Below are 113373 nucleotides of genomic sequence, written 5' to 3' on the forward strand. Positions count from 1 at the left end.
TCGTCTCGAAGGCCTCGACGGCGACGGGCCACGTCGTCGCGATCGCCGCGGGCTCGGGCATCACCCCGATCATGGCGCTCGCCGCCGACGTGCTCGAGCGATCCGCCGACAGTCGCATGACCATCGTCTACGCGAACCGGTCGTCGACCGACGTGATGTTCGTCGACGAGCTCGCCGATCTCAAGGACCGCTACCCGTCGCGCCTCACGCTGCATCACGTGCTGTCTCGCGAGCAGCGCGCGGCGCCGGTGTTCTCGGGCCGCATCGACGACGAGCGGCTGCGGCTGATCCTCTCGCGCCTCATCGATCCGGCATCCGTCGACGAATGGTTCCTGTGCGGGCCGTTCGCCCTCGTCGAGCTGTGCCGACAGGTGCTCGCCGAGGTCGGCGTGCCGCGCGAGCGCGTGCGCTTCGAGCTGTTCACCGCGGGCGAGGGCGACGCCCCCGCACAGGCCGGGGGAGCGCGCCCGGTGCGCGTGCGTCAGGACGAACCGGTCCGCCGCATCGACTTCACGCTCGACGGGCAGTCGGCCTCGGTCGACAGCCCGGTCGCCGCGAACGAGACGATCCTCGCCGCCGCGCTCCGCGTGCGCCCCGATGTGCCGTTCGCGTGCGCGGGAGGCGTGTGCGGAACCTGTCGCGCCCGCGTGATCGAGGGCGCCGTGTCGATGACCGAGAACTACGCCCTCGAGCCCGACGAGATCGAGCGCGGGTACGTGCTCACCTGTCAGTCGCACCCGAGCACCGACGCCGTCCGCGTCGACTACGACGGGTGAGCGCGATGATCGACTACCGCTTCGACGAGGATGTCGCCGAGATCGTGCTGAACGCGCCCGCTCGCCGCAACGCCCTCGGACTCGACGACCTGCACGAGCTCGCCGCCGCGTACGACCGCGCCGAGGCCGACGGCGCCCGCGCCGTGCTGCTGCGCGGAGAGGGGCCGTCGTTCTGCGCCGGCCGCGACATCTCGGGCGTCGATCCCGCGACCGACGACGTCGGCGGCTACCTCGACGACACGCTCACCCCGCTGCTGCGACGCATGGCGATGTTCCCCTCACCGACCTTCGCGGTCGCGCACGGCGCGTGCCTCGGCGTGGGACTCGGCCTGCTGATCGCCACCGACGTCGTCTACGTCGCCGACACCGCCAAGCTCGGCTCGCCCTTCGCGGCCCTCGGCGCGACCCTCGACTCAGGCGGTCACGCCCTGTTCGCCGAGCGCCTCGGCATCCATGCGACCCTCGACCTCATCTACACCGGGCGCCTGATGTCGGGCGACGAGGCGGTGCGCGCGGGGCTGTTCTCCCGGGTCTTCCCCGCCGACGACGTGACGGATGCCACGGCTCTGGCGGCCCGCACGGCGGCGGCGGGTCCGACCGCGGCGTTCCGCGCGAGCAAGCGCATCGTGGCGGCGGTGCGCGACGAGCGTCTCGGGCTGTGGGAGGCGATGGCCCTGGAGAACCGCGCGCAGGCCGCCCTGGCCGCAACGGCGGACTATCGCGAGGGGTTCGCTGCGTTCCAGGCCAAGCGTCGACCGGAGTTCACGGGTCGCTGAGCGCGCGATCCGACCACCGCGTGCGCGATCCGTCCGCGGGCGCGGCGGCATCGCTGATTGAATCGGACCATGCCGCGCATCGACGATGATGACGAACTCTCCGCCCTCCGCCGACGGGCCTACGCCCCCGGGGCGGACATCTCCGCCGATCCCGCGGCGCTGCGCCGACTCATCGAACTCGAGAGCCGCGACGGCGCGGACGACCCCGCTCCGCCCGTCCCGGAGGCCGCCGACGAGCCGAGCGGGCCGAGCGATGCGGAGGGGCCGGCCGTGGCATCCGACCCGCCGCGTCGGAGGTTCCGGATGCCGCGCCTGCGGCGTTCCACGATGATCCTGCTGACCGCGGCGGCCTTGGTCGTCGTGTGCGCGGCGACGGCGCTCGTGCTGGTGCAACGCGTGCAGACCGACCCCCTGCAGGTCGGGGCGACGCAGATCGCGCGTCTCGCCGCCGATCCGGATTTCGACGTTCCGGCGTCGTTGACCCGGGGCGTCACGAGCGCGGTGACGGCATACGAGGAGTTCGAAGGCTTTCGCGTCATCACCTATGCCCCGTTCGAGGCCGACGAGAACGCAGCCCGATGCATGACGGTGTGGCAGCCCGACCTGCTCGAGGTCTCCAACGGTGGATTCTCCTACGACGGACGCCTGTTCCTGGATTCGTGCGGAGCGGGGATCTTCCCGGCCGAGGGGGCGCTGCAGCTCACCGAGGACTCCGCCGAGATCCGGGCGACCGATCTGCCTCCCGGCACCGCCCTGCAGTTCGTCTACGACGCCCCGAACGACGAGATCGTGGTCTTCCGGGACTGACCCCGCACACGACGATGCCCCGGCGCGCGGCCGGGGCATCGATCGGAGGCGTCAGCGCGTCAGGCGGCGTTCGTCACCGCGAACTGCACCGAGCCCTGCTCGGGGTCGACCTGCGCGTCAAGCACGCGGTCGTCGAGCACCGCTGCGGCGTCGCTGTCGAGGAAGACGCGCGCGCCGCCGTTCTCCACGACGGCGTCGCCGGTGGCGGGGGCGTCGACGACGCTCAGCTTGAACTGCGACTCGGGGGAGCCGGCACCCTCGATCCGGATGCCGCTGTGCGGGGAGTCCGGGATCTGGGCGGTGATGGTCTTGACGGCGGTCGTGGCCTCTTCGGTGAGCGTCAGCATGGGCGACTCTCCTTCTCTGATCGACGACAGGAGTCAGCCACGATGCCGAGAATCCGCGCGGCTCTCAACCTCAAGCGGCTTTTGCCAGGGCTTTCCCACCGGCTGCCCAGGCGTCAGGGGAGCAGTCCCGCGCGGCGCGCGCGGGTGACCGCGGCGTGCCGGGTCGAGGCGTCGAGCTTGGCCATCGCCGAGGCGAGGTACGACTTCACGGTGGTCTCGCGCAGCTGCAGGGTGGTCGCGATCTCGCCGTTCGTCGACCCGACCGCCGCGCACGCGAGCACGTCGATCTCGCGGCGCGAGAGGTGCACGTCGGGGTCGGGGGTGGTCACGGGGATGTCGCCGGTGAGGGCGGCGAGCCGGCCCTCGACGTCTTCGAGGCGGCGGCGCACGCTGTCGTCGCCGACCGTGGCGGCGATGCTGCGCAGTTGCGCGTAGCTCTCGCGGATCTCTTCCCGCGCTCCGGCGCTGAGCCCGCTCTCGGGGATGGGCGCCGACTGCAGGCGGCGCTCGACCTCGGCGCGCACGCGCAGTTCGGTGCCGAGCTCTCCGGCGACGTCGAACGCGGGGCGCGCCTCGACCTCGCCGACCGGCGCCTGGGCCCACGAGCCGCAGTACAGCACGCCGCGTGCGGTGCCGCCCACGAGCACGGGCACGGCGAACAGGGTCGCGATGCCCTCGCCGAGGATCGCGCGGTCGTAGTCGTGGGTGATCGAGCGCGAGGTGCGGTAGTCGAGGGTCATGCGGGGGCGCCGCTCGACGAGCGCTCGTCCGCCGAGACCGCGCGAGGCGTGCACGACGAGCCCCTCGATGCTGCGCGTGCGGGCGCCGACGATGCTCGACACGTGCACGGCGCCGTCGTGCTCGAGGCCGCCGAAGGCGACGGGGAAATGCGTGCGTCGGGCGAGTTCGACGACCGCGTGCGACACGAGCGTCGCATCGTCTCGAAGTGCGGAGGGTGCAGCCACGCACTACCTACTTCCGGGGGTGACGGCTTCATCGCCGCGTTTCGTAGCGTCGACTGTATCACCGGGAAAGCTGACGCCGACCCGGACTTTTCCCCGATCGGCGCAGCGTTGCGCCGGACGCATGAGGCAAGGAGGCCACATGACGGATCGTCGGATCGACGACGCGCACACCAGCGGCGTCGACTACATCGCGGTCGAGGAGTCCGCCCCGTTCCGGGAGCTGAAGCGGCGGCAACGCAGCTTCGTCTTCCCGCTCGCGGTGGCCTTCCTCGTCTGGTACTTCGTCTACGTTCTGCTGTCGTCGTTCGCGCCGGAGTTCATGGCGCAACCGGTCAGCGGCGCCATCACCGTCGGGCTGCTCTTCGGGCTCGGCCAGTTCGTGACCACGTTCGCCATCACCATGGGCTACGTCGCGTACGCCAACCGTCGCCTCGACCCGGGTGCCGAGCAGCTGCGCTCCGAGCTCGAGCGTATTGAGGAGGGTCGCTCGTGAACGACGTGCTCGCCTCCATCGATGCGGCCGTGCAGACGGTCGAGAACAACCCGGTGCTGAACATCTCGATCTTCGGCGCGTTCGTCGCCGTGACGCTGTTCATCGTGATCCGGGCCAGCCGCAACAGCAAGACGGCGGCCGACTACTACGCGGCGGGTCGGTCGTTCACGGGACCGCAGAACGGCTTCGCGATCGCGGGCGACTACCTCTCGGCGGCGTCGTTCCTCGGCATCGTCGGGGCGATCGCGATCAACGGCTACGACGGCTTCCTCTACTCGATCGGCTTCCTGGTGGCGTGGCTGGTGGCTCTGCTGCTCGTGGCCGAGCTCATGCGCAACACGGGCAAGTTCACGATGGCCGACGTGCTGTCGTTCCGGCTCAAGGAGCGCCCGGTGCGGATGGCCGCGGCCATCACGACCCTCGCGGTGTGCTTCTTCTATCTGCTCGCGCAGATGGCGGGCGCCGGCGGACTGGTGTCGTTGCTGCTCGGCATCACCGAGCGGGTGGGGCAGTCGATCGTGGTCGCCGTCGTCGGCATTTTGATGATCGTGTACGTGCTCATCGGCGGCATGAAGGGCACCACGTGGGTGCAGATCGTGAAGGCGTTCCTGCTCATCGGCGGCGCGGTCGTCATGACGGTGTGGGTGCTCGCGATCAACGGCTTCAGCCTCAACACCCTGCTCGAGAGCGCGGTCGCCGCCTCTCCGAAGGGCGACGCCGTCTTGGCCCCGGGGCTGCAGTACGGCAAGAACCCGTGGGACTTCATCTCGCTCGCGCTCGCCCTCGTGCTCGGCACCGCGGGCCTTCCGCACGTGCTGATGCGCTTCTACACGGTGCCCACCGCGAAGGAGGCCCGTCGCTCGGTGGTGTGGGCGATCTGGCTGATCGGCCTCTTCTACATCCTCACCCTGGTGCTCGGTTACGGCGCGGGTGCCCTCGTGGGTTCGGAAGCCATCCTCGCGGCGCCCGGCGGAGTCAACGCCGCAGCCCCCCTCCTCGCCTTCGCGCTCGGCGGTCCGCTGCTGCTCGGCTTCATCTCGGCGGTCGCGTTCGCGACGATCCTGGCGGTGGTGGCGGGTCTCACGATCACCGCGGCCGCGTCGTTCGCCCACGACATCTATGCGAACGTCGTGAAGAAGGGCGACGTGCCGCCCGACGGAGAGGTCAAGGTGGCGCGGCGGACGGTGATCGTGATCGGCGTGCTCGCGATCCTGGGCGGCATCGGCGTGCAGGGGCAGAACGTGGCGTTCCTCGTCGCCCTCGCCTTCGCCGTCGCGGCATCGGCGAACCTGCCGACGATCCTCTTCTCGCTGTTCTGGCGCCGTTTCACCACGCGCGGTGCGGTGTGGAGCATGTACGGCGGTCTGGGCTCGGCGCTCCTGCTGATCTTCCTCTCGCCGGTGTTCTGGGGAACCCCCACGAGCGTGTTCGCCAACACGGGAGTGGCGATCTGGCCCTTGAACAACCCGGGCATCGTCTCGATCCCGCTCGGGTTCTTCCTCGGCTGGCTCGGGTCGGTGACCTCCCGTGTCGCGGAGGATCGACGCAAAGCCGCCGAGATGGACGTGCGTTCGCTCACCGGCTTCGGAGCCGAGAAGGCCTCGAACCACTAGCGGTCCGCTGCGGTCGCCCGGCGCCCGGTCCTCGCTTCGGCGGGGCCGGGCGTCGGCGCGTGCAGAGGCGGGGGTCGTCGGCACCCGCCCCTCTCCTCCCACGGCGCGTCCCCCAGGAGAACCGGAGAGGATCCGGGCCGAGGCGCTCACGCGGAGGCGCGGTCCGCCTCGTCGACCGGGAGGGAGCCGCCCAGCAGCGCCTCGGCCTCCAGCGTCAGCAGGAACCGCTTCACCTCGGGATGACCGCCGTACTCGCCGATCGATCCGTCGGAGCGCACGACGCGGTGCACCGGAACGACGATCGAGAACGGGCTCGACGCGCACGCGGTGCCCACGGCGCGAGCGGCGCGATCGACGCCGGCCATCCGCGCGACCTCGCCGTACGAGGCCACCTCGCCATAGGGGATCTCGCACGTCGCCTCGAGCGCTGCGCGGGTGAACCCGCGCACGAGGCGGAAGTCCAGCGGCACGTCGAACTCCCGGCGCGCGCCGTCGAAGTACTCGTCGAGCTGCGCCACGAGCGACGCGCCCACTGCGGAATCCGGCTCGGCCATGACCCCGAGTCGATGGGCGATGCTCTCGCGGGCGAGGTCGAGACCGTCGTGCGCGACGTCGAGGCGCACGAGGGCGTCGTCGACGAACGTGAGCAGGACCGGCCCCACCGGGCTGTCGTAATCGGTGCTGGTGACTCTGTTCATGCGCTCATCCTCACGACCGCGTCGGTCTCGTGCTGCGGCGGATGCCGGGAATGGGGACGATCCGCTCGACTCGCCGCCTGTGGAGGAAGCGCCGATCGTGCGGCGTGTCGTCTATTCCCGCGAAACTCGCCCCCACTGCGCGGGATCCCGCATCGACCGGCTTAGTCTGGCAGGTGTGTGGCGAGCTGAGGACGGGACCGTGATCGGTACCGACGGAGACGAATCGACGTCCGTCGATCCGGGCGAGCTGCGACTGTCGGAACCCGGCATCGTCGTTCGCCACGTCGCCGACCCCGAACGCGACCGCATCAGGGCCGAGGCCGCGGTGCTCGGCGGCCGCTCGACGCTGCTGCGGTTCGACGACGCCCGCGACGCCGGCATCGACATCACCAAGGCGCACCCGGGCTCGCTCCCGCAGTTCATCACGGGGCGCGCCACGATGCTGAGCAACCTGTTCCGCGACGAGGTCGCCCTGCGCACGGCGCGGATGGCCGCGGAACGCATCACCGCGAAGAACGTCGAGCTGCGCACCGCGCGCGGCCTCGAACCCGTGCACCTGGCCGTCGGCCTGTCGGCGTGGAAGATCGGGGGAGTGGAGTGGTCGGCCCCCGTGCTGCTGCGTCCGCTCGCCATCCGCCGCCACCACGGCGACTTCGAGCTCAAGCTGCACGGCGCGTTCGTGATGAACCCCGAGCTCGCGCGTGCGTTCCGCACCCACCTCGGCATCCAGATCGACAGCGCGGCCCTCGCGGGCCTCGCCTACGACCAGGGCGTGTTCAAGCCGCAGCCGGTGATCGATCACATCCGTCGCCTGACGACGCACGTGCCGACCTTCGTCGTGCACCCCCGGCTGATCATCTCGTCGTTCGCCGACGTCGGTTCGGGCATGGCACGCGACACGCACGACCTCGACGACACGCTGTTGAACGCCCTCGCCGGTCACGCCGACGACCGCGCGCGCATCACCGTGCGCCGCGCCGAGCCGGCCGTCGTCGGGCCCGACGAGCGCCCGCCCGCCGCCGACACCCTTCTGCTCGACGCCGACGCCGAGCAGGAGCGCGTCCTCGCGCGCATCTCCGCCGGCCACTCCCTCGCGGTCCACACGCTGCCCGGCACGGGCGGCACGCAGACGGTCATCAACGCGATCGGCCAGCTCGTGCACGACAACAAGCGCGTGCTCGTCGTCAGTGCACGCCGGTCGACGCTCGACGGCATCCGGCACCGCCTCGCCGGCGTCGGTCTCACCGGACTCGCCGTCTCGCCGCACCACGTGCGCCGCGATCTCATCCGCGCGATCGGTCGCAACGAGAAGGCCGAGCAGCCCAAGGTCGCCGAGATCGACGACGCGCTCGTGCGGCTGCGCACCGTGCTGCGCGACTACCGCTCGGCGGTGACCGAGCCGCACCTGGCCCTGGGCGTCTCGGCGCTCGACGTGCTGCGCGAGCTCACCAAGCTGGCATCCGTCTCTCCTCCGCCCTCGACCGCGGCGCGCTTCGACGTGGCCACGCTCGAGCGTCTGTCGGGTCGCCGCGACGCGGCCGCGCGGGCTCTGGCGATGGCCGCACGACTGGGCGAGTTCCGATTCGGCCCCGACGACTCTCCCTGGTACGGCGTCAGCTTCACCCGCACCGAAGACGCGCGGGCCGCGCACGACCTGGCCGGCAAGCTCCACTCCTCCGACGTGCCGCGCCTCATCGAGCGCGGGTACGAGCTCATCGCGCAGACGCGCATGCGCCCGTTCCAGACCGTGTCGGAGCTGGGTTCGTACCTCAAACTGCTGCAGGGCATCCGCGAGTCGCTCGACCGCTTCAGCCCCAGCGTGTTCGAGCGCCCCATCGGCGAGCTGATCGACGCGCACTCGCCGCGCCGCGACGGCTCCGCGATGAGCGGTCCGAACCGTCGTCGTCTCAAGCGCCTGTCGAAGGAGTACGTGCGCCCGGGCGTGCACGTGCCCGACATGTACGAGGCGCTCATGCGCATCCAGCAGCAGCGCACCGAATGGCACCGTCTCGTCGAGGCCGGCGTCGCCCCCGAGGTGCCCCTCGGCCTCGCCGACGTGCACGTGGCGTGGCAGCGCACCGACGCCCTGCTCGGAGAGCTCGATCAGATCCTCGGCCGACAGGGCTCGGAGCGCCTGGCGACCCTTCCCGTGCAGCGCCTCGTGCGCACGCTCGCGGGTCTCGCCGCCGAATCGGAGTTCTTCGACAACCTCGTCGAGCGCGCGCAGCTGCGTTCCGAACTCGCCCGCCTCGGCCTCGAGCAGCTCCTCGTCGAGCTGTCGGTGCGCCACGTCCCCGAAGAGCGGGTCGGCGCCGAGCTCGAGTTCGCGTGGTGGCAGTCGGCTCTCGAGCACCTGCTGCGCAGCGACCGCGCCCTGCTCGGCGCGAACACCAGCGTCGTCGACCGTCTCGAGCGCGACTTCCGCCTCGTCGACGAGGCGCACGCGGCGGCGGCGGGTCCGCTTCTCGCGGCGCAGCTCGCGACCCAGTGGCGCATCGGCATCGTCGATCACGCCGATGAGGCGACGGCTCTCAAGCACGCGCTGAAAGACGGCCTGCACACCGCGCAGGAGATCTCGGATGCCGCGCCCACCCTGCTGCGCACGCTCGCGCCGGTGTGGTTGGCGTCGCCCTACGAGGTGCCCGATGTGCCGTGGGACCTGGCCTTCGACGTCGTGATCATCGCGGATGCCGCGGCCCTGTGCCTCGCCGAGGCCACTCCGGCCCTGCGTCGGGCGCGCCAGGTGGTGCTCTTCGGCGACCCGGTCGTGCAGAAGCCGACCCCGTTCCGCGTGAGCGCGGCGATCGCTCCCACCCTCGACGACGAAGACGGCGTCGAAGGCGACGAGGTGCCGTTCGACGACCGGTCGGTGTTCGAGCGGGTGGCCGAGCTGCTGCCGGTCGAGACCCTCACCCGCAGCTATCGCGCCGGGGGAGAAGACCTCTCGCAGCTCGTCAACGACGCCTTCTACGGCGGCGAGATCGTGTCGCTGCCGTGGGCGGGTTCGTACCTCGGACGCGGCAGCCTGAGCGTCGACTACGTCGAGGGCGGAGTCGGCGCGCCCGACCCGGTCAGCGGTGCGGTCGAGAGCCCCGACGCCGAGGTCGCCCGCGTGGTCACCCTCGTGATCGAGCACGCCGTCAACCGCGCATCCGAGTCGCTCATGGTCGTCACCGCCAGCCGCAAGCACGCCGAGCGCGTGCGCGCCTCGGTCGTCGCGGCGCTGGCCGGACGATCCGATATCGCCGAGTTCGTGTCGCGCGACGCGGCGGAGCCCTTCGCAGTGCTCACGCTCGAAGAGTCCGTGGCCGAGAGCCGCGATCGTGTCGTGTTCTCGCTCGGTTTCGGCCTGACCCGTCACGGGCGCGTGTTGAGCGACTTCGGCGACCTGTCGACGCCCGACGGCGAGCGGCTGCTCACGGTCGGTATGACGCGCGCGCGTCGCTCGATGGTGATCGTGTCGTCGATCCGGCCCTCCGCCTTCGACGACGGACGCCTCGAGCACGGTGCCGCGACCCTCATGGGCATCCTCGGCAACGTCGCCGCGCGCGGACGCGAGAGCCGCCTCGAAGACCTCGCCGACCCCCTCACCCGCGCGCTCGCGCGCGAGCTGCGGCAGCTCGGCGTCGAGGTCGACGTGGACTACCGCGGACTGCTGCCGCTGGTCGCGCGCTACCAAGGCAAGGCCGTCGTCGCCGAGAGCGACCCCGAGACGATCGGCGAATCGCTGCGTGAGACGCTGCGTCTGCGCCCGCAGATCCTGCGTCGCCTCGGGTGGCACTACGTGCGCGTGCACGCCTTCGACCTGTACAGCGACCCCGCGGGCGTCGCGGCGCGCATCGCCGGGCTGCTCGGCGTCGCGCCCGCCGACGGCGCGGGTCCCGACACGAGCACCGAACAGCTCGACCTGCCCGGCTGAGCCGGCGATGACGCAGAATCCGGACGAGGAGCCTTCCGGCTCCGCGGAGGTGAGTCCGGTCCCTTCGACAGGCTCAGGGACCTCGGCGGCTGAGGCTGTCGAAGGCTCCGATGTAGCGGCGAGTCCGGTCCCTTCGACAGGCTCAGGGACCTCGGCTGCGCCGTCCTCGGCGGCTGAGCCCGTCGACGCCTCCGATGCAGCGGTGAGTCCGGTCCCTTCGACAGGCTCAGGGACCTCTGCGGCGCTGGGCGCGGACGACGTCCGGCAGCCCGTGGTCCGTGTGCGCGGCGCCCGCCGCGCACGCTTGATGCCCGCACCCGGCACGTCGGCCGAGCCGGCGCCCGCCGACGACCCCGCTCGCGGTGCGGCGTCGCGCCCCGCGGCATCCGGGCCGAACGACGAGCGCATGCTGCGCGAGGTGCCCCCGCACTACTGAACGACGAAGCCCACGGCATCCGCTCGCCTTCGAGAAGGGCGCGGATGCCGTGGGCTCCGTCGGGCCGTCAGGCCTTGTCGTTCTGGCGCTCCAGCAGATCGCGGATCTGCACGAGCAGCTCCTGCTCCGTGGGCAGCTTCGGCTCGTCGGAGGCGGGCTCGTTCACGCCGGCGCGAGCGGCGGCGATGGCCTTCCACCGGTTCATCGGGTAGACGAACGCGAGGTAGACCACGATCGCCACGGCGAAGAAGCTGATGATCGCCGAGAGCAGGGTGGGAAGGGGGAAGACCACTTCCTGCCCGTAGATGCCCGTGATCGACGGTCCGATCTCGCCGTTCTCGGCGGGCTTGTAGAACACCTCGATCAGCGGCGTGATGACCGCGGCGACGATGGCGTTGACGACCGCCGTGAACGCCGCGCCGATGACCACCGCGACGGCGAGGTCGATGACATTTCCTCGGAGGATGAACTCCTTGAATCCTTTGATCATGCGCAGGCTCCCCTTCTGGCCGCGCCGACCGGGGCTAGGAGGCCGAGGACGGGGCGGACGTCTTCGTTTCCGACTTCGATGATGTCGAAGAACCGCCCGAGCCGCTACCGGCCCCGCTCGGGGTGGAGGAGCGGGAGTCGGTGCGGTAGAACCCGGAGCCGTTGAAGGTCACCCCGATCGAGCCGTACTGCTTGCGCACCTCGCCGCCGCACTCGGGGCACTCGGTGAGAGCGGCATCCGAGAAGGACTGCACGGTGTCGAAGCGGTGTCCGCACTGCTTGCAGGCGTAGGAGTAGGTGGGCATGGGGTTCCTTCGGGTGTTCAGGGGGTGCGTGCGGTGATCGCGACCGTGCGGGTGGGGGTGACCACGCCCGAGACGGGTTGGTCGTGCACGTCGCGGGGCACGTCGTCGATGAGCTCGGAGTCGAAGATGACCGCGTACACCGGCGGGCACTTCTCCATCGAGCCGAGGGTCTTGTCGAAGTAGCCGCGGCCCCAGCCGAGGCGCATGCCGCCCTGGTCGACGGCGGCAGCGGGGATCACCAGCAGGTCGACGTCGTTGACGGCGATGGGCCCGAGCACGTCGCCCACGGGCTCCGGCAGGCCGAACAGCCCCTCGGTGATCTCGGTCTCGGGTGTCGCGACGCTCCAGTCGAGCAGGCCGTCTTCGCGCGTGATCGGAAGAAGCACCCGGATGCCGCGTGCCACCGCCCCGCTCACGAAGGCGTGGGTGCCGGGCTCGGTGGGCGTCGACAGGAAGCACGAGATGCTGCGCGCACCGAGGCGATCGACGAGGGCGTCGAGCTGCTGTTTGACGCCGGCCTCGGCCACCTCGCGCGCGTGGGCCGAGACGGTCTGGCGGCGTTCGCGCAGATCGGCGCGCAGTGCGCGCTTGGCCTGCTCGATGCGATCCGGCATGCCGGTAAGTCTACGTGCGCGCGTGTAACGGCGGTGTCGTCGGCTCCCTATAAGGTATGCCCATGCCTCATAAGCCCTTCAAGGCCGTGATCCCGGCCGCCGGACTCGGTACGCGCTTCCTTCCCGCCACCAAGGCGATGCCGAAGGAGATGCTCCCGGTCGTCGACAAGCCGGCCATCCAGTACGTGGTCGAAGAGGCCACTGCCGCCGGTATCGACGACGTGCTCATCATCATCGGTCGCAACAAGAACAACATCGCCAACCACTTCGACTCGATGCCCGAGCTCGAGGCCAAGCTGCGCGAGAAGGGCGACAGCGACAAGCTCGCCAAGGTCGAGCACTCGTCCGACCTCGCCGACATCCACATGGTGCGTCAGGGCGAGCCCAAGGGTCTCGGCCACGCGGTGCTGCGCGCCCGCAGCCACGTCGGCGAACACCCCTTCGCCGTCCTCCTGGGCGATGACCTCATCGACGAGCGCGACGCGCTGCTCACCAAGATGATGGAGGAGTACGACAAGCGCGGCGGTGCCACGGTCATCGCCCTCATGGAAGTCGACCCCGAGCACATCCACCTCTACGGTGTCGCCGCTGTCGAGGCCACCGACGAAGACGACGTCGTCAAGGTCACGCAGCTCGTCGAGAAGCCCAAGGCCGAAGACGCCCCCTCGAACCTCGCGATCATCGGTCGTTACGTGCTCGGCCCCGACGTGTTCGACATCCTCGAGCGCACCGAGCCCGGCAAGGGCGGCGAGATCCAGCTGACCGACGCGCTCGAAGAACTCGCCACCGGTGGCGGCGACGGCGGCGGCGTCTACGGCGTCGTGTTCCGCGGCCGTCGATACGACACCGGCGACCGTGTCGACTACATCAAGGCGATCGTGCAGCTCGCGGCCGACCGCGACGACCTGGGCCCGGCGCTGCGCCCGTGGTTCAAGGAGTTCGCCAAGGGTCTCTGACCCCGCGGGGTGCAATGGATCTTTCGATTCCGAGGCGGCACGGCCAGGTGTCGATCCGTCTCATCCGCAATCGCGACGCGCGCGTCCTCCAGCAGCAGCTGATCGACAACCGCCCGTGGTTGCGTCCGTGGGAGGCGACGAGTCCCGACGGCCCCGTGTCGTTCGACATGCGCCTCGGCATCCGTCGCCTCCTGCAGCAGTACCGCGACGGCGTCGGCGTCCCCCTCGTGATGGCGTGGGACGACGACGTCGCCGGGCAACTGAACGTGTGGGGCGTCTCGCGCGGCTCCCTGGCCTCGGCGACGATCGGCTACTGGGTGGCCGAGGAGTTCGCCGGCCGCAACATCACCACGGTGAGCGTAGCGATGGCGACCGATCTGTGCTTCACGGAGCTCAACCTGCACCGCGTCGAGATCTGCATCCGCCCCGAGAACCACGCGAGCCTGCGTGTGGTCGAGAAGCTGGGCTTCCGGTACGAGGGTCTGCGTCGTCGGTACATCCACATCGACGGCGACTGGCGCGATCACTACGCGTTCGCCCTGGTGCGCGAAGAGGTGCCGCATGGCGTGCTCGACCGGTGGCAGCGGGGTCAGGTGCCCCCGGATGCCGCTCGCGTTCCGCCCGCCGACCGCATCTGAGCGCGCTCCCCGGGGTGCTTGCGCCCGATGTGCAGAAGTCTGCGCACGACACGCGGGGGGATGCCGAGGTGTGATCTCTCGGTGGCCTACCTTTATGCCATGGGTGGGCAGGTTCTCAGCGGTGGCGTGATCGTCTTCGTCGCCGTCGCGCTCTGGCTGGTGTACCTCCTTCCGTCGTGGCAGAGCCGACACCGGTTCACCTCGGTCGAACGCAACGCCGTCCGCCTCAACCAGGCGCTGCGCGTGCTCGCCGAGACGGCCGAGACGCCGCGCGAAGTGCACCTCGAGCTCACCACCCGCACCGCCCACCAGCAGCAGAAGCTCGCGCGGCAGGTGCAGGCGCAGAAAGCCCAGATCGAGCTCGCGGCCGCCAAGGCACGGCTCGAGGTCGCTCGTCTCGAAACCGCGCGCGATCGTGACGTCGTGAAGGAGCAGCGCGCCGCCGCTCTCGATGTCGCCCGCGCTGAGCGCGCCGCCGCCGTCGAGGTGGCCCGCGCCGAGCGAGCCGCCGCCCTCGAGAAGACCCGCGCCGAGCACGCCGCCGCCCTCGAGCGCGCCCACGCGGAACGCGCCGCGGCGGTCGCCCGTCCCGAGGCCCGCCGAGCGCGTGCCCGCCGTCGCTTCCGCCTGGCCACGACGTCGACCGCGCTGGCCGGTGTCGTCGCGGCTCTGGTCGGTGCGATCCAGGTCGTCGCGGGTGCAGCCCCCGTCCTGCTGGTCGTCGGGATCACCGTCGTGCTGGCCTCGCTCGTCGTGCTCCGACGACTCTCCGTGATCGCGGCCCGCACCCAGGTGCGCCCGGCGGTCGAGGCGACCGCACGCGCTGCGGCCGAAGTGCAGGACGTCGCTCTCGTACCCGAACCGCGCCCGACCTGGACGCCGCGCGAACTGCCGCGCCCCCTGGTCGCGTCGGCCGGCTCACGCGCCGCCGCGGTCGTCGACGAGCAGATCGCCCGCGAGGCGCTGCGCGCAGCCGCCCGCGAAGAGGCGGCCCGCCACATCGCGGCCACCCAGGCGCCGACGCCCATCGAGACCGCTCGTCCGGTCGAGACGCCTGCCGCCGCTCCCGTGCCGTCGAAGTACGCGGCCATGGGGTACGTCGACGACATCGAGATCGACGATCACGTGCGTCGTCTGCTCGAGCGTCGCGCGTCGGGCCAGTAAGCCCCGCCGACGACGCCACCGACCGCGGGGCGTCACCGCCGACGGAATCGCCGACGACGTGGCATCCGCCACTCTCATCCGTCGACGCACGGCGCGCCCGGGGTGCGCCCCGCGTCGGGTGACGGGGAGGTGTCGTGATAGTGTTTACGAGGTTTCCGGGCCTGTGGCGCAGTTGGTAGCGCGCCTCGTTCGCATCGAGGAGGTCAGGGGTTCGAATCCCCTCAGGTCCACCAAATCGGTCTCTTTAGAACAAGTGACCTTATAAGAGCCACTCTCTAGCGGCGCATCCTCTTCCGAGGCTGCGCCGCTTCGAGTTTGTGCGATTGAGCTGACCGTCGCGAAGGGCTCTGCCAGCTCGCCCTCGGCCCACTCCTCCCGCCAAATTCGGATGCGTGTGAAGAAGGCCTGGTTGTACATCCGACGTAGCGAATCGGGCGCTCGCTTGTACGCCTCGGAACAATCCGCCACCAGCGACATGTCCTCATCCAAGTTCTGCTCGAGTGCCTCAAATCCGGAACGAAGGGCACCGAGCCGGTCGCGGATGACCGACATTTCCGCGTTCATTCGATGACGCCGGTCCGACTCCGTCGCTGGGGGTGATGGTGGGGGAGAAGGGCGGGGCGGGCCGGCTGCTGCGGGTGCGGGGAGTGCCGGGCCACGGCTCGGCGCCCTGGGGCGCCCGCAACGCCGGCGTGATCGCGGCGGAGGCGGTGACGCGGCTCGCTCGCTTCCGCGGGCCCACCGTCATCACGCCCCAGTGGCGCGCGTACGCCGAAGCCCTCGATCTCGACGATGACGTGCGAGCCGCGGTTACGGATCCCACGAGGTCCTCAACCGACACTCCGCTGTTCTCCGCTCTAGAGGGCGCCGTTCGTCGCGCCTACCCGAGTGCGCACCTGCTGCCCATGCTGGGCGTCGGAGGCACCGACGGGCGCTTCTACCGGCGCCGGGGAGTTCCGGCCTACGGGTTCGGAGTTCTGAGCGAGCAGTGGGATTACGGCACGTTCCGCAGACTCTTCCACGGCCGCAACGAGCGCATCGACATCGCGTCGATCGATCTCACCGTCCACGCCCTGAACCACATGGTGCGAACCTTCCACGGGGGCGAGACCACCTGATCGGCGCGACGGAGGGTCGCGGGCCCAGCCGGACGAGGTCGTTCGATGTCGAGCAGCTCGGTCCTCGAGACGTCGATGGCCCCGGGTCGAAACTGCGGCTGACTCGTCACGTCCCGCAGTACGTCACGAAAGGTGCCGCGGTGTCGGGCGGGATGGCTGCGAGTTTGCGCGCGAGAGGGGTGTCGCGCGCATCGAAGGGATTGCGCACCAGCTCGACGAGTTCGTGGAACGGCTTCAGATCACCCTCGACGGCGGCGCCCAAGACCTCCTCGACGACGTGATTGCGCGGCACGATTGCGGGATTCGCCGCATCCAGGAGGGTGGGATCCGGTCCGAGCGCCGTCCAGCCTTCGATCCAGTCCTCGGCGAGGGGGCGGACGGGCGGCGAGAACAGGTGAAGAACCCCCGACCGGTCCCCGCGTGCGGCCGGGGTCAGGGCTCGCCAGAAGCGCGGGAAGTCGGTCCGATGCTTCGCAAGGAGCGCGAGAGCCATGTTCGCTGTTTGCTCGACGGTCGCCGCCGGGACGGTCGGGGCTAACCCCAGTTTCGCGCGGAACACGTCGACCCACTGCTCGCGGGAAGATGTGTCGAACCGCGCGACGATTTCCGCGGCGACCGCTCGTCCTTCGCTGACGTGCTCCGCCAGCAAAGGGGCGAATGCCTCGCCCAACCGTTCGAGGTTCCACCGCATGATCGATGGCTCACGACCGAACGCGTAGCGTCCATGACGGTCGATCGAGCTGAACACGGCCTCGGGGTCGTACGCATCCAGGAAGGCGCACGGCCCGTAATCAATCGTCTCGCCGCTGACAAGCACGTTGTCGGTGCTGAGCACTCCGTGGACGAAACCCACGCCCATCCATCCGGCTGTCTGCGCCGCAACGGTTTCGACGATGCGGGCCAACGCCCGGCGGGTCGGGTGGCTGTCTTCGGCGGCATCGGGGTAGTGGCGCTCGACGACAAAGCGGGCAAGGCGCTCGAGAACGGTGCGGTCGTCGAGTGTCGCGGCGTACTCGAATGAGCCGTAGCGGATGTGGCTGCGGGCGGTCCGCACGAGCACGGCACCGGGGAGGGTCACTCCGTCGAGTGACCGAGGCGCGCCGGTGGCGATGACAGCCAGCGCCCGCGTCGTCGGCAGGCCCAGGGCATGCATAGCCTCGCTGAGCAGGAACTCCCGCAGCATCGGACCGACCGTGGCGAACCCGTCCACTCTTGACATCGACGTGGGTCCGATGCCTTTCGCGTGAATATCGAGGAAAGTCCCCGACGCATCCCGCCACTCGCCGAGGAGAGCGGCGCGACCGTCCCCCAGGATGGGCCGGAACACTCCCCACTGATGCCCCGCGTACACCTGCGCGACGGGAGACGAACCGGGCGCGAGGGCGGCACCGGTGAGGACGCTCGCACCTTCGTCGCTGCTCAGCGTTCGCGCGTCGATCGCGAGCTCCCGCGCAAGGCTGTCGTTCAGGGCGAGGAGACGGGGGCGTGGCGCGCGGCGCAGGTCGACCGGGCGGGACAGTTCCGGCAAGTAGCTGGCCCACACGGGCTCGAGCCGCGGAAACGGGGAATGCCCCTGAACCTCGCGTGTCGATCGGCGGGGCACGGCGTCAGTCGGGGGCGCTGTCGCGCGATCAGACCGATTCGGAGCGGTGTGGGTCAAGGTGCGGTCCTCGCGCTTCCTACGACGGAAGGTGCCGTTGCGTCATGCTCAGGCTACGACGGGCCTGGGCAATGGGGGAGGCGCCGGTTCACGCGTCGAAATGCCCCGTCATTCGCGGAAATCTCAAGCAGCATCGGGCCATACGTCAGCGTGGGTGGAGGCAGGCGGGGTCGCCGCCGGCTCGGCACCGATGGTGTGGACGCTTGTATGACGGTGCATGTCACGGCAGGGCCTGACCCGATATCGCCGGGAATATCGTCATCTCACCTGGCGCCATTCGGGCGACAAGACAAGGAGCGTCATGTCCGCACAGACTCATGGCACCATTGCCGATCAGGTAGAGGACTTCAATGTCGGATTCAACGACACGGTCGGCCCCGACCTCGCCGCAATCTTCGCCCGCGAACAGGAAGACCTGCGAACGAAGGGCGTGCCCACGGGTGTCATCGAAGAGGGCGACGTGCTCCCCGCTGCGGAACTGTTTCGTCCCGAGGGCGACACGGTCACCCTGAAGACCCTGCGAGACGGTGCGGCTGCAGTACTCGTCTTTTATCGCGGTGCGTGGTGCCCGTATTGCAATATCGCCCTGAAGCACTACCAGCTCACCCTGGCACCCGCCTTGACGGAGCGTGGAGTGAAGCTGATCGCGGTCAGTCCCCAAACTCCCGACGGGTCGGCTGCCGCAGTGGCGAGCGCGGGTTTGGGGTTCACCGTGGTGTCCGACCCGGCGAACACCCTCGCCGGAGCTCTCGGGATCATCACCGAACCCAGCGAAGAGGCGCAGCTCGCGCACTCATCCCTCGGCTTCGCCGTCAAGGACAGCAACGCCGATCACACGCCCGCCATCCCCTTCCCGACGATCGTCGTGGCGGACGCCCAAGGAGTTGTGCGTTTCGTCGACATCCACGTCGACTACACCACCCGGACCGAGACCGACGTCATCCTGCGTGCCGTCGACGCGCTCTGAACCCTCGGCCGGGGCCCGGGAGCCCCCGCGCTCCCGGGCACGGGGGACCCCGACCCGGGCGCGCAAGACTCACGCTCTCGCCGGGCCCACTGGGCGCTGTGCAGGCGCGAGCTGCAACAGACGGTCACACGACTTCTTCCGTATCGCTGCGCGGATGAGGATGTGTGAATGCCCCCGTCTCTCACCGAATCCTCGGCCGGCCACGCTCAGTGGGTCGAGGATCGTCACGTCGCCGTCACCGCTCCGCAGGGACCGCTCGCGCTCGTTCTCACGCATTGGTCACCCGCCGGTGCGCCGCCCGTCGATGAGGCGGCGGCCCGCGCGGGCCACCCCGCCGATGCGGTTCTCACCCGTCTGCAGCGCGCCGACATCGACTCAGGCGTGACGCAGGAGGGCTACCGCATCTGGCGGCGGGATTCCCCGGCCAACGAAGCTTTCGAGAAGATCGAGACGTACGAGTACGACCCCGACTGGGTGATCAACGGCCGCTTCGAGCTCGTCGACGAGCAGCGCGTCGTGCCGTTCGAGCACCTCCGCGACGAAGGGGCGATGCGTGCCCTCCCTGTGTCAGGCGACCTGATCTTCGAGGTCCAAGGTCGGGAGTTCCGCCTCGCCGCTTTCGACACCGTCTACGGCGGCACCGCCAAGCTGCAACTGGTGTTCGGCGACACGACAAACGGGGCCGAGAGCTACGGCGCCGGCCGCTTCTTGTTCCTCGACCGTCCGGCACCAGACCGGCCCCTGGTGGCGGGCGAAAGCATCGGAATCCAGGTCGACTTCAACCGCGCCATCGTTCCACCGTGCGGCTTCTCTAACCAAATGAATTGCCCCCTCCCGCCCGCGCAGAACCGCCTGCCCTTCCCCGTACGGGCCGGAGAGAAGCGCGTGCGGTTCGCCGGCGACTTCCACCCCTAACCCGGATCCGGATGCCGCCCACACCCCGGCACCCGACATGCCGCTTCACCCGCGCTCACAGCACTCGACGCGGTCTCACCACCCACCAGAAGGAACCGACGTGTCTTCACGCTTCCGCTCCACCCGCCTCGGCGCCGCCATCGCGGTCGCCACCGCCGGACTTCTCGTCCTCGCCGGATGCGCCGCCGGAGGCGGCTCCGCCCCAAGCGGTGCGGCCGACCCTAAGGCCGAGATCATCGTCGGCTCGCAGAACGAACCCACCAACCTCGACCAGATCTTCGGTGGATCATCCGGTGTGACCGAGGTCTTCACCGGCAACGTCTACGAGGGCCTGTTCAAGATCACCGACGACGCCCAGGTCGAACCCCTCCTCGCGTCCGAAACCGAGGTCTCGGACGACGGCTTGACCTACACCTTCACGCTGCGCGACGCCACCTTCCACTCGGGCAAGGCGCTCACCGCCGATGACGTGGTCTACAGCCTCCAGCGTTTCATCGGAGAAGAATCCATCGCCGCGCGCAAGCGGCAGCTGAGCGTCATCGACACGGTGAGCGCCGTTGATGACTCGACGGTGGCGGTGACGCTGAAGCAGCCCTCCATCAGCTTCACCTACAACCTGGGCTACGTGTGGATCGTCAACGCCGAGGCCGGCGACCTCACCACGACCGCCGATGGCACCGGGCCCTACACCTTGGCCGACTACCGCAAGGGCGACTCGATCAGCCTCGACGTCAACCCTGACTACTGGGGTGACGCGCCCGCCAACGGCGGCGTCGTCTACCAGTACTTCGCCGACCCCACCGCCTTGAACAACGCCCTGCTCACCGGCGCCGTCGACCTGGTGACGAGCCAGTCGAACCCCGACAGCCTGGGCGAGTTCGAATCCGCCGGTTTCCAGATCATCGAGGGCACCTCGACCACGAAGGAGCTCCTCGCCTTCAACGACCGGGTCGCCCCGTTCACCGACGCGAAGGTGCGAAAGGCGATCTACTCCGCGATCGACCGTCAGAAGCTGCTGGAAGCCATCTGGGACGGTCGCGGCCAGCTCATCGGCTCGATGGTCCCGCCCTCCGAGCCCTGGTACATCGACCTCGCGAACAACAACCCGTACGACCCCGCCCTCAGCGAACAGCTCCTCACCGAAGCGGGCTACCCCGCCGGGTTCGCCTTCTCGATCAAGACGCCCGACTCGGGCGTGCACTCCACCGTCGCCGAGTTCCTCAAGTCGGAGCTCGCCAAGGTCGGCGTGACGGTGAACATCGACATCATCACCGACGACCAGTGGTACCAGCAGGTCTACACCGACAAGGATTTCGAGGCGACGCTGCAGGGTCACGTCAACGACCGCGACATCAACTTCTACGGCAACCCCGACTTCTATTGGGGCTATGACAACACCGATGTGCAGCAGTGGCTGGCAGCTTCCGAGGCGGCCGGCAGCGTCGAGGAGCAGACTGCGCTGATCCGCCAGGTCAACCAGCAGATCTCCGACGACGCCGCGAGTGTGTGGCTCTACTTGAACCCGCAGCTGCGCGTGGCCGCCCCGGGCGTGACGGGCGTGCCCGAGAACGGGCTCAACTCGCTGTTCTACGTCTACGGCATTCAGAAGGCCTGATCATCGGCCGGTATCTGCTTCGACGGACAGGATTGCTGCTGCTGGCGTTCGCGCTTGCGGTGGTGATCCTGTTCGTCGTGCTGCGCGTGCTCGGCAATCCCGTCTTCGCGCTGATCTCGGTCGGAGCGACGGATGCCGAGATCCAGGCCGCTGCGGCACGCCTGGGCGTCGACCGCCCGATCTGGGTGCAATTCGCCGACTACGTCGGTCAGCTCGCCACTCTCGATCTCGGACAGAGTTTCACGAACCGGTTGTCGGTGGGAGACGAGATTCTGCGTCGGCTGAACGTCACCCTGCCGCTGACCCTGCTGTCGTTCGCGCTGTCGATGATCATCGCCGTGCCCGTCGGATTCGTCGCGGCGTGGAAGTCGCGCACCTGGTACGGCACGACGTTCTCAGCGCTGTCGCAGCTCGGCGGAGCCGTCCCGGTGTTCTGGGTCGGCATCCTGCTCGTCGGTGTGCTCGCGCTGAACTGGCGGCTGTTCCCGGCCGGAGGCTTTCCGCGCCGCGACTGGGAGGACCCCGCGGCCGCGCTCTTCGCCCTGACGCTGCCCGTGGTGACCATCGCGATCGTCGCCGGCAGCGATCTCGCCCGATACGTCCGCAGCGCCACGCTCGATGTGCTCGGTCAGCAGTACCTGCGCGCAGCCCGGGCCACCGGGCAGAGCTTCTCGACGGCGCTGTGGCGTCACGGCGTCCGGAACGGGGTCGTGCCGGTGATCTCGATTCTCGCGATTCAACTGTCGACGACGTTCGTCGGCGCGGTCATCATCGAGCGTGTGTTCGCTCTGCCGGGCCTCGGCGACATGCTTCTGGTCGCGATCCGAGAGCAGGACTTCCCGAGCGTGCAAGGCGTGATCCTGTTCTCGACCGCCCTCGTGCTGCTGCTCGGTTTCGTCGCCGACGTGGCTCAACGCCTCATCGACCCGCGCTTACGCGGAACGCTGTCGGGCAACCGTCGGACGAAGGCCATCGCGTGAGCGCCGCCCCCGCTGCCGACGTCGCCCTGCCGCGTCGGACCCCGCGCCGCCGTCGCTCGCTCAATCTGGTGCTCGGTTCGATCCTGTTCGGTGCGATCGCCGTGGTGGCGATCGTGTCGGTGTTCTGGACCCCCTTCGCGCCGGAGGACACAGGGGGCGGCCGGCTTCTCCCCCCGGGAGGCGAGCACTGGGCGGGCACCGACCGACTCGGCCGTGATCTGTTCTCTCAGCTCATGATCGGGGCGCGACTCGCGATGCTCGTCGGCGTCGGGTCGGTTTCGATTGCGGCGGTCGTCGGTATCTCCGTCGGGCTGGCGGCCGCCGTCGCCGGGCATGCGGTTGACGACGCGATCTCGAGCCTGCTCGACATCGCGATCGCCTTCCCGACACTTCTGCTGGCCATGCTCATCGTCGCCTGGCGGGGAGCATCGGTCGAGTCCGCGATTCTCGCGATCGGTCTCGCCGGTTCCGCCGTCATCGCGCGACTGACGCGTGTGACCGCGGTGCGCGTGCTCGGCCGTGACTTCGTCACCGCCGCTCGCACGTCGGGCGCTGGCACCCTCGGCATCGTCTGGCGACACGTGTTGCCCAACGTGTGGCCCACGCTCATCGTGCCGCTCGCCCTGCAGTTCGGTGGCGCCGTGACCGCCGAAGCCTCGCTGTCGTACCTCGGCCTGGGCTCGCCTCCGCCGAACGCTTCATGGGGACGGATGCTGCAAGAAGCCCAAAGCACGGTGACGGTCGCCCCCACGGCGGCGCTGCTTCCCGGAATACTGCTCGTCACCACCATCATCGGCATCAACCTGCTCGCCGACGGTGTACGCGATGTCGCCGACCCCGCCTCGAGGAGCATCCGATGACCACGCCGCTGCTGGATCTTGACCGCCTCGGCGTCGACCTCGACGACCGCGTCTTGGTCGAGTCCGTCTCGATATCCATCGCTCCGGGGGAGCGCGTCGGTATCATCGGCGAATCCGGATCCGGCAAGTCCCTCACGGCTCTGGCCGCGTTGGGTCTTCTCGCGCACCCGCTCCGGGCGCGCGGAGCCGTGCGCGTACGCTCGTCAGGATTGGTGGCGGATGCCGTGACGGCGTCGCAGCGCACGCTCGACAGCATCCGGGGCACGGTTCTCGGCGCGGTGTTCCAGGAACCACTGGCCTCCCTCGACCCGCTCATGCGCGTCGGCCGTCAGCTCGCCTGGCCCCTGCGCCGACACCGTGGGTTACGTGGCGATGCCCTGAACCGAGGTGTGCTCGACGCCCTCGCCGACGTGCAGTTGGCGAACCCCGAACGCGTCGCTCGGTCGTACATCCACGAGATCTCCGGCGGCCAGCGCCAGCGCGTCGCGGTCGCCCTCGCTCTGGCGGGCTCGCCCGATCTTCTCATTGCCGACGAGCCGACCACGGCGCTCGACGTGACGGTTCAGGCGGGAGTACTTGACCTGCTGCAACGCGAGGTCACCGACCGCGGCATGGCGCTGATGTTCATCAGTCACGACCTTCCTGTCGTCACGCAGATGACCGACCGGGTCCTCGTCATGAGAGCCGGCCGCCAGATCGAGATCGCCGACACCGAGACCCTCGTGTCGGCGCCCGTCCAGCCGTATACGCGCGAACTGGTCGCCGCGTCCCGTGCCCTCGACGACCTGCTGCCGAAGGAGACGCGATGACGGCCCCCATCCTTTCTTTCGATCACGTCGACTTCGCGTACCGGGCCGACCGCCCTGTGCTGACCGACGTGTCGCTCGCAATCGCTGCGGGCGAGAGCGTGGGGCTCGTGGGGGAGTCGGGGGCGGGCAAGAGCACTCTGCTGCAACTGGCGCTCGGCCTGCGCACACCTTCCTCGGGTGCCGTCCGGTTTGAGGGAACCCCGCTGCCCACCCGACGCGGCTCTCTCCGCGGCTTCCGCCAGGCGGTGCAGCCGATCTACCAGGACCCGTTCTCATCGCTCGACCCGCGAATGAAGGTCGGCGACGCCATCGCCGAACCGCTGCGCTCTCTCGGTGCTGAGGGCGATCGGCGCGCGCGGGTGGCGGGTCTCCTTGCCGACGTGGGACTGCCCGCTGATGCGGCGGAGCGTTTCCCTGAGGCGTTCTCGGGGGGACAACGTCAGCGCATCGCCATCGCCCGTGCGCTCGCCCCTTCACCGCGACTGCTGCTGGCTGACGAGCCCGTCAGTGCGCTCGACACGAGCGTGCGGATGCAGGTGATCGACCTGCTGCGCACGCTCTCCGATGAGCGGGGGATTGGCATGCTCCTCGTTTCCCACGACCTCACAATCGTCGCAGCCCTCTGCACGCGCATCGCGGTACTCGACGGCGGTCATATCGTCGAGGTCGGCAAGACCGCTGACGTGCTCTCACAACCCCAGCACCCATACACCGCGCGACTCCTCGCCTCGGTCCCACGCTTGAAAGCATGACCTGGGGATTGCTCCGGTGGGATGAAGCTTGCTGCACGAGGTCGCGCGCGCGTCGTTCTGCCAGACGGCCGAATATGAGTGTGCTGTGCAAGGCGGCGCGCTAGTTCGGTGTCAACTCACTTCGTTATGAAAGCCAGAACCCAGCGTGACGCGGTGTTCACTGATCTCGAATCTCGTGCGTGAGGCCAACGACTACAAGACCCGTGTCCCGGCCGTCAGTGTCCTCTTGTTCCACGACGCGAACATCGCTTGCCACAAGGTGGCCTTGCTCGATGAACTCCTGCAGCCATTCACGCAGGAGGCTTCGGCTGCGGCGCGGCGGAGAGTGGGCGATGGCATCGTCGTGCACGCGGTGGGTCCGCTGCAACCGTCCTGCTAGGGATTTGGTGATGCAGGTCGTGGAGACGCCTTCGTCAACCGCCCGCGTGTGAGACTACGGCCATGGGGACGACGGCTCGAGAATCAGGCGACCCGTCTTCGCGGTCGGAATGGCGCCGGTTCTTGCGCTGCGAAGCGGAGTTGGCGATTGCGGGTCGGGACGCGGCGGTTGCTGAAGCCATGCGACTGTTGGCCGAAGCGCGAGATCTTGTCTGGCAGGCGCGAAGTATTGAAGATACCGACGCGTCGATCAAACGACCCCCCGGGTGGTTCGGGCAGGGAAGTGGTTGGCCTTTCGTGGATTCTTGTACATGAGACGCAAGCATGGTCAGCGGTCGCGAGTAAGACGCCTCGCGGAGAACACCGAGGCGGTTACTTTGAAGGCGCTGGGATCTGCGCATAGAAGCGCTCGAGTGCGCCTCTCGCGTGGCTCTCGCCAGCCCCGCCAGTTCCCTGTAGGTGGTCGTCGAATGCGAGCGTTGCGAGCCGCAGCAACGTTTAGACGTCCTCTGCTGGGGCGCGCAGCTCAATAAGGGTCGCTATGTGAGTTTGCCGCGCCGCCTGCAGCGTCGCAACACTGCGTGAAAGTTGGGGCAGGCTCCGCACACCTTGGGAATGCACGCCGCTAGAGCTTCCAAGAACATCAGGGGGATTGGTGTTTGCTTCCGGCGCGACGTGACGGTGACTCAGCGCGTTACGACCGGAGGGTAGAGGAAGGACTCTCACCGAAAGCTGCGCGATAGATGGCAGCAAACCTGCCAAGGTGAACGAATCCCCACCGGTGGGCCACTTCGGTGACACCTGTCGTTCCGGGTGTAGCAGCGAGTAGATCTTGCCGTGCCGCCTCGAGTCTTCTAAGCCGGAGGTAGGCCATGGGTGTTGTGTCCAGTGAGTGCCGGAATCCGTCCTGCAAACTGCGCACACTGATCGAGACGGCTGAGGCTAGTTCGACCACGGTCCATGGGTGAGCGGGTCGGCTGCGCAGCAGCTCCACCGCCTGCTGCACCGGTCCCGGGCCTGGCGAGGGCGCATCGCGAACGATCTCCGCGGAGTAGTTGTGGGGTTGGGTGAAGAGCAGGTTGTGCAGGAGGACTTGCTCCATTCGCTGCACCGCCAGCGGGTGAGTCAGCGGGCCCACCTCCTGTGCGGAGGCTGCATCGATTAACCGTAGAGTCTGGAGCACGAAACGTCCCGCCGGGGTGCCGAGGTCCAGCTGGGAGCGGAAGTCGACGGGATCTTTTAGATCCTTGCCTAACAGCGCCGCAACTTCGAGATGCACCACGTCTCGGGGGATCATGACGGAGAGCTGCGCGAACCCGTCATCGCAGTCGAGCGCCACCGGTCGTCCCGGTACGAACACGCCGGCTGTCGAAGAAGTCGCATAAATGGGCGCCTCGAGCCCTGCTCGCATGACCGACCGTCCGGCGACTGGGATGTCGATGTGATAGTCCCGCGCTTCCACTGTTTGGATCCGCACAGCCTCCCCGAATCGCATATACCCGCAGGTGACTCGCCCGACCAGTAGAGCGTTCAACCGCATGTCGATATTTGCGCCTCCCCTCGTTTTGGGGAGCTCGACGGGGAGGAAGACCCGAGAGAGAGTGCGACGTGTCTGCTCGACGCCCTGGGTCGAAGCGACTCGCCCCTTCGTGAACAGCTCCATCGTGTCCACTCGCATCCAGTGAGCATAAGCCGACGACGCGCCGTACCCAGACGCCCTCAGGCTTGGTGGCACGACCGCACGCTGAGCGGATATTTCCCCGCGCCTCACGGATAGGAACGGGGATCGACGCTTTCTACCCTGAGGTGTCGACGAGATGCCCCCATCCGGCGATGAGCGGTGGACACCGCTTCGCTCGACCGAGAAGTGAGTGAAGTGACAGCGAGATGCGTCAACATTTGCAAGCCCGAGACTGGCGCTCGCGATGAGGAAGGGCCGGGTCTTCTGGTCGCGAGTCGACGACGGCTTCTACCTCGGAAAGTGCGCAACCAGTCTGGTCGGCTACATCGACCGGCGTCCTGATGGCCTGTACACGTCCTTCGATCACGCGTCGCGCGTTCTCGGCAATTTCTCTTCCCTGGGAGGGGCAATGAACGCATTTGCTATGGACGACCCGACATCGCGCCCTTCTCCGGCCGTCGACAACGAGGAGCTCCCGAGCAGTCGAAGGTGATCAGACGATCTCCGCGATGCACATCGACGGCGAGGGGGCTTCCGCGAGGGGCAGCGTATGTACCGGGTCGCGCGGTCGTGACTGAACCGCCGCTTGTCGGATGAGGTCGATCGGCACACGCGGCGATGAAACATGGGGCGGAAGTATGCTCTCACCGTGACTGCCGCCTCCCTTGAGAACTCCCCGCCACGACGCTCGCGAGTACAGCTCGAATCTTGGGTTCGAGAGTTTGAGCAGCAGGAGCACTGCATCGCGGGGAAGGTGTCAATCGCGCCTCAAGAAGACGACGGTCGAGAGGACAGCGGGCTGGTCATCTTGAGTGTGCGGAACGCTGCTCCGTCCATCTACATGAGGGCGCGCAGCTACGACGACCCCATCTGGGAGCTGACGGTCACCGAACAACCCGACGATCTCGTGATGTCTGTCCACGACATTGCCAGCTTGGCCGCTGAGCTTGTCGTCGCTGGCAACCTCTGCACTTTCCTCCAGTGGAAATCCCTCGACTGGGACCGTCAGAGCGGCAACCACGAGCACTGAGCCTCGCTGCCGTCCGCGCAGCTCAGCCCTGCGCCGTGAATTTGACGCTCGGAGTCTTCTGGCCGTTGACGCTGTAGGCGCCTGAACTTCGCGCATCCCCGAAGTGCGCGGAATCCGACCGAAATCGGACTGAACCAGGCAAACCTTGGCACCGCGCCCGAATGAGCGGACGCCGAAGGCGCTGGAGTCACTGCTCGTCGCTCGGAGTAAATATTCAACACGGTTAACTACTAGGCTTTCCTTCGTGCCCGACGATGCCCTTGCGTACTCGCCACCGCGCCGTAGCCGCGAGATGCTCCGCGTGTGGGTACAGGAGTTCATTGATCAGGGCCACCTCGTAGCGAGCGACGTGCGCGTGGTCCACCAAGAAGACACGGGCGGACGTGACACGGGCCTCGTCGTTGTCGGCCTCGAGCACGCCGGTGGTTCCATCCACCTCGAACCGGTTGGCTACGACGAGCCGCTTTGGCAGGTAACCGTGTCCCTTGACGACGGCGACGCAACGATGCCCCCGTACGCTCTCGCGAGCCTCGCCGCCGAGCTCGTCGTCGCAGGAAACCTGTGCACATTCCTGCAGTGGAAGTCGCTGGAATGGGACCGGAACAGCGGCCGGCACGGCATCGCTTGACATTCCCCCACCCGTCGTTCAGTTCGATTGCCTGAGGAGCCCCGTTGGGACGTCTGATTTACCAGGAGCGTCATGTCCTCGATATTGAGGACCGTCTGCTTTCGCACCTGCGCGTCGTCATCATGAATAAGCTCCGTCGGCAGGAACCGTTCATGCTCATGGCGCCGCACCCCGAGCAGGGCACACTCAGCCTGTGGCTGCACCCGGCGACACCGCTGGTGATGCAGTTCTATGGCAGCCGCCCACCCAAGCTCGACAATTCGCTCGTAGAGCAGATGATGCAGGACGCCAGCGGGCCAAACGGGCTCGTTCTAGGCTCAACTACATGACGATCATCGCGGTCGCTCAGCGCGACAGGCAGAGTTAGCAGCTTTGCTATTTGCGGGCCACGCTGTGTTGACGGCCCCTCGTGCCATCGCGGGCACGGCAATGTAGCAAGAGTCTGCGCGTCGAACCCGAGCCTCCGTCCGATGGTCGCGGCAGAGCGCCCTTCGCCGTACATCGCAGCGGCGGTCGAGATATCTGTCTCGCTCATGCGGCGGACGGTCTCAATCCTCCGGGACGCGAGGTGGGCGCCGACGGGCTGCCGCGTGATGCGGAACCGCCGGGCCATATCAGCGATGTTGCCGACTTCGCGATACCACGCGACCACCTCGTCTATTTCAGAAGGGCGGAGCTGACGGGCAGGTCTGGCTCGCGGCGCGCCTTGTCTCGGTCTTTGGGATTGCGCCGCCTTCAGCGCGAGCTCGGCCGGAGGGTAGCCGTCGCAATGTTTGCAATAGGCGTGCAGCAGGTCCACCGAAAACACAGCGCCGCATCCCTCACGGGGTGCGACGCTGTTCTGCGCGTGCCTCATTCGGAATGCATCTCCCCGCCGACGATGGGAGACAGCTCCAGGGCCGTCTCGCGGAACACCTGCACCATCGGGTTGAGGGTGTCGGAGAGGCTGCACAGCACGACGGTGGCGGGCTCGATGTCGTCGATCGGCACGTAGGCGAGTTCTTCGCGCTGGTAGCGCCGCGAGGCCGATTCGCCGGCGATGTTCACGCCGGCACCGACCGCGACGAGCTCCAGCAGTCCTTCGATGCTGTCGGCGGTCGGTCCGCGCTGCGGGCGGGAGCCGTCGGGGCGCGGGTCGACGAGCCACCAATCGACCACCTCGGGCGCACCGCCACTGGCCGCGACGAAGACCTCGTCCTTCGTATCGAGGATCGAGACCGACTCCCGTTCGGCCAGGTGGTGTCCGTGCGGAACGACCAGCACCCGCTGCTCGCGCCAGAGCGGCTCGGTGCGCACGCGGGGGGCGAGTCGTAGGGGCCACGGGGCGAACACCACGTCGACGAGCCCGGCCTCGAGGTCGCCCGCCACGTCGAAGAACCCCAGTCTCCGCATCTCGACGCGCGCGTTCGGCACCTTCTGCAGGGTCGTGCTGATGGCCGCGGTGGTGAGGGCTCCGGCACCCGCGGCGACGACGCCGACGCGGAGGTGCGGCGCAGCGATGTCGCGCTGCACCGACCTGCCCCACGCGACGATCAGATCGTGGTCGTCGCGCAGGCGCCGAGCGAGGGGGAGCAGATCGCGCCCGTAGCTGGTCAGCTCCACCTTGCGGGGATTGCGCTCGAAGAGCTTGACGCCGAGTTTCTGCTCGAGCTTGCTGATCTGCTGGCTGAGCGAGGGGGGAGTGATGCTCAAGCGCTCAGAGGCCCGTCCAAAGTGCAGTTCCTCCGCCAGGACGCAGAAGTAGCGGATCGCGTGGATGGGCACGTCCATGTCGCGATCCTAGCTTCCGGCCTCCGCCGCGCCGGCGGGTTCGAAGCCGTGTCAGTCCGACTCGGTGGCCGCACGGGCTCGGCGCGAGGCGAGCGTCTTGCGCACGATCGCGATGACGACCGGGAGCACCGAGATCAGCACGATGACGATCATCAGCACGTCGATGTTGTTCACGATGAACGGGATGCCGCCCAGCAGCAGGCCGATGAGCGTCATCGTCACGACCCAGAGCGTCGCCCCCAGGGTGTTCCACAGCAGGAACCTGCGGTAGGGCATGTGCGCCGTCCCGGCCGCCACCGGCACGTACGTCCGTACGATCGGCACGAAGCGCCCGAGCACGAGCGATCCGCCGCCGTACCGCTCGAAGAAGCTCTCGGCGTCGTGCAGACGCTCGGGTCGCAGCACGCGGGCACCCTCGCGGAACAAGCGCCGACCGAAGCGCCGACCGAGCCAGTACCCGACCTGGTCGCCGAGGATCGCGGCGGGGATGCCGACCAGCAGCACCTGCCAGGGCTGGATGCCGAGCGGGCCGGCCAGCACCGCCGCGGTCACGAGCAGGGAGTCGCCGGGCAGGAACGGGAACAGCACGCCCGACTCGATGAAGATGAGCAGGGCGATGCCGCCGAGCACCCACGGTCCGAACGCGTGGAGGATCGACGCCGCGTCGGGCAGGATCCCGGTCGCCATGGCGACGGAGTGGATGTTCACGGCAGGTTCGCTCCCCGATTCGTTCCGGTGCGCGCGGGGTCGCGGGCACCGGGGTCCGGGGGCGACGCTAACGCACGCGCTCTAAGGAGTCGCCAAGAATCCACGGGCCGTGCGCCGAGGCCGACCAGATGCCGGGCGGCACGGCATCCGGAACCGTCCGACGAGGGCGGCTCCGGGGCCTCCCTGCGCGAACGTCGCCGCGGCCGGTGGGGCTCACGACGCGGGGTCGGGGAGTGCGGCTCCCGCGCTGATCTCCTGCAGGGCCCAGGAGTTGCCGTCGGGGTCGGCGAAGAAGGCGTAGCGCACCCCGCCGCCCATGTCCTGCACTGGCGACACGTCGAGGCCGTTGGCCGCGAGCCCGGCACGAACGCTGTCCAGGTCGTCAACGACCAGGTGGAGGTTGGACACCGGTGCCCCCGCGCCCATCCCGACGCCGAAGGAGATCGAGCAGGAGGAGCCGGGCGGGGTGAGCTGGACAACCCGCATCCCGTGTCCGGGGGAGACGTCGTGGTCGAGCACGAAGCCGACGACGTCGCGGTAAAACGTGATGCTCCGGTCGACGTCGGACACGGACAGGGGGACCAGCTCGAGGCGCATGCTCACGCGCTCACGCTAGTGCAGGTCGCAATGCTCAGTTGCTCTCGGCCCACCCGCCGGGCGCGGCGATGTTGAACATCCACGCCACGCCCCACGGGTCGGTCACCGGCGGGGTCGTGTGGCGCTCACCCTAGATCCGAGCTCGGCGAGCGGGAAGAGCGGATGCCGACGGCTCAGGCCCCCTGGTACGTGCGCAGCTGCGCGAGCAGGCGGGGAGCATCGGCGTCGAAGCGCCGCCCGCCGATGAGCACGCCGATCGCGAAGATCACGACGCCCCACACGAGACCGAGCGCGACGGACACCCATCCGGCCCCTGTCACGCCGAAGAAAAGCGCCATCACCGCCGGGATCACGGCGGGCAGAGCGAGCACGGCGGTGAGCCCCCAGCACAGCAGGAACGCCAGGAACATCGCGAACGTCGATCCCGGCACCCGCTTGAAGGGGGAGTCGCCGGGGGCGGGCGTCGGAATGACGAGGACCGCCGAGCTGACGGCGCTGACCCCCAGGCCGACGAGGGTGAGACCGATCGAGCCGCCGACGACCGCGGGCAGCAGCTCCCACCTGCCGACGATCGCGAGCGTCACGGCATCCGCCACGAGAACGAGCGGCACGCTCACGGTCGCACAACCCAGCATGCGCCCGAGGCGGTCGGCGCGTCCACGGATGCCGGTCTGCAGGACCGTCGCGAAGGCGGTGCCGTCGTACGAGATGTCGGTGTAGGCCAGCACCCCGGCGAAGAACCCGACCAGCAGGCCCGAGGCGGCGAAGAACGGTCCGTCGAGGTCGCCCCGCGAATAGACGAGTACGAGCACGGGGGCAAAGGGGATCAGCAGCAACTGCCGCAGGTAACGAAAGTCGCGCGTCCACGAGGTGAGCGACCGCGCCCAGGTGGCACCCACCGGAGTCGAGGGCATGATGCCGAACAGCCCGAGCGATCCGGACCGGCGCGCGGTCGTCGACCGCGTCGGGGGAGCGATGACGGATGCCGACAGGCTCCGCGACCACAGCAGCCACAGCACCGCGAGGGTGGCGACGGCGATGACGAACTTGGCGAGCCCCGTCAGCCAGGCGCCCGCGGCCAGGTCGCCGGGCACGGCCCACGCGGCGCCAAGGGGCGTCCAGGAGATCCCGGTGACGAGGGCCTGCAGGTTCACTCCGCCGCTGCTGGCGGCGTCGACGGCGTTCAGGAGACCGATGACGAGAGGGCTGGCGAAGATGAGCAGCACGAAGCCGATCAGTCCGATGAGCTCGCGCGTGCGTCGCCCCCCGCCGAGGCCGCCGGCCAGTGCGGCGACGGCGCGCGAGGCGACGACGCAGGTCAGCAGCCCCAGCGGCACGCACACGAGCGCCGCGACCACGGCGACGGGTTGGCGTGCCCACACGAAGAACGTGGCGAGCACGCCGAGGGTCGTCGCGATCCCCGGCACACCCGTCAGTCCGCCCGCCGTGATCGCGATCATCATCTGCCGCGTGGTCACCGGGAAGGGCGCGAGCTTCGCCGGATCGAGGGTGGTGTCGATCCCCGCCGCGAAGATCGGGCCGATCACCCATCCGAGCAGAAGCGCGGCTCCCGCGGCCGTGACGGTCGCGCGGGCGATGTCGAAGTCGAGCGTGCCGACGAAGAAGAGTCCGATCGCGACCAGGGCGAGCATCCACAGCGCGCCGATCACGCCGAAGATGAAGCCCACGAGCTGCATGGGGCTCCGCGTCAGGGTATTGCCGAGGACGCGGAACCGGATCTTCAGGACTGTCGCAACCACTGCGGCCCCTCCGCGTGGTGCCGGCCGCCGACGAGCTCGACGAAGCGGTCCTGGAGGGTCTGACCCCCGCGTACCTGGTCGACGGTTCCGGATGCCAGGAGGCGGCCCTGCGCGATGACGGCGACGTGGTCGCACATGCGCTGCACGAGGTCCATGGAATGGCTCGAGACGATGACCGTGCCGCCCGAGGCGGTGTACCCGCGCAGGATGTCCTCGATGTTCGCCGCCGACACCGGGTCGACCGATTCGAACGGCTCGTCGAGCACGAGCAGACGCGGCGCATGCACGAGGGCGCACGCGAGGGCGACCTTCTTGGTCATGCCGGCCGAGTAGTCGACGACGGGCGTGCCCGCCGCCTCCTGCAGATCCATGATGCGCAGCAGGTCGGCGGTGCGCGCGGCGACGTCTTCGCGCGCGAGACCGAACATCATGCCGGTGTAGGTGACGAGCTGCTCACCCGTGAGGCGATCGAACAGCCGAACGCCGTCGGCGAGGTTGCCGATGAGTCTCTTCGCCTCGACCGGTTGCGTCCACACGTCGACACCGTGGATGCGGACGGCCCCCGCGTCGGGGCGCAGCAGGCCCGTCGCCATCGACAGCGTGGTCGTCTTGCCGGCGCCGTTGGGGCCGACCAGTCCATAGAACGAGCCGGTGGGCACCTCGAGGTCGAGCCCGGCGACGGCGGTCTTCTGACCGAACCGCTTCACGAGGCCGGTGATCTGCATCGCGGGCAGCGAGTCGTCGGAGGTCGGGGGAGCGACCGCGTCGGGCAGGGCGGACGGCGGCGGGACGTCGCGAGGAATGTCGGTCACGCCTCGAACCTAGCGGCGCGAGGGCGTCGCCACCCAGCGTTCGTGTCCGACGCGTCCGCTCTCTGCGTTCTCAGTACCGGATCGCATCGATCACCTTCACGCGGACCGCGACCAGCGCGGGCAGCAGGCCGGCGATCGCTCCGACGACGGTCGCGGCGATCAGACCGGTCACGGCGGCGTCGACCGGGAACGGCGGGAAGTCGCTGACCATGCCCTGCCCGATGACATCGCGCAGCCACGGGGACTGCACCACGATGATCGACACGGCCACCCCCGCGGCACCGGCGACGACGGTGGCGACCACGCTCTCCATCATCACGGCGAAGAACACCCGGCCCGCGGTCGCACCGAAACTGCGGCGGATGCCGATCTCGCGCACGCGCTGCTTCACCGTGACGAGGGCGATGTTGACCAGGCCGAGGGCTCCGAGCAGCAGGACGAGCACCGCGATGCCGATGACGACCATCTTCGTCACGAGGAGCGGATCGCCCTCCCACGTGCCCCAGTCCTGGCGGTTGACGCTGACCTCGACCCCGTCGCCCAGGGCGGCGGCGAGATCGCGTTCGATCAGCGGGGTGAGCTGGTCGGCGAGCTCGGGCGGCACCCACATCTCGTACTGCGTCTGCCCACCGCCGCCGTAGGGGTCGAACGCGACGGGCGCGGATCCGCGCTCGCCGGCGGTGGCGTCCTGCATCGCCTGCAGGTGGTCGGCGAGCATGAACATCGAGGGCTCGGTCTCCCAGTTCGCCGACGGGGTGACGCCCACCACCACGGCGGTCACGCCTCCGGCGGGTATTCCGGATGCCGCTCCCGGCACGCCCTGCCCGCCGAGGGCGACGACCGGGTGCGACTCGAGCGGCGGGTCGCCCATGCGGTGCCAGAACACCTCGTTCACGATCAGCCGCGGCGCGAGCTGCGCGGCGTCGTCGGCCGTGAACCACTCGCCCTCCGCCATCTGCACGCGGTGCATCTCGCCGTAGGGCTGATCGACGGCCTGGGTTCCGACCTGGATCGCTCCGTCGGCGAACGGCACGAGCTGCGAGGTGCTGAGCATGCGAGTCGCGTACGTCACCTGGTACCGCTCGACGATGCTGCGCCACGCGGCGTCGGTGGCCGCGGCATCCGGAGCCGCTCCGTCGGTGCGGTACGCCGAGACGTTCAGCGTCGCCGGGCGCCCCGAGGTGCGCTCGTTCTGCTCCTGCGTCGACTGCTGCACGATCGCGCCGAGGGCGACGACGGTGGTGAGGGAGCACACGGCGACGGCGACTCCCACCAGCGAGAGCAGCACGCGCATGCGGTGCACGCGGACTTCCTGCCACGCCTCGAGCATCGCGCCGACGACGGAGGTGAGCGCGCGCATCAGGCGTCTCCTCGCTCGAGGGCGGCATCATCGGTCGGGTCCGCGCCGAACCCCAGCGCGGCGAGGACAGCCGGGTCATCATCGGCGGGGGCCATCTCACGCCGGTCGCGACGGGTCAGCGGTTCGAGCGAGGGATCGTCGACCGCCGTGAGCACTCCGCGGTCGAGCCGGAAGTGACGGCGGGCGCGGCGCGCGATCGTCGGGTCGTGGGTGATGATGACCTGGGCGGCGCCGGTGCGGGTCGCCACCTCGTCGATCAGCTCCATGACGCTCTGACCGGTGTCGAGGTCGAGCGCGCCGGTGGGTTCGTCGGCGAGGATCAGCCGAGGTCCGCGCACGAGCGAGCGGGCGATGGCCACGCGTTGCTGTTCGCCGCCGGAGAGGCGGTCGGGCAGGCTCGACAGCCGGTGCTCGAGCCCGACGAGCTCGAGCATCTCGGCGGCGATCTTCTTGCGCCGCCAGAAGGTGCGCCCCGACGAGTACAGCAACGGCATGGTGACGTTCTCGAGGGCCGTGCGCCCGGGCAGCAGGTTGAACTGCTGGAACACGAAGCCGATCCCTGCCCCGCGCAGCCGGTCGCGAGCGGCCGAGCTGTAACTGCGCACGGGGCGGTCGTCGAAGGTGATCTCGCCGCTGGTGGGCAGATCGAGCAGCCCCAGCATGTTGAGCAGGGTCGACTTGCCCGAGCCCGAGCGGCCGACGATCGACACGTGGTCACCCGGCTCGATGGTGAGGTCGATGCCGTTGAGGATGGTCAGCGCGGGCTGATCCTGCGGGATCACCGTGCGGGTGACCTCGCGCAGCTCGAGCAGGCTCACGACGCGGGCGCCTGTTGGCAGAACATCGAGCCGTCGGGGTACACGGTGCACCCGTCGTCAGGAACGGCCATCGCGCCCGGCGCGAACTCGAGGAGCTCCTCACCCTCGGTGAGACCGTCGGTGACCTGCACCTGCGTGCCGTCGGTGAGCCCGAGTGCGACCGCGCGCTCTTCGGTGGCGCCGTCGGCGGTCGTGACCCACACGGTCCCGCTCTGCGCGGCTCCCCGCACCGCGGTGGTGGGCACGAGGAGCACGTTCTCGGCGCGACCGCCCGCGATCGTCATCTCGGCCGCGAGTCCGGCGAACACCGTCACGTCGCCCGGCACGCTGCAGATGGCGGTCGTGCCGGAGCCGCCGCCGCTACCCGCTGCGCCGGTGCTCGAGGCCTCGCCCGCCCCGCCGAAGGGGTCTTCGCCGGTGCTTCCGGCGAGGGGAGTCGTGATGCGCAGCCCGGTGCAGGTGAACGCGGCGGGGCCACCGGTGATGGTCACCGTCGCCTCGGTCGGACGGTTGAGCAGGCGATACTGCTGCGCGGGCTCGAGCGAGCCCGAGACCGAGAAGGTCGGCGGCGCGACGGTGCCGGCGCTCGCGCCGATCGCGACCTCCTGCCCGGCGATGACCGACAGGGAGCTCAGCGTGCCGGCGGCGGGCGCGGTGACGTCGGCGTAGCGGAAGATCGCGGGCTTGGCCTTGCCCTCGGCGTCGACGCTGTCGGCGGGGTCGCGCTCGATGGGCACCTTGACGTCGAAGACGACGTCGCCCGCGGCGACGGCGGCGCCCTGCGCGACGAAGATGCGGTTGACCGTGCCGGTGGCGGTCACCTTCATCGGCACGGCGGAGTCGGCGGCGACGGTGGCTTTGATCACCACGTCGTTGGTGATCGTGCCGAGGGTGGCGACCGCGCGCGGTTCGACGATGCTGCCCGTCGGCATCGCCGGCGAGTCGTCGACCGGCCGGTCGGGGAAGAACGCCAGTTTGATCAGTGCCGCCGCGACGATGGCGACAAGAAGCATGCGCAGAATCGGAAAGACCCACGTGCGTGTGATCCCCATGAAACCCCCCGGAATGGAATCGTCGTCGAACGTTCCTCACCCTAGGGGGCGGCCGATATCGCCGATGTATCGCGCACGAGGGCGCCGGCCGCCGGATCAGTGCGGATCGGCGGCGTTCAACTGGCGCACCGTCTCGGCATAACGGCCCTCGGCCTCGGCGTGTCGGAGGAAGCCGACCCGGCTCACCTGCACCTCGGTCGCGTCGGGCCGGTCGCGCAGGATCTCGAACACTTCGTCCGCGAATTCATCCACATCCATGGCGAACGAGCTCTCGCGCTGGCCCGGCAGCAGGTCGGTGGCGACCGACGGCGGCTCGAGTTCGATCACGGACACGCTCGTGCCCTGGAGCTGCAGACGGAGCGACTCGCTGAACAGATGCACGGCCGCCTTCGTCGCGTTGTAGGTGGGGGTGGCACGCAGGGGCACGAACGCCAGACCCGACGACACGGTCATGATCGTGGCATCCGTCTGCTTCTGCAGGTGGGGGAGCAGGTGCGCGATCAGACGCAGGGGGCCGAGCACGTTGGTCACGACGGTCTCCTCGGCCGTCGCGAGCACGGCGGGGCCCTGCGTCCAGTCCTCGACCCGCATGACGCCCGCCATCGTGACGAGCACGTTCAGGTTCGGGTGGCGCTCGAGCACGTCGTCGACGGACCCGCGGATCGAGGCCTCGTCGGCCGTGTCGATGCGGACGGTGTCGATGCCGGGGTGCATCGCGGCGATCTCGGCGAGCAGTTCCGCTCGGCGACCGCCGACGATGACGGTGTTGCCCGCGGCGTGCAGGCGCTCGGCGAGGGCGAGACCGATCCCGCTCGTGGCGCCGGGGATGAAGACGGTGTTTCCGGTGATGTGCATGCCCCCAGTGTTCGGCGTCTGCTCCGGGGCATCCAGGCCTCGCGGATCGGGGGAGCGGCGATCCCTGGATGCCGCGGCGCGCACCGACCAGGATGGAGGAATGGATCGCACGGCGATGGGGGAGTTCCTGCGGGCACGGCGCGAGGCCCTGCGCCCGGAGGACCTCGGCCTGCGACCCGGCGCGCGACGGCGCACGGCGGGCCTGCGCCGCGAGGAGGTCGCTCAGGCGGCCGCGATGTCGACCGACTACTACACGCGCCTCGAGCAGGCCCGCGGACCGCAGCCGAGCCCGCAGATGTTGTCGGCGCTCGCACGGGCCCTGCGCCTGAGCGTCGACGAACGCGACTACCTCTACCGCCTGGCCGGTCACGCAGTGCCCGACCGCCTCGGCCGCGCCGACCATGTCGCCCCCTCGCTGCATCGGGTGTTCGCGCGCCTGTCGGACACCCCCGCCCTGGTTATCTCGCACCTGGGCGAGACACTGCTGCAGAACGAGCTGGCGGCCGCCCTCCTGGGCGATCACGTCGGGGCGCGCGGATGGGAGCGATTCGAGGCGTGGCGGTGGTTCGTGCGGCCCGAGACCGAGCGCGCCAAGTACCCCGCCGGCGATCGCGACCGTCAGAGCCGTGCGATCGTCGCCGGCCTACGCGCCGCCGTGGGCGTGCTCGGACCCGCGTCGACCGCGGGCGAGCTCGTCGCCGAGCTCGAGGGGCGCAGCGCGGAGTTCGCCGAGCTCTGGCAGCGGCAGGAGGTCGCGCAACGCTTCGCCGACCACAAGGTGCTGATCCACCCCGAGCTCGGCGAGATCGAGGTCGACTGCCAGGTGCTCTTCACCGAGGACCGCGCGCAGGCCCTGCTCGTGCTCACGCCCGAACCGCGCAGCGAGGCCGAGGAGAAGATCCGCGTGCTGGGCGTGCTCGGCACCCAGCGCTTCACCACGACCTGAACGACGGATGCCACGACCCCGGGCCGCGCGAGCGGTGGGGTCGTGGCATCCGGGATCTGCTCGGATCACTCCGCGGGAGGAGACACCACCCGCGGGGACGTCGGGTCGAGGGGCGCCCCCGTGCCGACGCGGGCGTGGCGACGCGAGTAAAGGAAGTAGATCGCGAAGCCGATGGCCAGCCAGATGAGGAAGCGCAACCACGTCTCGACCGACAGGTTGAGCATGAGATAGGTGCAGATCAGCGCCGAGAGGATCGGCAGCACCGGGCTCCACGGCACGCGGAACCCACGCTTGAGGTCGGGACGCTTGCGCCGCAGCACGATCACGCCGATCGACACGAGCACGAACGCCGACAGGGTGCCGATGTTCACCATCTCTTCGAGGACGCCGATCGGGGTCACCCCCGCGACGATCGCCACGATGACGGTGACGATGATCGAGATCACCCACGGGGTGCGGAAGCGCGGGTGCACCTTGGCGAGCGAGCCCGGGAGCAGACGGTCGCGCGACATCGCGAAGATGATGCGCGTCGCGCCGATCAGGAGGGTGAGAACGACGGTGGTCAGACCCGCGACCGCGCCGGCGGCGATGACCGTGGCCATCCACGTCTGACCGTGGAACGCGAAGGCGTTGGCGAGGGCCGCGGCGGGGTTGAGCTCGGAGTAGGGCACCATGCCGGTCACGACGATGGCGACCGCGCAGTACAGGATCGTGCAGATGATGAGCGAGGCGATGATGCCGATCGGCAGGTCGCGCTGCGGGCGCTTGGTCTCTTCGGCGGTGGTGGCCACCACGTCGAAGCCGATGTAGGCAAAGAACACCAGTGCGGCACCTGCGAGGATGCCGCCGACGCCGAACGTCGCGGGCTCCAGTCCCGACAGGAACTGCAGCAGCGGCTGGGTGAGACCGGACGCCGACTCGGTCGGCACGGAGTCGGGGATGAAGGGGCTGTAGTTCGCGGGGTTGATGAAGAGGATGCCGGCGATGATGACGAACAGCACGATGAACAGCTTCACGGCGACGAGCACGAGGTTCACGCGCAGCGACTCCTTGATGCCGACGGTCATCAGGCCGCCGAGCACGAGCACCAGCAGGATCGCGGGCACGTCGACCACGCCGCCGTACGAGATGGCCTCGGGCAGGGTGATGCCGAGCTGCTGCAGGAAGGTGCCGAGATACGCGCTCCACCCCTGGGCGACCACGCTCGCGCCGAGGAACATCTCGAGGATGAGGTCCCAGCCGATGATCCACGCGAACAGCTCGCCGAGCGACGCGTAGGAGAAGGTGTACGCCGAGCCCGACACGGGCACGGTCGAGGCGAACTCGGCGTAGCACATCGCCGCGAGCCCGCACGCGATCGCGGCGATGATGAAGCTGATGACCACGGCGGGGCCCGCGACGTCGTGGGCGGCGCGACCGGTGAGGGTGAAGATGCCGGCGCCGATCACGACGCCCACACCGAACACCGTCAGGTCGAGCGCGCTGAGGGACTTCTTGAGCCGGAATTCGGGCTCATCGGTGTCGGCGATGGACTGCTCCACCGACTTGGTACGGAAAAGGCTCACGGAACGCTTCCTCTGTCTCTGGTGATGTCCCAGGAGCGAACACCACCCGTGGAGGATAGTCCCTCGCACGCGCCCCCATCCATCGCTTGCGAACCCGGCCGACGGCACTCGAATGGCAGATGGAATTGTCGTGCGGGTAATTCATCGATTACAGGTGTAAGGTTTTTCGTATTATGGCTATGAAGCACATCACGCACCTCGTCGACGATCTCGACGGTTCCGTCCTCGAAGACGGGCAGGGAAAGCAGATCACCTTCTCCGTCGAGGGTCGCGCTTATGAAATCGACCTCTCCGACCGCAACGCCGACAAGTTCTATTCGGCGATCGCCCCCTTCGTCGACGCCGCCCGATCGGTTTCACGTGGCAACACGACCGCCCGTCGCACGCGCACCGCGCGTCGTTCGAGTGACGTCGACCTCGGCGCCGTGCGCGAATGGGCACGCGCCAACGGGCACACCGTGAGCGACCGCGGTCGCGTTCCGGGCACTGTGCTCGACGCGTACGCGGAAGCGAATTCCTGATCGCGTTCCCCCTGCGTTGACCTGCGTTCCGCGCAGGCACGAGCCTTGAGCACCACCACGGCAGCGTTCGCCGTGGTGGTGCTCGACCGTGTGGCGACGGGGGTTCCCCGGCGAGAGCACTTCGACACTTTCCGCGGATGCGGTGAAAGCTGATGAAGGTGCGGGTGAATTTGCAATCCGTCGCGGGGAATGGCTTAGACGTGGGCCTTATCGTCGCGTCATGGCGAAAAAGCACATCATGCAGATGATCGACGATCTCGACGGGCGCATCATCGAAGACGGAACGACCCTCACGTTCTCGCTCGAAGGCCGGGCATATGAAATCGATCTTTCACATGCAAATGCCGCGAGACTCCGCGACGCATTTCACCCGTTCATCTCGGCCGCACGTGTCGCCGGATCCACGGCGGCGACAGTGCGACGCACTCCGCGCGGTCGTGCGATCCCCACTCGCGACCTCACCGACGTCCGCACGTGGGCGCACGAGAACGGCTATGCCATCAACGAGCGCGGTCGCATCTCCTCCGCCGTCCTCGAGGCCTACGACGCCGCGCACTGACCGCGTCGCCTCGCCTCGCCCGCGTCTCGCCCACGTCGAAGAGACCGGATGCCCCGCTGAGCGGCATCCGGTCTCTTCTGCGTCGGGGCTGTGCTGTGGGGGTCAGACCAGGGCGGCGCGCCCGGCGCCGGCGGCGAGGCGCTCGGCGGCGAGACCCTCGGCCGCGGCCAGCGGGGTGACACCGCGCACGGCGGCCTCGTCGAAGACGCGGCGGATGGTGTCGCCGATGCCCGCGACCCGACCCATGATCTGCTCGAGCGTGCCCTGCTCCTTCGCGACGCCGTCGAGGTAGATCACGCCACCGGCGTTGACCACGAAGTCGGGGGCGTACAAGATGCCGCGGGCGGCCAGCCGGTCGGCCCCGGCGCGGTCGGCGAGGGGGTTGTTGGCGGGCCCGCAGACGCTCCGTGCATCGAGGGCGTCGATCACGTCGTCGGTCAGCACGCCCCCGATGCCCGCGGGCACGAACACGTCGGCGGGCACGAGGTGCGCCTCGCTGGGCTCGACCCACGCGGCGCCGAGCTCCGCGGCGGTGGTGCGCTTGGCGGGGTTGACGTCGGTGACGGTGAGCACGGCGCCCTCGGCGGCGAGGCGCTCGGCGAGACGGCCGCCGACCTGGCCGAGACCGGCGATCGTGATGCGGCGACCGGAGACGTCGCCGGTGCCCACGGCCCGCTCGAGCGTCGCCACGAGGGAGGCGTAGACGCCGAGGCTGGTGGGACCGGCCGGTTCGCCGGAGCCGCCGACGGAGTCGGGCAGACCGACGACGTGCGCGGTGCGCTCGCTGACGACGAGCATGTCTTCGGTGGTCGAGCCCACGTCTTCGGCGGTGCGGTACAGCCCGCCGAGGCTCTCGACCGCGTCGCCGAGGTCGAGGAAAGCGGCGCGGCGGCGGTCGGCGTCGAGCACGGTGCCCGGGGGCAGACCGATCACCGACTTGCCTCCGCCGGCGTCGAGCCCGGCGGCGGCGTTCTTGAGCGTCATCGCGGCCGAGAGGCGCAGCGCGTCGCCGAGGGCATCGGTCCACGAGGGGTAGGTCCACAGGCGGGCCCCGCCGAGGGCGGAACCGAGAACCGAGGAGTGCAGAGCGACGGCGATGAAGAGGCCGCTGCGCCGCCCCGTGACCACCTCCACGCGCTCGTGGGTGAAATCGGGCAGAGGCAGGGCGTGGGTCATCGCGTTCCTTGTCGTCGGCCGCCTTGTGGGCGGCACTTCCCGGATGCCGCGGCGTTGCGGCATCCGGAATCCATTCTGACGCGTCGCCGGGCGTCGCGCGAGCGGCGGCGCGGCGTTTGGGTCGCGATCCGCGCGAGCGCACGTTCGCGCCCGGCCGTCGGCGGGGCTCGCTCTAGGCTGTCAGGCATGACCGACGCCCTTCCCGCCCGTAGTCGCCTGGTCGCCGCCGCCCTCGAGGAGGCGGGCATCGTCGGCCGCATCGTCGTGCTGCCGGATGCCGCGTCGACGGCCGCGCTCGCCGCGACCGCCCTCGGCGTCGAGGTCGGCGCGATCGCCAACAGCCTCGTGTTCTGGAGCGACGACGAGCCTCTGCTCGTCATGACCAGCGGTGCGCACCGGGTCGACACGGCGGCTCTCGCCGAGCGGCTCGGGCGCGGCGGCATCCGTCGGGCAACCCCCGAGCAGGTGCTCGCCGCGACCGGCCAGCCCATCGGGGGAGTGGCCCCGACCGGACACCCGGCGCCCCTGACCACGGTGGTCGACGAGGACCTCGCGGCGTTCCCCGAGATCTGGGCCGCGGGCGGCACGCCGCACACGGTGTTCCCGCTGACGTTCGACGAGCTGGCGCGGCTGACCGGTGGCACGGTGACGCGGGTCGCCTGAGCGGGCGCGATCGTGAGGTGGCTGAGCTTGTCGAAGCCACCGGGGTCTCGACGTGAGGTGGCTGAGCTTGTCGAAGCCACCGGGGGTCCGCGGGTCGCGGTCCCCTCGACAGGCTCAGGGACCTCGGTTCTGCGGGTTGCGGTCCCTTCGACAGGCTCAGGGACCTGGGGTTGCGGGTTGCGGTCCCTTCGACAGGCTCAGGGACCTCGGTTCTGCGGGTCGCGGTCCCTCGACGGGCTCAGGGACCTGGGTTCTGCGGGTTGCGGTCCCTTCGGCAGGCTCAGGGACCTGGGGTTGCGGGTTGCGGTCCCTTCGACAGGCTCAGGGACCTCGGTTCTGCGGGTTGCGGTCCCTTCGGCAGGCTCAGGAACCTGGGGGTCGCGGGTGGCGGTCCCTTCGACGGGCTCAGGGACCTCGGTTTCCGGTCCCTTCGACGGGCTCAGGGACCGGAAGGGCCGGGCGGCGGCTGTTCGGGGCGGCGCCGCCCGGCGGGCTCACACCCCGGGGGCGGGTGTGAGGGCTGTGAGGCAGACCACCGCGGCGGCAGCCGACCACGCCTGCGGACGGCAGGCGGCGGGGTAGGGCGTCGGCACCGACGAGTGGGTGCGCGGGTCGCCCGCGTGCAGCTCGGGCACGCGGTACGCGAAGCCCTCGGCGGCATCGAGCAGGCCGTCGACGACCGCGCGCGCCTGGTCGTGCAGGCCCGCGCGCAGCATGCCGTGCGCGGCGATCGCAGTGTCGTGCACCCAGACGCTGCCCCCGTGGTACGACAGCGGCCAGTATCCGGCGGCACCGGTCGACATGGTCCGGATGCCGTATCCGCTCGACATGCTCTCGCCGAGCAGCAGCTGGGCGACGTGCGCCTCTTCGTCGGGGGAGAGGATGCCGGTGCCGAGCAGGTGCCCGATGTTGCTCGTCATCGTGTCGACCGGGCGCTTGTCCCGATCGAGGGCGACGGCGGGGTAGCGGCCCTCGGACGTCTCGACCCAGTACGTCGCGGCGAAACGATCCTTCAGGTCGGTGGCCCACGCACGCCAGAACGCGACGTCGTCGGCATCCGCCCCCTCACCGAACTGCTCGAGCAGATCGGCTCCGGCGAGGGCGGCCTCGTACGCGTACGCCTGCACTTCGCACAGGGCGATCGGACCCTCGGCGAGGCTGCCGTCGCGCCACTGGATGGAGTCGCCCGAGTCCTTCCACCCCTGGTTCGACAGGCCCGTGCCCATGCGGTCGATGTAGTCGAGGAAGCCGTCGCCGTCGCTGTCGCCGCTGTCGCGGATCCAGCCGAGGGCGCCGCGGAGCGTCGGGAGCAGCTCGCGCACCTCGGCCTCGGGCATGCCGGCGCGCCAGGCGTCGGCGAGCAGGCAGATCCACAGCGGGGTCGAGTCGACGCTGCCGTAGTACTTCGGCGGCAGCACGATGCCCTCGCCGGGGATCTCGAGCGCCGAGGCCCGCAGCTCGTGCAGGATCTTGCCCGGCTCCTGCGCGGTCTGCGCGTCGTCGTCGGCGCCCTGCAGACGGGCGAGGACACGCAGAGTGGATGCCGCGATCTCGCTGTCGAGCGGGAGCGCGAGCCGCGCGGCCCAGATCGAGTCGCGGCCGAAGAGCGTGAAGAACCACGGCGCTCCGGCGGCGAAGAACTCGTCGTCGGGGTGATCGGGGAGCACGAGCCGCAGGGCGTCGAGGTCGTCGAGCGCCGTGCGCAGCCATCGCGACAGGCGCGGGTCGGGGGCACCGGCGGCGACCGCCGCGGCATCCCATCGCGCGGGAGCGGCGGCCGAGCCCACGACGAGGGTGTCGTCGCGCAGCGTCAGCGTCCAGCCGATCTCGGCGAAGCCGAAGGGGGCGATCTCGACGCTCCACTCGGCCTCGACGTCGTGATCGGTCGACGCCACGCGAGCGCCAGGGGCGACGAGTTCGAGGCCCTGGGCGCCGGCATCCACCCGGATCTTCTCGCCCTCGATCACGGTCTCAGCGTCACGAGCGGAAGCGTGACCCGACTTCACCTCGTGCAGCTGGGCGAACTCGGGCGTGAGCGTCAGGCGCAGCGTGGTGCGGATCGGCTGGTCGACGCGCGAGTGCACGGTCCACGACTCGCTGACCACGCCGTCGGCGACGCGGCGGTCGCGCAGCAGTCGCACCTTCGGGTCGGGGGTGGTGTCGTCGAGCCCGCGCAGCAGTCCGCCGAAGACCACGCGCGAGGCGCCGTCGGGGGCGGTCGAGATCCACTCGATCGGCGAGCCGTCGCAGCTCGCGGTGAGCGCGCGCACGTGCCGCACGTCGCCGTGGTACACGCCGTGCACCGCCGCCGTGCCCATGTCTCCCGTGCCGTCGGACCACACCTGGGTGGGGGCCCGCAGCACGATGAGCGCATCACTGAGCAACGGTTGCAGGGGAGGGGTGTCGACCGTCGTCCCGGCAGGCGAGGTGGTGGGGGCGGTGGTCATTCTTTGACGGCTCCTTCGCTGGCGTTCATGATGCGGCGCTGGAAGATGAAGAACACCACGGCGACCGGGATCGTCATGATGGCCGCGGCCGCGAGTTTGAGGGGGAATTGGCTGCCCTGGCTGAGCTGACCGCTCGCCAGCGCCGCCACGCCCTTGGTCAGGGTGGTGAGTTCGGGCGACTGGGTGGAGATGACGAAGTGGCTCAGCTCGTTCCACGATCCCTGGAACGACAGGATCACGATCGTGATGAGCGCGGGCCGGGCCATCGGCAGCACGACCGACCAGAAGATGCGGAACGTGCCGGCTCCGTCGATCCGCGCCTGCTCCTCGACCGAGGGCGGGATCGACTCGAAGAAGTTCTTCATGATGAACACGCCGGCGGCATCGACCAGCAGCGGCAGGATCATGCCCGCATACGAGTCGTAGATGCCGAGCTGGTTGATCACGAGGAACTTCGGGATCAGCAGCACCACCGTGGGCACGGCCATCACGGCGATCAGGGCCGCGAACACGACCCCGCGCCCGCGGAACTGCAGGCGGGCGAGGGCGTACCCGGCGAGGGAGTTGAAGAACACCCGGCCGGCGGTGACGAACAGGGTCACCACGACCGAGTTGCCGAACCACACGGGGAAGTCGGAGTTCAGGAACAACCGCTCGTAGGCCGCCCACGTGAACGGCTGGGGCGCGAGCGAGATCGGGTCGGCCGCCGCCGCGGCATCCGTCTTGAACGACGTCGCCACCTGTACGAGGAACGGATAGAGGTAGATGACCGCGAGCACGATCAGCAGGACGTAGAGACCGATCTGCCAGCGCAGGGCCTTGCCCGACATGCGGTGCTTCACCGGCCGGGACGGCCCGTCGATGCGTTGTTCGGCGAGGACGGTGGTCTGGGGAGAGGCCGTGACGGTCATCGCTTCGCTCCCTTCTCTGCGGGCACCTCGTATTGACGCAGGCGTCGGCGCGAGACCGGGCGGTCGCGCAGCACGAAGCGCTGCAGGATCGTGAGCGCCACGATGATGACGAAGAGCACGAAGGCGATCGCCGCGCCCTGCCCCCACTGCTGCGACAGGAACGCCGAGGAGTAGCTGAGGTAGGCGGGTGTCAGCGTGGTCTTTCCGGGGCCGCCCTGCGTGCCGGTGTAGATCTGGTCGAACACCTGCCACGTGCCGATGAGGCCGAGGGTCAGCACCGTGAACAGCACGGGCTTGAGCTGCGGCAGGGTGACGCGCCAGAAGCGCTGCCAGCCGGTCGCGCCGTCCATCATCGCGGCCTCCTGCACGTCGGCGCCGATGTTCTGCAGGCCGGCGATGAACAGCAGCATGAAGGTGCCCGAGGTGGTGAACACGGCCATGAGGATGAAGGCCGACATCGCGACCGAGGGACCGGCGAGCCAGTCCCACCACGAGACGCCGAGCATCGTGTTGCCGGTGAGGAAAGCCGGGCCGCTGGTGATGCCCACGGCTCCGAGCAGGTTGTGCACGACGCCGGACGGGTCGCTGAACCAGTTCGGTCCGTTGATGCCGAACCACGACAGCGCCTCGTTGACGGCGCCGGATGCTGAGAAGAGGAAGAGCCACAGCACGGTGATGGCCACCGAGCTCGTGACCGAGGGGAAGTAGAAGGCGGTGCGGAACAGGCCGCGTCCGCGCAGAACGGCACGGTTGACCAGCACCGCGAGGAAGAGCGACAGGGCCGTCTGCAGCGGCACGACCAGCAGCACGTACCAGGCGTTGTTGCGCAGCGCCGTGCCGAAGTCGCGTTCGGCGAGACCGCCGCCGGTGGTGACGGCGGCGTAGTTGTCGAGACCGACGAAGCCGACGTTGGACGAGAAGGGGCTGCCGCGCCCGGTCCAGTCGGAGAAGCTCACCCACAGCGCCATGAGCACGGGGACGAGCAGGAACACGCCCAGGATGATCAGCACGGGGGCGGTGAAGAGCCAGCCGGCGGCGGCCTCGCCGCGCCGGATCCCCGGGGAGGAGGATCCGGCGCGACGCGGCGCTGAGGTGAGAGCACTCATGGTTGCGTGGTGATGGCCTCGAGGTTGGACTGCGCCGTCTGCAGCAGCGCCTGCGGGTCACCCGTCTTCAGCGACTCCAACTGCGCGTTGAAGTCGGTGATGACGTCGGCGGCACCGGCCATGTTCGGCGGGAACTGCGCGTACTCGGCTCCGGAGAGGAACGCCGTGAGGTCGGGGTTCGCGGTGCTCCACGCGTCGGCGGCCGACTGGATCGAGGGCATCGGGCCGAACGCCTTCGAGAACGCCAGCTGCTGGTCGGTGCTCGTCAGGTACTCCACGAGCGAGCGGGCCTGCTCCTGGTTGCCGCTGTCGGCGGCCATGCCCCAGCAGTTGGTGAACTGCAACGTGCCCTTGCCGCCGGGGCCTGCGGGCAGTTCGGCGACCTTGTACTTCACATCGGGGTAGTCGGCCGACATGGCGCCGGTGATCCAGTTGCCCTCGATGACCATCGCGGCCTTCTGGGTGCCGAACGCCTCGCCGCCCCAGCCCGCGCCCACATCCGACGCGAACGCGAACGTGCCGTCGTTCAGGTGCGTCTTGACGTAGTTCAGCGCCTCGACGTTGGCGGAGCTGTCGGCCGTGGCCGTGCCGTCGGAGACGAGTCCGCCTCCGGCCTCGGCCATGAACGCGCCCACGCGCTGGTACTCCGCGCCGAACGCGAGGCCGACGCGGCCGTCGGTGGTGAGCTTCTGGGCGACGGATGCCAACTGGTCCCAGGTCGTGGGGACATCGGCATCCGTCAGCCCTGCCGCCGACCACAGGTCGGTGTTGATGATGAGGGCCAGGGTCGAGAAGTCCTTGGGCGCGCAGTAGAACTTGCCGTCGACGGTGAAGTTGTCGACGAGCGAGGGGTAGAAGTCGTCCTTGTTCGCCAGGTCGTCGCCGTAGGCGGCGATCGAGCCGTTCGCCGCGTATCCGGCGAGGGCCTCGGGGGCGAGGTAGAACAGGTCGGGCGGCGAGCCCGCCGCGAAGCCCTGCGAGAGCTGCTGGGGGAGGTCGTTGGCGGTCTGGACCTCGGCCTGCACGCCCGACTGCTCGCTCCAGGCGGCGACGGCGTCGGTGACGGCCTTGGTCTCGGCGTCGCCCGAGGAGCCGATGAGGATGCTGAGCGTGCCCGAGCCCGAGGCCTGGGATTCGCCGGGGGTGTCGTTGAATCCGGAGCCGCACGCGGTGAGCGTGAGGGCTCCGGTGGCGAGAAGTGCGCCGGCGGCGAGCCAGTTCCGGGCGGTGTGCCGTGTCATGTGTCTCTCTCCTTCGATGAGGCATGCGACCCCTCCGGGTGCTCGGAGGGCCGTCGGTTTGATCGTTCAAATGACGGTCCGACAACGGTAAAGAACGGCGGCGTTTCCTGTCAAGCGGTTGCCCGCCCGCTTAGGCTGTCGGTCTGGCCGCCCGGCCTGCACCCGCCGTCGTCGCGGATCGCGGAGGCGCCGGAGGATCGGAAAACCGGATGCCGTGGGGCACCGGCCACGGCACGGGGGAGACGAGACATGGCGAAGGCGCCCACCGTCGACGACGTCGCACGCGTCGCCGGGGTCTCGCGGCAGACCGTGTCGAACGTCGTGAACACCCCCGACATCGTGCGCGAGGCCACCCGTCTACGCGTCGAAGCCGCGATCGCCGAGCTCGGCTACCGCCCCCACGCCGCCGCGCGCCGCCTGCGCACGCGTCGGAGTTCCACCATCGGCATCCACCTCGATCCGTACGCCGGGGGGATCTCGGGCGTCGTGCTCGACCGCTTCGTGCACGCCCTCACCGAACGCGCGGGCGAGCGCGACATGCGCGTGCTGCTGTACGCCGCGCGCACGCCCGAAGAGGAGATCGCCCGCCTCGGCGACCTGATCGAGGGGGGAGAGGTGGATGCCGTCGTCATCACCGGCACCTTCCACGGCGACCCGCGCACGGGGTGGCTGCTCGACCGCGCCCTGCCGTTCGTGTCGTTCGGACGGCCGTGGGGCGAGGACGACGTCGAAGCCCCCGCGCACCTCTGGGTCGACGTCGACGGCGCGGCGGGCACGCGCGCGGCGACTGCGCACCTGCTGGCGCAGGACAGCCAGCGCATCGCCTTCCTCGGGTGGCCCGCCGGGTCGGGCACCGGCGACGAACGCGAACGCGGGTGGCGCGAGAGCGCGGCCTCGGGACCGCGATGGGTCGTCGAAGAGAACGTCTCGGCGGCTCGCGACGTGGTCGCCGCCGGCCTCGCCGCCGACCCGGGCGTGACGGGCATCGTGTGCGCGAGCGACTCCCTCGCGATCGGCGCGCACCTCGCCGTGACCCTCGCCGGCCGGAGCGACATCACGGTCATCGGTTTCGACAACACCCCCGCGGTGGAGGCGCTCGGCCTGTCGAGCGTCGAGCAGTTGCCCGAGAAAGTGGCATCCGGAGCCCTCGACCTGCTCATGGGCGAGAACGGCACGGTCGTCGCCCCCCGCGCGCCGACGGCGGGCGCGGCGCACGTGCTGGTGGAGCCGCGCCTCGTCGTGCGCTGAGGCGCTGGGGTGGGCGGTGGCGGCTGAGGGGCGGTTTGGGGCGGGATCTGTCGTTTGGGGCGAGAATTTCCTGCCCCGAACGACGAAACTCGCCCCGACCGCGCGTCAGGCCGGTCGGCCGATGCGGCGGGCGAGCTCGGCGGCGGTTCCGGATGCCGCTGACGCCAGCGCCGCGGCATCGCGCGGGGGTCCGTCGGCCGGCCACGTGATCGCCACGGCCGCGGCGGGCCACCCGGCATGGTCGAGCACCGCGGCGGCGACGGAGGCGAATCCGGGGGTGACCTCGCCGTTCTCGCTCGCGTGGCCGTCCGCCCTCACGAGGCGGAGCACCTCGCGCAGCTCACGGGGGGTTGCGGGGCCCGCGCCGTGGCGCTGGGTGAGGGCCGTGGCATCCGGAAACAACGCCCGCACCTGTTCGCGGGGGAGCGCCGCGAGCATGGCCCGTCCCGTGGCCGTGAGGTGGGCGGGCAGGCGCACGCCGACGTCGGTCACGAGCGCGGGGCGGCGCGGGGCGCGCTCTTCGACGATGTACAGCACATCTCGTCCGGCCAGCACGGCGAGGTGGGCCGATTCGCCGACTCGGTCGGAGAGCCCCGCCAGCAGCGGACGGCCGAGGCGGGCGAGGGGCTGTTGCCGGGCGTATCCGCCGCCGAGCTCGAACGCCGCGGTGCCGAGGCCCCAGCGGCGATCCCCGGGCAGGTGCACGACGTAGCCGTGCTGCTCGAGGGTCGCGAGCAGGTGATAGACGCTCGAACGCGGGATGCCGAGGGTCGTCGCCATCGACTGTGCGGCCATCGGGCCGGGCTGGCGCGCGAGCAGCGAAAGGATCCGCAGCGTCTGATCGGCGGCGGGGACCTGCGGGCGGGGAATGTCTGGCATGACAGACACAGGATGCCAGAACCCCGTCGTCGCGCGACAGTGCGCGCGATGGAATCGGCGTATGAACTCGAGCGTCACCGTCGGATCCCAGCCCCTCACCCCTCAGGACGTCGTCGCCGTGGCGCGACACGACGCGCGGGTGACGGTGGACGACGATGCCCTGCAGCGCGTGGCCGACACCCGCGCCCTCATCGAGGCGCTCGCCGACGACCCGCAGCCGCACTACGGCATCTCGACCGGCTTCGGAGCGCTGGCGACGACCTTCATCGCCGAGGACCGACGCGCTCAGCTGCAGGCGAGCCTCATCCGCTCGCACGCCGCCGGCACCGGCTCCGAGGTGGAGCGCGAGGTGGTTCGCGCCCTCATGCTGCTGCGCCTGCAGACCCTCGCGACCGGTCCCACGGGGGTGCGCCCCGTCGTGGTCGAGACCTACGCCGCCCTGCTCAACGCCGGGATCACCCCGGTCGTGCGCGAGTACGGCTCCCTCGGCTGCTCGGGCGACCTCGCGCCCCTGTCGCACGTGGCCCTCGCGGTGATGGGCGAGGGCGAGGTGCGTGACGCCGCCGGCGATCGGCGATCCGCCGCCGACGCCCTCGCTGCCGTGGGGATCGCCCCGGTCGCCCTGCGCGAGAAGGAAGGCCTCGCGCTCATCAACGGCACCGACGGCATGCTCGGCATGCTGCTGCTGGCCCTGCACGACCTCGAGATGCTGCTCACCACGGCCGACGTCTCGGCGGCGATCTCGATCGAATCGCAGTTGGGGACGGATGCCGTGTTCGCGGCCGACCTCATGGCGCTTCGCCCGCAGCTGGGGCAGGCGGCATCCGCGGCGAACCTCCGCGCGTTCCTCGCCGGCTCGCCGATCGTCGCGAGCCACCGCGGCCCCGAGTGCACCCGCGTGCAGGATGCCTACTCCCTGCGCTGCGCCCCCCAAGTGCACGGCGCCGCGCGCGACACGATGACCCACGCGGTGCAGGTCGCCGAGCGCGAGCTGGCATCCGCCGTCGACAACCCCGTCGTCACCGTCGACGGGCGCGTCGAGTCGAACGGCAACTTCCACGGCGCCCCCGTCGCGTACGTGCTCGACTTCCTCGCGATCGCGGTCGCCGACGTGGCCTCGATGTCGGAGCGCCGCACCGACCGCGCGCTCGACGTCGCCCGCAGCAACGGGCTGCCGCCGTTCCTCGCCGACGAGGTGGGGGTCGACTCGGGCCTGATGATCGCGCAGTACGCCGCCGCCGGGATCGTGTCGGAGCTCAAACGCCTCGCCGCCCCCGCCTCGGTCGACTCGATCCCCTCGAGCGCCATGCAGGAGGACCACGTCTCGATGGGCTGGGCGGGTGCCCGCAAACTCCGTCGCTCGATCGACGGGCTCGCCCGCGTGCTGGCGATCGAAGTGCTCACCGGATGCCGCGCCCTCGACCTGCGCGCTCCGCTCGAGCCCGCGGCGGCCACCGGCGCCGTGCGCGACCTCGTCCGCACGCGTGTCGAAGGCCCCGGCCCCGACCGCTTCGTCTCGCCCGAGATCGAGGCGGTCACCGAGCTCGTCGCCTCGGGCGCGGTAGCCCGGGCCGCCCTCGCCTGACGTACCGCATCCGCTTTCCGCCTCGATCGAAGGAGATCACGCAATGACCGACACCATGAACCCCGCGCAGGCTTCCCCCGTTCCAGATGCCGCCGCGTCGGCATCCGCCCCGCACGGCCCGATCCGCGCGGCGCGTGGCTCGGAGCGCACCGCGAAGAGCTGGGGCGCCGAGGCCGCGAAGCGCATGCTCATGAACAACCTCGACCCTGAGGTCGCCGAGCGCCCCGACGACCTCGTCGTCTACGGCGGCACGGGCAGGGCCGCGCGGTCGTGGGCGGCGTACGACGCGATCGTGCGGACCCTCGACGAGCTGGAGCCCGACGAGACGCTGCTCGTGCAGTCGGGCAAGCCGGTCGGCGTGTTCCGCACGCACGAGTGGGCGCCGCGCGTGCTTATCGCCAACTCGAACCTCGTGGGCGACTGGGCGACCTGGCCCGAGTTCCGCAAGCTCGAAGAGCTCGGGCTCACCATGTACGGCCAGATGACGGCCGGGTCGTGGATCTACATCGGCACGCAGGGCATTCTGCAGGGCACGTACGAGACGTTCGCGGCCGTCGCGCGCTCGCTCGGTCGGGCTTCGACAGGCTCAGCCACCGGGCCGGCGGCTCCCGCGGGCGACCTGAGAGGAACCCTCACCCTGACCGCCGGGTGCGGCGGCATGGGCGGGGCGCAGCCGCTCGCCGTCACGATGAACGGCGGGGCGGTGCTCATCGTCGACGTCGACCGCACGCGCCTCGACCGTCGTGTCGCCCACGGGTACCTCGACGAGGTCGCTCCCGACCTCGACACGGCCATCGAACGGGTGAGCGCCGCACGCGAGGCGGGCGAGGCGCTGTCGGTCGGCGTCGAGGGAAACGCGGCCGAGGTGTTCCCGGAGCTTTTGGCCCGCGGCATCCGGATCGACATCGTCACCGACCAGACGAGCGCGCACGACCCGTTGTCGTACCTGCCGATCGGTGTGTCGGTCGACCAGTGGCAGGCCGAAGCCGCCCGTGACCCCGAGGATTTCACCCGCCGCGCGCGCGAAAGCATGGCGACCCACGTGAAGGCGATGGTGGGGTTCCAGGATGCCGGGGCGGCGGTGTTCGACTACGGCAACTCGATCCGTCGCGAGGCCGAACTCGGCGGGTACGACCGCGCGTTCGCGTTCCCCGGCTTCGTGCCCGCGTACATCCGCCCGCTCTTCGCCGAGGGAAAGGGACCGTTCCGCTGGGTCGCGCTCTCGGGAGACCCGGAAGACATCGCCAAGACCGACCGCGCCGTGGCCGAGCTCTTCCCCGAAGACGCCGCTCTTCACCGCTGGCTCGACAAGGCGGGAAAGCAGGTGCACTTCGAGGGGCTGCCCGCGCGCATCTGCTGGCTCGGCTACCAGGAGCGCCACCTCGCGGGCCTGAAGTTCAACGAGATGGTGGCCTCGGGCGAGCTGTCGGGGCCCATCGTGATCGGCCGCGACCACCTTGACGCGGGATCGGTCGCCTCTCCCTACCGCGAGACCGAGGCCATGGCCGACGGGTCCGACGCCATCGCCGACTGGCCCCTGCTCAACGCGCTATTGAACACCGCGAGCGGGGCGTCGTGGGTGTCGATCCACCACGGCGGTGGGGTGGGGATCGGCCGCAGCATCCACGCCGGACAGGTGTGCGTCGCCGACGGCACCGAGCTCGCCGCCGAGAAACTCGCCCGCGTGCTCGTCAACGACCCCGGCACGGGGGTCATGCGTCACGTGGATGCCGGCTACGACCGCGCCCGCGAGGTGGCGGCCGAGCGCGGCCTGACGGTGCCGATGTGGTGAGCGGTTCCGAGCGGGTCGGCCGCGCGTTCGTGCTGACGAACATCGGGGAGCTGACGACGAACGTCGCGGCCCCGGGTGATGCCTGTGGAACCCTGCGCGGTGCCGCCGTGCTCGTTCGGGACGGACGGGTCGAGTGGGTGGGGTCGGCGGATGCCACTCCGACCGACGTTCCGGTGGTGGATGCCGAGGGTCGCGCCGTCATCCCCGGCTTCGTCGACAGCCACACCCATCTGGCCTTCGGCGGCGACCGAGCGGAGGAGTTCGCGGCCCGGATGGCCGGTGAGTCGTATGCCGCGGGGGGTATCCGCACCACTGTCGCCGCGACCCGAGCGGCATCCGACGACGAGCTGCGCGCGCGGCTCGCAGCCCTGGTCAGGGAGTGCCGAGCGCAGGGGACGACCACCCTCGAGATCAAGACCGGCTACGGGCTCGACGTCGAGACCGAGACGCGTCTCGCGCGCCTCGCGAGCGAGGTCACCGCCGAGGTCACCTTCCTCGGCGCGCACGTCGTGCCGGCGGAATACGCCGGGCGGGGCGACGACTACGTCGAGCTCGTGGTCGGCGACATGCTCGACGCGGTGGCTCCGCACGCGCGGTGGATCGACGTGTTCTGCGAGGAGGGCGCGTTCACGCCGACTCAGAGCCGCCGGGTGCTCGAGGCGGGCCGTGCCGCGGGTCTCGGCATCCGGGTGCACGGGAACCAGCTCGGCTTCGGCGGGGGAGCGGCCCTCGCCGTCGAGCTCGGCGCCGCGGCGGTGGACCACTGCACGTACCTCACCGACGACGACGTCACCGCGCTCGCCGGCTCGGACACCGTGGCGACCCTGCTGCCGGGGGTGGAGTTCTCGACGCGGCAGCCGTACCTCGACGCACGACGGCTGATCGACGCGGGCGTGACCGTCGCTCTCGCGAGCGACTGCAACCCCGGATCGAGCTTCACCAGTTCGATGCCGCTCATGATCGCCCTGGCCGTGCGCGAGATGGGAATGACGGTGGCCGAGGCCGTGTGGGCGGCGACTGCCGGAGGTGCCCGCGCGCTGCGCCGCACCGACGTGGGAGTGATCCGGCCCGGAGCGCGCGCCGACCTCGTGCTGCTCGAGGCGCCGACCCGCGTGCACCTCGCCTACCGGCCGGGCACGCCCCTCGTGCGGACGGTGTGGAAGGACGGGGCCGAGGTCTGAGGCGTCGCGCGGGCGGACGGCGGGGCCGCTCGGCGGGCCGGGCTGGACCGTCGTGCGGATGCCGCGGGCGACACGCCGGGTGCCGGGTCGCGCGGGGCGGCGTGTCGGGGCTGAGGTCCGCGGGACGGCGGGTCGGCGGGGTCCCGCCGGAGTATGCCGTCGTGCGGATGCCGCGGGCGACACGCCGGGTGCCGGGTCGCGCGGGACGGCGTGTCGGGGCTGAGGTCCGCAGGACGGCGGGTCGGCGAGGAGGTGAGGCAACCCGGCGGGGCCAGACGGCCCGGGCCGGCCTCAGGGCGTCAGCAGCTCGAACTCGTCGGGAGGGGTCGCGTCGACGTCGTCCCACGTGCCGTCGTGCCAGGTGAAGATCGCCACGGCGCACGTGACCATGCGCTCGTCGCGGTCGGCGAGACGCGAGACGAGGGCGCTCATGCCGGGGTCGTGCGCGACGACCATCAGCTCGTCGACCCCTGCGGCGCGCGCGGACGCGAGAATCTGCGCGGGGTCGGCCAGGTACAGCTCGGCGAGCTCGGTGACCTCGGCGTCGAACGCTTTCGCGAAGAACTGCGCCGTCTCCCTTGCGCGCACGGCCGTGCTCGACAGCACGGTCTCCGGTCGGACGCCCTTGCGCACGACCATCCGCGCCATCGCCGGTGCGTCGCGGCGACCGCGATCGTTGAGCGGACGCTCGTGATCGTCGAGGCCTTCGTCGGCCCAGTCCGATTTCGCGTGCCGCGCGAGGATGAGTTGGATCATCGTCTTTCCGCCATTCCTGCCAGGATCTCCAGAACGCACAGCGCGGCCAGGCGCACGGTGCGGGCGTCGGCGGTGTCTGCCGTGGCATCCACCTCGACGATGTCGGCGCTGATCACGCCGGAGTCGCGGGAGAGGCCGCGCACGAGAGCGCGCAGCTCCCACGCGGCGAGGCCTCCGGGAACGCTCGCCGGGCACCCCGGTGCGACCGAGCGGTCGCACACGTCGACGTCGACATCGAGGTGGATGCCGCCGGCGTCGGCCGACGCGGAGCCCGCTCCGGCGATGCGCAGAGCGTCGGCGATCACCGTGTCGATGCCGCGACGGCGGAGCTCGTCGAGGGTGATGACGGTGATGCCCGCCTCGTTCGCGCGCTGTGCGTAGGCCGCGGAGTTCGTGAAGTCGGCGATGCCGATCTGCACGATGCGCGAGGGATCGAGCCCGTCGGCGATGAGCCGGCGTACGGGGGATCCGTTCGATTCGCCGTCGCGCAGGTCGAAGTGGGCGTCGAGGGTGATGAGCCCGCGGGCGCGGCGTCCTTGAGCGACCGCGTAGGTCGCGGAGTTGTCGCCGCCGAGGGCGATCACCATGCGTGCGGCGCTGAGGTCGGCGACGGCGTCGCGCACGCGCTGTTCGCCCTCCTGGCCGTCGGGTTCGGTGACGTCGCCGGCATCGACGATGCTCAGGACGTCGTCGAGCGAGACCGGTGGCCGACCCATCAGCGTGGGCGAGAAGCGGCGGAGTGCCGCGCGAACCGCCGCGGGCGTTTCGCCGGCGCCCGTGGGCGACAGTGACGTGCGCCAGGCGGGGACGCCGAGCAGAGCGGCATCCGCAACCGTGTCGGGCGAGGGGACGGGCCAGTCTCCGGCGCGGGGCCAGAGCGGATCGACGGACAGGGCGGTCATACGGCGACGTAGACCCATGCCTCGGCGCCGCTCGACAGAGTGACCCGCGTGCGCCGCGAGACGGTCGCCATGTACTCGTCGGCCGCGTCGAGTTCGTCTGCCGTGAGCTGCAGCACGCTGCCGAACACGCGATCGCGCGGGTCGTCGGTGCGCCGCAGCGCACGATGGCGATCAGCCAGAGCCGAGGCGGTGTCGACACCGCCGGGATCATGGACGCCGGTGGCGTCGATCCATTCGAGACGGAAACCTGTCAGTGCGTCGTCGTCGCCGTCGACACGGCGTCCGAACGTGTCGAGTTGCACGTCGGACGACTGCAGCGTGCCGTACGTGAAGAGCGACTCGGCGTCCGTTCCGTCACTCACGCGCCCCAGGCTACTCACCCTGCTGCGCCGCAGGGCGGTGCGACGCGACGGATTTCGGCGCGCCACCGTGAGCCCGCTCACGAACCCCAGATCACGTGGGCGACGGTGAAGATCACGAGCCCCGCGAGGGCGCCGACGATTGTTCCGTTGAGGCGGATGTACTGCAGGTCGCGTCCGACCATCAGCTCGATCTTCTCGGTGGTCTCTTCGGCGTCCCACCGCTCGACGGTGTCGGTGATGATCGAGGCGATGTCGTGCCGGTAGCGGCCCACCACGAACACGGCCGCGTCGGTGACCCAGCCGTCGACGCGCTTCTGCAGGACCTCGTCGCGCTGCAGACGCTCGCCGACCTCGGCGAGGGCGGCCGTGGCGCGGCGCCGGAGGGCGCTGTCGGGGTCGCCGAGCGAGCGGAGCAGCCCGGCCTTCGCGGTATTCCACGCATCGGCGGCCAATTGACGCACGCGCGGGCTGTCGAACACCGCGGCCTTCGCCTCTTCGAGGCGCACCATCGTGGACGGGTCGTGCTGCAGGTTGTCGGCGAGACGCCCGAGGTAGCCGTCGATCGCTCCACGCGCCTGGTGGCGGGGGTCGGCGCGCACGGCGTCGACGAACTGGACCGCCTCGCGATAGACGGTGTCGTCGACGAGGCGCGCCGCCATGCTCGGTACCCACGCCGGCAGGCGTCGGGACACGAGGCCCTGGAAGGTGTCGCGGTTGTTGCCCAGCCACACGGCGATGTTGTCGAGGGCGAGGTCGACCGCCCCGTGGTGCGCTCCCGACGACACGACCCGTTCGAGCCACCCTCCGATCGAGGGGCCCCAGTCGGGCGAGAGGAGGTGCTCGCGGGCGAGGTCTTCGATGAGGCCCTGCACATCGTCGTCGCTCAGCGCGGTGAGCACGCTCGAGGCGAGCGTCGCCCCCTCTGCGGCGACGCGTTCGGCGTGGGCGGGCTCGGCCAGCCATGCACCGGCGCGAGCCGAGAGCGGTGTGGACTCGAGCTTGGTGCGGACGACGTCGCCCTCGAGGAAGTTCGTCTCGACGAACTCGCCCAGTTGCCGACCGATCTCGTCTTTGCGGCGCGGGATGATCGCCGTGTGAGGGATCGGCAGACCCAAGGGGTGCCGGAACAACGCGGTGACGGCGAACCAGTCGGCGAGGGCACCGACCATGCCGCCTTCGGCGGCGGCGCGCACGTACTGCAGCCACTCCACCTCGCGCTGCAGCGAGAACGACACGGCGAAGACGATGGCCATCGCCACCAGCGCACCGAGGGCGACCCCCTTCATGACGCGCAGAGCGCGACGGCGCTCCTGATCGGCCGGGCTCAGAGCGCGCGTGGGCGTGCGCGCCATCAGGAGGTCACCGGACCGAGCCACGCGGTGGCGGTCGTCGCGTGCGCCGACTCGGCGTCGGACGGGTGGAACATGCCGGCCAGCACGTCGCGGTACAGGCGGCTCAGCTCATGACGCGAGAAGTACGCCGCGCCGCCGCCGACGAGGACGGCGTCGTCGACCACCTCTTTCGCCATCGCCACGGCGCGGTACTTCACGCCGGAGAGCAGCGAGAACCACCGCGGCCCGTGATCGGCGAGCGAGTCGACGTCGTTCGCGAGCGCGGCGAGCTGGGGAGGCATGGCGTCGTAGGCAAGCGCCATGTCGGCGATGCGCCAGCGGATGTCGGGGTCGTTGGCGTAGATGGTGCCGGTCTTCTTCGAGGTGCGCGCGGTGGCGGCCTCGACCGCGAGGTCGAGCGCGCGCCGCGCGATGCCCGTGTACACCGACGCGAGCAGGATCTCGAAGACGGCGAAGATGCCGAACACGAGCGGATCGGGCGTGGGACCCGGGTCGATCCGGCGCACGACGCGGTCGGCGGGGGCGTGCGCCCCGCGGAGCTCGGTGGTGCGGCTCTGCGTGCCGCGCATGCCGAGGGTGTCCCAATCGTCGCGCGTGACGACCTCGTCGGTGCGGTCGAGGAAGGCGAACACCGTCTTCGGGCCGTCGGGCGACTCGGTGTCGAGGCCGTGCACACCGAGGTGGTTCCACACCGGCGACAGCGAGGTGAAGATCTTCGTCCCCGTGAACGTGTAGCCGCCCTCGCCGTCGGGACGCGCCACGGTGTCGCTCCCGGCCAGGACCAGGTCGTTGCCGGCCTCGCTGATGCCGAAGGCGAACACCTCGCCCGCGACGGCCCCCTCTTCGACGAAGGCCAGATCGTCGATGCCCCGATCGCGCAGCACTTTGGCGACGCCCGTCCAGACGAGGTGCATGTTGATCGCGAGGGCCGTCGCCGGGGCAGCCCCCGCGAGCCGCTGCTGCAGCACCGAGGCCTCGGCGAGGCTCAGATCCGCGCCGCCGTGCTCGGTCGACACCAGGATGCTCAGGTAGCCGGCCGCGCGCAGCTCGTCGAGGTCGTCGTGCGGGAAGGTGTTCTCGTGGTCGTGCACCACGGCTCGCTCGCGGATGCGGGCCAGCAGGTCATCGGGCAGGAACCGAGCCGGATCGAACGAGGTCATGGCATCCATTGTGCTCGGGACCACCGACATCGGGGTGGGGGTAGCGTCCGCTAGCCGAACCGCTTCGGGTGATGTCGGCCCGATCGCCCCGACGGCCCCCAGAATGGATGCCATGATCTCGACCGAGATGGCCCTGGCCCTCCGCGAAGCCGGACTCGCGTGGCATCCGCGCTCGGGGGACCGCTTCCAGCTCGACGAGCCGGAGTTCGACGCCGACGTCTTCACCGTGAGCGAGATGACCGTCGAGCCGCGCGATTATCCGACGGGTCGCATCCTCGCGTTCAACGGCACCACCGAGTGGGCGCTCGACTCGGTCGCGACCGAGGACGCCCTGTGGCTGCCGTCGGAATCGCAGCTGCGCGAGCTGCTGCGCTCCACCTTCCGCTCGCTCCGCCGCCTCTCCGACACCTACGAGGTCGAGATCGCGGTCGGTGGATCCACGATCGTGTTCGATCACCCCGAACCCGCCGACGCCTACGCGCTCGCCGTGCTCGAGCTGCTGCGTCGTACGCACTGAGCCGCCGCCGACGGACATGTTCCGGATGCCGGACACCCCGGCATCCGCTCAGGTGATGGTGGGAACCGGCTCGGTGTCGGGGATGGGGCTGGCGTCGCGGTGGCGCAGGTCGGGGAACCCGCGCACGAAGATCACCGACACGATGAACCCGGCCACGGCGAAGCCCGCCGCCGCCACGTACGCGCCGGTCGGGCCGACGCCGTCGACGAGGAAGCCGGCCACGGCCGACCCGGCCGCCGCGCCGATCAGCTGCCCGGTGCCGATCCATCCGTAGGCCTCGGCGGTTTCGCTGAAGCGCACGCTCGCGGAGGTCATGGCGAACATCACGGCCAGCGCGGGGGCGATGCCGGCGCCGGCGACGAGGAGGGTCGCACCGATCCACCACGCGTTCAGCGAGAAGACGGTGAGCGAGAGCCCGACCGCCACGATCGCGAAGCGACGGGCCATCGCCCAGCGGCCGATCGGGATGTGCCCGAACGAGAGGCCGCCGGCGAGGCTGCCGACGGCGAAGACGGCGAGGATGAGCCCCGCCTCGAGACCGCCGTGGTCGAACGTGGCCACGACACCGGCCTCGACGGCCGAGCACGCGCCGATGAGGAGGAAGCCGGTGGCCGTGGCGAGGATCACGGGCGGCTTGGCGAGAACGCGACCGAGACCCCGGCGGCTGCGCGGGATGCGCACGCGCCCGACCTCGGGGCTGAGGATGAACCACGCGCCGCCGCCGATGAGGATGACCACGACGAGCAGCAGCCCGGGCACCGTGCCGATCTGCGTCGCGACGAGGGTGATGAGCACGGGCGCGAGCACCCAGATGATCTCTTGCAGCGAGGCGTCGAGCGAGTACAGGGGTGTCAGCTGCTTGGAGGGGACCATCTTCGGGTAGATGGTGCGCACGGCCGACTGCACCGGCGGTGTGGACAGGCCCGCGATCAGGCCGAGCGTCATGTAGAGGGGGAGCGGCATCTCGATCAGCGCGAGGGTCGCGATCGCCGCCGCGCACACGAGGAGCGTGACCGAGAGCACCCGGCGCATGCCCCAGCGGCCCATCCACCGGCTGGTGACGGGACCGGCGACGGCCTGCCCGAGGCTCGTGGCGGCCAGCACGAGACCGGCGGCGCCGTACGACCCCGTGACGTGCTCGATGTGCAGCAGGACGGCCAGGCTCGTCATGCCGTTGGGGAAGCGCGCGGTCAGCTGCGCGGCGATGATGCGCCCCACGCCAGGGGTTCTGAGGAGTTCGCGGTAGCCGGCCACCGCACAACGCTACCGCCGACCTCCGACACCCGCCGAGCGGTGCCGATCGACGGATGCCGCGACACGCCGCGACACGCCGGAGTCGAGATTCCACCGCCTGTGCGATGTCGGAACCCCCGTCTAGCGTCCGATCTGTGGACAGACGACGGACGACGACGCGAGAACCGCGGAATCGCGCCTGTTAACAGAGCGAGAAGAGGGGGTCGATCTGTGGATGAAATCGTGGACAACCTGTGTTGTACATGGGGAGAGACGGTGGAAAATCACATCGATGTAACTACTACCCCTTGTGGTGCCTTCCGATGTCCGTCCCCATATGTAGTATTGAGGTCCCGGCGAGCCCTGCCCGTCCGGACGAAGATTTTCCAGGGGAGAGAGAGAACGACATGGCGATCACGGTCTACACCAAGCCGTCCTGCGTCCAGTGCACCGCGACGTACCGCGCACTCGATTCGAAGGGCATCGAGTACAACGTGCTCGACCTGTCCGAAGACCCGTCGGCCCTCGAGCAGGTCAAGTCGCTCGGGTACCTTCAGGCCCCCGTCGTCATCACCGACGAGGACCACTGGTCGGGCTTCCGTCCCGACAAGATCGACGAGCTCGCTTCGCGACTCGCCTGATCCCGCGACACGCTCTGAGACCTTCGTCATGAGCGCTGTCATGTCGGCGACCGAGGCTCCGCTGCTGGTCTACTTCTCGAGCGTGTCGGGCAACACCGCACGTTTCATCGAGAAGCTCGGCAAGCGGGCCGTGCGCATCCCGCTCCGGCCGACCGATCCGCCCCTTCACGTCGACGAACCCTTCGTGCTTGTCACCCCCACTTACGGTGGGGGTGCCGGCCGGGGCGTCGAGAAGGGCGCGGTCCCCAAGCAGGTCATCCGGTTCCTCAACGAGGAGCGGAACCGACGCAACATCCGCGGGGTCATCTCCGCGGGGAACACGAACTTCGGCGACGCCTTCTGCCTCGCCGGAGACATCATCGCGCGCAAATGCGCGGTGCCGCACCTATACCGGCTGGAAGTTTTCGGCACCCCCGACGATGTCGAGCGGGTCACCGAGGGATTGGAACGATGGTGGAAGTTGAGCTGACCGACGTGGACGTGAAGACCGAGGCGCGATTCGAGGGAATGGATTACCACGCCCTCAACGCGATGCTGAACCTGTACGACGCCGACGGCAACATCCAGTTCGACGCCGACAAGCGGGCGGCGCGGGAGTACTTCCTGCAGCACGTCAACCAGAACACCGTGTTCTTCCACTCGCTCAAGGAGCGCCTCGACTACCTCGTCGAGAAGGAGTACTACGAGCCCACCGTGCTCGCGAAGTACTCGATGGACTTCATCCAGGAGCTCAACGACCGCGCCTACGGTGCGAAGTTCCGTTTCGAGACCTTCCTCGGTGCGTTCAAGTACTACACGAGCTACACGCTCAAGACCTTCGACGGAAAGCGCTACCTCGAGCGCTTCGAGGACCGCGTCGTCATGACCGCCCTCGCCCTCGCCGACGGCGACCAGCGTCTCGCCGTGCAGCTGGTTGACGAGATCATCTCGGGTCGCTTCCAGCCCGCGACCCCCACGTTCCTCAACGCCGGCAAGGCGCAGCGCGGCGAGCTCGTGTCGTGCTTCCTCCTGCGCATCGAAGACAACATGGAGTCGATCGCCCGCGGCATCAACTCCGCCCTGCAGCTGTCGAAGCGCGGCGGCGGCGTGGCCCTGCTGCTGTCGAACATCCGCGAGGCGGGTGCGCCGATCAAGCAGATCGAGAACCAGTCGTCGGGCATCATCCCCGTCATGAAGCTGCTCGAAGACAGCTTCAGCTACGCCAACCAGCTCGGCGCGCGTCAGGGCGCCGGTGCGGTGTACCTCAACGCGCACCACCCCGACATCCTGCGCTTCCTCGACACCAAGCGCGAGAACGCCGACGAGAAGATCCGCATCAAGACGCTGTCGCTGGGTGTCGTCATCCCCGACATCACGTTCGAGCTCGCCAAGAACGGCGAGGACATGTACCTCTTCTCGCCGTACGACGTCGAGAAGGTCTACAAGAAGCCCTTCGGCGACATCTCGGTCACCGAGAAGTACCGCGAGATGGTCGACGACCCGCGCATCAAGAAGACGAAGATCAACGCGCGCGAGTTCTTCCAGACCCTCGCCGAGATCCAGTTCGAGTCGGGCTACCCGTACATCATGTTCGAAGACACGGTGAACAAGGCCAACCCGATCGCCGGTCGCATCAACATGTCGAACCTGTGCTCGGAGATCCTGCAGGTCAACACCCCGACGACGTACAACGAAGACCTCTCGTACGACACCATCGGCAAGGACATCTCCTGCAACCTCGGCTCGATGAACATCGCGCTGGCGATGGACGGCGGCGACCTCGGCCTCACGGTCGAGACCGCGATCCGCGCCCTCACCGCGGTGAGCGTGCAGAGCCACATCGCCTCGGTGCGTTCGATCGAAGACGGTAACGACCGCTCGCACGCCATCGGCCTCGGTCAGATGAACCTGCACGGCTACCTCGCTCGTGAGCACGTGTACTACGGCTCCGAAGAGGGCATCGACTTCACGAACATCTACTTCTACACGGTGCTCTTCCACGCGCTGCGGGCATCGAACCGCCTCGCGATCGAGCGCGGCGCGGCCTTCGACGGCTTCGAGAACTCGACGTACGCGTCGGGTGAGTTCTTCGACAAGTACACCGACCAGGTGTGGGAGCCCGAGACGGCCAAGGCCAAGGAGCTGTTCGCCGGCATCCAGATCCCCACGCAGGACGACTGGCGCGAGCTGAAGGCGTCGGTGCAGGCCCACGGCATCTACAACCAGAACCTGCAGGCGGTGCCCCCGACCGGTTCGATCTCGTACATCAACAACTCCACGAGCTCGATCCACCCGATCGCCTCGAAGATCGAGATCCGCAAGGAAGGCAAGCTCGGTCGCGTCTACTACCCGGCTCCGTTCATGACGAATGAGAACCTGGACTACTACCAGGACGCGTACGAGATCGGCTACGAGAAGGTCATCGACACGTACGCCGCGGCCACGCAGCACGTCGACCAGGGCCTGTCGCTGACGCTGTTCTTCAAGGACACCGTCACCACCCGCGACATCAACAAGGCGCAGATCTACGCCTGGCGCAAGGGCATCAAGACCATCTACTACATCCGTCTGCGTCAGCTGGCGCTCGAGGGCACCGACATGACCGAGTGCGTCTCGTGCATGCTCTGAGCCGCTGACCCCTCATCGATCAAGGACACAGGAACGACATGGCTGAGAAGCTGCAGTTGCTGAACCACGTGCAGGCCATCAACTGGAACCGCATCCAGGACGACAAAGACCTCGAGGTCTGGAACCGTCTGGTGAACAACTTCTGGCTGCCCGAGAAGGTGCCGCTGTCGAACGACATCCAGTCGTGGAACACGCTCACCCCCGAGGAGCAGACGCTCACGATGCGCGTGTTCACGGGGCTCACGCTCCTCGACACCATCCAGGGCACGGTCGGTGCGGTCTCGCTCATCCCCGACGCGATCACCCCGCACGAAGAGGCCGTCTACACGAACATCGCGTTCATGGAGTCGGTGCACGCCAAGAGCTACTCGTCGATCTTCTCGACGCTGTGCTCCACGAAGGAGATCGACGAGGCGTTCCGCTGGTCGAGCGAGAACGAGTTCCTTCAGAAGAAGGCGCGCATCGTCATGGACTACTACCGTGGCGACGACCCGCTCAAGCGCAAGGTCGCCTCGACCCTGCTCGAGTCGTTCCTGTTCTACTCGGGCTTCTACCTGCCGATGCACTGGTCGAGCCGCGCCAAGCTCACCAACACGGCAGACCTGATCCGCCTCATCATCCGCGACGAAGCCGTGCACGGGTACTACATCGGCTACAAGTTCCAGCGCGGTCTCGAGACGGTCGACCAGGCCCGTCGCGACGACATCAAGGACTACACGTTCTCGTTGATGTACGAGCTCTACGACAACGAGGTGGGCTACACGCAGAGCCTGTACGACTCGGTCGGACTGAGCGAAGACGTGAAGAAGTTCCTTCACTACAACGCGAACAAGGCGCTGATGAACCTCGGCTACGAGGCGATGTTCCCTGCGTCGGTCACGAACGTGAACCCCGCGATCCTGTCGGCCCTGTCGCCGAACGCCGACGAGAACCACGACTTCTTCAGTGGTTCGGGCTCGTCGTACGTCATCGGCAAGGCCGAGGCGACCGAAGACGACGACTGGGACTTCTGACCCCTTCTCGAGAACGGCCCCGCGCGAGTGATCGCGCGGGGCCGTTTTCTTTCTTTCTCGAGCCGCAGGCTACGAGTAGTAGGACTGGGCCTAATGGGTATAGGCTGTTCGCATGTCCCGCCCCACCCTCACCGCCTCCACGGTCATCCGTACCGCGGCCGACCTCGCCGACTCGTCCGGTCTGACGGCGGTGACCCTCTCCGCGGTCGCCCGTGAACTCGACGTGCGCACGCCCAGCCTCTACGGGCACGTGCGCGACCTCGCCGCACTCCGCGACGGGATCACGATCCTCGCCCTCGGCGAGCTGAGCGATCGAGCGGGGGAGGCCGTTGCCGGTCGTGCCGGACGCGATGCGCTGACCGCCCTCTGCGAGGTGCATCGCGACTACGCGCGTCGGTACCCGGGCCGGTGGGAGAGTCTCCAGCGTCGCGCGGGCGAGGCGGTGGTCCGCAGCGACGAGGCGGCGCGCTCGAGCCGCGCCCTCGCCGCCGTGCTGCGGGGCTACGGCATCGCCGAGGCGGACCGCGTCCACGCGACCCGTTTGATCTCGTCGTTCCTCAACGGCTTCCTGCATCTCGAACACGTCGGCGCTTTCGCCCACAGCGCCCCCTCGGCCGACGAATCGTGGATGCCGCTCATCGACCGACTCGACGTTCTGCTCACCACCTGGTCAGAGGAGGCCGCACAGTGATCGACACACCCTTCACCCTCGACGTGATCCGCGGGGGAGTCGACCTCGAGCCCCTCGCGCACGGCGCGCGTCTGCACCGACTGCCGCTGCCCTTTCGGGAGCGCGAGGCCGATGCCCAGTTCTCGATGGTGGAACGCCAGCCCTCCGGCATCCACCTGCGTTTCCGCACAGCGGCGACGGCGGTCACGCTGCGCCTGCACGCCACGCGGGTCTCGTATCGAGGGCTGCACCGTGATCGCGGCATGGTCGACGTGATCGTCGATGACCGCCTCGTGCTGCGCCGTGCGCTCGTGAACGGTGATGCGCTCGAGCTCGACATGGCCACCGGGGCGGCGACCCCGCGCCCCGGAGACGACGACCTCGTGGTGCTGACCGACCTGCCGGCGGGTGAGAAGACCGTCGAGATGTGGGTGCCCCACAACGAGCAGATCGATCTCGTGTCGCTGGACGCCGACGCGCCTCTGGCGGCCGTCGCCGATGAGCGCCCGAGGTGGGTGCACCACGGCAGTTCCATCAGCCACGGGTCGAACGCCACCGCCCCGACCGAGATCTGGCCGGTCGTCGCCGCGCGTGCGGCGGACGTGCAGCTGCACAACCTCGGTTTCGGGGGGAGCGCGATGCTCGACCCGTTCATGGCGCGGGTCATCCGCGACACTCCGGCCGACGTGATCAGCCTGAAGCTCGGCGTCAACGTCGTCAACGCCGACGCGATGCGGGCGCGAGCGTTCCTGCCCGGCGTGCACGGCTTCCTCGACACGATTCGCGAGGGGCATCCCGACACGCCCCTGCTCGTCGTGTCGCCGATCTTCTGCGGCGTCCACGAGAAGACCCCCGGACCGGGAGCCTTCGACGTCGAGGCGCTCCGTTCCGGCGAGGTGCGCTTCGTCGCGACCGGCGACCCGGCCGAGGTCGCGCGCGGCGCGCTGACGCTCGAAGTCATCCGCGAGGTGCTCGCGCGCGTCGTCGCCGACCGCTCCGACGATCCGGCGCTGCACTACCTCGACGGGCTCTCGCTCTACGGCCCCGAAGACGCCGCGGCGCATCCCCTGCCCGACGGGCTGCACCCCGACGGTGACACCCATCGCCTCATCGGCGAGCGGTTCGCCCGGGCGGCGTTCTCGAGCGGTGCCCCTCTGCGGACCTGAGCCCCGCCACCCCTCCGCTCACTCCGCCGCCCGTGGGCACCCGGTCGGGCCGGGCAGCAGCACGCTCACCTGTCGCCGGATGATGTCGCGTACCTCGTCGTCGGATGCCGCGAGGTGCAGTGTCGCGGTCAGGGTGACGTGCACGATTGCCGTGACGACGCGGGCCGCCGTGGCCGCGGTATCCGGAGCTGCCCCTGTCTTCTGCCGCACGACGCCCGCGACGGCGGACTCCCACCGCCAGGCCTGCGCGAGCCCCTCGGCCCGGTGCTCCTCCGCGGGGTCGCCGAAGACGAGCTCGTGCAGGTAGATGCGGCCGTTCGAGGGGTGCTCGCGCACGCATCCGATGACCGGTGACAACAGCGTCATCACCACCTCGGCGGGTGACGCGGCGGGCGCGGCGAGAGAGGCGGTCCGGATGCCGCGGTCCACGGCATCCGCGAACTTCTCGTTCTGCACCATCATCACCAGCTCCGCCTTGGTCGCGGCGTAGCGGAACAGCGTGCCGATCGCGACGTCGGCTTCGTCGGCGATCTGCTGCGTCGTGACGCCGTCGGCGCCTTTCCGCGCGAACAGCGCCGTGGCGGCATCCGTGATGCGTCGACGCTTGTCGGCCATCGCGCGTGCGCGGCGACCCGTCGACGGGGGCGAGGTCATCGCACCTCCTTGACAAGTTTGCTGAGTGTGCTCATTATTGAGTGTACTCGCTCGGATTGTCCGCCGCGAGACCGACCGACAGGAGCCCGGCTCATGACCGAGCACGACGCGAACGCCGCTCGGAGCGTGGCCGACGCGGCGACGCGCACGGTGCGCGTCGACGGAGCCGACCTCGCCATCCGCGTGGTGGGGCCCGAGTCGCGGATCCCCCTCGTGGCGCTCATCCACCTGGGGGCGAACCTCGACGCGTGGGACCCGGAGGTCGTCGACGCCCTCGCCGCCGAGCGTCGCGTGATCCTGCTCGGGTACCGCGGGGTCGGCGACTCGACCGGCCGGGTGCGCGACTCCTTCGACGACATGGCGGCCGACGCGATCGCCGCCATCCACGCGCTGGGGCTGACGCGGATCGACCTGCTGGGCCTGTCGATGGGTGGGATGGTCGCCCAGGCGATCATCCAGCGCGAGCCCGACCTCGTGCGCCGTGCGGTTCTCGCGGGTACCGGCCCGGCCGGGGGTCCGGCGCTGACCCGGATGACGGGAGTCATGGTGCGCGGCATTCTGCGCAGCGTCGTGCTCCGTCGCCCGACGACGTCGGTGCTGTTCTTCACCGGTACGCCGGCCGGACGGAGAGCGGCATCCGCGTACCAGGAACGACTGGCGCGATCGCGTGTGGACCGCGAACGCGCGGTCTCGCCCGGCGCCATCCGTGCGCAGTTGCGGGCCGTGGCTCGCTGGGGTGCGCAGGCTGCCCCGACCGTGCCCGCCGCCGTCGACCGCGTGCTCGCCTTCCACGGCGACGCCGATGCCCTGGTCCCCGTGGCCAACGTGGCCTCGCTGCGGACGCTCTTCCCCGACCTCGAGGCGGTCGTCGTCGCGGACGCCGGCCACGGCGTCGTATCGCAGGACCCCACCAGCACCACCGAACGCATCCGCGCCTTCCTCCGCGGCTGACACCCACCCATCCCACCCAGGAGAAGATCCATGCGCGCTTTCCTCATCGACGGCTACACCACGCCCCTCCACGAAGCCGACGCGGCCGAGCCGACGTTGCGCGACGACGACGTGCTCATCGCGGTCGAGGCCGCCGGGCTGAACATGCTCGACGAGAAGGTGCGTCAGGGCGAGTTCAAGGCCTTCCTGCCGTACTCCTTCCCCGTGATCCTCGGGCATGACGTCGCGGGTACCGTGATCCGCGTCGGCTCGCGTGTGCGGTCCTTCCGGGCGGGGGACCGGGTCTTCGCCCGCCCGCGCGACAATCGGATCGGCACCCTCGCCGAGCGGATCGCCGTCGATCAGGCCGACGTGGCACTCGCGCCGACCTCGGTGAGCGTGGCCGAAGCAGGTTCTCTTCCCCTGGTGGCGCTCACCGCCTGGCAGGCGCTCGTCGAGATCGGTCAGGTCGGGCCCGGGCAAAAGGTGCTCATCCACGCCGGGGCGGGGGGCGTGGGGACGATCGCGATCCAGCTCGCGAAGCACCTGGGCGCCTCCGTCGCCACCACCGCCTCGGGGCGCAACGCCGACTTCCTGCGCGAGCTGGGAGCCGACGTCGTCATCGACTACCGCACGCAGGACTTCGCCGAGCAGCTGACGGGCTACGACTTCGTGCTCGACAGCCTGGGAGGCGAGAACCTCGAGAAGTCGATGCGCGTGCTGAGCCGGGGCGGAACGGCGGTCGGCATCGCCGGGCCCCCGACCCCCGCGTTCGCCTCCCGCCGCGGACTGAACCCGGTGCTGCGTCTGGTGATCGGCGCACTCAGCCGCAAGGTGCGCAGCCAGGCGAAGAAGCTCGGCGTGCGGTACGAGTTCCTCTTCATGCGGGCCGACGGCGCGCAGTTGGCGCAGATCGCCGGCCTGGTCGATGCGGGCGTCATCCGTCCAATCGTCGGCGCCACGTACGCGTTCGACGAGGCCCCCGCCGCCCTCGCCTCGCTCGAACGCGGCGGCACGCGCGGCAAGACCGTCGTGCTCGGCGCCTGACGCACGAAACCTCCTCCTCGAGATCGAAGGACGACGCAACATGACCACCCCCTCCGACGACCGCGTCCTCACCGCGTACGCGCTCGCCCCCACGAAGACCATCGCCGTCGCCGGCGTCACCTACGCCTACCGCGAGCTCGGTCCGAAGGAGGAGATCCCCGTGGTCTTCTTCGTTCACCTGGCCGCCACCCTCGACAACTGGGATCCGCGCCTGATCGACGCCGTCGCCCGCGAGCGCCACGTCATCACCTTCGACCAGCGCGGGGTCGGTGCCTCCACCGGCGTGGTCCCCGCCACCATCGAAGAGGCCGCCGACGACGCGCACGCCTTCATCCGCGCTCTCGGATACTCCCGGGTGGACGTCTTCTCGTTCTCGATGGGCGGCATGATCGCGCAAGACCTCGTGGTGCGGCATCCGGGGCTCGTCCGCAAGCTCGTGCTCACCGGCACGGGCCCGCGCGGGGGGAAGGACATCGACAAGGTCGCGCGCACCACCTACCTCGACATGGCCCGCGCGCTGATTGCGAGAGCCGACCCCAAGGAGTTCCTCTTCTTCAACCGCGACGCCGTCGGCAAGAAGGCCGGCAAGGAGTTCGTGGCCCGACTCCGAGAACGCACGACGGACCGCGACAAGGCGGCTTCGCTCTCGGCATTCCGGAGGCAGTTGAAGGCCATCGCCCGCTACGGCCGGTCGGCGCCGTCCGACCTCTCCGCGTTCGACGGCCCGGTGCTCATCGCCAACGGCGACAACGACCGCATGGTGCCGAGCGTGCTCTCGCACGACCTGCATCGACGGATGCCGGGATCCGAGCTGATCATCTATCCCAACTCCGGCCACGGCGGCATCTTCCAATACTGGCGAGAGTTCGTCCCCGTCGCCGTCGCCTTCCTCACCCGCACCGAAAGCTGAGTCGAACATGCCCTCTCTGAACGACGCCGTCCTCCTCATCACCGGAGCGAACGGGGGGATCGGTCGCGAGCTGGTCGCTGCCGCCCTCGCTCGCGGCGCAGCCACGGTCTACGCCGCGGCGCGCACGCCCCGGACGTGGGACGACCCGCGCGTGGTCCCGCTCCACCTCGACGTCACCGACCCCGCATCCGTCCGCGCGGCGGTGGAGGCGGCATCCGACGTCACCGTCGTGATCAACAACGCCGGGGCCAATCCGCCCACGGCGAGCCTGCTCGACATCGACGAGACCGACATCGCCGCGAACGTGGAGGTCAACTTCTTCGGCCCCGTGCGCGTTGCCCGCGCCTTCGCTCCGGTGATCTCGGGCCGCCCGGGAGCGGCGCTCGTCGACATCCACTCGATCGCCTCGTGGTACGCGTTCGGCGGGGTCTACTCGGCCTCGAAAGCGGCGATGTGGTCGGCCACCAACTCCCTTCGCCTCGAACTCGCCCCCCGGGGAGTCCACGTCATGGGCGTGCACATGGGCTACGTCGACACCCCGATGGCCGCCCACGCGAGCGGCCCGAAGCTCACCCCCGCCGACCTCGCCGGCCAGGTGCTCGACGGACTCGAGGCGGGGCGTTACGAGGTGCTGGCCGACGACCTGACCCGGCAGGTGCGGGCGAGTCTGGCGCAGCCCGTCGAGGCGCTCTATCCGGAGCTGACGGCGCCGGCGGAGTGACCGCGGGCGTCAGCCCTCGATGACGACGGACGCCTGAGCCCGGACGGAGGCGAGGATGTCGGCCACGCTGATGTCGGGCGAGGCGGCGGATGCCATGGTGACGAACATCGCCGCCGCGATCAGGCGTGCCCGCACGGCGGCGTCGTCGTGGTCGCGTCCCGTCCGCGAAGCGATGAGGTCGGTCACCGTCTGCTCCGTCTCGGCGACGAAGCGGAGCGCTTCCGCGTGATGCGGTTCCTGCGCGTCGCCGAAGAGCATCTCGCGCAGGTAGGTGCGGCCGTTCTCGACCTGTGCGCGGTTGCACTCGACGATCGGGGCGAGGAGCGCCATCACGCCGTCGAGGGCTCCGGGTCGCGCCTCGGCCGCCGCGCGCCCCTCCACCAGGGCCTGCTCGTAGTGCGCGTTCTGCACGAGCAGGAGCAGCTCGCCCTTCGTGCGGGCGTAGAGGAACAGCGTGCCCGTGCCGATGTCGGCGGCGTCGGCGATCTCCTGGGTGGTGACGTCGTCGACGCCGCGCGCGGCGAAAAGGTCGCCCGCCGCGGCCACGATGCGCTCCAGCTTGGCCTGCTTGTTGCGCTCGCGGCGTCCGACGCTTGGGGAAGCGGATGCCATGGAGTCCTCCGGGGTGGTTCGCTGAGTAGCCTCGTGTCTGAGCGTAGTCACACCCCAGCGGGTGGGGCGCCGCTCAGCCCGGCCACTCCCGCGCCTCGAGCGCGTCGAGCAGCACCTCGACCGCCGATCCCTCCATGGCGCGCACCCAGCGTTGCGTCTCGGAGCCGCGCGACGACACCGTGCGGCCGCGCTCGCCGCGCTCGAGGCGCACCTCGACCTGGCCCGAGGCGACGCTGACGCCGCGCAGCACGCCGGCGGCCACCATCGCGGCGAGCGGGTCGTGCAGGGCGCACCGCCGGTCGGCGAACACGCGACCGGCGTAGAAGTCGAGGTAGGCCGGCAGCATGCGGGCCAGCGCGTGGGGGAGCGCCCCGGGGATCGCCTCGAGTCGCACGAGGTCGGCCGCATCCAGCGTCTGCGTCATCGTCACATCGAGCGGGACGAGCGTGGTGTCCCAGTCCTGCGCGAACACGACGGCGGCCGACTCGGGGTCGTTGTGAATGTTCGCCTCGGCCCACGCCGTGACGTTGCCCGAGTGTCCGAACGCGCCGCCCATCACCACGAGGTGGTCGAAGCGGGCGACGCCCGGCGACTCGGCGTAGGCGGCCAGGTTGGTGAGCGGTCCGAGGGCGAGCACGGTGAGATCCGGATGCCGTGCCGCGAGGTGGTCGATGAGCTCGACCGCGGGGCGGGCGTCGTGCAGCTGAGCGGCGGTCGCGAGCGCGATTCCGCCCACGCCGTCGTCTCCGTGCACATGTGGAGCGCCGCCCGCATAGGAGCGGCCGCGGAAGTCGTGCGCGCCGACCGCGACGGGGATGCCGTCGACCCCGGCGAGCTCGAACAGCGAGAGGGTGTTGGCGGCCGCGCGGGCGGCATCCGTGTTCCCCGAAACCGTCGTCACTCCGACGATCTCGACCGAGGGCTCGGCCAGCAGATAGGCGAGGGCGAGGGCATCGTCGATGCCGGTGTCGCAGTCGACGAGGATCGGCCGGCGGCTCATGCGGTCACTCCGTACATGTCGAGGGCGTCGAGCGCCGGTTGCGAGGCGTCGTCGGCGACGGCCGCGGCACCGACGGCGCACGCGCGGGCGAGCGCGTCGGCCTCGGCGTCGCCGCGCAGGAGCCCGACGACGAGCGCCGCGCAGAAGGCATCGCCCGCGCCGACGGTGTTGCGCACGGTCGTCGTGACCCCGGGGGCGGATGCCACGAGCTCGCCGTGCCGATACAGGCGTGCTCCCGCGGCGCCGAGCGTGACGCACAGCAGCGGAGCATCGTGCACCTCGGGCAGCTGCGCGTATTCCGTCTCGTTCACGATGACGAGGTCGCACTTCTCGAGCAGGTCGCGGGGGAGGGCTCGCGCCGGGGCGGCGTTGAGCGCGAGGAAGCCCGCGGCGCGCGCGGCGGCCGAGACCACGGCATCCGCCACCTCCAATTGCGCGAGCACCGCGGAGTCGGGCTCGATGCCCAGGGACTCGGCGTCGATCGCCGCGTTCGCGCCCGCGCACACGACGATCGAGTTCTCGCCCGTCGCGTCGACGACGATGAGGGCGGTGCCGGTTGCCGCCGCGGTGGTCTGCACGCCCGAGGCGTCGACGCCGACCTCCGCCAGCTGATCCCGGATGCCGCGGCCGTCGGGGTCGTCGCCGACTCCGCCGATCAGCCGCACGTCGGCGCCGAGGCGGGCCGCGGCGACCGCCTGATTCGCGCCCTTGCCGCCGGGTCCGCGCTGGAGCACGCCGTCGGCGACGGTCTCGCCCGCGCCGGGAGCGCGCTGCACCCGCGCGGTGAGGTCGACGTTGATGGCGCCGACCACGGTCAGCGCTACGGCCCGGTCGGGAGAGGGGGAAGTCGTCACGAGGGTCAAGCCTGTCACGCGTCGTCGCGAAGCACGCTGAAGGACGACAGCGTCGTGCGCATCTCGCCGGAGTCCGAGCCGACGCGCTCGTTGATGTGCCGGATCGGCAGGATGTCGTCGTCGGCCACCTCGGCGGCCTGTGGCTAGCCCGTCATCTGCACGCGCCGACCACCAGGGCGCGGCGGCCGGTCAATGCAGCATCAACTTCGCCGAGATGAGCAGCGCCGACACGATCGCCGCGCCCACCGCCGTCAGCACGACCCCGAGGGCCGAGTAGCCGCGGAGGCGTGCTCCGGCGGTCGCGACCACGACGAGGTACGCCATGGCGACGCCGACGCCCCACAGCAGCGCGGTGGGCAGCGACACACCGAACGCGACGAGCACGACGACGACCAGCAGGGGGAGGAAGGTCACCGACACCATCGGCGCGCTCACGCGCAGGTGGTGCAGGAAGATGCGCCCGGGGCGGTCCGTCGAGGTGTCGCCCAGCGAGGAGGCGAACACGTGCGTGGCGAAATACACGACGTTCGTGAGCGCGACCACCGCGATCACCAGCGCGAGGTCGGTGGTGCCCAGGCCGATGAGGGTGGATGCCGAGACCAGGGCGCCGTAGCATCCGGCACTGATCCGCTCGGCGGCGTCGTGCCCGAGGGTGCGGGATGGGCGGTCGTTCATGACGGTCATCCTCTCGCGGTGCGGCGACGCAACGCCGCCGACACGATCGCGACGACGGTGCCGACCGCGACGCCGATGATCGTCTCGATCACGCGGTCGCGCAGCAGCATCTCGGGCGTCGCGGGTGAGGCCAGCGAGATCATCAGCAGGGCGAGCGGGGTGACGAAGACCATTGCGATGCCGTAGTTGCGGCCCACGAACAGCTCCGACAGCGCCTGGAACGCCACGGCCACGAGGATCGTGAGCCACGGCGGAAGGTGCAGCGCGAGCAGTCCCGCCGCGATCAGCACGCCCAGCAGGGTCCCGAGCAGTCGCTGGGCTCCGCGGATGAGCCGCGCCGTCACGTGCGCGCCGCCGACGGCTGCGACCGCACCGACCATGGCCCAGTACCAATGAGTGCCCACGAGCAGGGCCCCCGCGAGACCTGCGAGCAGGGCGGCGACGCCGACAGTGGCGGTCATCTCCCACGCCACCGGGCCGATCGACGGTCGGGGGCGGGTGGGGCGCGCCCACGATCCTCGGCGGGCGAGCACGAAGGCAACGGTGACGATGAGGCTCCACGCGACGCTCGCGCCGCCGACGAGCAACACCAGCAGCAGCGACGACCAGCCGGCCGGAAGGCTCGCCGTCGCACCGCCGGCGAACACCGCGAAGAGCGCTCCGGGCGGATGCCACTGCGAGCGGTAGGCGAAGAGGGTGACGGCCGCAGCGATCGCCGCCACGACCACGACGCCCACGACGGCGGGGCTCGACAACGCCGACACGACCGTGCCGATCATCATCGACGAGACGAGGATCGCACCCGCCGTCGCCTGCATGATCACGCGCGGACGCGGCTGGTCGGTGCGACCGTAGAGTGCCGCGAACGCGCCGAAGCTGGCGTAGACGCTGAGGTCGAGGCGGCCGATCAGCAGCAGTACGAGGAGCGGCACGCCGACGCTGAGAACGGCGCGCACCGCGACCCGGTGGTCTCCCTGACGGGGTCCGACCCGGATCACCCCGGTCCACACGCGCCCCCGGGATTCCGCCACCCCACCAGCCTACGCTTCGCGTGTTCGCTCTCCCGTCCGGCACGGGGAGAGGGTTCCGGATGCCGCGGCGTCAAGGAGGTGGCATCCGTCGCTCGATCTGCTGGGCTGGGGGCATGGACGCCGAACGCGAGAAGGGGCCGATCGAGCCCGGCCCCGAGCCCGACACCACGACCGCGGCCGAGGCCGACCGATCCGACGACTCCCTCGACGGGGACGATCAGCCGATCGAGTGACCTCTCGACGTCGAGGGGAGCGCACGGGCGCCGTCAGCGGCATCCGTAGGCTGAAAGCCCCCGACTCGCGAGGAGAGACGTGTTCCGCACGCCCCTGACCCTGTTCCGCACGCTCGCGATCGCCGAGGCGATCTCGTGGACGCTGCTCATCGGCGGCCTGATCCTGCGCGCGGTCGCCGATCTGCCGCTCGCCGTGACCATCGGCGGCTCCCTCCACGGCTTCGTTTTCTTGGCCTACGGCGCCACCGCCGTGCTCGTCGCGCTCAACCAGCGCTGGGGTGTCGGCCCCGCCGTCGTGGCCGTGGCGAGCGCCGTCATCCCCTACGCGACGGTTCCGACCGAGATCTGGCTGCACCGTACCGGGCGCCTGCGCGGAGACTGGCGTCTCGACGCCACCGACGACCCGCGCGATCAGCGGCCCCTCGACCGACTGCTGCGCTTCTTCCTGCGGCGTCCGTGGGCGCTGGCCCTCGCGCTGGTCGCCGCCGTGGCGCTCGTGTTCGTCGTGCTGCTGATCGTGGGCCCGCCGGGCGGCAAGGGCTGAGTCCGTCTCGAGCTCAGCGCACGTGGATGCGCACCGCCGACGGCGCGATGCGGCACGTCGCGGTGAAGGTCTGGACGGTGCCCGACACCGTCGCCCCGGCGACCCCCGTGTCGAGCAGCTCGACCGTGCCGCCGCTCGCGTGCAGGGTGGGCGTCGCGTCGCTGAAGCGGTGCATCGCACCCCCGTTGCGGCTCGAATACCAAACGTCGATGTCGATCCGCTGGATCGGCCCGGTGGTCGAGGTGGCGCGCCAGTCGATGGCCGCCAAGCCTCCGCCGCGGCTCTCCATCGTCAACGTCACGCTGCCGCACTCCTCGCCGCCGACCGCTTCGGTGCGCAGGGGCTGATCCTCGGGGGTGATATCGGCGCCGCAGAGATCGATCGAATGGATGCGGGCGTACTCGCGTCCTGTGCCGCTGATGCTCGAGCAGTCCGCGAGCAGCGCGGTCGCCATGCTCGCGGCGAATGGGTCGTCGGGTGCGGCAGCGGGCGGCGCCGGCGCCGGCGCCGCGGCGAGCAGGGCCGCCGTCGTGATGACGGCGAGTCCGAGGGCGCCGAGCGGCGCGGAGATCATGCGCACGCCCATGCTCGCCCCCTTCGTCGCGGTCGAGGGAAATCTACGCCCGACCGGGCCGCGGGGCCACGGCTTGCGTCAGCGCTTCGTCGACACCGTCACCGTGAACTTGCGGTCGCGCGCGACCTGACGGGTCGGTCCGACCAGGCGCTCGAGGGCGGGCCGGTACTGCAGGGCGGAGTTCCACACGGTCCACAGCTCCCCGCCGGGGGCGAGCACGCGGGCGGCGTCGGCGAACATGCGCGGAGCGAGCTGGTCGGTGACCGCGGCGCCGGAGTGGAAGGGCGGATTCAGCGCGATGAGAGTCGCCGTGGCATCCGGCTGCGATCGCATCATGTCGTCGCGCACGACCTGCACGCGGTCGGCGACGCCGTTGGCTTCGGCGGTGGCGCGGGCCGACGCGACGGCGAGGGCCGACTGGTCGCACGCGATGACCTCGAGCGACGGATGCCGCACGGCCAGGGCGGCGGCGACGACCCCCGTGCCGCAGGCGAGGTCGATCGCACGCCCATCGTGGGGAGCGGGGAGGTGCGCCAGGAGCAGGCGCGTGCCGATGTCGATCGAGGCGCCGGCGAAGGCGCCGCCGAAAGCTCTGATCCGAATGCCGTCGACCTCCGCGGCATCCGGTTCGGGCTCGACGCCGTCGTGCGGGCCGCGCGCGATCAGCACGCGGGACTTCTGCCGCGCGTGGCTGACGTCGAGGCGGTCGAACCTCTTGCGCAGCACGTCGTTCATGGTCACGGTCATGTGCTTGAGGCGCCCGCCGGCGTACAGGACGACGTCGGGGTGCGCGTGCAGGGCGATCAGGCCCGCGATGTCGGCGAGGGCGCGCAGCGATCGGGGCAGGCGCAGCAGCACGACGCGGGCGCCGGAGAGCAGCGACGCGTCGAGGGCGTGCGAGGTGAACGCGTCGTGGAGATCCGCCTCGGCCGCGTTGGCGCGGAGCGCCTCTTCGCCGAGGACCTCGTCTTGATGCACGCGGATGCCGCGAGCCCCGGCATCCGCCGCGCCCAGGGTGAGAGCGCCGAAGGCGTCGCCGATCACGACGAGTTCTCTCTCGCCGACGCGGGCGCGGTCGTCAGCGGATTCGTCGAGGATCAGTCGATCCGCCGCGTCGACCGCGACGAGGTCGGGGCCTTCGAGATCGGGTCTGCGGCGGAGAGCGTCGAACGAGAAGGGCACCGTGCCACGCTACCCGGGCCGGGGTTCGAACGTGCCCGTCATCGGGCGGTGACTGGTTACCGGGTGCCGAAGTGGAACGGCAGGGCCAGCGAGGCCGAGACGAGGATGATGCCGAGCGCGAAGAACAGCGCGGGTGCGGCGAGCGAGAACGACAGTCCGGTGAGCAGCATGCCGCCGACGAACAGGATGAGCGAGACGATGAACATGGGGTTCCCTTCGGTCGCTCCAGGCTATCGTGCCGCGTCGGCGCTCCGGTCCGCGGGCGGGGGCGGCGTGGCGGCGGCGGGGTGTTCCCGAGGGTCTGTTCCGGATGCCACGGGCCCGGCGCCGGGCCGGACGGGACCGCCGAGCACCGACAGCGTCCACAGCGTGCTGCCGGCCACGGCCGCGGGCATGACGGCGACGGCCCCGAGCGGCACGAGGAAGCACAGCTGGGTCGCCACGCCGAAACCGAGGGCCCGGGCGCGGTGGTCCTTGATGATGGCGCGCCGGGCGCGTCGGTCGAGACCGCGCGCGGAGAGCGAGCGCGAGGTGAGCTCGTCGGCGAGCAGCCATCCGGTCAACGCGACACCGGTGGCGAAGCCCAAGACGCCGCCGACGAAGGGGATGAGCCCGATCACCCACGCGAGCAGCGCCGCGAGGACGCCGCGCAGGATGAGGCGCACGCTGTCGCCCACGGCGCGCCAGAAGCCGTAGTCGGCGTCGGGAACGGTGCCGGTGACGCTGCGCTCGGTGGCGCGCCAGATGCGGTCGTAGAACGGCTCGCCCACCGCGAGGGTGACGGCGGTGAACGACACCACGACGATCAGCAGCGCGGCACCGAACGAGGCGACCCCGATGGCGGTGCGCACGGTCGTCGCCCAGAACGGGGCCCACGTGTCGGCGAACGGGGTCCAGTCGTCGACGAGCCCGGGGAGCACGAGACCCCACCCGACGAGCGCTCCCGCGAAGACGAGGCCCACGAGCGTGCCGGGGATGAGGCCGAGCGCCATCGCCCCGGGCGTGCGGCGCCACTGACCGAGTCCGCGGAGCAGGAGCCCTGCCCCGGTGAGGAATTCGCGCATGCGGGAAGTCTGTCACCGACTTCCGACATCGTCCGCAACCGGGTCGCACCGGTGTCGGAGCCCCCTGGCAGGATGCCGGTATGCGCATCCGCACCACGTCGACCCAGCGCACCTACCGCTACGTGCGCCTGGCGATCATCGGGGCCACGGTGTTCCTCGCAGTCGGGGTGGGCGTGCAGATCGCGGGCGGGGGAGTGCTGCCCTCCGTCAGCGCCGCGTATTACACGCCTGCGGGGCCGGTCTTCATCGGAGCGCTCAGCGCCATCGCCCTCGCGCTGCTCGCGCTGTCGGGGCGCAGCCTCGAGCAGGGGCTCCTCGACATCGCGGCCGTGCTGGCGCTGGCGGTGGCCTACGTGCCGACGACGGTGGCCGCGGGCGTCTGCCCGAGCGTTGCGCGCTGCGTGCCGCCCGAGGTGCGGGCGACGGTGGCGAACAACGCGGTCTCGGTGGTGGTCATCGTGGCGGTCGGGGTTGTGGCAGCGATTGTCCTCGCACGGGTGCAGGGGACGGCGACCCCCGGGGTGTTCCTCACCGCCGGGACCGTGCTCGCGCTGACGGCGGCCTTCGCGATCTGGGGGACGGCGGCTCCCGAATCGTTCCTCGCCGCCGCACACGAGGTCGCCGCCGTGGCGTTCTTCCTCGCGATCGCGGGTGTCGCCGCGCTCGCCGCGTGGCGCCCGCAACCACGCGGTGCGCCCCGTCGGGGCGTACGGACCGCCTACGGCATCGTGGCGGCGGCGATCCTCCTGACGCTCGCGCTGCTCGTCGCCGGGGTCGTGCTCGGGGTGGACGGGGGAGGCTTCCCCGTCGTGTTCGTGGGCGAGGCGGTGGCGCTCGCGCTGTTCGCGGTGTTCTGGCTGGTCCAGACCGTCGAGCTGTGGAACGAGCCGGATCCGAGCCTGCGGGAATAGCCGAGGCGGGCTCGCGTTGAAGTTGATACGACGGCGCTCAAGATGCAAACTTGAGCGAACCGCACTCACGTATCACAGGAGACGGAATTGCCCGAAGACTTCACCCCCGGCGCCGGGGAAGACGGCGCCCAGTCGTTCGACGAGTTCCTCGCGCGCTATCTCGCGGGCGAGCAGGCACGTGCCGAACGGTCCATCGATCTGAGCCGCTTCCTCAGCGCCCGCACGCAGGAGGCCCTGCAAGAGGCCGGCCGCTACGCGCTCGGTCGCGGCCAGCGCGAACTCGACGCCCTGCACGTGCTGCACGTGCTCGTCGGGCGCTCGCCCGCCAAGGACGCCGTCGCGCGTCTAGGCGCCGACCCCGGCGCCATCGCCCGGGCCGCGGAGAGCCGCCTGCCCGCCGCGGGCTCGCCCGCGAACGTCGACGGCGCCGTGGTCGCAGGCTCCGTGCAGCGTGCGCTGTTCCACGCCTTCCAGGTCGCGCGCGCCGCGGGCTCGACCTACGTCGACCCCGACCACCTGTTCTTCGCCCTCGTGCTCGCGCAGGACGCCCCCGCCGGGCAGATCCTTGCGCAGGCGGGCGTCACCGCCGAGGCCCTGACCCAGGGTGTGCGCGAGACCGTCATGGGCGGCGAGTCCGATGAGATGGCTGGGGAGTCGGCATCCTTCACCCCGAACCTCGACCGTTTCGGCACCGACCTCACCGCTCGTGCCGCGGCGGGCGAACTCGACCCCGTCATCGGCCGCGCCGACGAGATCGAGCAGACCATCGAGATCCTCAGCCGCCGCACCAAGAACAACCCTGTCTTGATCGGCGAGGCCGGCGTCGGCAAGACCGCCGTCGTCGAGGGCCTCGCCCGCGCGATCGTCGCGAACGAGGTTCCCGAGCAGCTCCGCGACACCCGCGTGGTCTCGATCGACCTGGCCGCGATGCTCGCCGGGGCGCGCTACCGCGGCGACTTCGAAGAGCGCCTCACCCAGACGATGGATGAGATCGCGGCATCCGACAAGCTCGTCGTCTTCATCGACGAGGTGCACACCCTCGTCGGTGCCGGTGGCAGTGGTGACGGCTCGATGGACGCCGGCAACATCCTCAAGCCGCGCCTCGCCCGTGGCGACGTGCACCTGATCGGTGCGACGACGCTGCGCGAATACCGCACGATCGAGAAGGACCCCGCCCTCGAGCGGCGCCTGCAGCCCGTGCGCGTGGGGGAGCCCTCGCTGCCGGATGCCGTGGAGATCCTGCGCGGCCTGCGCTCGGCGTACGAGCAGCACCACTCCGTCACCTACACCGACGACGCCCTGCGCGCCGCGGTGGAGCTCAGCGACCGCTATCTGAGCGACCGCGTGCTGCCCGACAAGGCCATCGACCTGATCGACCAGGCCGGAGCGCGCCTGCGCCTGCGCCTCGGTGTGAGCGTCGACACGTCGTCGCTGCTCGAGCGTCTCGCAACGCTGGAGGCCGACAAGAACGCCGCCGTCTCGGCCGAGCACTACGAAGAGGCCTCGCGCCTGCGCGACGAGATCGCGGCGGTGCAGGCCCGGCTCGACGACGCCACCAGCGCGCCGCGTGGCGCCGCCGTCGTCGACGAGCCCGAGATCGCCGCGGTGATCAGCCGGGCCACCGGCATCCCCGTCGCACGCCTCACCGCCACCGAGCGGGGGCGCCTGGCCGAGCTCGAGACCGAGCTGCACGCCCGCGTGATCGGTCAGGACGACGCGGTCGCCGCCGTCGCGAAGGCCGTGCGTCGCAACCGCACGGGCATGGGCGACGAGAACCGTCCGGTCGGTTCGTTCCTGTTTCTCGGACCCACCGGCGTCGGCAAGACCGAGCTGGCCAAAGCCCTGGCCGGGTCGCTCTTCGACGACGACGGCGCCGTGATCCGCTTCGACATGAGCGAGTTCGGCGAGCGCCACACGGTGTCGCGTCTGATCGGTGCCCCTCCGGGATACGTCGGCTACGACGAGGCCGGCCAGCTCACCGAGCGCGTGCGCCGCAACCCCTACGCCGTCGTGCTGTTCGACGAGATCGAGAAGGCGCACCCCGACGTGTTCACCCTGCTGCTGCAGGTGCTCGACGACGGTCGCCTGACCGACGGACAGGGCCGCACGGTCGACTTCCGCAACACCGTCATCGTGATGACCTCGAACCTGGGCGCCGAGGTGCTCGCGTCGCGCTCCGGGGCGATCGGGTTCACCACCACGGGCCGGGAGTTCGCCGACGACGACCTGCGCGACCGCGTGATGGGCAAGCTCCGCGAGGCGATGCGGCCCGAGTTCCTCAACCGCATCGACGACATCGTGCTGTTCCGCAAGCTCGAGAAGACGCAGCTGCGCCAGATCGTGCGCCTGCTGCTGAACGCGACCTCGCGCCGGCTCGCCTCGCGCGAGGTGACCCTCGAGGTGACGGATGCCGCGATCGACCGCCTCGCCGAGGTCGGCTACGAGCCCGAATACGGGGCGCGGCCGCTGCGCCGGGTCATCCAGCGAGAGGTCGACGACCGCATCGCCGATCTGTTCGTCGCCGGCGAGCTCGTCGACGGGGGAACGGTGACGGTGGATGCCACGGCATCCGGCTTCACGATCATGCCCGTCATCACGGCGCTCGCCGCCTGACGAGTCTCTTCTTGACGCCCCCGGTGCTTCGGCGCCGGGGGCGTCGTCGTGTGTGCCGGCGGCGCCGGGCGCGGGCGCCGAGGGGTGCCGTCGTGCGGATGCCGTGGGCGGCGCGCCGTGTTCGCGTGGGGTCTGTGCGGCGTGTCGGGGGTCTGGTCCGCGGGACGGGGTTCGACCGGCGGGGCCGCCGAGCGGTGCCGTTGTGCGGATGCCGTGGGCGGCGCGCCGTGATTCGGCGGGGTCTGTGCGGCGTGTCGGGGGTCCGGTCCGCGGGACGGGGTTCGACCGGCGCGGGCGTCGGGCGGTGCCGTCGTGCGGATGCCGTGGGCGGCGCGCCGTGATTCGGCGGGGTCTGTGCGGCGTGTCGGGGGTCCGGTCCGCGGGACGGTGGTCGACCGGCGGGGCCGCCGAGGGGCGCCGTCGTGCGGATGCCGTGGGCGGCGCGCCGTGTTCGCGTGGGGTCTGCGCGGCGTGTCGGGGGTCCGGTCCGCGGGACGGTGGTCGACCGGCGGGGCCGCCGAGGGGTGCCGTCGTGCGGATGCCGTGGGCGGCGCGCCGTGATTCGGCGGGGTCTGTGCGGCGTGTCGGGGCCCGGTCCGCGGGACGGTGGGACGCGCACGGCGACCTGCGCCACCCCTGACGCGATGTCGGAGGTTCGAGGCAGAGTAGGAGCATGAGTCGTATCGGCACGATCTTCAGCCCGTACCCGCACCCGCCCGAAGAGCTGCGCGACGCCGCGCGTGCGGCCGAAGACGCCGGGGTCGAAGAACTGTGGCTGTGGGAAGACTGCTTCCGCTCGTCGGCATGGGCGGCCGCTGCCGCGGCGCTCGCTGTCACCGACCATCTGCGCATCGGCGTGGGTATCGCGCCGCTCCCGCTCCGCAACGTCGCCGCCTCGGCGATGGAGGTCGCCACGATCGAGCGCATGTTCCCCGGACGACTCCTTCCCGGTTTCGGCCACGGGGTGCAGGACTGGATGCGCCAGGTGGGAGCGAAGGCGGCCTCGCCGCTGACGCTCATGCAGGAACAGCTCCCGGCGCTGCGCGCTCTGCTGGCCGGAGAAACGGTCAGCACCGAGGGGCGGTACGTGAAGCTCCGCGACGTCACGCTCGATTGGCCGCCCGCCCAGGCCCCGCTCGTCTATGCGGCAGCCGAAGGCCCGAAGACGCTCGCGCTGGCGGGGGCGGTGGCCGACGGCGTCGTGCTCGACAGTCGGCACACCGTCGACGAGATCGCAGCGGCGGTACGCACCGTGAACGACGCGCGGGCGGGGGCGGGTCGCCAGGGCCGCGCCGACATCGTCGCCTACGTTCTCGCCGCGTTCGGCCCCGATGCGCGCGAGCGTGCCACCGCCGTGCTCGCCGACCGCGAAGACGCCGCCGATCGTGTGCTCGCGGGCTCCGTGTCCGAGGTCGCCGACGGCGTCGCCCGATTCCAGGCTGCGGGCGTCGACGACGTCGTGCTCCTGCCGACCGACGACGTCGATCTCGCCGCGTTCTTCTCCGCGGTCGGCCAGGTCGCGGTCGCGATCCCCGACGCGGGAGGCGTCTCGTGACCCGCGGTGTCGTCTCGATCGGCGTCGCGGGGTCGCTCGGGCCCGATGCGATCGCGGCGATCGCCCCCGCCGTCGAAACAGCCGGCTTCCACACCCTGTGGGTCAACGACACCCCCGACGGCGACGCCCTCGCGGCGCTCGCCGCCGCGGCCCGTGTCACGGACTCGCTGCGACTGGCCACGGGCGTCGTGCCCGTCGACCGCCGTCCGGCCGCGGAAATCGCGGCGGAGGTGTCGTCGCTGGGCTTCCCGCTCGACCGGCTGACGATCGGCATCGGCTCGGGCATGGCCCGCCAAGGAGCCCTCGCCCGCGTGCGCGAGGCCGTCGAGCAGCTGCACGGTGCGGGCATCGAACGCGTGCTGGTCGGAGCCCTCGGGCCCAAGATGCGCCGTACCGCGGCGGAACTCGCCGAGGGCGTGCTGCTGAACTGGGTCCCGCCCGTCGAGGCGGCACAGCAGGCGAGCGACCTCCACTCCCTCGCTCCCGCGACGCATGTGGCGGTGTACGTGCGCACGGCCATCGCTGCCGCCGCGCGCACACGCCTCGATGACGAGACCGCCCGGTACGCCTCGTTCCCCAACTACGCCGCGAACTTCGAGCGGATGGGGGTGGATGCCATCGACACAACGATCCGCGACGCCTCCGGGCTCGACGACGCCCTCGACGCCTACACCGGGGCGGCCGATGAGGTCGTGCTGCGCGCGATCGTTCCCGACGACACCGTCGAGGCCTACCTCGAGTTCGTGCGGCGGACGGCTCCGACGCCGGGCTGAGGCTCAGCCCTCAGGAGTGGCCGTCGAAGCGGCCCAAGACCGCGGCGATGAGCCGGCGGCCGCGCTCCGGCGGCATCCGGCCATCTCCCTCGGAGCCGCGGGCCACGGCAATGCCGTCGAGAACGGCGAGCACGACGGCCGCGTCGTCCTGCTCGATGTCGGCTCGCGGGTAGGCGTCGGTCAACAGGGTGAAGACCGCGTCCTCGATGCGTGCCCATTCGCGTTCGTGGATGCTCCCGACCTCGGGATCGGTGGCCGCCCTCGACGCGAACGCGGTCCAGACGACCGCGTCGTCTCGACCGTTCGGCCCGAGGGCGGCGAGCTCGTGGCAGAAGATCTCGAGGCGAGTCTGGGGCGAGACCACGCCGGTCAGTGCCGCGCCCAGACGCACACGGAAGCGGTCGTTCACGGCATCCATCGCGCCGACGATGAGCTTGGCGCGGGTCGGGAAGTGATGCTGCACCGCTCCGACCGAGACCCCCGCCTCCGCGGCGACGTTGCGCACGCTCAACGCGTCCGTACCGCGTGCAGCGAGCACGCGGAGCACGGCGTCGGCGATGCCCTCGCGGGCGCCGTTGCCGGAGGGGGGTGGGACGGAGGTCACGGTCATAGGCTACGGTGAGCTCGTGACCAATACGAACGTATTGCCGGTTCCCTCGGGAACGCGGCGCATCGAGACTCTCGACGTCGTGCGCGGCCTCGCCATCGTCGGCACGCTCGGCACCAACATCTGGGTCTTCTCCCACCCCTGGGGCCTCCTCGGCATGCTCACCTCGCCGGTGCTTCCCGGTGAGTCCGCCGCCGCGGCATCCGTTCAATCGACGTTGATGGCGCTCACCCAGGGCAAGTTCCTCGCCCTGTTGTGCCTGACGTTCGGGGTCGGTCTCGCGATCCAGCGCGCCTCGGCTGAGCGTGCCCGCCGCCCGTGGCCGGGACGCTACCTCGTGCGGGCGGCTCTGCTGCTGCTCGATGGCGTCGTGAATTACATCCTCATCGCCGAGTTCGACGTGCTCATGGGCTACGCCGTGACCGCCGCGGTCGTGTCGTTCCTGTTGCTGACCCGTCCGCGTGCGCAGCGACGCATGATCGTCGTGTTCGCAGCGCTGCACGTCGCCCTCATCTCCGCGATCGTGCTCGCCCTCGCGGCGGTTCCGGGCGTCGAGGCCACCGGCTCACCGCTCTCCGGCTCGAGCCCCTACGCGACGGAATCCTTCCTCGGGCTCGCGATGTTCCGCGTCGAGAACGCGGCGATCTTCCGGGCGGAGCCCGTCCTGATCACGTTCCTTTCGCTCGCGCTCTTCCTCGCAGGGGCGGCTCTGTTGCGAACGGGCGTCTTCACGACGGAGGGAGCGGCGATTCGTCGGCGACTCATGATCGCGGGAGCGGTCGCGGCGCCGGTCGACCTCGCGCTGGCTCTTTCCGGTACTTCGGGCGGCTTGCTGCTCGAACGGTATGTCGTCGCACCGGTGGTGGCCTTCGGCATCCTGGGACTCGTCTGCGAAATCTGCCTGCGCCGCGGAATCGACGGCTGGGTCGCGCGCCGCCTCACCGAGATCGGGCGGGTCGCGCTGAGCGCCTACCTGCTCCAGAACCTGCTCGGCGGGGCGCTGTTCTACGGGTGGGGTCTCGGGTGGGGCGAGACGCTGCAGGCATGGCGCCTCCCCGTCACGGTTACCGCGTTCGCCCTCATCACGGCACTCGTCGCGACGAGCGCCCACCTGTGGCTCCGGCGGTTCTCCACAGGACCCGTCGAGTGGCTGTGGCGCGCCGCTGCGGGTGGGCGGCCGGCGCCGAAGGGGTGATCGCCGAGACGGGTGACCTGCCCCGGCGTTCCCGATGGCTGCAAGACTGGGCGGATGCCGCACCGCCGAGGCCTCACCGTCCGATCCGTCGCCCGCGGAGCTCTCGCCGCCCTCCTGGTCGGGGCGGGGGTGAGCCACGTGACCTGGGGTCGCCGGGGCTATCGGATCGTCGTCCCGGGCTGGGCTACGCGACTGCTGCGCACCGACAAAGACGCCATCGTCGTGGCATCCGGAGCCGTCGAGGTGATCCTCGGAGTCGCTCTCGTCGCCCTGCCCCGTGAAAGGTCGCGCATCGGCGCGGCGATCGCGGCGTTCTTCGTCGCGGTGTTCCCGGGCAACGTGCACCAGTGGCGCACCGGACGCGCAGCGCCCGGCCTGCAGACCGATCGCGCGCGGTTCCTCCGCCTGTTCCTGCAGGTGCCGCTCGTGGCGTGGGCCTGGTGGGCGACGCGCGAGCGCTGACCCGCGAGCACCGACGCCAACGCCCCCGCCCGCGCGCGTTCCGCCCGCCGCGCGTCTACGCCGCTGCGCCGAGCTCCATGATGCCGCTCTCGAAGGCGGCTCGCGCGAGCACCTTGTAGCCGTGCTCGGGGAAGAACACGGTCAGCCGGTCGGCCTCGATCCCCATGACCGTGCCGACACCGAACTCGCCGTGCTGCACGGTCGAATCGATCCGGATGCCGTCGGCATCCGCCTCCGCGGGCTCGGCGTCGATCGGGGTCACCGTGGTTGCGGTGCCGCAGCGATCGCATGACCCGCACTCATCCGGCGTCTCGACCCCGAAGTACTCCAGCAGTGCGCGGCGGCGGCAGTGCGAGGTCTCGGCATAGCCGCGCATGATCTCGATGCGCGAAGCGCGGATGCGCTCCTCCGCCTCATCGCGCTCTCGCACGGCCGCGACCGCGTCTCCCGCCGAGGCCTTCTTGGCCGCCGACGCCCCGTCGGGGCCGGAGCCGGCGAGGCCGCACGCGACGAGCTGGTTCAGCACGCGCCCGATCGCACGGGCCGAGCGACCGGACTCCTCGGCGATGGCCTTCGCCCGCAAGGGCGTCTTCGCGCGGCCCAGGGCATCCCACACCCCGGCCACGTCGGCGCGCTTGCTGTGCCCACCGGCGAAGAAGGAGCGCAGTGAGAAGTCCTCGGCGCGGTAGTGCAGGATCGCGCGGGCGGGCTGCCCGTCGCGCGCCGCCCGGCCGATCTCTTGGGCATACGAGTCGAGCGACTCGGTGACGTCGGCGTGCACGACCAGACGCACGTCGGACTTGTCGACGCCCATGCCGAACGCCGAGGTCGCCACGACGACGTCGAGCTCGCCCGCGCTCCAGGCCGCGTGCACCTCGTCACGCCGCTTCTGTGCCATCGCCCCGTGGTACGGCGCCGCGCGTACACCGAGGGCGACGAGCTCGTCGGCGTACGCGTCGGTTGCCTTGCGCGTCGCCACGTACAGCAGCGCCGGGCCGCCGGCATCCTGGACATCGGCGAGCACCGCGCGGCGCTTGTCGAGGTCGTGCTCGTGGCGGCGCACCGCCATGTGGATCTCGGGGCGGTCCATTCCGCGGACCTCGAGGTGCGGTTCGCGCATGCCGAGGCTGGCCACGATGTCGTCGCGGACGGGGGCGGATGCCGTGGTCGTCAGGGCCAGGATGGGCGGATGTCCCAGCGCCTCCACCGCGTCGCCGATGCGGGCGTAGTCGGGCCGGAAGTCGTGGCCCCACGCCGACACGCAATGCGCCTCGTCGACGACGACCAGGCGTACGTCGGCCTTCGCGAGCCGGTCGAACACCTCGGTGTTGGCCAGCTGCTCGGGAGCGAAGAACGCGTAGACCGCATCCGGGCCCTCGATCGCGGCCCACGCGCGCTTCCTGCCCGCTGCGCTGGTGCGCGAATTCAGGGCGACCGCCGCCGGAGCGTCGGGCGCCGCGTCGATCGAGTCGATCTGATCGCGCTGCAGCGCGAGCAGCGGTGAGATCACGACCGTGACCCCGCCCAGCTCGCAGCCGGCGATCTGGTACACCGCCGACTTGCCCGCGCCGGTGGGGAAGACCACGAGGGTGTCGCGCCCGCCGATGACGGCGTCGATCGCCTCCGCTTGACCCGGAAGCAGGTCGTCCCACCCGAAGACCTCGCGGGCGGTGCGGGCGGACTGTTCGAGAGTGGCGGGAGCGTTCACGAGGCCTCATTCCTGGGGGAAGTCCTCAGCACACCTCAGACCTCCGACATCGCCCCGGGGGTTGCGAGCCGCACCGACGTGTGATCAGCTCCGCGCCCCGAGAGTCGGTCGAGCCCTAGGCATTCGAGGGGCGACGACGCAACCGCGTCATCGATGTCGGAGGGTGCTGACAAGATTCGGCCATGCTCTTCGCAGAGATCGAGACGGCCCTCGCGGCGGTGACGAACACGCGTTCGCGCCTCGCCAAGATCGACGCTCTCGCCGCGGTGCTCCGCGGCCTCGAGCCCGACGAGATCGAACCCGCGATCGGGCTGCTCACGGCATCCCCTCGACAGGGGCGACTCGGCGTCGGCTGGCGCACCCTCTCGACGCGCGGTGGGGAGCACTCCGAGACCCCGTCGCTGACGGTCGCCGACATCGATGAGACGTTCTCGCGCCTCACCGGGATCGGCGGGTCGGGATCCGCGGCGGCACGCACGAGCCTTCTCGACGAACTCGCCCAGCGCGCGACGGCGGGGGAGTGGAACCTCCTCATCCGCATCATGACGGGCGAGCTGCGCACCGGCGCTCTCGAAGGCGTGCTGCTGGATGCCGTCGCCCGGGCCGCCGAGCGCGACGGCGCAGCCGTACGACGGGCCGCGATGCTCTCGGGTGATCTCGGAGCCACGGCCCGGGTCGCGCTGACCGGGAGCGAAGACGAGCTGGCCGCGGTGGGGCTCATCGTGCTGCGTGGCGTGCAGCCGATGCTCGCCTCGACGGCGACCTCGGTCCGCGAGGCGCTCGAGGTCGCGGGGCGCGCCTCGGTCGAGTACAAGCTCGACGGCGCCCGCGTTCAGGTGCACCGCCACGGCGACGAGGTGCGCGTGTTCACCCGCACCCTCGCCGACGTCACGCACCGGGTGCCCGAGATCGTCGAGGTCGCCCTCTCACTGCCCGTCAGCGACGTGATCCTCGACGGCGAGACCCTCTCGCTCGACGAAGACGGTGGGCCGCGTCCCTTCCAAGACACCATGGCGCGCTTCGGCGCCGAGACCGCGCGGGCGATCGCGTTGCGTCCGTGGTTCTTCGACATCCTCCACGTCGACGGCCGCGACCTCGTCGACGAGCCACTGTCCGCACGCCTCGATGAGCTCGAGCGGATCGCCGCCGAATGGCGCATCCCGGCGATCCTCACCGACGATGCCGAGCAGGCCGAGACGTTCGCCCGCGATGCACTCTCCGCGGGGCACGAAGGCGTCATGGTGAAGGGGCTGGATGCCGCCTACACGGCAGGCCGCCGCGGCAAGAGCTGGCTGAAGGTCAAGCCCGTGCACACGTTCGACCTCGTCGTGATGGGGGTCGAACGCGGCTCCGGCCGCCGCGCCGGCTGGTTCTCGAACCTCCATCTCGGGGCACGCGATCCCGACGGCGTCTTCGGCGATCCGGGTGGATTCGTCATGGTCGGCAAGACCTTCAAGGGACTGACCGACGAGCTGTTGACCTGGCAGACCGCACACTTCGCCGAGCGTGAGACGGGCGAGGTTCCCGGCGGCATCCGTGTCGTCCCCGACACCGTCGTGGAGATCGCGATCGACGGCGTGCAGCGATCCGTGCGCTACCCCGGCGGCGTGGCGCTGCGCTTCGCTCGGGTGAAGACCTACCGTTCGGACAAGACCGCGGCCGAGGCCGACACGATCGACACGCTTCGCGCGCTGCTGCCCGGCGGCGGCGCCGCGACGGAGGGATGACGCGATGAGTCTGGCGCCTTGGCTCGACGGCGAGCTCGGCTACCGCAGTTTCGGAACGCCCGGCGCACCACGCGCCGTGTTCGTCCTGCGGACCGGCGATGTCTCCACGACCGATCCCGATGCGAGCGTCACCTCGGGATTCGACGTGAGAGTCGTCGCGGTCGGGCTCGACGCCCCCGAACTCGAAGACCCGCCGGTCTTCGGCGGCCAAACGCCCGCCGGACTCACCGTCGAAGCGCTGCGCGAACTCGTCGCCCGTGAAGCACCGGGCGTCACCGTGGGCCTCGTCGGAGAGCGATCGGCCGGGGCCATCGCGATCTACCTCGCCGCGGCCTTGGGGGAGGTCGTCGACCGCCTCGCGATCGTCGGTGTGCCGAGTCCCAACGATCCGTTGAGCCGCGACCTGCGCACGCCCCTGCTCGACGACCTCGCCGCCGAGGTGCTGGTCGTCGTCGGGGGCGACGGCCCGGCCGATGTCGCCGACGCGAACTGGTACGTCGAGCGCATGCGGTCGGCCGAGGCCGAGGTCGTTCCGGATGCCGAGATCACCTCGGTCAACAACCACGTCACTCTGACGACGGTGTGGGAGCGCGTGCTGTCGCACGTGGCCCCCGGCTCCGAGCGCCGCTGACGCACGCCGCGCGTCTCGCGGCTCGGGCGGATGCGTTGCGTCCTTCGCGCTTCGCGCGGGCGTCTATACCTGCGCTGCGCCGCCGCGACCCTTCCTCTTGAGCGTCCACAACAGCGGACGTTTCCGCGCGGCATCCGGGTGTCTTGGACACTGGCCTCGCCGGGGAGCGCCCCGCGCGTGGAGCCCGCTCCCGCAGTCCCGTAGCCCGTTGGGTGTCCGAAACACGCCGCGTGTCCGCGAGAGGCGCGGCGTGTCTTGGACACTCGACAGAACGTGCCGGGAGCGCGAGGCCGCCGCGGCCCTACCTCTCGAGCGTCCAAAGCACCCGGACGTTTCCGCGCGGCATCCGGGTGTCTTGGGCACTCAACTCATCGGAGAGCGGCCCCGCGCCCGGAGCCCCGTAACCCGTTGAGTGTCCGAAACACGCCGCGTGTCCGCGCGAGGCGCGGAATGTCTTGGACACTCAACAGGGGCGGACCTGCGCGCTCTGCCCGAACGCGCGCAGCGCACGGCCGCTCCCGCGCCGCCCCCGCACCGACCGCGAGCGCCAATCGGCAGGAGGTCAGCCGCGCGTCAGCGCCTTGACCTGTACGACGTTCGACTCCTCGTCGACCTCGACGTGGTCGGTCTGCGCCTTGAGGAAGTCGGAGAAGCTGCGGAACCCGAGTGCCTTCTCGCTGAACGAGGGGTCGAGCCGCTTCATCAGGTCTTTCACCGCGGAGGCGTGCAGCCACTCTCCGTCGGCGCGCTCGGCCTCGAGCTGCATCGCGCGATCGAGAAGGTCGACGGCCGGGTCTTTCGAGCGCTTGCGGGCACGCGGGCGCGAGGGGGTGCTGTCCTTCTTCGTCTCGGACAACTTCGGAATGCCCGGCAGCGAGTCGTACGCGTCGAAGCGGTCGCAGGCCGCGGCCAGCGACTTCGCGGTCGACCCCGCGACTCCCACGCCCACGACGTACCGGCCGAGGCGCTTGCACCGCTGGGCGAGCGGGACGTAGTCGCTGTCGCCCGCGACGATGACGACGTGCGTGAGGTCGGGCAGACGGAACATGTCTTCGACGGCATCCACGGCGAGGCGGATGTCGGCGCCGTTCTTGGCGTATGCCGCCGCGGGGAAGAGCTGCACGAGATCGACCGCGCGGGCGACCAGCTGCGAGCGGTACTCCGCGTTGACCGGCGACGACCAGTCGGCGTAGGCGCGCGTGAGAACCAGGGTGCCGAACGAGGCCGCGTAGTCGATGACGGCACCCACGTCGATGGTCGCCTTGGTGAGGCGTTCCGCGATCTCGGGGTCGAGGGGGTTCTCGGCGATCTTCTGCCGATCGCGCGAGTAGGCGTTTCGTCCGTGGACGCGGTCGTACCACGACATCACGATGTTGTCGAAGTCGAGGTAGACGGCGACGCGGGCGGTCTGCGTATCGGGCATGGGTCCAGTCTGGTCGGTCGCGAACGGTTGCGGAACGCCTCGAGGGCTCAGCGCTCGGTGGGGTAGACGACGCCGATCTGCCGGCGCACCTCGTCGAGGACGCCCATGATCGCGACGGTCTCGTCGATGGGCAGGATGTCGTTGGATCCGGCTCCGGCGGCGACGAAGCGCTCGGCGGCCAGCGCCTGGTATTGCATGCCGCGGCCCTCGACCTCGCTCGTGTACTCCTCGACGACCTCGTTCGAGGGCAGCACGACGCGGAACGAGGTCGGGGTGTACCAGACGCGGTCGATCTCGATGCGGGCTTCGGTGCCGACGATCTGCGCGATGTTCGCGCCGGCGCCGCGCGACGACGACACGGTGGTCGAGACGGTTCCTCCGGGGTGCACGAGCGCGGTGGCGACCTCGGCGTCGCTGCCCGCGTCAGACAGGCGGGCGACGGCGGTGATGCGCTCGGGCAGGCCCAGCACGTCGACGGCGAACGACAGCGGGTAGATGCCCAGATCGAGCAGCGCGCCGCCGCCGAGGGCGAGGTCGTTGAGGCGGTGAGCGGGGTCGGTCGAGATCTTCTGCGCGTGATCGGCCGACACCACGCGCAGCTCGCCGAGGGTGCCGGCGGCGATGATCTCGCGGATGCGCACCATGTGGGGCAGGTACCGCGTCCACATCGCCTCCATCGCCAGCAGACCCTTCGCTGCGGCCGCGTCGCGGATGGCCGCGGCCTCGGCCTGGTTGAGGGTGAAGGGCTTCTCGACGAGCACGTGCTTTCCGTGCTCGAGGGCGAGCAGGGCGTTGTCGACGTGACCGGGGTGCGGGGTCGCGATGTAGACGATGTCGACGTCGGGGTCGGCGACGAGCTCTTCGTACGAGCCGTGCGCGTGCGGGATGTCGTACTTCTCGGCGAAGGCCCGCGCGCTGTCGAGGCGGCGTGAGCCGACGGCGGCGACGTCGAGGCCCGCGGTACGCAGGTCGGAGGTGAAGGCGTGCGCGATGCCGCCCGTTGCGAGGATGCCCCAGTGCAGTCCGGTCATGGGTTCCACCGTATCGGCGCCCGCCGACATCGCGGTCGATCGAGCCGCGATGCGCGCGCGGGTCGCCCCTAGGCTCGGGTCATGACGCCCGTCGAGCGCTTCCGCGAGTTGCTGTCGATCCCCACCGTCTCGCGCGTCGATCCCGCCGAGGTCGACGACGACGCCTTCGAACGCTTACACGCCGCACTCGCTCGCCTGTATCCGCTGGTGCACGAACGCCTCGAGCGCGAGGTCGTGGCCGGCCGCTCGTTGCTGTACCGCTGGCGGGGCGACAGCCCCGAGGCTCCACTCCTGCTGCTCGCGCACCAGGACGTCGTACCGGTCGACGGCCAGCCCTGGCGGCATCCGCCCTTCGCCGCCGAGGTGGTGGGGGAGGGTCCGGATGCCGAGATCCACGCCCGCGGTGCGATCGACGACAAGGGGGCCCTGGTGGCGATCCTCGAGGCGGTCGAGCAGGCGCTCGCCGACGGGGTGACTCCGCGCACCGACGTGTGGCTCGCGTTCGGCCACGACGAGGAGACCCACGGCACCGGTGCCCGGGCCATGGCCGCGGTGCTGGCCGAACGCGGGGTCGCCCCCGCTCTCGTGCTCGACGAGGGGGGCGCCGTCGTCGAGGGCGCCGTGCCCGGGGTCGCCGCTCCGACCGCGATGATCGGCGTCGCCGAGCGCGGGGTCGCGACCTTCGACCTCGTCACCCGAGAGGCCGGAGGACACGCCTCGACCCCGCCGCGCCTGCCCGCCACCGCTCGCCTCGCCCGCGCGATCGACCGCCTGCGTCGACGGCCGTTCCCGCGGCGTCTGACCGCGCCGGTGCGGGCGATGCTCGGCACCGCGGCGGCCCACACCGGCGAACCGCTGGCGACGCTCTTCCGCCGCACCGCGGTGTCGGCCCCGCTGGTGACGGCCGCCCTCGCGCACCTCGGACCCGAGACGAACGCCCTCGTGCGCACGACGGCCGTGGTGACGCGGCTCGAGGGCTCGGCGGGCGAGAACGTGCTGGCCACCACCGCCCGCGCGAGCGTGAACGTGCGCCTGCTGACGGGGGAGACGCTCGCCGACGTCTCGGTGCACCTGCGCCGCGCGGTGGCCGATCCGCTCGTCGACATCGAACTGCGCCAGGGCAACGATCCCTCACCGGTGTCGCCGTGGCGCGGAGAGGCGTGGCGCCGCCTCTCGCGCACGGTGTCGGCGACCCTCGGCGACGACGTGGTGCCCTTGCCGTACCTGCAGTTGGGTGCCAGCGACAGTCGGTTCTACACGGGTCTCACCGACGCGGTGTACCGCTTCGCGCCCTTCCACCTCACGCGGGCCGAACGCGACGCTCTGCACGCGCCCGACGAACGCATCCGCGTCGAGGTGTGGCTCCGCGGCATCCGGTTCTATCGAGCCCTCCTCGAGTCGTGACGGGGGTGCCCGCGGCGGAGGTGCGCCTCCGCCGGGGCGCGGTGCGCTGAGCAGCAGGGCGAACGGGCGCGAAGAGCGACGAACGTGCCCGCCCCACCCGCGATCGAGCGAACAGAGCACGGTCCGCTATTGTCGTGTGACCGGTCACGCAACAGCGCGCGACCCGCAACGAGGCGGACATGAGCGACACCGAGACCCCGGATGCCACGGGCAAGGCCCCCAGCATCCGCGACGTCGCGCGGCTCGCAGGCGTGTCGTACCAGACCGTCTCGCGGGTGATCAACAACAGCCCGCAGCTGCGGCCCGAGACGGCCGCGAAGGTGCGCTCGGCGATCGCCGAACTGAAGTTCGTGCCGAACCAGGCGGCCCGTGCGCTGGCGACGAACCGGTCGCGACTCATCGGCGTGCTGGGTCCGCGCATGACCACGCACGGCACCTCGGCGATGGTGCAGGCGATCGAGTCGGTCGCTCGGGCAGCGGGCTACCGACTCACCCTCACCAACCTGGCCACGAGCGCCGCCGACGACGTGCGCGCCTCGATCGACCACCTCATGCAGCAGTCGGTCGAGGGGCTGATCGCCGTCGCGCCGCAGACGCGCGTGGTGCCGATCCTCGATGAGCTGAAGCTCCCGGTCCCGGTGCAGATCGTGGCCTCGACGGGAACGTCGAGTTCGCACAACGACCAGACCGCGGGCGCCCGCGCCGCCGTGCGCCATCTCATCGAGCTCGGGCACTCGCGCATCCTGCACATCGCCGGCCCCCGGGACTGGGTCGAGGCCGATCATCGAATGCGCGGGTACCTCGCCGAGATGGACGCGAACGACCTGACCCCGCGGCCGCCGGTGCTGGGCGACTGGACGGCGCAGTTCGGCTTCGAGGCGGGTCTCGAGCTGTTGCGCACCGAAGACGCCACGGCGGTGTTCGCGGGCAACGACCATATGGCGCTCGGGTTGATGCATGCCGTGCGCGCCATAGGTCGCTCGGTGCCGGAGGACATTTCGGTCGTCGGGTTCGACGACGTGCCCGAATCCGCCCACCTGTGGCCGCCGCTGACGACGGTGCGCCAGGACTTCGCGGGTATCGGCGCCCGCGCGATCACCGATCTGCTGAGCAGGTTGGGGGAGTCATCGGATGCCGTCGGGCCCTCGGAACCCGATCATCTGCGCCTCATCGTGCGTTCGTCGACCGCTCCGCCCTCGCGCTGAGTTCGTCACGTTTCGGCAACGGACGCCTCCGCGACGCGCCGGGACTTGACATCCCTGGCTCACCGCGATGTAGCATCACACACACAATGTGAACGGTCACATGACCGGGTCACACGGCCGACGGGACTCGCTGCGGAGCGGATCCGTCGAGACGAAGACGTTTCGAACGACACGGGTGAGCCGTGTCGCCGACCGGCCTCGTTTCGCCCCGCCGCCCGTGCGCCCCGACGTGCGCCGACAGCACTGCGCGGTGGACTCCAGGGGGAGACGCCGCGACAACCACCCAATGGAGGGAACCAGAGTGAAGAAGCACAGCATGCTCAAGGCGATCGCGGGCGCGGGCGTCCTCGCGCTCGGCATCGGTCTCGCCGGTTGCGCCGGTGACCGTACCGGCGCCAGCAGCGGAGACTCGCAGGAGGCCGGCGGCACCATCGGTGTGGCCATGCCGACCCAGCAGTCGGAGCGGTGGATCGCCGACGGCAACAACGTCAAGTCGCAGCTCGAAGAGCTCGGCTACCAGGTCGACCTGCAGTACGCGAACGACGACATCCCCACCCAGGTCTCGCAGATCGAGAACATGATCACCACGGGCGCCAAGGCCCTGATCGTCGCCTCGATCGACGGCACGACTCTCACCGACGTCCTGCAGCAGGCCAAGGACGCGAACATCCCCGTCATCGCGTACGACCGCCTGATCAACGGCACCGAGAACGTCGACTACTACACGACGTTCGACAACTACAAGGTCGGCGTCCAGCAGGCCACCTCGCTCCTGACCGGCCTGGGCGTCCTCGACGCCTCGGGCAAGGAGACCGGCGCCGCCGGCCCCTTCAACGTCGAGCTGTTCGCCGGTAGCCCCGACGACAACAACGCCACGTTCTTCTGGAACGGCGCGATGGACACCCTGAAGCCCTACATGGACAAGGGCGTGCTCGTCGTCCCCTCGGGCCAAACCGAGTTCGGCCAGGCTGCCATCCTCCGTTGGCTGCCCGAGACGGCGCAGAAGCGCATGGAGAACATCCTCACCGTCATCGGCGGCACCAAGCTCAACGGTGTGCTCTCGCCCTACGACGGTCTGTCGATCGGCATCATCTCGGCCCTCACCTCGGGCGGCTACTCGGCCAGCGACCTCCCCGTCATCACGGGTCAGGACGCCGAGGCCGGCTCGATCAAGTCGATCATCGCTGGTGAGCAGTACTCGACGATCTTCAAGGACACGCGCGAGCTCGCGAAGCAGGCCGTGACCATGGTCGACGACATCCGCAAGGGTGAGACCCCCGAGACGAACGACACCGAGACGTACGACAACGGCGTCAAGGTCGTTCCCTCGTACCTCCTGCAGTCGACGATCGTCACGAAGGACAACTACAAGGAGCTCCTGGTCGACAGCGGTTACTACACCGAGGACGACCTCAAGTAATCCCTCGGAGGGGCTCCGGCTCCTCCACCCCGCCTCCGCCGCGGCCCGACAGGGTCGCGGCGGAGGCTCCCGCGGGTCTGCGGCATCCGCCCCCGCCCCCCACCATCCCGACCGGCCACGAGCCGGTTCTGCAAGGAGGACCTCGTGAGCACCATCCTCGAGATGCGCTCGATCACCAAGGAGTTCCCCGGCGTCATCGCGTTGGCCGACGTGTCCCTGACCGTCGAGCGCGGTACCGTCCACGCCATCTGCGGCGAGAACGGCGCCGGCAAGTCGACCCTCATGAAGGTGCTCAGCGGTGTGTACCCCGCGGGCGACTACCGAGGCGAGATCGTCTTCGACGGGCAGACCGTCGAGTTCAAAGACATCCGCGACAGCGAAGCGGCCGGCATCGTCATCATCCACCAGGAGCTGGCGCTGAGCCCCTACCTCTCGATCGCCGAGAACATCTTCCTCGGCAACGAGATCACGAACCGCGGCCTCATCGACTGGGACGCCACCAACCGCGAGGCGGCGAAGCTGCTGGCGCGCGTGGGTCTGGGCGACAGCCCCGACGTGCCCGTCAACGAGATCGGCGTCGGCAAGCAGCAGCTCGTCGAGATCGCCAAGGCCCTGTCGAAGGACGTCAAGCTCCTCATCCTCGACGAGCCCACCGCGGCGCTGAACGACGACGACTCCGAGCACCTGCTCGATCTGATCCGCCACCTGCGCGGCCAGAACATCACGTGCATCATCATCAGCCACAAGCTCAACGAGATCCGCGCGATCGCCGACGAGGTGACCATCATCCGCGACGGTCGCACGATCGAGACGCTCGATGTGGCCACCGGCGGCACCAGCGAAGACCGCATCATCCGCGGGATGGTCGGTCGCGAGCTCGAGAACCGCTACCCCGACCGCGACGTCGAGATCGGCGACGAGGTCCTGCGCATCGAGGACTGGAACGTCAGCCACCCCACCGACGGCAACCGCACGGTGATCCACCAGGCGAACCTCACGGTCCGCGCGGGCGAGGTCGTCGGCATCGCGGGTCTGATGGGCGCCGGTCGCACCGAACTCGCGATGAGCGTGTTCGGCAAGAGCTTCGGCTCGAAGATCTCGGGCAACGTCTACATCCGCGGTCAGAAGGCCGACACCTCGACGGTCCCCGCGGCCATCCGCAGCGGTCTCGCCTACGTGACCGAGGACCGCAAGGGTGCAGGTCTCAACCTGATCGACACGATCAAGCGCAACATCTCGCTCGCGGGAATGCGCAAGCTCGTCAAGGGCGGGTTCGTCGACGGCGACGAGGAGTACCTGGTCGCCAACCGCTACCGCAAGTCGATGAACATCAAGGCGCCCAGCGTCGACGTGGTCGTGGGCAAGCTCTCGGGCGGCAACCAGCAGAAGGTCGTGCTGTCGCAGTGGCTCTTCTCCGACCCCGAGGTGCTCATCCTCGACGAGCCGACCCGCGGCATCGACGTGGGCGCCAAGTACGAGATCTACACGATCATCAACTCTCTCGCGGCGCAGGGGAAGGGGGTGCTCGTCATCTCTTCGGAGCTGCCCGAGCTCCTCGGCATCTGCGACCGCATCTACACCCTCAGCGAAGGCCACATCACCGGCCAGCTGCCCATCGAAGAGGCCACTCCGGAGGCCCTCATGGTGCTCATGACGAAGGAGAAGGAAGCCGACCATGTCAGCGCTTGACAACACCGCGACCCAGGCGGGCCCGGGCGGCACGCCCCGCGGTCCCGTGGGAGGCGGAGCCGGGGGAGCCGGCAGCCTCGTGACGTTCTTCACTTCGCGCCTGCGCGAGATCGGCATCTTCATCGCCCTCATCGTCATCGTGCTGCTGTTCCAGGCACTGACCGGCGGGCGCCTGCTCACCGCGGGCAACGTGTCGAACATCATCGTCCAGAACAGCTACATCCTGATCCTCGCGATCGGCATGGTGATGATCATCATCGCCGGCCACATCGACCTGTCGGTCGGTTCGGTCGCCGCCTTCGTCGGCGCGGTCTCGGGTGTGCTCATCGTGCAGTGGGGCCTGCCCTGGTGGCTCGGCATCCTGCTGTCGCTGGTGCTGGGTGCCGTGGTGGGCATGTGGCAGGGCTTCTGGGTGGCCTACATCGGCATCCCGGCCTTCATCGTGACCCTGGCGGGCATGCTGCTGTTCCGCGGTCTCACGCAGATGACCCTGGGCAACACGCAGATCACGCCGTTCCCGACCGAGTACCGCGCCCTGGGTGGCGGGTACCTCTTCCCCGACCTGTTCCCGGCGTCGTCCTCGCCCGCCGAGTGGATCACGGTCGCCCTGGGCGCGCTGACCCTGGTGCTGTTCGTCTTCTCGCAGATGCGCCAGCGTGCGAAGCGTGCGGCCCTCGAGCTGCAGAACGACCCAATGGCGGCGTTCCTGGTCAAGGTCATCGGCGGCAGCGCGCTGATCGCCTACCTCACCTACCTGCTGGGTGTGGCTCCCGGTTCGCGCGGCACGCCCATCGTGCTCGTCGTGCTGGCGCTGCTGATCATCGGATACTCGACGGTCATGAGCCGCAGCGTCTTCGGTCGTCACATCTACGCGATCGGTGGCAACCGCACCGCCGCGAAGCTGTCGGGCATCAACACCCGCCGCGTCGACTTCATGCTGTTCGTGAACATGGGTGTGCTCGCGGCCCTCGCCGGCATCGTGTTCACGGGTCGCCTGAACTCGGCCGGTCCCGGCGCCGGTAACCTCTTCGAGCTCGACGCGATCGCCGCCTCGTTCATCGGTGGAGCGGCCGTGCAGGGTGGTGTCGGCCGCGTGGTCGGCGCGATCGCCGGTGGTCTGGTCATGGGTGTGCTCAACAACGGCATGTCGCTCATGGGCATCTCGACCGACGTGCAGCAGTTCATCAAGGGCCTCGTGCTCCTTCTGGCCGTGGCCTTCGACGTGTGGAACAAGAACCGCACGCGCGGTTGATCCACGCTTCTTCATCGAACGCCCCGTCGCCTCGTGCGGCGGGGCGTTCGTGCGTGTGCGACGCGTTGGTGGGAGAGGATGGACGGATGCCACCTCGTCCGACCCTCCGCGCCGCGGCCGTTCTCGCGCTGGTCGCCGTCGCGCTGACGGGATGCACGTCGTCGCGCGCGCAGACCCAGGGTTCGAACGACGGAGCCGGCGTGATCGGCGTCTCGCTGCCCACCGAGGCCGATGCACAGTGGAGCCGGGGCGGCGATGCGCTGAAGGCCGAGCTGGTCGCGCGCGGGTACGCCGTCGATCTGCAGTTCGCCGCGGGCGACGCGCGCACCCAGGGCTCCCAGGTGCAGAACATGCTGACGAAGGGGGCGGATGCCGTGGTGGTGGCCCCCGTCGCGGTGGGCGACTTGGCGGCTCCTCTCGAGGTCGCGAACGGCGACGGCGTCCCCGTCGTGGAGTTCGCGCGGTCGCTCGCGGGCGTCGATGCGGCGGCAGCGTTCGCGCCGGATCCGACCGAGCTCGGCCGCGCTCAGGCCGAGGCGCTGCTCGCCGACCTGCCGTCATCGGCGTCCGAGCAAGAGGCTCCGGATGCCGCGACGGAGCCGTCGCCGTCGCCGTCCGGTGCGCCGTCGCCCGCGGCATCCGCCCCCGCCACCCCGACCGTCGCGCGCGTCGCGCTGATCACCGGGTCGTCGGACGATCCGTGGGACGAGCAGCGCTTCGCGGCGGCGCTCGACGCGCTGCAGCCGGCGATCGCCGCGGGTACGGTGCAGCTGGTGTCGGGTGCGAGCCTCGAGGCCGCGGCCGTCGACGAGGACACCGCCGCGGGGCAGGCCGCCGCCGCCGAGAAGCGTCTTCGCGCCCTGCGCGTGGATGCCGATGCGCCCACCGCCGTGCTCGCCCTCGGCGATGCGGTCACCCGCGGTGTCGTGACGGCCCTGACCACGGATCCGCCCGCCGAGGAGTCGCCGAGTCCGAGCCCCCGCCCGACCGCGAGCCCGACACCCGAGGCACCGGCGCCGCTGGTGGTGGGCACCGGAGCCGACGCCGCGACCGTCCGGGCCCTGCGCGACGATGTGCTCGACGCGACGATCTTCGCCGACCCCCGTGCCCTCGTCGACGCCACCGCCGACGCGGTGCAGGCGCTGCTCGACGGCGAAACGCCGGCCGAGGGCGAGGGGGTCGCGCCGAGCGTCGTGCGCCCCGACGACGTCGAAGAGCTCCTCTCCTCGGGCTGGGTCTCGACCGACGAGCTCTGAGGGCGCATCATTCGGGTTTTCCCGAATGCGGCTCGGGGGCTGCCCGGGCGGTGCGAGCGCGGGGCTGCGCCCTAGCGTGGAACCCATGACCACGGCATCCGTCCTTCCGCCTCCGCCCTCGACCCCGCCGGTCGCGCCCGCATCGCCGTCCGCAGCCGACGTGCGCCCCGTGCGCATCGGCTCGCCCGCCCGCGTCGCCGGCGCCGCCGCCCACCTGGCCGCTCTCGGCATCGTCGGCCCGGGCGTCTTCGCGGGGCTCATCGGACTGCTCAGCTCCGGATTCGGCCTGCTCGCGGCGCTGCTCATCGGCGTCGTGGTGCTCGTCGCGTTCGTCTACGCGCTGTTCGCCCTGGCGTGGTTCGAGCGGGCGCGCCTCGAGGGCCTGTACGCCTTCGGCCTCGCTCCGTTGCGCCCGCGTCGCAGCCCCAAGCCCGGCTTCGGCGGCGTGCTGCACACCATCTGGCTGCAGGCGATCGACCCCTTGCAGTGGCGCGCCGTCGCTTCGTTCGCGATCTCGACCGTGCTGGGGCTCGCGACCATCACGATGCTCGGAGGCCTCGCCTGGGGCCTGGCGCTCTCGGTCAGCCCGCTGTTCGGCTGGCCCAACCGGCGCTTCCTCGGCATCGTGCCGCTCGAGGGGATCGCGGCTCCGGTCGTCGGCATCCTCGCCGTGATCGTCGGCGCCGCCGCGGTGATCGGCCTGGCCCTGCTGCAGGGCGTCATTGCCCGGGCGATCTTCGTGCCCTCGCGCGAGGCGCAGCTCGTCGAACAGGCGCGCACCTCCGACTCGCGTCGGGCCGGGGCCGTCCGCGCCGCCGAAGTGGAGCGCACCCGCATCGAACGAGACCTGCACGACGGCGTCCAGCCGCGGCTCGTCTCGATCGGCATGACGCTGGGCCTGGCCCAGACCAAGATCGACGACGACCCCGAGGCGGCGAAAGCCCTGGTCGCCGAGGCCCACGCCTCGACGAAGTCGGCCATCACCGAACTGCGGCAGCTGGCCCGCGGCATCCACGCCTCGGTGCTCGAGGATCGGGGGCTGGATGCCGCGCTGTCGGCCCTCGCCTCGCGCTCGCACATCCCCGTGACCCTCGACGTACGCCTCCCGCGCCGCTGCGGTCGCGCCGCGGAGGCGGCGGTGTACTTCGCGATCGCCGAGACCCTCACCAACGCCGCCAAGCACTCGCGGGCCACGGCCTGCCGCGTGCACGTGCGGGTGCGCGACGACGGGTCGCTGTGGGCCCGCGTCGAAGACGACGGCTTGGGCGGTGCGCGCATCGTCCCCGGCGGTGGCCTCGACGGCATCGTCAACCGCGTCACAGCCGCCGGCGGCACGGCGCGCATCGACAGCCCGCAGGGCGGCCCGACGACGGTGGAGGTGAACGTCCCGTGCGCGTCTTGATCTGCGAAGATTCCGTGCTGCTGCGGGAGGGGCTGGTGCGCCTCCTCGCCGATGACGGCCACGAGGTCGTGGCGGCGCTCCCGGATGCCGAGGGTCTGGAGCAGGCCGTGTCGGACACGGCACCGGAGCTGTGCATCCTCGACGTGCGGCTGCCGCCGACCTGGACCGACGAGGGCATCCGCGCGGCGATCGCGCTGCGGTCGCGGCATCCGGGTCTCGCCGTGCTGGTGCTGTCGCAGTACGTCGAGGAGCGCTACGCGAGCGACCTGATCGCCGACGGCCAGGGCGCCCTCGGGTACCTGCTGAAAGACCGCGTCGCCGACGTCAAGGACTTCCTCGCCGCGGTCGCCTCGATCGCGGGCGGAGCCACGGTGCTCGACCCCGAGGTGGTGGCGCAGCTGCTCACCCGGCGCCGCCGCGACGAGCGCCTGCAGAGCCTCACCGAACGCGAGCGCAGTGTGCTCGCCCTCATCGCCGAAGGCCGCTCGAACCAGGCGATCGCCGCCGCGCTATTCGTCTCGGAGGCCAGCGTCGAGAAGTACATCACCGCCATCTTCACCAAGCTCGGCCTCGAGCAGGACGAAACAGGCAACCGCCGCGTGATCGCCGCGCTCGTCCACCTCGGCCACGACACCACCGGAGCTGCGTCATGACCCTCGAAACCCCCCTCGCCCCGACCCCCGATCCCGCGCCCCAGCCGCCTCGCCGGGGAGCCGCCTTCGCGGTGTCGGTCGTCACCATCGCCGTCGGCGCATGCATCGCGCTCGGTACCCTCGCCGGCACCGGCGCCTCGGCCGTGGTCTCGCTGCGCGACACGGGCGAGAACAGCGCCGTGCTCGACAGGGGCGTGGAGGGTCTGACCGACGTCGACATCGACGTGGCCGCGGGCGCCCTCACCATCGCGTACGGCGACGTCAGCGAGGCCCGCCTCGACGCCGACCGCGAGGGGCCGCGCGGCTGGAGCTTCGACCGCCGCGGAGACACCCTGCGCGTGTCGTCGCCGGAGGGACCCTTCGCGGGGGTCGGCACCGGCTCCCGCGCGACGCTCACCCTTCCGCGCGAGCTCGAGGGCAGCGGCATCCGCGCCTCCATCGACGTCACAGGCGGGTCGCTCGACCTCGACGGCGACTTCGGGGCGCTGTCGGTGCAGCTCGCCGGCGGGGCGGCGACGCTGCGCGGATCGGCTGCCGAGCTCGACGTGTCGGTCTCGGGTGGGGCTGCGACGGCTCGGGTCGACGATGTGTCGACCGCGTCGTTCGAGGTGGCCGGGGGCGACCTCACCGCCGAGCTCGGGGGCCTCACCCCCGACCGCACGAAGGTCGACGTCACGGCCGGCTCGGCCGACATCACCCTGCCCGACGACGACTACCGCGTGAACGTGGACGACGGCCTCGGCCGGATCGACAACGCGCTGCGCACCGACGCCTCCGCCACGGCGCGCGTCGACGTGCAGGCGACGATGGGTCAGGTGCGCCTGCACTCCTGAGAGCCACTCGCGTGAGGGGTCATCTTCGGTCGCTTCGAGCTCCGCTCGGCGACGGAAGATGACCCCTCACGCGCTCTTGAGCGCCTTCGCGATGCGCTGCGGCGACACCGGCTCGGCCGTGCCGAGGCGCTGGGCGAACAGGCTCACGCGCAGTTCTTCGAGCAGCCAGCGGGTCTGCACGAGGTTCGCGGGGGCGTCGGCCGGCAGCGGAACGGTCCCGCCGGCTTCGACGAAGCCCGCGGCGGAGCGCTCGTACTCGGTCATGCGCTGGCGGTCGCGGCCGGGGTTGTCGGACAGCGTCTTGACGCGGTCGAGGGCTCCGGCCAGATACCGCGGCAGGTGCTGCAGCCGCGCGAGGCCCGTGCGCGAGAGGAATCCCGGGAAGATCAGTCCCTTCAGCTGCCCGCGCACGTCGTTCAGCGCGCCGAGCAGCGTGATGGATGAGGCGTCCTTCATCGCGCGGTCGACCTCGCGCTGCGCGAGCAGGATCTTCGCCGCGAGCGACACCGTCTGGAAGGTGCGGTCGACGGATGCCGCGGAGAAGGCGTCGCGCACGCGTTCGAAGTCGGCCTTCGTGCGCACGACGCCGCTCGGCGCCTCGCGCAGCAGCACGTCGTCGGCGAGGGCCACGCGGGCATCCTCGATGAGCGCCTTGGCGTTCTGGTACGGCGAGGCCGCGAGGGCGAGCTTCTCGTTCGCCGTGAGGTGGTCGAGCACGTACGTCGCGGGCGAGGGGACGGCCAGCAGCAGGAGACGACGGATGCCGGCACGCGTGTGCCGCGCCGCGTCTTCGGGTGTCGCCTCCACGCGCAAGGCGACACTGTCTCCCTCATCGACCAGGGCGGGGTAGCCGCGCACGACACCGCCGGCGACCGGGGTGTCGACGACCTCGGTGAGCTCATCGAGATCCCAGGTCGTCAGCTTCGAGCGCGAGGCGAAGGCGGGGGAGGCCTCGGCGACCTTCGCGGCTCTCTGCGCCGGGCGCGCGATCGTCGACTCCACGCTGGAGCGGGCCTTGTCGGCGAGACGGCGCTGCAGGGTCGCCAGGTCGCGGTCGCTGCCGATCGCTCGGCCGCGTGCGTCGACGGCGCGGAACGACGGCATGAGGTGGCCGGGAACCCGCTCGAGCTCGAAGTCGGCGGCGCTCACCCGCTGATTCGCGACGCGCTGCACGAGGGCGGCGAGGGCGTCGACGAGCGTCGTCTTCGGCAGACCGTTTGCGTGCTCGGGGCCCTTCTCGGCGAGCTCGGCCGAGAACTTCTCCGCCCAGTCGGCGGCGGGCACGACGTTGCGGCGGATGGTCTTCGGCAGCGCGCGCAGCAGAGCGGTGACGAGCTCGTCGCGCATGCCCGGAACCTGCCAGTCGAAGCCGTCGGGGCGCAGCTGCGCGAGCAGCGGCAGCGGCACGACCACCGTCACGCCGTCGTCGGGGGCTCCCGGTTCGAAGCGGTACGCGAGGTTGAGGGTCTGATCGCCCTGCCGCCAGCGCGCGGGGAAGGCCCGGTCGTCTCCCTGGGCGCGGTTGCCGGTGAGGTCGGACTCGCGCAGGTCGAGCAGGTGCGGGGTGCGGTTCGAGGCGTCCTTCCACCACGTCTCGAACGAGCGCACGTCGGTGACGTCGGCCGGGATGCGCGAGTTGTAGAACGCGAAGACGGCCTCGTCGCCGATCAGGATGTCGCGGCGACGCTCGCGCTCCTCGATCTTCTCGAGCAGGCGGCGCTGCTCCTGGTTGCGGCGGAGGAACGCGGTGAGGCGCTTGTCGAGCACCGAGGGGTCCCACTCGCCCTCCACCAGCGCGTGGCGCACGAACATCTCGCGTGCGAGCGGCCGATCGAAGCGCGCGAGCTGCACCCGGCGACGCCCGACGAGCTCGACGCCGAAGAGGGTGACCTTCTCGTAGGCGGCGGCGGAGCCGGCATCCTTCGACCAGTGCGGCTCGCTGAGGGAGCGCTTGACCAGGTCGGGGGCGAGCTCCTCCGCCCACGCCGGGTCGACGGCGGCGACCGTACGGGCGAACAGGCGCGAGGTCTCGACGAGCTCGGCGGCCATGACCGCCGAGGGCCGCTTCTTCTTCAGGCCCGAGCCGGGGAAGATGGCGAACCGCGCCCCGCGCGCGCCGATGTACTCGCCCTTGGTGGGGCGGGCATCACCCGGCGCCTTGCGGTCTTTGGCCTGCGCCATCGTGCGGGGGTCCAGGATGCCGAGGTGCGAGAGCAACCCGGAGAGGATCGCGCGGTGGATGGCGTCGCCGGCGGCGTGCCCCTCGGGGGCGGTGTTCTGGTCGGCGGCTTTCGAACCACGTCCCGATTTGGTCGCCCCATGTCCCGATTTGTGCGGCTTGGAGGGGTCGGAGCCAGCCGAAGGGGGGACATGGTTCCGCGCGCGACGGCCTCCGTCGCCCGAGCCCCGCGAGCCACCCTCACCGGAGCGCTCGCCGCCGAGCGACCGCAGCTGCCGGTGGACGTCCATCCACTCGCGCACGCGCACGTAGTTGAGGTGCTCGCTGCGGCACAGGCGCCGGAACGCGCTCGAGCCGAGCTCGGCCTGCTTCTCCTGCAGGTAGTCCCAGAGGTTCAGAAGGGAGAGGAAGTCGCTGGTGGGGTCGGTGAAGCGCGCATGGAAGCGGTCGGCTTCCTCCCGTCGCTCCTCGGGCCGTTCGCGCACGTCCTGGATCGACATGCCCGACACGATCGCGAGCACCTCGCTCGACACGTCGTTGCGACGCGCCTCGATGAGCATGCGGGCGAAGCGCGGGTCGATCGGCAGGCGCGCGATCTCGCGTCCGATCTCGGTGAGGCGGGGGCCGTCCTCGCGGGGACCACGCGCGCCGCGCTGCCGAGACGGGTCGGCGTCGTCGCGCACGTCGCGCTCGCGCGAGGCGTCGGCACCGCGCGAACCGGGAGCGGGCAGCTTCACCGCGCCGAGCTCGACGAGAAGGTCGAACGCCGCCTTCACCCCTCGCGAATCGGGCGGGGTGAGGAACGGGAAGGCCTGGATGTCGCCGAAGCCGAGCGACAACATCTGGAGGATGACGGATGCCAGCGACGTCCGCAGGATCTCGGGTTCGGTGTACTCCGGGCGACGCGTGAAGTCGTCTTCGGAGTAGAGCCGGATCGCGATGCCGGGCGAGGTGCGCCCCGCACGCCCGGAACGCTGCTGCGCCGAGGCCTGCGACACGGCCTCGATCGGCAGGCGCTGGATCTTCGACCGGTTGCTGTAGCGCGAGATGCGGGCGGTTCCGGTGTCGACGACGTACCGGATGCCGGGGACGGTGAGACTCGTCTCGGCGACGTTCGTGGCGAGGATGACGCGGCGGCGCACGCCCGCGACGCTCGAGCGCTCGAACACGCGGTGCTGTTCGGCCGCGGAGAGGCGTCCGTAGAGGGGCAGCACCTCGGTGGGCGAGGTGTCCTTCTGGTACGCCCCGCGGATGGCATCCGCCGCATCGCGGATCTCGGCCTCGCCGGGGAAGAAGACGAGCACGTCGCCCGGGGCCTCGCGATCGAGTTCGCGCAGGGCGGCGACGACGGCTCCGACCTCGTCGGCGTCGTCGTCGGAGCGCCCCGCCTTGGCGGCCGGCCGGGCCGGGCTGCGGGGCTTCTTCGGCTGCGGCGCCGGGGTCCCGGCATCCGGGGTCTCGTCGTCGGCGTCGTCGGCAACCACGTCCGCGCCGTCGACCGGCCGGTACCGGATCTCGACCGGATACGTGCGGCCCGACACCTCGATGACCGGCGCCGGGGTCGGCTCGCCGCCCGGCTCGGTGGGAGCCGCCGCGAAGTGCCGCGCGAAGCTCTCGGGGTCGATCGTCGCCGAGGTGACGATGACCTTGAGGTCGGGGCGCTTCGGCAGGATCCGGCGCAGGTAGCCGAGCAGGAAGTCGATGTTGAGCGAGCGCTCGTGCGCCTCGTCGACGATGATCGTGTCGTAGCGGCGCAGCAGCCGGTCGCGGTGGATCTCGTTGAGCAGGATGCCGTCGGTCACCAGCGCCACGCGCGTATCGGCCGACACCTTGTCGGTGAAGCGCACCTTGTAGCCGACGGTCGAGCCGAGCGGAACCTGCATCTCTTCGGCGATGCGCTCGGCGATCGTGCGCGCGGCGATGCGGCGCGGCTGGGTGTGCGCGATCGAGGTGCGGCCCAGCTCGAGGCAGATCTTGGGCAGCTGCGTGGTCTTGCCCGAGCCCGTCGCCCCGGCGACGATCACGACCTGGTGGTCGCGGATGGCGCGCGCGATCTCGTCCCGCGCGGCGCTGACGGGCAGCTCGGGCGGGTAGACGATGACGGGTTCGACAGACACAGCCTTCCAGCCTATCGGCCTCGTCGCCTTCATCGCCCGCCGGGCACCGAATCCCGCGTGAGAGGTCGCTTCCTGTCGCCTGACTCACCTGCTGGACGACCGAAAGCGACCCCTCACGCAAGACTCACGGCATCGACGCCTTCTGCGCCAGGATCCGGCGCACCGCCGCGTCGACCTTGGCGGCGAACGCGGGGTCGGCCTGGGCGCGCGCGAGCACGGCCCGGTGCATCTCGGCGTACACCGAGGGGTCGGCCGAGACCAGCAGCAGGTCGATGCCGGCATCCACCGCGAGGGTCGCGCGATCCGCGGGCGACCACGGCTGCACCTGCCGCGCGGCCGAGAGGTCGTCGACGGTGACCACGCCGTCGAAGCCGACGCGATCGCGCAGCACACCGACCACGGCGGGCGAGAAGGCCGCCGGCGCCGAGGGGTCGATCTGCGCGTAGATCGCGGTCGACAGCATCACGACCCCGGGGCCCTGCGGCAGCACGCTCGAGTACACGCCGACGTCCGCTCCGTCGGCGGTGACGGTGTCGTCGGTCACGCCGCTGCGGGTGTCGGTGTTCTCCGTCACGCGACCGAGTCCCGGGAAGTGCTTGAACGTCGGCAGCACGCCGCCCGCGCGCATGCCCGCGGCGAAAGCGCCGACCTTGGCCGCGACCGTGGTGCCGTCGTAGCCGTACTCGCGGGCCAGCGCGCCGATCGGGGGGTTGGATGCCGCGGCATCCGGGCTCGTGACGACGTCGGCCACGGGCGCGAGGTTCATGTTCACCCCGGCCGACGCGAGCTGCGCGCCCCACGTGGTCGCCGCCGCCTGCAGAGAGGCGTCGTCCTGCTGGCCCTGCCGGACGGCCGAGGGGATGTCGTCGAACCCGGGGCCCGACAGCACCTGCACGGTCCCGCCCTCTTGATCGGTGGCGACCCACAGCGGCGGCTGGCCCGCTGCGACGACCGAGGTGAAGCCCTGCACGAGGGCAGCGGTGGCCTCGGTACCCGCACCGGATCGCCCGTGCAGGAAGATCCCGCCGATGTGGTCGTTCTGCACGGCCGCGAGAGTCGTCGGGTTGGCGCCCTCGACCGAGGTGCCCACCATGAACATCTGCCCCACCTTGTCGCTGAGGCTCATGCCCGCGAGCGGGTCGGGCGTGCGCGTGGGGGTGGGGGTCGGCGTGGGGGTGGGGGTGGCGGATGCCGAGGGGGTCGGGGCGGCGGAAGGGGCTGCGGCGGGCGCGCAGCCGGCGAGGGCGAGCGCCGCGACCACGACGAGCATCGAGAAGCGGGGGGCGGTCTTCACCCCTCGATGGTGGCCCATCGACCTGAGCGTCCGGTCCCCGCGCGGGCGGCTTGCGCTCGCGCGGGGCGGGGCGTAGGGACGGGGATCAGCCGTTGCCGGCGGAGCACGTGGCCTGGTCGGCCTTGGTGCCGCTGACGTTGCTGGGCAGCTCCACAACGCCGGGCGTGCCACTGGCGTCGGGGGAGGCGCTCGCATCCGGAGTCGGGGTGCCTTCGACGGGGGCCGAGGCATCGGGAGCCGGCGTCGGAGCCGACGGGTCGGCGACGACGCCGCCGTTGCCGTTCGACTCGCCGGTGAGGGCGAGGGCCGCGTTGCTGTTCAGCGCGTCGAACAGTACCTGCGCGGAGGCCTCGTCGGGGACCACGTGGTTGGAGTTGTACGGATCCGGAAGCACCGGGTACTGCACGAACGTGAACTCGCTGAACGGCACGTCTTTCAGCGTGTACGCGAGCTGGGCGATGCGGATCGGGTCGGCGAGGCTCTCGCTCGGCTCGATGTTATTCACCGCGGTGTTCGCGAGGCCGATGAGGGTGCCCGGGTTCGACAGCACCTCGTCGCTGCGCAGCTTGTTCACCAGGCGCGACATGTACTGCTGCTGGTTGCCGATGCGGGCGAGGTCGCTGCCGTCACCGACGCCGTAGCGGGTGCGCAGGAAGGCGAGGGCGTCGAAGCCCTTGACCACGCGGGGTCCGGCGTCCCATGTGATGCCGGCATCCGGATCATCGATCCCGTCGCCGCCGATGCACACCTCGACGCCGCCGATCGCGTCGGTGATGTTGACCACGTTGCCGAAGCTCACCTTCGCCGCGAACGGGATGCTCTGACCCGTCAGGCCGGAGACGGTGTCGGCGACGCAGGGCAGGCCGCCGTCTTCGTAGGAGGTGTTCATCGAGGCCCTGTCGGTGCCGCCGAACACCGAGCCGTCTTTGTTCGTGCACTCGGGGATCGCGACCTGCAGGTCGCGGGGGAACGACACGACCGTGACGCGCCGCGGGTCGGCCGAGACGTGCAGCAGCATGTTGACGTCGTTGCGGGCGCCGTCGTTCTCGGGGTCGGAGCAGCGAGGGCCGAAGGCGGCCGCCACGACGTCGTCGCACTCGTCGGTGCCCACCACCAGCACGGCGAACGGCTCGCTGTATTCGCTCAGGGCGGGGGGTTCGACCGGGGCGTCCTTCAGCGGAACCGAGGCCTCCTGCAGGCGGCTCGTCAACGACCAGGCGTAGAAGCCGCCGACCGCGACGGCGGCGACGACGACGACCGCCGCGACGATGGCGACGGCTTTCACGCCGCGACGCCAGGGCGACGCGGGCTCTCGGCGCGCGTGCTGCGGGGGAGGCTTCATCCGGTCAGTCAACCACGGCGGGGCCCGCGGAGGGGAGTGACCCGCACGGGGCGACCGGTCGCTGCCGGCCGCCCCGTGCGGGTGAGGGTTACTGTCCGCCCTCGGTGAGGGTGACGTCGATCGGCGTGTAGTCGCCGTCGACGGTGACGCCCTCGTCCTTCAGCGCGGTGAGCGCGGCCTGTACGTAGTCGTTCGAGTACGCGGATGCCGGCGGCTCGGTCGTGATGAGGTTGAGGCCGTCCTGGTTCTTGGCGGCCAGGGCGCCCTTGACCGTCTTGTCCCACGCGGCGGAGTCGACGACGCCGAAGTCGCCGCCGGTCCAGATGAGCTTGTTGACCTC

At 70.4% G+C, this 113373-nt stretch carries 106 protein-coding genes and 1 tRNA gene (2 of these 107 running past the window's edge); 59 read left to right on the forward strand and 48 right to left on the reverse strand.

What is annotated here, in order from left to right:
- The 3 genes from paaE to ABXS86_RS16070 form a co-directional block, all read left to right on the forward strand.
- Window positions 1-776 carry the 3' portion of a 1,2-phenylacetyl-CoA epoxidase subunit PaaE gene (gene paaE, locus ABXS86_RS16060; protein ID WP_353665118.1) on the forward strand. Its footprint begins 361 nt before the window's first position, so 776 of the gene's 1137 nt are visible here — the last part of the coding sequence; the start codon falls outside the window, past its left edge; its stop codon occupies window positions 774-776.
- A 5-nt stretch (window positions 777-781) separates the two neighbouring features.
- A complete protein-coding gene (locus ABXS86_RS16065; protein ID WP_353666257.1) occupies window positions 782-1552 on the forward strand; it encodes an enoyl-CoA hydratase/isomerase family protein in 771 nt (256 codons plus the stop codon).
- 69 nt (window positions 1553-1621) lie between these two features.
- A complete protein-coding gene (locus ABXS86_RS16070) occupies window positions 1622-2359 on the forward strand; it encodes a hypothetical protein (RefSeq protein ID WP_353665119.1) in 738 nt (245 codons plus the stop codon).
- A 59-nt stretch (window positions 2360-2418) separates the two neighbouring features.
- On the opposite strand, the gene ABXS86_RS16075 is transcribed toward ABXS86_RS16070, so the two are convergent.
- Both ABXS86_RS16075 and ABXS86_RS16080 read right to left on the reverse strand, forming a co-directional pair.
- A complete protein-coding gene (locus ABXS86_RS16075; RefSeq protein WP_353665120.1) occupies window positions 2419-2706 on the reverse strand; it encodes a Fe-S cluster assembly protein HesB in 288 nt (95 codons plus the stop codon).
- Window positions 2707-2819: 113 nt separating this feature from the next.
- Window positions 2820-3671, reverse strand: coding sequence for a helix-turn-helix transcriptional regulator (locus tag ABXS86_RS16080; protein ID WP_353665121.1), 852 nt, complete (start codon window positions 3669-3671; stop codon window positions 2820-2822).
- A gap of 139 nt (window positions 3672-3810) precedes the next feature.
- Between ABXS86_RS16080 and ABXS86_RS16085 the strand changes: the two genes are divergently transcribed.
- Window positions 3811-4164 (forward strand): DUF485 domain-containing protein, encoded by a 354-nt coding sequence (locus tag ABXS86_RS16085; RefSeq protein WP_307212796.1) that lies wholly within the window; start codon window positions 3811-3813, stop codon window positions 4162-4164.
- Window positions 4161-5777 carry a cation acetate symporter gene (locus tag ABXS86_RS16090; RefSeq protein WP_307212793.1) on the forward strand — a complete coding sequence of 539 codons (1617 nt, stop codon included), beginning with the start codon at window positions 4161-4163 and terminating at the stop codon, window positions 5775-5777. The genes ABXS86_RS16085 and ABXS86_RS16090 overlap by 4 nt, the downstream gene beginning before the upstream one ends.
- 146 nt (window positions 5778-5923) lie before the next feature.
- Here ABXS86_RS16090 and ABXS86_RS16095 read toward each other — a convergent pair whose 3' ends face one another.
- Window positions 5924-6475, reverse strand: coding sequence for a methylated-DNA--[protein]-cysteine S-methyltransferase (locus ABXS86_RS16095; protein ID WP_307212790.1), 552 nt, complete (start codon window positions 6473-6475; stop codon window positions 5924-5926).
- A 199-nt stretch (window positions 6476-6674) separates the two neighbouring features.
- Between ABXS86_RS16095 and ABXS86_RS16100 the strand changes: the two genes are divergently transcribed.
- Window positions 6675-10394, forward strand: a complete 3720-nt coding sequence (locus ABXS86_RS16100; RefSeq protein WP_353665122.1) for an AAA family ATPase — start codon at window positions 6675-6677, stop codon at window positions 10392-10394.
- Between the two features lie 202 nt (window positions 10395-10596).
- Entirely contained in the window at window positions 10597-10830 is a 234-nt protein-coding gene (locus ABXS86_RS16105; RefSeq protein ID WP_353665123.1) for a hypothetical protein, read from the forward strand.
- A gap of 67 nt (window positions 10831-10897) precedes the next feature.
- Here ABXS86_RS16105 and mscL read toward each other — a convergent pair whose 3' ends face one another.
- From mscL to ABXS86_RS16120, 3 genes are read right to left on the reverse strand one after another with little or no spacing between them, the layout of a single operon-like run.
- Window positions 10898-11320, reverse strand: a complete 423-nt coding sequence (gene mscL, locus ABXS86_RS16110; RefSeq protein ID WP_307212781.1) for a large conductance mechanosensitive channel protein MscL — start codon at window positions 11318-11320, stop codon at window positions 10898-10900.
- A 34-nt stretch (window positions 11321-11354) separates the two neighbouring features.
- Complete coding sequence (locus ABXS86_RS16115) at window positions 11355-11624, reverse strand: FmdB family zinc ribbon protein (RefSeq protein ID WP_353665124.1); 270 nt, start codon at window positions 11622-11624, stop codon at window positions 11355-11357.
- 17 nt (window positions 11625-11641) lie between these two features.
- Window positions 11642-12238: a 5-formyltetrahydrofolate cyclo-ligase gene (locus ABXS86_RS16120; protein WP_307212776.1), complete on the reverse strand. Its 597-nt coding sequence runs from the start codon at window positions 12236-12238 to the stop codon at window positions 11642-11644.
- 62 nt (window positions 12239-12300) lie between these two features.
- Between ABXS86_RS16120 and galU the strand changes: the two genes are divergently transcribed.
- From galU to ABXS86_RS16145, 5 genes are all read left to right on the forward strand, one after another.
- Window positions 12301-13194: a UTP--glucose-1-phosphate uridylyltransferase GalU gene (gene galU / locus ABXS86_RS16125; RefSeq protein WP_307212774.1), complete on the forward strand. Its 894-nt coding sequence runs from the start codon at window positions 12301-12303 to the stop codon at window positions 13192-13194.
- Window positions 13195-13208: 14 nt separating this feature from the next.
- Window positions 13209-13832 carry a GNAT family N-acetyltransferase gene (locus ABXS86_RS16130; RefSeq protein ID WP_307212771.1) on the forward strand — a complete coding sequence of 208 codons (624 nt, stop codon included), beginning with the start codon at window positions 13209-13211 and terminating at the stop codon, window positions 13830-13832.
- 99 nt (window positions 13833-13931) lie between these two features.
- Window positions 13932-14996: a large exoprotein gene (locus ABXS86_RS16135; protein ID WP_307212768.1), complete on the forward strand. Its 1065-nt coding sequence runs from the start codon at window positions 13932-13934 to the stop codon at window positions 14994-14996.
- Window positions 14997-15153: 157 nt separating this feature from the next.
- Window positions 15154-15229, forward strand: a tRNA-Ala gene (locus ABXS86_RS16140).
- A gap of 366 nt (window positions 15230-15595) precedes the next feature.
- Window positions 15596-16114, forward strand: coding sequence for a M20/M25/M40 family metallo-hydrolase (locus ABXS86_RS16145; RefSeq protein ID WP_353665125.1), 519 nt, complete (start codon window positions 15596-15598; stop codon window positions 16112-16114).
- A 106-nt stretch (window positions 16115-16220) separates the two neighbouring features.
- Here the strand turns inward: ABXS86_RS16145 and ABXS86_RS16150 are convergent, their stop codons facing one another.
- Window positions 16221-17657: a protein adenylyltransferase SelO family protein gene (locus ABXS86_RS16150; protein ID WP_353665126.1), complete on the reverse strand. Its 1437-nt coding sequence runs from the start codon at window positions 17655-17657 to the stop codon at window positions 16221-16223.
- A 418-nt stretch (window positions 17658-18075) separates the two neighbouring features.
- Between ABXS86_RS16150 and ABXS86_RS16155 the strand changes: the two genes are divergently transcribed.
- The 7 genes from ABXS86_RS16155 to ABXS86_RS16185 all read left to right on the forward strand — a co-directional run bounded on the left by ABXS86_RS16155 (window position 18076) and on the right by ABXS86_RS16185 (window position 24672).
- Window positions 18076-18741, forward strand: coding sequence for a peroxiredoxin-like family protein (locus tag ABXS86_RS16155; RefSeq protein ID WP_353665127.1), 666 nt, complete (start codon window positions 18076-18078; stop codon window positions 18739-18741).
- Window positions 18742-18909: 168 nt separating this feature from the next.
- Window positions 18910-19656 carry a DUF1684 domain-containing protein gene (locus ABXS86_RS16160; RefSeq protein WP_353665128.1) on the forward strand — a complete coding sequence of 249 codons (747 nt, stop codon included), beginning with the start codon at window positions 18910-18912 and terminating at the stop codon, window positions 19654-19656.
- Window positions 19657-19756: 100 nt separating this feature from the next.
- Window positions 19757-21271 (forward strand): ABC transporter substrate-binding protein, encoded by a 1515-nt coding sequence (locus ABXS86_RS16165; protein WP_353665129.1) that lies wholly within the window; start codon window positions 19757-19759, stop codon window positions 21269-21271.
- A 59-nt stretch (window positions 21272-21330) separates the two neighbouring features.
- Window positions 21331-22251: an ABC transporter permease gene (locus ABXS86_RS16170; RefSeq protein ID WP_307212753.1), complete on the forward strand. Its 921-nt coding sequence runs from the start codon at window positions 21331-21333 to the stop codon at window positions 22249-22251.
- Window positions 22248-23111, forward strand: a complete 864-nt coding sequence (locus tag ABXS86_RS16175; protein ID WP_353665130.1) for an ABC transporter permease — start codon at window positions 22248-22250, stop codon at window positions 23109-23111. Before ABXS86_RS16170 ends, ABXS86_RS16175 begins: the two co-directional genes overlap by 4 nt.
- A complete protein-coding gene (locus ABXS86_RS16180) occupies window positions 23108-23920 on the forward strand; it encodes an ABC transporter ATP-binding protein (protein WP_353665131.1) in 813 nt (270 codons plus the stop codon). The genes ABXS86_RS16175 and ABXS86_RS16180 overlap by 4 nt, the downstream gene beginning before the upstream one ends.
- Entirely contained in the window at window positions 23917-24672 is a 756-nt protein-coding gene (locus ABXS86_RS16185; RefSeq protein ID WP_353665132.1) for an ABC transporter ATP-binding protein, read from the forward strand. The genes ABXS86_RS16180 and ABXS86_RS16185 overlap by 4 nt, the downstream gene beginning before the upstream one ends.
- 1072 nt (window positions 24673-25744) lie before the next feature.
- Here ABXS86_RS16185 and ABXS86_RS16190 read toward each other — a convergent pair.
- Window positions 25745-26728 (reverse strand): AraC family transcriptional regulator, encoded by a 984-nt coding sequence (locus ABXS86_RS16190; protein ID WP_353665133.1) that lies wholly within the window; start codon window positions 26726-26728, stop codon window positions 25745-25747.
- A gap of 652 nt (window positions 26729-27380) precedes the next feature.
- Between ABXS86_RS16190 and ABXS86_RS16195 the strand changes: the two genes are divergently transcribed.
- The 3 genes from ABXS86_RS16195 (at window position 27381) to ABXS86_RS16205 (ending at window position 28718) form a co-directional block, all read left to right on the forward strand.
- The gene (locus ABXS86_RS16195) at window positions 27381-27761 is read left to right on the forward strand and encodes a hypothetical protein (protein ID WP_307212734.1); all 381 of its coding nucleotides are present in this window, start codon (window positions 27381-27383) and stop codon (window positions 27759-27761) included.
- A gap of 244 nt (window positions 27762-28005) precedes the next feature.
- The gene (locus tag ABXS86_RS16200; protein WP_307212731.1) at window positions 28006-28389 is read left to right on the forward strand and encodes a hypothetical protein; all 384 of its coding nucleotides are present in this window, start codon (window positions 28006-28008) and stop codon (window positions 28387-28389) included.
- Between the two features lie 44 nt (window positions 28390-28433).
- On the forward strand, window positions 28434-28718 hold the full coding sequence (locus ABXS86_RS16205; protein WP_307212728.1) for an ATP-dependent DNA ligase: 285 nt from the start codon (window positions 28434-28436) through the stop codon (window positions 28716-28718).
- A gap of 523 nt (window positions 28719-29241) precedes the next feature.
- Here the strand turns inward: ABXS86_RS16205 and ABXS86_RS16210 are convergent.
- The 9 genes from ABXS86_RS16210 to ABXS86_RS16250 all read right to left on the reverse strand — a co-directional run bounded on the left by ABXS86_RS16210 (window position 29242) and on the right by ABXS86_RS16250 (window position 38121).
- Entirely contained in the window at window positions 29242-30159 is a 918-nt protein-coding gene (locus tag ABXS86_RS16210) for a LysR family transcriptional regulator (protein WP_307212726.1), read from the reverse strand.
- 51 nt (window positions 30160-30210) lie between these two features.
- Window positions 30211-30846: a DedA family protein gene (locus ABXS86_RS16215; protein ID WP_353666258.1), complete on the reverse strand. Its 636-nt coding sequence runs from the start codon at window positions 30844-30846 to the stop codon at window positions 30211-30213.
- 234 nt (window positions 30847-31080) lie between these two features.
- Complete coding sequence (locus tag ABXS86_RS16220) at window positions 31081-31464, reverse strand: VOC family protein (protein ID WP_409988252.1); 384 nt, start codon at window positions 31462-31464, stop codon at window positions 31081-31083.
- 173 nt (window positions 31465-31637) lie between these two features.
- Window positions 31638-33161, reverse strand: a complete 1524-nt coding sequence (locus tag ABXS86_RS16225) for a hypothetical protein (RefSeq protein ID WP_353665135.1) — start codon at window positions 33159-33161, stop codon at window positions 31638-31640.
- A 44-nt stretch (window positions 33162-33205) separates the two neighbouring features.
- Window positions 33206-33949: an ABC transporter ATP-binding protein gene (locus ABXS86_RS16230; protein ID WP_307214096.1), complete on the reverse strand. Its 744-nt coding sequence runs from the start codon at window positions 33947-33949 to the stop codon at window positions 33206-33208.
- A gap of 157 nt (window positions 33950-34106) precedes the next feature.
- Window positions 34107-35396, reverse strand: a complete 1290-nt coding sequence (locus ABXS86_RS16235; RefSeq protein ID WP_353665136.1) for an ABC transporter permease — start codon at window positions 35394-35396, stop codon at window positions 34107-34109.
- Entirely contained in the window at window positions 35396-36214 is an 819-nt protein-coding gene (locus tag ABXS86_RS16240; RefSeq protein WP_307212715.1) for an ABC transporter ATP-binding protein, read from the reverse strand. Before ABXS86_RS16240 ends, ABXS86_RS16235 begins: the two co-directional genes overlap by 1 nt.
- On the reverse strand, window positions 36211-37227 hold the full coding sequence (locus ABXS86_RS16245) for an efflux RND transporter periplasmic adaptor subunit (protein ID WP_353665137.1): 1017 nt from the start codon (window positions 37225-37227) through the stop codon (window positions 36211-36213). Before ABXS86_RS16245 ends, ABXS86_RS16240 begins: the two co-directional genes overlap by 4 nt.
- A 135-nt stretch (window positions 37228-37362) precedes the next feature.
- Window positions 37363-38121, reverse strand: a complete 759-nt coding sequence (locus ABXS86_RS16250) for an SDR family oxidoreductase (protein WP_353665138.1) — start codon at window positions 38119-38121, stop codon at window positions 37363-37365.
- Between the two features lie 100 nt (window positions 38122-38221).
- On the opposite strand from ABXS86_RS16250, the gene ABXS86_RS16255 reads away from it, so the two are divergent.
- Complete coding sequence (locus ABXS86_RS16255; protein ID WP_353665139.1) at window positions 38222-39067, forward strand: helix-turn-helix transcriptional regulator; 846 nt, start codon at window positions 38222-38224, stop codon at window positions 39065-39067.
- A gap of 65 nt (window positions 39068-39132) precedes the next feature.
- Here ABXS86_RS16255 and ABXS86_RS16260 read toward each other — a convergent pair whose 3' ends face one another.
- Window positions 39133-40632 carry an amino acid permease gene (locus ABXS86_RS16260; RefSeq protein WP_353665140.1) on the reverse strand — a complete coding sequence of 500 codons (1500 nt, stop codon included), beginning with the start codon at window positions 40630-40632 and terminating at the stop codon, window positions 39133-39135.
- 179 nt (window positions 40633-40811) lie between these two features.
- Between ABXS86_RS16260 and ABXS86_RS16265 the strand changes: the two genes are divergently transcribed.
- Together ABXS86_RS16265 and ABXS86_RS16270 are read left to right on the forward strand one after the other, a co-directional pair.
- Complete coding sequence (locus tag ABXS86_RS16265) at window positions 40812-41153, forward strand: histone-like nucleoid-structuring protein Lsr2 (RefSeq protein ID WP_307212703.1); 342 nt, start codon at window positions 40812-40814, stop codon at window positions 41151-41153.
- 220 nt (window positions 41154-41373) lie between these two features.
- Window positions 41374-41712, forward strand: coding sequence for a histone-like nucleoid-structuring protein Lsr2 (locus ABXS86_RS16270; RefSeq protein ID WP_353665141.1), 339 nt, complete (start codon window positions 41374-41376; stop codon window positions 41710-41712).
- A gap of 102 nt (window positions 41713-41814) precedes the next feature.
- Here ABXS86_RS16270 and ABXS86_RS16275 read toward each other — a convergent pair whose 3' ends face one another.
- Window positions 41815-42888 carry a Glu/Leu/Phe/Val dehydrogenase family protein gene (locus ABXS86_RS16275; protein ID WP_353665142.1) on the reverse strand — a complete coding sequence of 358 codons (1074 nt, stop codon included), beginning with the start codon at window positions 42886-42888 and terminating at the stop codon, window positions 41815-41817.
- Between the two features lie 186 nt (window positions 42889-43074).
- Here ABXS86_RS16275 and ABXS86_RS16280 point away from each other — a divergent pair, with 186 nt between their 5' ends.
- Complete coding sequence (locus tag ABXS86_RS16280; RefSeq protein WP_353665143.1) at window positions 43075-43551, forward strand: YbaK/EbsC family protein; 477 nt, start codon at window positions 43075-43077, stop codon at window positions 43549-43551.
- Window positions 43552-44045: 494 nt separating this feature from the next.
- On the opposite strand, the gene ABXS86_RS16285 is transcribed toward ABXS86_RS16280, so the two are convergent.
- From ABXS86_RS16285 to ABXS86_RS16300, 4 genes are all read right to left on the reverse strand, one after another.
- On the reverse strand, window positions 44046-45998 hold the full coding sequence (locus tag ABXS86_RS16285) for a glycogen debranching N-terminal domain-containing protein (RefSeq protein WP_353665144.1): 1953 nt from the start codon (window positions 45996-45998) through the stop codon (window positions 44046-44048).
- On the reverse strand, window positions 45995-46828 hold the full coding sequence (locus ABXS86_RS16290; RefSeq protein ID WP_373459221.1) for a carbohydrate ABC transporter permease: 834 nt from the start codon (window positions 46826-46828) through the stop codon (window positions 45995-45997). The genes ABXS86_RS16285 and ABXS86_RS16290 overlap by 4 nt, the downstream gene beginning before the upstream one ends.
- A 77-nt stretch (window positions 46829-46905) precedes the next feature.
- A complete protein-coding gene (locus ABXS86_RS16295; protein WP_353665146.1) occupies window positions 46906-48015 on the reverse strand; it encodes a carbohydrate ABC transporter permease in 1110 nt (369 codons plus the stop codon).
- Window positions 48012-49256, reverse strand: a complete 1245-nt coding sequence (locus ABXS86_RS16300; RefSeq protein WP_353665147.1) for an extracellular solute-binding protein — start codon at window positions 49254-49256, stop codon at window positions 48012-48014. The genes ABXS86_RS16295 and ABXS86_RS16300 overlap by 4 nt, the downstream gene beginning before the upstream one ends.
- Before the next feature lie 249 nt (window positions 49257-49505).
- On the opposite strand from ABXS86_RS16300, the gene ABXS86_RS16305 reads away from it, so the two are divergent.
- Window positions 49506-50504, forward strand: coding sequence for a LacI family DNA-binding transcriptional regulator (locus ABXS86_RS16305; protein ID WP_353665148.1), 999 nt, complete (start codon window positions 49506-49508; stop codon window positions 50502-50504).
- Window positions 50505-50609: 105 nt separating this feature from the next.
- Here the strand turns inward: ABXS86_RS16305 and ABXS86_RS16310 are convergent, their stop codons facing one another.
- Window positions 50610-51383 carry an IclR family transcriptional regulator gene (locus ABXS86_RS16310; RefSeq protein WP_353665149.1) on the reverse strand — a complete coding sequence of 258 codons (774 nt, stop codon included), beginning with the start codon at window positions 51381-51383 and terminating at the stop codon, window positions 50610-50612.
- A 61-nt stretch (window positions 51384-51444) separates the two neighbouring features.
- Here ABXS86_RS16310 and hutH point away from each other — a divergent pair, with 61 nt between their 5' ends.
- Genes hutH through hutI form a run of 3 tightly spaced genes read left to right on the forward strand, consistent with a single transcriptional unit; the run spans window position 51445 to window position 55941 of the window.
- Window positions 51445-52968, forward strand: coding sequence for a histidine ammonia-lyase (gene hutH, locus ABXS86_RS16315; RefSeq protein ID WP_353665150.1), 1524 nt, complete (start codon window positions 51445-51447; stop codon window positions 52966-52968).
- 43 nt (window positions 52969-53011) lie between these two features.
- Complete coding sequence (locus ABXS86_RS16320) at window positions 53012-54760, forward strand: urocanate hydratase (RefSeq protein WP_353665151.1); 1749 nt, start codon at window positions 53012-53014, stop codon at window positions 54758-54760.
- Window positions 54754-55941, forward strand: a complete 1188-nt coding sequence (hutI, locus tag ABXS86_RS16325; protein ID WP_353665152.1) for an imidazolonepropionase — start codon at window positions 54754-54756, stop codon at window positions 55939-55941. The genes ABXS86_RS16320 and hutI overlap by 7 nt, the downstream gene beginning before the upstream one ends.
- 291 nt (window positions 55942-56232) lie before the next feature.
- Here the strand turns inward: hutI and ABXS86_RS16330 are convergent, their stop codons facing one another.
- From ABXS86_RS16330 to ABXS86_RS16350, 5 genes are all read right to left on the reverse strand, one after another.
- Complete coding sequence (locus ABXS86_RS16330) at window positions 56233-56697, reverse strand: SixA phosphatase family protein (RefSeq protein WP_353665153.1); 465 nt, start codon at window positions 56695-56697, stop codon at window positions 56233-56235.
- Window positions 56694-57599 (reverse strand): agmatinase family protein, encoded by a 906-nt coding sequence (locus ABXS86_RS16335; protein ID WP_353665154.1) that lies wholly within the window; start codon window positions 57597-57599, stop codon window positions 56694-56696. The genes ABXS86_RS16330 and ABXS86_RS16335 overlap by 4 nt, the downstream gene beginning before the upstream one ends.
- Window positions 57596-57961, reverse strand: a complete 366-nt coding sequence (locus ABXS86_RS16340) for a gamma-glutamylcyclotransferase family protein (RefSeq protein WP_154097531.1) — start codon at window positions 57959-57961, stop codon at window positions 57596-57598. The genes ABXS86_RS16335 and ABXS86_RS16340 overlap by 4 nt, the downstream gene beginning before the upstream one ends.
- Window positions 57962-58038: 77 nt before the next feature.
- A complete protein-coding gene (locus tag ABXS86_RS16345; RefSeq protein ID WP_144834037.1) occupies window positions 58039-59313 on the reverse strand; it encodes a DUF445 domain-containing protein in 1275 nt (424 codons plus the stop codon).
- Window positions 59313-60473, reverse strand: a complete 1161-nt coding sequence (locus tag ABXS86_RS16350; RefSeq protein ID WP_353665155.1) for an acyl-CoA dehydrogenase family protein — start codon at window positions 60471-60473, stop codon at window positions 59313-59315. The genes ABXS86_RS16345 and ABXS86_RS16350 overlap by 1 nt, the downstream gene beginning before the upstream one ends.
- Before the next feature lie 112 nt (window positions 60474-60585).
- Here ABXS86_RS16350 and ABXS86_RS16355 point away from each other — a divergent pair, with 112 nt between their 5' ends.
- Window positions 60586-60990, forward strand: coding sequence for a pilus assembly protein CpaE (locus ABXS86_RS16355; RefSeq protein ID WP_353665156.1), 405 nt, complete (start codon window positions 60586-60588; stop codon window positions 60988-60990).
- Window positions 60991-61038: 48 nt separating this feature from the next.
- On the opposite strand, the gene ABXS86_RS16360 is transcribed toward ABXS86_RS16355, so the two are convergent.
- Window positions 61039-62244 carry an MFS transporter gene (locus ABXS86_RS16360; protein WP_251508051.1) on the reverse strand — a complete coding sequence of 402 codons (1206 nt, stop codon included), beginning with the start codon at window positions 62242-62244 and terminating at the stop codon, window positions 61039-61041.
- 386 nt (window positions 62245-62630) lie between these two features.
- Between ABXS86_RS16360 and nrdH the strand changes: the two genes are divergently transcribed.
- The 6 genes from nrdH to ABXS86_RS16390 all read left to right on the forward strand — a co-directional run bounded on the left by nrdH (window position 62631) and on the right by ABXS86_RS16390 (window position 68320).
- Window positions 62631-62864: a glutaredoxin-like protein NrdH gene (gene nrdH, locus ABXS86_RS16365; protein ID WP_055838040.1), complete on the forward strand. Its 234-nt coding sequence runs from the start codon at window positions 62631-62633 to the stop codon at window positions 62862-62864.
- Window positions 62865-62892: 28 nt separating this feature from the next.
- Window positions 62893-63333 carry a class Ib ribonucleoside-diphosphate reductase assembly flavoprotein NrdI gene (nrdI, locus tag ABXS86_RS16370; RefSeq protein WP_251508050.1) on the forward strand — a complete coding sequence of 147 codons (441 nt, stop codon included), beginning with the start codon at window positions 62893-62895 and terminating at the stop codon, window positions 63331-63333.
- Window positions 63315-65471 carry a class 1b ribonucleoside-diphosphate reductase subunit alpha gene (nrdE, locus tag ABXS86_RS16375; protein ID WP_144834043.1) on the forward strand — a complete coding sequence of 719 codons (2157 nt, stop codon included), beginning with the start codon at window positions 63315-63317 and terminating at the stop codon, window positions 65469-65471. The genes nrdI and nrdE overlap by 19 nt, the downstream gene beginning before the upstream one ends.
- Before the next feature lie 38 nt (window positions 65472-65509).
- Window positions 65510-66484 (forward strand): class 1b ribonucleoside-diphosphate reductase subunit beta, encoded by a 975-nt coding sequence (gene nrdF / locus ABXS86_RS16380; protein WP_144834045.1) that lies wholly within the window; start codon window positions 65510-65512, stop codon window positions 66482-66484.
- A 112-nt stretch (window positions 66485-66596) separates the two neighbouring features.
- Window positions 66597-67175, forward strand: a complete 579-nt coding sequence (locus tag ABXS86_RS16385) for a TetR/AcrR family transcriptional regulator (RefSeq protein WP_353665157.1) — start codon at window positions 66597-66599, stop codon at window positions 67173-67175.
- Window positions 67172-68320 carry a GDSL-type esterase/lipase family protein gene (locus tag ABXS86_RS16390; protein WP_353665158.1) on the forward strand — a complete coding sequence of 383 codons (1149 nt, stop codon included), beginning with the start codon at window positions 67172-67174 and terminating at the stop codon, window positions 68318-68320. The genes ABXS86_RS16385 and ABXS86_RS16390 overlap by 4 nt, the downstream gene beginning before the upstream one ends.
- 18 nt (window positions 68321-68338) lie before the next feature.
- Here ABXS86_RS16390 and ABXS86_RS16395 read toward each other — a convergent pair whose 3' ends face one another.
- Window positions 68339-68974, reverse strand: a complete 636-nt coding sequence (locus ABXS86_RS16395; protein WP_353665159.1) for a TetR/AcrR family transcriptional regulator — start codon at window positions 68972-68974, stop codon at window positions 68339-68341.
- Between the two features lie 93 nt (window positions 68975-69067).
- On the opposite strand from ABXS86_RS16395, the gene ABXS86_RS16400 reads away from it, so the two are divergent.
- Genes ABXS86_RS16400 through ABXS86_RS16415 form a run of 4 tightly spaced genes read left to right on the forward strand, consistent with a single transcriptional unit; the run spans window position 69068 to window position 72582 of the window.
- Window positions 69068-69925, forward strand: a complete 858-nt coding sequence (locus ABXS86_RS16400) for an alpha/beta fold hydrolase (RefSeq protein ID WP_353665160.1) — start codon at window positions 69068-69070, stop codon at window positions 69923-69925.
- A gap of 30 nt (window positions 69926-69955) precedes the next feature.
- The gene (locus ABXS86_RS16405) at window positions 69956-70951 is read left to right on the forward strand and encodes an NADP-dependent oxidoreductase (RefSeq protein WP_353665161.1); all 996 of its coding nucleotides are present in this window, start codon (window positions 69956-69958) and stop codon (window positions 70949-70951) included.
- 40 nt (window positions 70952-70991) lie between these two features.
- Window positions 70992-71861 carry an alpha/beta fold hydrolase gene (locus ABXS86_RS16410; protein WP_353665162.1) on the forward strand — a complete coding sequence of 290 codons (870 nt, stop codon included), beginning with the start codon at window positions 70992-70994 and terminating at the stop codon, window positions 71859-71861.
- A gap of 7 nt (window positions 71862-71868) precedes the next feature.
- Window positions 71869-72582 (forward strand): SDR family oxidoreductase, encoded by a 714-nt coding sequence (locus ABXS86_RS16415; RefSeq protein ID WP_353665163.1) that lies wholly within the window; start codon window positions 71869-71871, stop codon window positions 72580-72582.
- Window positions 72583-72591: 9 nt separating this feature from the next.
- Here ABXS86_RS16415 and ABXS86_RS16420 read toward each other — a convergent pair whose 3' ends face one another.
- From ABXS86_RS16420 to ABXS86_RS16440, 5 genes are all read right to left on the reverse strand, one after another.
- Window positions 72592-73194, reverse strand: coding sequence for a TetR/AcrR family transcriptional regulator (locus tag ABXS86_RS16420; RefSeq protein WP_353665164.1), 603 nt, complete (start codon window positions 73192-73194; stop codon window positions 72592-72594).
- A gap of 73 nt (window positions 73195-73267) precedes the next feature.
- Window positions 73268-74194, reverse strand: a complete 927-nt coding sequence (locus tag ABXS86_RS16425) for a nucleoside hydrolase (RefSeq protein ID WP_353665165.1) — start codon at window positions 74192-74194, stop codon at window positions 73268-73270.
- Window positions 74191-75048: a PfkB family carbohydrate kinase gene (locus ABXS86_RS16430; protein WP_353665166.1), complete on the reverse strand. Its 858-nt coding sequence runs from the start codon at window positions 75046-75048 to the stop codon at window positions 74191-74193. Before ABXS86_RS16430 ends, ABXS86_RS16425 begins: the two co-directional genes overlap by 4 nt.
- 189 nt (window positions 75049-75237) lie before the next feature.
- A complete protein-coding gene (locus ABXS86_RS16435; protein WP_307212582.1) occupies window positions 75238-75723 on the reverse strand; it encodes a hypothetical protein in 486 nt (161 codons plus the stop codon).
- A 5-nt stretch (window positions 75724-75728) separates the two neighbouring features.
- Window positions 75729-76754, reverse strand: a complete 1026-nt coding sequence (locus ABXS86_RS16440; RefSeq protein WP_353665167.1) for an FUSC family protein — start codon at window positions 76752-76754, stop codon at window positions 75729-75731.
- Between the two features lie 312 nt (window positions 76755-77066).
- On the opposite strand from ABXS86_RS16440, the gene ABXS86_RS16445 reads away from it, so the two are divergent.
- Window positions 77067-77531 (forward strand): DUF3817 domain-containing protein, encoded by a 465-nt coding sequence (locus ABXS86_RS16445; protein WP_307212575.1) that lies wholly within the window; start codon window positions 77067-77069, stop codon window positions 77529-77531.
- A 13-nt stretch (window positions 77532-77544) separates the two neighbouring features.
- Here the strand turns inward: ABXS86_RS16445 and ABXS86_RS16450 are convergent, their stop codons facing one another.
- The 4 genes from ABXS86_RS16450 to ABXS86_RS16465 all read right to left on the reverse strand — a co-directional run bounded on the left by ABXS86_RS16450 (window position 77545) and on the right by ABXS86_RS16465 (window position 80351).
- A complete protein-coding gene (locus tag ABXS86_RS16450) occupies window positions 77545-78117 on the reverse strand; it encodes a hypothetical protein (RefSeq protein ID WP_353665168.1) in 573 nt (190 codons plus the stop codon).
- Between the two features lie 66 nt (window positions 78118-78183).
- Window positions 78184-79287 (reverse strand): class I SAM-dependent methyltransferase, encoded by a 1104-nt coding sequence (locus tag ABXS86_RS16455; RefSeq protein WP_353665169.1) that lies wholly within the window; start codon window positions 79285-79287, stop codon window positions 78184-78186.
- A gap of 56 nt (window positions 79288-79343) precedes the next feature.
- Window positions 79344-79493: a hypothetical protein gene (locus tag ABXS86_RS16460; protein WP_013585971.1), complete on the reverse strand. Its 150-nt coding sequence runs from the start codon at window positions 79491-79493 to the stop codon at window positions 79344-79346.
- A 24-nt stretch (window positions 79494-79517) separates the two neighbouring features.
- Window positions 79518-80351, reverse strand: a complete 834-nt coding sequence (locus tag ABXS86_RS16465; RefSeq protein ID WP_307212565.1) for an EI24 domain-containing protein — start codon at window positions 80349-80351, stop codon at window positions 79518-79520.
- A gap of 80 nt (window positions 80352-80431) precedes the next feature.
- Here ABXS86_RS16465 and ABXS86_RS16470 point away from each other — a divergent pair, with 80 nt between their 5' ends.
- From ABXS86_RS16470 to ABXS86_RS16485, 4 genes are all read left to right on the forward strand, one after another.
- Window positions 80432-81262, forward strand: coding sequence for a hypothetical protein (locus tag ABXS86_RS16470; protein WP_353665170.1), 831 nt, complete (start codon window positions 80432-80434; stop codon window positions 81260-81262).
- Between the two features lie 87 nt (window positions 81263-81349).
- Window positions 81350-83875 carry an ATP-dependent Clp protease ATP-binding subunit gene (locus ABXS86_RS16475; RefSeq protein WP_353665171.1) on the forward strand — a complete coding sequence of 842 codons (2526 nt, stop codon included), beginning with the start codon at window positions 81350-81352 and terminating at the stop codon, window positions 83873-83875.
- Between the two features lie 673 nt (window positions 83876-84548).
- Window positions 84549-85430: an LLM class flavin-dependent oxidoreductase gene (locus ABXS86_RS16480; RefSeq protein WP_353665172.1), complete on the forward strand. Its 882-nt coding sequence runs from the start codon at window positions 84549-84551 to the stop codon at window positions 85428-85430.
- On the forward strand, window positions 85427-86203 hold the full coding sequence (locus ABXS86_RS16485; RefSeq protein WP_307212554.1) for an LLM class flavin-dependent oxidoreductase: 777 nt from the start codon (window positions 85427-85429) through the stop codon (window positions 86201-86203). The genes ABXS86_RS16480 and ABXS86_RS16485 overlap by 4 nt, the downstream gene beginning before the upstream one ends.
- Before the next feature lie 10 nt (window positions 86204-86213).
- Here the strand turns inward: ABXS86_RS16485 and ABXS86_RS16490 are convergent, their stop codons facing one another.
- Window positions 86214-86807, reverse strand: coding sequence for a TetR/AcrR family transcriptional regulator (locus ABXS86_RS16490; RefSeq protein ID WP_353665173.1), 594 nt, complete (start codon window positions 86805-86807; stop codon window positions 86214-86216).
- A gap of 22 nt (window positions 86808-86829) precedes the next feature.
- Between ABXS86_RS16490 and ABXS86_RS16495 the strand changes: the two genes are divergently transcribed.
- Entirely contained in the window at window positions 86830-88005 is a 1176-nt protein-coding gene (locus ABXS86_RS16495; protein WP_353665174.1) for a DUF418 domain-containing protein, read from the forward strand.
- A 54-nt stretch (window positions 88006-88059) separates the two neighbouring features.
- The gene (locus ABXS86_RS16500; RefSeq protein WP_144834169.1) at window positions 88060-88467 is read left to right on the forward strand and encodes a hypothetical protein; all 408 of its coding nucleotides are present in this window, start codon (window positions 88060-88062) and stop codon (window positions 88465-88467) included.
- 55 nt (window positions 88468-88522) lie between these two features.
- Here ABXS86_RS16500 and ABXS86_RS16505 read toward each other — a convergent pair whose 3' ends face one another.
- The gene (locus ABXS86_RS16505; RefSeq protein ID WP_353665175.1) at window positions 88523-90175 is read right to left on the reverse strand and encodes a RecQ family ATP-dependent DNA helicase; all 1653 of its coding nucleotides are present in this window, start codon (window positions 90173-90175) and stop codon (window positions 88523-88525) included.
- Between the two features lie 182 nt (window positions 90176-90357).
- On the opposite strand from ABXS86_RS16505, the gene ABXS86_RS16510 reads away from it, so the two are divergent.
- A complete protein-coding gene (locus tag ABXS86_RS16510) occupies window positions 90358-91902 on the forward strand; it encodes an ATP-dependent DNA ligase (protein WP_307212539.1) in 1545 nt (514 codons plus the stop codon).
- 4 nt (window positions 91903-91906) lie between these two features.
- Window positions 91907-92533, forward strand: a complete 627-nt coding sequence (locus tag ABXS86_RS16515; protein ID WP_307212536.1) for a hypothetical protein — start codon at window positions 91907-91909, stop codon at window positions 92531-92533.
- Window positions 92534-93095: 562 nt separating this feature from the next.
- Here the strand turns inward: ABXS86_RS16515 and ABXS86_RS16520 are convergent.
- Both ABXS86_RS16520 and ABXS86_RS16525 read right to left on the reverse strand, forming a co-directional pair.
- On the reverse strand, window positions 93096-93956 hold the full coding sequence (locus tag ABXS86_RS16520) for an NYN domain-containing protein (RefSeq protein ID WP_144834176.1): 861 nt from the start codon (window positions 93954-93956) through the stop codon (window positions 93096-93098).
- Between the two features lie 47 nt (window positions 93957-94003).
- The gene (locus tag ABXS86_RS16525) at window positions 94004-94987 is read right to left on the reverse strand and encodes a Gfo/Idh/MocA family protein (protein WP_353665176.1); all 984 of its coding nucleotides are present in this window, start codon (window positions 94985-94987) and stop codon (window positions 94004-94006) included.
- An 81-nt stretch (window positions 94988-95068) separates the two neighbouring features.
- Between ABXS86_RS16525 and ABXS86_RS16530 the strand changes: the two genes are divergently transcribed.
- The 9 genes from ABXS86_RS16530 to ABXS86_RS16570 all read left to right on the forward strand — a co-directional run bounded on the left by ABXS86_RS16530 (window position 95069) and on the right by ABXS86_RS16570 (window position 106101).
- Window positions 95069-96391: a M20/M25/M40 family metallo-hydrolase gene (locus tag ABXS86_RS16530; RefSeq protein ID WP_353665177.1), complete on the forward strand. Its 1323-nt coding sequence runs from the start codon at window positions 95069-95071 to the stop codon at window positions 96389-96391.
- Between the two features lie 179 nt (window positions 96392-96570).
- A complete protein-coding gene (locus ABXS86_RS16535; protein ID WP_307212526.1) occupies window positions 96571-97596 on the forward strand; it encodes a LacI family DNA-binding transcriptional regulator in 1026 nt (341 codons plus the stop codon).
- 316 nt (window positions 97597-97912) lie between these two features.
- Window positions 97913-99016 (forward strand): multiple monosaccharide ABC transporter substrate-binding protein, encoded by a 1104-nt coding sequence (gene chvE, locus ABXS86_RS16540; RefSeq protein ID WP_316001915.1) that lies wholly within the window; start codon window positions 97913-97915, stop codon window positions 99014-99016.
- A gap of 162 nt (window positions 99017-99178) precedes the next feature.
- The gene (mmsA, locus tag ABXS86_RS16545) at window positions 99179-100705 is read left to right on the forward strand and encodes a multiple monosaccharide ABC transporter ATP-binding protein (RefSeq protein WP_144834331.1); all 1527 of its coding nucleotides are present in this window, start codon (window positions 99179-99181) and stop codon (window positions 100703-100705) included.
- On the forward strand, window positions 100692-101957 hold the full coding sequence (mmsB, locus tag ABXS86_RS16550; protein WP_307212523.1) for a multiple monosaccharide ABC transporter permease: 1266 nt from the start codon (window positions 100692-100694) through the stop codon (window positions 101955-101957). Before mmsA ends, mmsB begins: the two co-directional genes overlap by 14 nt.
- A gap of 86 nt (window positions 101958-102043) precedes the next feature.
- A complete protein-coding gene (locus tag ABXS86_RS16555; protein ID WP_353665178.1) occupies window positions 102044-103213 on the forward strand; it encodes a substrate-binding domain-containing protein in 1170 nt (389 codons plus the stop codon).
- 85 nt (window positions 103214-103298) lie between these two features.
- Window positions 103299-104615 (forward strand): sensor histidine kinase, encoded by a 1317-nt coding sequence (locus ABXS86_RS16560; RefSeq protein WP_307212517.1) that lies wholly within the window; start codon window positions 103299-103301, stop codon window positions 104613-104615.
- Window positions 104603-105268 carry a response regulator transcription factor gene (locus ABXS86_RS16565; protein ID WP_316001846.1) on the forward strand — a complete coding sequence of 222 codons (666 nt, stop codon included), beginning with the start codon at window positions 104603-104605 and terminating at the stop codon, window positions 105266-105268. The genes ABXS86_RS16560 and ABXS86_RS16565 overlap by 13 nt, the downstream gene beginning before the upstream one ends.
- Complete coding sequence (locus tag ABXS86_RS16570; protein WP_353665179.1) at window positions 105265-106101, forward strand: hypothetical protein; 837 nt, start codon at window positions 105265-105267, stop codon at window positions 106099-106101. Before ABXS86_RS16565 ends, ABXS86_RS16570 begins: the two co-directional genes overlap by 4 nt.
- A gap of 66 nt (window positions 106102-106167) precedes the next feature.
- Here the strand turns inward: ABXS86_RS16570 and ABXS86_RS16575 are convergent, their stop codons facing one another.
- The 4 genes from ABXS86_RS16575 to ABXS86_RS16590 form a co-directional block, all read right to left on the reverse strand.
- Entirely contained in the window at window positions 106168-110430 is a 4263-nt protein-coding gene (locus ABXS86_RS16575; protein WP_409988225.1) for a DUF3418 domain-containing protein, read from the reverse strand.
- Window positions 110431-110521: 91 nt separating this feature from the next.
- A complete protein-coding gene (locus ABXS86_RS16580) occupies window positions 110522-111691 on the reverse strand; it encodes a glycoside hydrolase family 3 N-terminal domain-containing protein (RefSeq protein ID WP_353665181.1) in 1170 nt (389 codons plus the stop codon).
- Window positions 111692-111776: 85 nt separating this feature from the next.
- Window positions 111777-113033: an LCP family protein gene (locus ABXS86_RS16585; RefSeq protein ID WP_353665182.1), complete on the reverse strand. Its 1257-nt coding sequence runs from the start codon at window positions 113031-113033 to the stop codon at window positions 111777-111779.
- An 88-nt stretch (window positions 113034-113121) separates the two neighbouring features.
- On the reverse strand, window positions 113122-113373 hold the final stretch of the coding sequence (locus ABXS86_RS16590; RefSeq protein WP_353665183.1) for an ABC transporter substrate-binding protein. 921 nt of this gene lie beyond the right edge of the window; 252 of the gene's 1173 nt are visible here — the last part of the coding sequence; its start codon lies off the right edge, out of view; it ends in the stop codon at window positions 113122-113124.

Origin of the sequence: Microbacterium sp. che218 (assembly GCF_040436305.1) — a bacterium.
Lineage (GTDB): Bacteria > Actinomycetota > Actinomycetes > Actinomycetales > Microbacteriaceae > Microbacterium > Microbacterium algihabitans.

What these genes read in the sequence shown, in the direction of transcription:
- ABXS86_RS16350 (WP_353665155.1), bottom strand. Translation starts at nt 60,473, where the DNA reads ATGACCTCGTTCGATCCGGCTCGGTTCCTGCCCGATGACCTGCTGGCC.
- ABXS86_RS16275 (WP_353665142.1), bottom strand. Translation starts at nt 42,888, where the DNA reads ATGACCCACGCCCTGCCTCTGCCCGATTTCACCCACGAGCGCGTGGAG.
- ABXS86_RS16065 (WP_353666257.1), top strand. Translation starts at nt 782, where the DNA reads ATGATCGACTACCGCTTCGACGAGGATGTCGCCGAGATCGTGCTGAAC.
- ABXS86_RS16510 (WP_307212539.1), top strand. Translation starts at nt 90,358, where the DNA reads ATGCTCTTCGCAGAGATCGAGACGGCCCTCGCGGCGGTGACGAACACG.
- ABXS86_RS16575 (WP_409988225.1), bottom strand. Translation starts at nt 110,430, where the DNA reads ATGAAGGCGACGAGGCCGATAGGCTGGAAGGCTGTGTCTGTCGAACCC.
- ABXS86_RS16310 (WP_353665149.1), bottom strand. Translation starts at nt 51,383, where the DNA reads ATGCCAGACATTCCCCGCCCGCAGGTCCCCGCCGCCGATCAGACGCTG.
- ABXS86_RS16530 (WP_353665177.1), top strand. Translation starts at nt 95,069, where the DNA reads ATGACGCCCGTCGAGCGCTTCCGCGAGTTGCTGTCGATCCCCACCGTC.
- ABXS86_RS16460 (WP_013585971.1), bottom strand. Translation starts at nt 79,493, where the DNA reads ATGTTCATCGTCTCGCTCATCCTGTTCGTCGGCGGCATGCTGCTCACC.
- ABXS86_RS16520 (WP_144834176.1), bottom strand. Translation starts at nt 93,956, where the DNA reads ATGCCCGATACGCAGACCGCCCGCGTCGCCGTCTACCTCGACTTCGAC.
- ABXS86_RS16570 (WP_353665179.1), top strand. Translation starts at nt 105,265, where the DNA reads ATGACCCTCGAAACCCCCCTCGCCCCGACCCCCGATCCCGCGCCCCAG.
- ABXS86_RS16180 (WP_353665131.1), top strand. Translation starts at nt 23,108, where the DNA reads ATGACCACGCCGCTGCTGGATCTTGACCGCCTCGGCGTCGACCTCGAC.
- hutH (WP_353665150.1), top strand. Translation starts at nt 51,445, where the DNA reads ATGAACTCGAGCGTCACCGTCGGATCCCAGCCCCTCACCCCTCAGGAC.
- ABXS86_RS16130 (WP_307212771.1), top strand. Translation starts at nt 13,209, where the DNA reads ATGGATCTTTCGATTCCGAGGCGGCACGGCCAGGTGTCGATCCGTCTC.
- ABXS86_RS16225 (WP_353665135.1), bottom strand. Translation starts at nt 33,161, where the DNA reads ATGCAGCTCGTGGGCTTCATCTTCGGCGTGATCGGCGCGCTGTGGATG.
- mmsB (WP_307212523.1), top strand. Translation starts at nt 100,692, where the DNA reads ATGTCAGCGCTTGACAACACCGCGACCCAGGCGGGCCCGGGCGGCACG.
- ABXS86_RS16255 (WP_353665139.1), top strand. Translation starts at nt 38,222, where the DNA reads ATGGATCGCACGGCGATGGGGGAGTTCCTGCGGGCACGGCGCGAGGCC.
- ABXS86_RS16290 (WP_373459221.1), bottom strand. Translation starts at nt 46,828, where the DNA reads ATGTCGGGCAAGGCCCTGCGCTGGCAGATCGGTCTCTACGTCCTGCTG.
- ABXS86_RS16320 (WP_353665151.1), top strand. Translation starts at nt 53,012, where the DNA reads ATGACCGACACCATGAACCCCGCGCAGGCTTCCCCCGTTCCAGATGCC.
- ABXS86_RS16135 (WP_307212768.1), top strand. Translation starts at nt 13,932, where the DNA reads ATGGGTGGGCAGGTTCTCAGCGGTGGCGTGATCGTCTTCGTCGCCGTC.
- mmsA (WP_144834331.1), top strand. Translation starts at nt 99,179, where the DNA reads ATGCGCTCGATCACCAAGGAGTTCCCCGGCGTCATCGCGTTGGCCGAC.
- ABXS86_RS16410 (WP_353665162.1), top strand. Translation starts at nt 70,992, where the DNA reads ATGACCACCCCCTCCGACGACCGCGTCCTCACCGCGTACGCGCTCGCC.
- ABXS86_RS16330 (WP_353665153.1), bottom strand. Translation starts at nt 56,697, where the DNA reads ATGATCCAACTCATCCTCGCGCGGCACGCGAAATCGGACTGGGCCGAC.
- chvE (WP_316001915.1), top strand. Translation starts at nt 97,913, where the DNA reads ATGCTCAAGGCGATCGCGGGCGCGGGCGTCCTCGCGCTCGGCATCGGT.
- ABXS86_RS16345 (WP_144834037.1), bottom strand. Translation starts at nt 59,313, where the DNA reads ATGGCGCGCACGCCCACGCGCGCTCTGAGCCCGGCCGATCAGGAGCGC.
- ABXS86_RS16560 (WP_307212517.1), top strand. Translation starts at nt 103,299, where the DNA reads ATGACCACGGCATCCGTCCTTCCGCCTCCGCCCTCGACCCCGCCGGTC.
- ABXS86_RS16120 (WP_307212776.1), bottom strand. Translation starts at nt 12,238, where the DNA reads ATGCCGGATCGCATCGAGCAGGCCAAGCGCGCACTGCGCGCCGATCTG.
- ABXS86_RS16235 (WP_353665136.1), bottom strand. Translation starts at nt 35,396, where the DNA reads ATGCGCGCGCTCACCTCCGTCGTCGGCGCGATGCTCGAGGCGTGGCAG.
- ABXS86_RS16585 (WP_353665182.1), bottom strand. Translation starts at nt 113,033, where the DNA reads ATGAAGCCTCCCCCGCAGCACGCGCGCCGAGAGCCCGCGTCGCCCTGG.
- ABXS86_RS16305 (WP_353665148.1), top strand. Translation starts at nt 49,506, where the DNA reads ATGGCGAAGGCGCCCACCGTCGACGACGTCGCACGCGTCGCCGGGGTC.
- ABXS86_RS16185 (WP_353665132.1), top strand. Translation starts at nt 23,917, where the DNA reads ATGACGGCCCCCATCCTTTCTTTCGATCACGTCGACTTCGCGTACCGG.
- ABXS86_RS16265 (WP_307212703.1), top strand. Translation starts at nt 40,812, where the DNA reads ATGAAGCACATCACGCACCTCGTCGACGATCTCGACGGTTCCGTCCTC.
- ABXS86_RS16500 (WP_144834169.1), top strand. Translation starts at nt 88,060, where the DNA reads ATGCCGCACCGCCGAGGCCTCACCGTCCGATCCGTCGCCCGCGGAGCT.
- mscL (WP_307212781.1), bottom strand. Translation starts at nt 11,320, where the DNA reads ATGATCAAAGGATTCAAGGAGTTCATCCTCCGAGGAAATGTCATCGAC.
- ABXS86_RS16435 (WP_307212582.1), bottom strand. Translation starts at nt 75,723, where the DNA reads ATGAACGACCGCCCATCCCGCACCCTCGGGCACGACGCCGCCGAGCGG.
- ABXS86_RS16555 (WP_353665178.1), top strand. Translation starts at nt 102,044, where the DNA reads ATGCCACCTCGTCCGACCCTCCGCGCCGCGGCCGTTCTCGCGCTGGTC.
- ABXS86_RS16480 (WP_353665172.1), top strand. Translation starts at nt 84,549, where the DNA reads ATGAGTCGTATCGGCACGATCTTCAGCCCGTACCCGCACCCGCCCGAA.
- ABXS86_RS16300 (WP_353665147.1), bottom strand. Translation starts at nt 49,256, where the DNA reads ATGACACGGCACACCGCCCGGAACTGGCTCGCCGCCGGCGCACTTCTC.
- ABXS86_RS16470 (WP_353665170.1), top strand. Translation starts at nt 80,432, where the DNA reads ATGCGCATCCGCACCACGTCGACCCAGCGCACCTACCGCTACGTGCGC.
- ABXS86_RS16070 (WP_353665119.1), top strand. Translation starts at nt 1,622, where the DNA reads ATGCCGCGCATCGACGATGATGACGAACTCTCCGCCCTCCGCCGACGG.
- ABXS86_RS16155 (WP_353665127.1), top strand. Translation starts at nt 18,076, where the DNA reads ATGTCCGCACAGACTCATGGCACCATTGCCGATCAGGTAGAGGACTTC.
- ABXS86_RS16160 (WP_353665128.1), top strand. Translation starts at nt 18,910, where the DNA reads ATGCCCCCGTCTCTCACCGAATCCTCGGCCGGCCACGCTCAGTGGGTC.
- ABXS86_RS16115 (WP_353665124.1), bottom strand. Translation starts at nt 11,624, where the DNA reads ATGCCCACCTACTCCTACGCCTGCAAGCAGTGCGGACACCGCTTCGAC.
- ABXS86_RS16190 (WP_353665133.1), bottom strand. Translation starts at nt 26,728, where the DNA reads ATGCGAGTGGACACGATGGAGCTGTTCACGAAGGGGCGAGTCGCTTCG.
- ABXS86_RS16075 (WP_353665120.1), bottom strand. Translation starts at nt 2,706, where the DNA reads ATGCTGACGCTCACCGAAGAGGCCACGACCGCCGTCAAGACCATCACC.
- ABXS86_RS16250 (WP_353665138.1), bottom strand. Translation starts at nt 38,121, where the DNA reads ATGCACATCACCGGAAACACCGTCTTCATCCCCGGCGCCACGAGCGGG.
- ABXS86_RS16335 (WP_353665154.1), bottom strand. Translation starts at nt 57,599, where the DNA reads ATGACCGCCCTGTCCGTCGATCCGCTCTGGCCCCGCGCCGGAGACTGG.
- ABXS86_RS16425 (WP_353665165.1), bottom strand. Translation starts at nt 74,194, where the DNA reads ATGAGCCGCCGGCCGATCCTCGTCGACTGCGACACCGGCATCGACGAT.
- ABXS86_RS16220 (WP_409988252.1), bottom strand. Translation starts at nt 31,464, where the DNA reads ATGCGCCTCGAGCTGGTCCCCCTGTCCGTGTCCGACGTCGACCGGAGC.
- ABXS86_RS16400 (WP_353665160.1), top strand. Translation starts at nt 69,068, where the DNA reads ATGACCGAGCACGACGCGAACGCCGCTCGGAGCGTGGCCGACGCGGCG.
- ABXS86_RS16395 (WP_353665159.1), bottom strand. Translation starts at nt 68,974, where the DNA reads ATGACCTCGCCCCCGTCGACGGGTCGCCGCGCACGCGCGATGGCCGAC.
- ABXS86_RS16420 (WP_353665164.1), bottom strand. Translation starts at nt 73,194, where the DNA reads ATGGCATCCGCTTCCCCAAGCGTCGGACGCCGCGAGCGCAACAAGCAG.
- nrdH (WP_055838040.1), top strand. Translation starts at nt 62,631, where the DNA reads ATGGCGATCACGGTCTACACCAAGCCGTCCTGCGTCCAGTGCACCGCG.
- ABXS86_RS16210 (WP_307212726.1), bottom strand. Translation starts at nt 30,159, where the DNA reads ATGGACGTGCCCATCCACGCGATCCGCTACTTCTGCGTCCTGGCGGAG.
- ABXS86_RS16295 (WP_353665146.1), bottom strand. Translation starts at nt 48,015, where the DNA reads ATGAGTGCTCTCACCTCAGCGCCGCGTCGCGCCGGATCCTCCTCCCCG.
- ABXS86_RS16215 (WP_353666258.1), bottom strand. Translation starts at nt 30,846, where the DNA reads ATGGCGACCGGGATCCTGCCCGACGCGGCGTCGATCCTCCACGCGTTC.
- ABXS86_RS16535 (WP_307212526.1), top strand. Translation starts at nt 96,571, where the DNA reads ATGAGCGACACCGAGACCCCGGATGCCACGGGCAAGGCCCCCAGCATC.
- ABXS86_RS16245 (WP_353665137.1), bottom strand. Translation starts at nt 37,227, where the DNA reads ATGCTTCTTGTCGCCATCGTCGCGGCGGCACTGATCAAACTGGCGTTC.
- galU (WP_307212774.1), top strand. Translation starts at nt 12,301, where the DNA reads ATGCCTCATAAGCCCTTCAAGGCCGTGATCCCGGCCGCCGGACTCGGT.
- ABXS86_RS16465 (WP_307212565.1), bottom strand. Translation starts at nt 80,351, where the DNA reads ATGCGCGAATTCCTCACCGGGGCAGGGCTCCTGCTCCGCGGACTCGGT.
- ABXS86_RS16270 (WP_353665141.1), top strand. Translation starts at nt 41,374, where the DNA reads ATGGCGAAAAAGCACATCATGCAGATGATCGACGATCTCGACGGGCGC.
- ABXS86_RS16230 (WP_307214096.1), bottom strand. Translation starts at nt 33,949, where the DNA reads ATGCAGATCACCGGCCTCGTGAAGCGGTTCGGTCAGAAGACCGCCGTC.
- ABXS86_RS16280 (WP_353665143.1), top strand. Translation starts at nt 43,075, where the DNA reads ATGACCGACGCCCTTCCCGCCCGTAGTCGCCTGGTCGCCGCCGCCCTC.
- ABXS86_RS16450 (WP_353665168.1), bottom strand. Translation starts at nt 78,117, where the DNA reads ATGGGCGTGCGCATGATCTCCGCGCCGCTCGGCGCCCTCGGACTCGCC.
- nrdE (WP_144834043.1), top strand. Translation starts at nt 63,315, where the DNA reads ATGGTGGAAGTTGAGCTGACCGACGTGGACGTGAAGACCGAGGCGCGA.
- ABXS86_RS16525 (WP_353665176.1), bottom strand. Translation starts at nt 94,987, where the DNA reads ATGACCGGACTGCACTGGGGCATCCTCGCAACGGGCGGCATCGCGCAC.
- ABXS86_RS16355 (WP_353665156.1), top strand. Translation starts at nt 60,586, where the DNA reads ATGATCTCGACCGAGATGGCCCTGGCCCTCCGCGAAGCCGGACTCGCG.
- ABXS86_RS16405 (WP_353665161.1), top strand. Translation starts at nt 69,956, where the DNA reads ATGCGCGCTTTCCTCATCGACGGCTACACCACGCCCCTCCACGAAGCC.
- nrdF (WP_144834045.1), top strand. Translation starts at nt 65,510, where the DNA reads ATGGCTGAGAAGCTGCAGTTGCTGAACCACGTGCAGGCCATCAACTGG.
- ABXS86_RS16085 (WP_307212796.1), top strand. Translation starts at nt 3,811, where the DNA reads ATGACGGATCGTCGGATCGACGACGCGCACACCAGCGGCGTCGACTAC.
- ABXS86_RS16385 (WP_353665157.1), top strand. Translation starts at nt 66,597, where the DNA reads ATGTCCCGCCCCACCCTCACCGCCTCCACGGTCATCCGTACCGCGGCC.
- ABXS86_RS16095 (WP_307212790.1), bottom strand. Translation starts at nt 6,475, where the DNA reads ATGAACAGAGTCACCAGCACCGATTACGACAGCCCGGTGGGGCCGGTC.
- ABXS86_RS16415 (WP_353665163.1), top strand. Translation starts at nt 71,869, where the DNA reads ATGCCCTCTCTGAACGACGCCGTCCTCCTCATCACCGGAGCGAACGGG.
- ABXS86_RS16285 (WP_353665144.1), bottom strand. Translation starts at nt 45,998, where the DNA reads ATGACCACCGCCCCCACCACCTCGCCTGCCGGGACGACGGTCGACACC.
- ABXS86_RS16515 (WP_307212536.1), top strand. Translation starts at nt 91,907, where the DNA reads ATGAGTCTGGCGCCTTGGCTCGACGGCGAGCTCGGCTACCGCAGTTTC.
- nrdI (WP_251508050.1), top strand. Translation starts at nt 62,893, where the DNA reads ATGAGCGCTGTCATGTCGGCGACCGAGGCTCCGCTGCTGGTCTACTTC.
- ABXS86_RS16145 (WP_353665125.1), top strand. Translation starts at nt 15,596, where the DNA reads ATGGTGGGGGAGAAGGGCGGGGCGGGCCGGCTGCTGCGGGTGCGGGGA.